The sequence below is a fragment of the Citrobacter sp. L55 genome (assembly GCF_002850715.1).
In the GTDB taxonomy this organism is placed as follows: domain Bacteria; phylum Pseudomonadota; class Gammaproteobacteria; order Enterobacterales; family Enterobacteriaceae; genus Citrobacter; species Citrobacter braakii.
Genome location: NZ_KZ559405.1, coordinates 57,672 through 173,014 on the forward strand (window position 1 = coordinate 57,672; position 115,343 = coordinate 173,014).

Consider the following 115,343-nt stretch of genomic DNA (forward strand, 5'->3'; position numbering starts at 1 on the left):
ATGCGGTCGCGGCGGGGAAAGCGCCGTTAACCATGAAAAAAGTGCTCACCGGAATGATTAAAGCCCATGAAATTCAGGGCTGCATCGCGCTGGAAAACTCTTTTAACCGCGTCGGTCTCGATCACGTCCTGCTGGTCAAAGTGGCCTCCACGGCGGTGGTCGCCGAGATGCTTGGCCTGAACCGGGATGAAATCCTCAACGCCGTGTCGCTGGCGTGGGTTGACGGGCAGTCGCTGCGTACCTATCGCCATGCGCCAAATACCGGCACGCGTAAATCCTGGGCAGCTGGCGATGCAACTTCGCGCGCGGTACGTCTGGCACTGATGGCGAAAACCGGTGAGATGGGGTATCCGTCTGCGCTGACGGCGAAAACTTGGGGCTTTTATGACGTCTCTTTCAAAGGCGAATCGTTCCGCTTCCAGCGCCCGTACGGCTCTTATGTGATGGAAAACGTGCTGTTTAAAATCTCCTTCCCGGCCGAGTTCCACTCGCAGACTGCGGTAGAGGCGGCGATGACGTTGTACGAGCAGCTACAGGCTGCAGGGAAAACGGCGGCGGATATCGAAAAAGTGACCATTCGTACGCACGAAGCCTGTATCCGCATCATCGATAAAAAAGGCCCGCTGAATAACCCGGCGGATCGCGATCACTGCATCCAGTATATGGTCGCCATTCCGCTGCTGTTCGGGCGCTTAACCGCGGCAGATTATGAAGACGGCGTGGCGCAGGACAAACGCATTGATACCCTGCGCGAGAAGATCAACTGCTTTGAAGATCCGGCCTTTACAGCCGATTACCACGATCCTGAAAAACGCGCCATCGCGAATGCCATCACCCTGGAATTCACCGACGGCTCACGTTTTGAAGAAGTGGTGGTGGAGTACCCAATCGGCCACGCGCGCCGTCGTAACGACGGGATGCCGAAGCTGGTCGAGAAGTTCAAAATCAACCTGGCGCGTCAGTTCCCGACCCGTCAGCAGCAGCGCATTCTGGATGTCTCCCTGGACAGAACTCGCCTGGAGCAGATGCCGGTCAATGAGTATATGGATTTGTTTGTTATCTGAAACCCGACTCATCAGGCGTAAGTTCAACAGGAGAGCATTATGTCTTATAGCGAGTTTTATCAACGTTCTATTACGCAGCCGGAGTCGTTCTGGGCCGAGCAGGCCCAGCGTATTGACTGGCTGCAGCCGTATACGCAGATACTGGACCACAGCAATCCGCCGTTTGCCCGCTGGTTTTGCGGCGGGACGACCAATCTGTGCCATAACGCCATCGACCGCTGGCTGGAGAAACAGCCCGAGGCGCTGGCGCTGATTGCTGTGTCATCAGAAACCGAAGAAGAACGCACGTTTACCTTTCGTCAGCTGTATGACGAAGTGAATGTTGTGGCAGCGATGCTGTTGTCGCTCGGCGTACAGCGCGGGGATCGGGTACTGGTTTATATGCCGATGATCGCCGAAGCGCACATTACGCTGCTGGCCTGCGCACGCATTGGGGCGATCCATTCAGTGGTGTTCGGTGGTTTTGCTTCGCACAGCGTGGCGGCGCGCATCGATGACGCCCGACCGGTGGTTATCGTTTCGGCGGATGCCGGGGCGCGCGGCGGCAAGATCCTGCCCTATAAAAAGCTACTCGATGATGCGATCGATCAGGCTCAGCATCAGCCGCGTCATGTGGTGCTGGTCGACCGCGGTCTGGCGAAAATGGCGCGGGTGGATGGGCGTGACCTCGACTTTGCCGCGCTACGCCAACAGCATCTCGGCGCACGGGTGCCGGTTGTCTGGCTGGAATCGAATGAAACGTCCTGCATTCTCTACACCTCCGGGACAACCGGTAAACCGAAAGGCGTCCAGCGAGACGTTGGTGGTTACGCGGTCGCGCTGGCGACCTCGATGGACACCATTTTCGGCGGCAAAGCGGGCGGCGTGTTCTTCTGCGCGTCGGATATCGGCTGGGTGGTTGGGCATTCCTATATCGTGTATGCCCCGCTGCTGGCGGGGATGGCGACGGTGGTTTACGAAGGGCTGCCAACGTATCCGGACTGCGGCGTATGGTGGAAAATTGTTGAGAAGTATCAGGTCAGCCGGATGTTCTCGGCCCCGACCGCCATCCGCGTGCTGAAAAAATTCCCAACCGCGCAAATCCGCAATCACGATCTCTCCTCGCTGGAGGTGCTGTATCTGGCGGGTGAGCCGCTGGACGAACCGACCGCCAGTTGGGTAACGGAAACGCTGGGCGTACCGGTTATCGACAACTATTGGCAGACTGAATCCGGCTGGCCGATTATGGCTATCGCCCGCGGGCTGGACGACCGACCGTCGCGGCTGGGCAGCCCTGGCGTGCCGATGTACGGCTATAACGTGCAGTTGCTCAATGAGGTGACCGGTGAACCTTGTGCGGCGAACGAGAAGGGGATGCTGGTGATTGAAGGGCCGCTGCCGCCGGGCTGTATTCAGACTATCTGGGGGGATGACGCGCGGTTTGTGAATACCTATTGGTCACTGTTTTCCCGCCAGGTGTACGCCACCTTTGACTGGGGCATTCGCGATGCCGATGGCTATTACTTCATTCTGGGCCGTACGGATGACGTGATCAACGTGGCCGGACACCGGCTGGGGACGCGCGAGATAGAGGAGAGTATTTCCAGCTATCCAAACGTCGCCGAAGTGGCGGTAGTTGGCGTGAAGGATGCGCTGAAAGGGCAGGTGGCGGTCGCGTTTGTTATTCCAAAACAGAGCGACAGTCTGGAAGACAGCGACATTGCCCATTCGGAAGAGAAGGCGATTATGGCGCTGGTGGATAGTCAAATTGGTAATTTTGGTCGTCCGGCGCACGTCTGGTTTGTGTCGCAACTGCCGAAAACACGCTCCGGCAAAATGCTCAGACGGACGATTCAGGCGATCTGCGAAGGCCGCGATCCTGGCGATCTGACGACCATTGACGATCCCGCATCGTTGCAGCAAATCCGTCAGGCGATCGAGGAGTAACGTCGTGTGATGCCCGGTGGCGCAATGCTTACCGGGCCTACGTTCTAATCAACTTTCTTATACGGCCCGTGATAGTAATCAAATGGCGCATAAACCGTATCGGCCACGAACGATAACGGCACATCAACAAATAACAGCGCTAAATCGAAATAGTTATAATCGTAAGCGCCCGGGTTTTTTAGTTTATCAATATCATGGCGCATACCCACGTAATACGTATCTGAATCCTCGCCTGCCGTGCGCGCATCAATGCTGCCACATCCTGTAAGTAATACGCTGATAAAGAGCGTTGTTACCGCAACCGTCTTTTTGCTCATGCTATGACCTGGCTTCTCGCCCCGTTTTACCATAACGATAAAAAAGCGGCGTGTTGTCTTCGGAACTTAAACCACCAGGTCAGGACTCATCGTGTGAGGATGGCACATCGAAGGCCGGATAAACCACGTGAGTGGTGTATCCGGCAAAGAGGCTTTTACAGCGTGACGCTTTCGCGACGACGCAGCAGAGAAAACGGCCCCGGTCCACTTAGGGTAAATATGGAAATCAACGTGAAGCTTAGCGCAATTATCCCCAGCACCAGATACGCCCCCTGGAAACCAATACTCTCATACATTTTTCCGGCCAGAACTGACATGAAAATCATTGCTAACTGTTTGAAGAAACAGAAGCACACCAGGTAAATTGTGGCCGAGAAGCGCACTTCAAACTGACTGGTGATGTATTTGAAGCAACCGACGATCAGGAACGGTATTTCAAACATATGCAGCGTTTTGAGAATGACGACCTCCAGCGCAGAGGTGGCGAAGGAGGAGCCGATGATCCGCACCGACATTATCGCACCGGCCAGCAGTAGGGCGTTCTTTCCGCCAATGCGGTTCACAATCAGCGGCGCAAAGAACATGATAGAGGCATTAAGTAATTCCCCCATGGTCGTGACGTAGCCAAACACACGGGTACCCTGTTCGCCGGTGGCAAAGAACGAGGTAAAGAAGTTGGCGAACTGCTGGTCAAACACTTCATACGTACAGGAAACGCCGACCACGTACAGGGAGAGGAACCAGAGTTTCGGTTGTTTAAATAACTCCAGCGCCAGCTTCAGACTGAATGCTGAGTTGTTGGCGCCTACCGCATCCGCAACTTTTGCAGAAGAGGGGACATCTGTTTTTGAAAAGAGCAGCAGCAATGCCAGAATGACCGCACAGCCGGAACCTAACCAGAAGACAAACTGGTTATTGATGGTGAACATAATCCCGGCAATTGAGGCGCACAGCGCCCAGCCCACGCAGCCAAACATGCGCGCGCGACCAAATTCAAAATTGCTTCGGCGGCTGGCTTTTTCAATATAGGCTTCAATCGCCGGGGCGCCGGCATTGTAGATAAAGCCAAGGTAAATCCCGCCGACAATCGAACCCAGTAAAATATTAGCCTGTAATAACGGGCCAAAGACGTAAATAAAGAATGGGGCAAACATTACCAGCATTCCGGTAATTACCCACAGCAGGTGTTTACGCAGGCCAAGCTTATCGGAAAGCAGTCCGAAAACAGGCTGGAATAATAATGAAAATAGTGAAATACAGGCGAAAATGATCCCGGTGTCACCTTTACTGATATGGTTTACATCGTGTAACCAGATAGGGAAGAAGGGGAAATAGGCACCCATAATGAAAAAGTAAAAGAAAAAGAAGAAGCCGAACATCCAAAAGTTAGTGTTTTTCAAATAATACATAATGGACTTCCTTACGATGAATGCGGGCAGGGGGGAACCTGCCCGATTATTATTATTTTTGACCCCAGACCAGCTGGTAGTGGTAGCGTCCGGCACTCAGCAGGAACTCTGGTGAAACGGAAGGACTCCAGGAGTCGTCACCGCCCACGCCCATATGGAAGCCATCAATATTGACCCAGGTACCTGCCTCCGGTTGCAGCAGATGGCGGTGGCTGGTTTCCATCAGTTGCTTCTGGCTAAAGCGGCTGATGTTGAACAGGAAGTTCCCTCGCCATTGATGTTCGCCGTAGCGTAGCTCACGCGTGTTGCAGCGCAGACCGTTTTCGCCAGGGAAAACATACGGGGTGTACATCTCATCAAGCGACAAATCCCAACGATCAAAACAGGCGGCGCTCAGGCGATCCGGGTAGTTCTCATGTGGGCCGAGACCTAACCAGTTCACCCGCTCAGCGATCTGCGCCAGTTGGCAGCTCAGGCCGATGCGGGCCGGATGTGGCGTGCCGCTGGCGACGTCGACATCCACCGTTATCTGCATCTCACCATTGCCGTCAATGCGATAGCTTTTTCGGCTGACGAACAGCGTTTCGCCCTGATACTGCCACGCATGTTCGGTGGCGATCAGTACCGCATGGCTTAGCGTGTCGGCAGCACAGTGCAGTAACGTTGCTTCGACCAGATAATGACCGGCGGCTTTCCAGCGTTCGACCCAGGCGTTAGGGTCGATGCGGGTTGACTCGCTCACGCCGATGTCGTTGTCCAGCGGCGCGCGGGTGAACTGGTCAGTAAGCGGGGTTAACAGCTGAGCTGCGTCGCCAATCCAGTACTGTGTCAGCAGGCCAGACTGACGGTCGAATTGCCAGCGCTTGTCGTTGATCTCAACAGTAAAGGTGTTTTCGCTCACGTTCAGCTGTGGTGCGGTACGGGCAGTTGGCCGTGGCGCCAGGCTGAGTTTCTCTTCCAGCTTCCATTGCTGCCAGGCGCTAATGTGCCCGGCGTCTGACCATGCGGTGGCCTGAGGTTGCTCTACGCGTACCGTTAGCCATAACTGGCCGGCGGTTTCCGGCATCGGGACATCTGGCAGGGTAATCACCTGGCGACTCTGTGGGGCGATATCCAACACGATTTCTCCGGCGGCCAGCGGGTTGCCATCCTGGGCAATCGACCAGTGCAGAACCTCGTTATCGCTGTGGCGGAACAGATATTCGCTGGTTACTTCAATCTGGCGTTTGGGTCCCGGCAGCAGCGTAAACTGGAAAAACTGCTGCACATGTTTGGCCTCGTATAATGCCGGATGCGGGGTGCGATCGGCGAACACCAGGCCGTTCATGCAAAACTGACGATCGTTAGGCGTGTCGCCAAAATCACCACCGTAGGCAGACCATGCCTTGCCGTTCTCATCATATTTAATCAGCGACTGATCTACCCAGTCCCAGACAAACCCGCCCTGTAGGCGCGGAAATTGACGGAACGCTTGCCAGTATTTGGCGAAACCGCCAAAACTGTTGCCCATGGCGTGGGCGTATTCGCAGAGGATCAGCGGACGCTGCTCGCCGGGCATCGACAGCCACTTTTTAATCGACCATTTGGGTACCGCGGGGAAGGGCTGATCCTGATCGACGCGGGCGTACATCGGGCAAATAATGTCGGTCGCCGTGGTATTTGCGCCGCCGCCTTCATACTGTACCGGGCGGGACGGATCTTCTGATTTTATCCAGCGGTAGAGCGCGTCATGGTTGGCGCCATGCCCGGATTCATTGCCCAGTGACCAGATGATGATGCTCGGGTGGTTGCGATCGCGTTGCACCATGCGCGTGACGCGCTGGCTCATGGCTGGCAGCCACGCGGGATCGTCGGTGAGGCGATTCATCGGCACCATGCCATGGGTTTCAATGTTGGCTTCGTCGACCACATACAGGCCGTAGCGATCGCACAGGGTGTACCACAATGGATGGTTCGGGTAATGGGAGCAGCGCACGGCGTTAAAGTTATTCTGCTTCATCAGCAGAATATCCTGCACCATCGTCGCCTCGTCCATCACCTGACCGTTGACCGGATGGTGCTCATGACGGTTGGTGCCGCGAATCAACAGCGGCTTACCGTTGAGTAACAGCAGGCCGTTTTCAATACGAACCTGACGAAAGCCGACATCACAGGCTTCCGCTTCAATCAGCACTCCGTCAGCGGTACGTAACTGGACCACAGCGCGGTACAGATTAGGCGTTTCGGCACTCCACAGCGCCGGGTTTTCGACGTTCAGACGCAGGGTAACCCGATCATGATAAGCGCCGCGTTCATCAATAATTTCGCTGCCGAGCGGGGAAGTCGTTTCGTGAGTGAGCGTTTCACCGTCCCACAATTGCAGAGTGACGCGTAAATCTTCGCACTCGTTGCCCGCCACACTGATTTCTGTTTCCAGCGTGGCGCGGCTGAAATCGTCGTTAAAACGGGTGTTAATGCGCAGGTCGCGGATTTGCGTAGCGGGCTTATGCAGCAAAGATACATCGCGAAAGATCCCGCTCATGCGCCACATGTCCTGGTCTTCCAGATAACTGCCGTCGCTCCAGCGCAGCACCATCACAGCCAGGCGGTTTTCGCCGTGCAGCAGATAATCGCTAAGATCGAATTCAGACGGCAGGCGGCTGTCCTGACCGTAGCCAACCCAGCGACCATTGCACCACAAATGAAACGCGGAATTCACCCCGTCAAAAATAATGCGCGTCTGACCTTCATCTAACCACGCGTCTTCGATATTAAATGTGAGCGAGTAACATCCTGTCGGATTCTGCGCTGGAACGTACGGGGGGTTAACCGGGATCGGGTAGGTGACGTTGGTATAAATTGGCGCGTCGTAACCGTCCATCTGCCAGTTAGAGGGGACGTTGATAGTATCAGCCTGTGGCAGATCGCTCGTCAGCCAGCTTTCCGGCACGGCCTCAGGCGCGGAAAACCAGGCGAACTGCCACTTGCCATTTAGCGAGCGTAACTGAGTTGATCGCTGATTGATGCGCGCATCATCCGCTGAGCGCCAGCTACAAAACGGCGGGTGCGCCTCCAGGCGGTTGAGCTGCGTGACGCCGGGATTTTCCCAGTCACGGCGGGCCAGTACAGCGGAGAGTGAATCTGTGTTCAGGTCATAACGGTATCCTGTTTGAATTTGTTATTCGCTCACAATTTCAATCAAAATACGAATAAGCGATCCCAACTGTAAAGGATGGGGCGCTCAATGAGTGAACTGACTCACACAATTGTTATGCGTTCACAATTTAGGTGTGAGCTGCGAAACTTGCCGCGCTAGCTGGATCAGTGAGTCGGCCAGCACCTGGGGTGAGGGGGTTTGCGTATCGGGAGGCAGAACCGTATTGCGCTTAACCAGGGTTACGGGCAGCAGTTGGTTGCCCACGCTTGAGGTCCCGCGGGGAAGTTGCAGCAGTCTGTCGACGCTGGTTTCACCCAGTAACGGAAAATCCTGCCTGATGGTGGTCAGTGGTGGGATGTAGCAGGCGCTGTCTTCGGTGTCATCGTAGCCGATCACCGAGATATCAACCGCCACCCGCAGACCGAACTCACTGATTGCCCGCATCGCGCCCAGCGCCATTTGATCGTTAGCGACCAGCATGGCGGTGGGGAGATTACCATTATTAAGCATATGCAGCGTTTGCTGAAAACCTGACATCGCGCTCCAGTCGCCTTCCAGCTCCGCGGTGGGTTGCAGCTGGTAGTGTGCCAGATATTTATGCCACCCCGCATGGCGAAGCCTTGCCGAAACCGAAGTGTGTGGCCCGCTCAGCAGGGCGATACGCTGATGCCCATGCTGCACCAGATGTTCAACGCCGAGACGTGCGCCGTCGTCATGGGAGAAAATCACGCTGTTAATTGGCGTCTGATCTGAGACATCGAGAAACAGCACCGGCACCGTACCGCAGGCGGCAGCCACGGCAATGGCGTCTTCTTCATCCAGCGGGTAGTTGATGATAAGCCCGGTTACGCGTTGAGAAAGCAGGTTGTGGACTGCGGCTTTACATGCCTCAACGCCGCTACGTTCGACCATGGCGATCACCACGCTGGCCCCGGACTGGTCGGCGCGGGATTTTATGGCGGCAACGATTTGCGAGGGGGCGTGCAGGGCAAGGTTCGCCGTCACGACGCCAATCAGCGGCGTCTGTTTGCCCGCCAGCTGCTGTGCGACACGGTTGGGGATGTAATTGAGCTCCGCCATCGCGGCCTCAACTTTCTGTCGGGTTTTTGCGGAAACGTGGCTGGCCTGATTCACGACGCGCGAGACGGTCTGGTAAGAGACTCCTGCATGGTCTGCCACATCGTATAGCGTTACCGGTTTCACGTTTATCACCCCTGTCATGACGTTATCTGCGCGCTATGATGCCACAGCGGGACGGTTTTGGGGTATTTGCGCATTGGTTCTGCGAGGCGCATTCCAGGGTTGCGGATCGTGTGCTGGAGGATTTATCGTCGTGATGCTTAACAGCATAAAAAAGTGAGGACATCGTGAGCGACTCTGCGGCAAACAACATTCTGTCCATCTACCAACGTCATGCGGAGGCCTTTGCCAGCCAGCGTTCACGCGCACTGTTCGAGAAAAGCTGGCTGGATAAGTTCATCACCGTGATGGGCGGACAGGGCAGCATTGTGGATATTGGCTGCGGCAACGGTCAGCCGATTGCTGGTTATTTTATTCAGCAAGGCTTTCAGCTTACGGGAATTGATGGTTCTGCGGCGATGCTGGCGCGGGCCCGGCACACTTTTCCCGCACAGCGCTGGCTGGAGCAGGATATGCGCGAGCTGGGACTTAACGAGACTTTCGATGGTCTGATCGCCTGGGACAGCTTTTTCCATTTAACTCAGCAGGATCAGCAAAAGATGTTCCCGATTTTTGACCGACTCAGCCGTCCCGGCAGCGCGCTGATGTTTACCAGCGGGACGGAAAACGGTATCGCGATGGGGCAATTTGAGGGCGAACCGCTGTTTCACGCCAGCCTCGCGCCGGATGAATACCGCGCATTGCTGTCAGCGCACGGTTTTGTGGTGGTAGAGATGGTGATGGAAGATCCGCACTGCGCCGGGCATACCATCTGGCTGGCGCAAAAACGTGGCTAAATTCTAAACGTTAAGCGTTCCCTTCTCCTGATATTATTCTGCAGTGGCTGTTTTAACATTCCGGAACTTCAGTTCAAGGATTTTATTTATTGTTTGATCCAGTTCTGAACCTTTTATTGGAGAGCATATTTCAGCATACTCTTTTACGTATTTTTGGCATGTGTTGACGACTTCTGGTTGTGGGAGGAAATATGCGGCGACTGAGACAGGGGAAAAAATTGCTGAATAGAAAGTAATGTAGAGTCCCTTCGACAAATATTCAACATCCTTGATACGCTCGGTTCCACAAGCAGAGGGGATTCTTTTTATAACAGTGTCGTACCTGTCACGAAAGTGCTCGTTAATGGTAGGGCAGGTTTCAGGGGATGAGCTGTTAAATACCGCTAGATCTATTTGCTCAGAGTAATCCTTCCCATCTGTTTTGGTGAGAACTATTAAAACAAAAGGCATAATTGTTAAAATAAGGGAGGTGGTTGCTAAAAAATACTGATATGGGCTGTATTCGTCGGAACGAAATTTACACAGGGTATAAATCGACAAGAATAAACCCAGGGTTGCAATAAAACCATTGAGCATTGCCAGAATAAGGAAGAAAAGAACGATCGCGGAAGGTTTAATTATGCTGGTATTCATTTCTAATTATTCCATGTTTTTTAATGCTATTACTTTACGACAATTAAGTTAAGCGATAATAGTACAATTTCCAGGTATTGCGGATTCCGCTTATTTAGTGCCGGGGAGGTGTGTCTGTTAGCACGATGCGAGTGGCGTCATCGTAGCGTATTGTCCAGAGCGTTAATGTGGGTAAATGGGCGATTTGCGATGGGATTAGGTCAACAGAGTAAGAATAATTTAACTTAAGAGCATAAGAAATCCTAAAATGCAATTGGAATGAAGTGAAATAGCACTTAATGTCTTTACTTTTGTTTACATTTTGTGCTTTTTTACAAGGATCGGCTGTGCTTTACAGTCAAGTTCGCTTTCGTACTTTTATGGGGGGTGGGGTGAAGTTCAGGGATGAAAGAAAGTTGGCAATATTAATTGGGATGTTAATTTTGCCGTTCACAACTGTTTCTGCGGCGCCACTCTCTCCTGCGGATCGGAATACCATTCAGCAGCAACAGCAGCAGCGACTTAATGAAAACCAGCGCCAGCGTGAAGAGCTGGAGCGTAGCGTTACGCTACCCGAAATCGTAACGCCGAAAACGCCAGCCCAGACTGAAGGGCCGTGTTTTATGATTTCGCGTATTGATATTGACGGCGCAACGAAGTTGTCCGCCGCTGCCTCGGCAAAGCTTACCGCGCCATGGGTGAATCAATGCCTGAATATTCCCCGCCTTACGGAACTGACAAATGCAATTTCCGACTGGTATATCAGTCGAGGCTACATCACCAGTCGTGCCTTTTTAACCGAACAGGATCTCTCATCCGGGGTGCTGCACATTGCGGTGCTTGAGGGTAAATTGCAGCAAATACGTCTGGAAGGCGTCCCATCGCGCACTCTGCTGATGACCTTTCCCGGAATGGAAGGAAAAATTCTCAATCTGCGTGACATTGAACAGGGGATGGAGCAGTTGAACCGGGTTCGCCAGACGCCGGTGGAAATTGAAATTTTGCCGGGCAGTCAGCAGGGGTTCTCAATAGTTAACCTCACCGCCACGCCTGAATTTCCACTCAATGGCTCAGTTAGTTTTGATAACAGTGGACAAAAGAGCACCGGAACCGGACAGCTCAGTGGTGCGCTATTTTTCAATAACATGCTCGGCCTGGCGGATAAATGGTTTATTAGCGGCGGACGCAGTAGCGATTTTTCCAGCAGCAAAGATGCGCAGAACTTTGCGGCCGGCGTGAGTATTCCTTACGGCTACGGACTGCTTGATTACAACTACAGCTGGAGTAACTACCTCAGCACGATTGATAACAATGGTTATCTCTGGCGTTCCACCGGAGATAGCGAAACCCATCGTCTGAACGGATCCTGGGTTTTGTTTCGCAATGGTGATGTCAAAACCGCTGCATCGCTGGGTTTGACGCATCGAATTAACCGTAACAAATTGAATGATATCCTGCTGGAAACCAGTAGTCGCAAGCTTTCCAGCGTTTCGCTGGGCATCAACCATACGCAAAAAATTGCTTCCGGCGTTGCGACGTTTAACCCTTCATTCACCCAGGGCGTGCCATGGTTTGGCGCAGAGGATGACAACGATAAACAGGGTGATGTGCCAAGGGCGGAGTTTCGCAAATGGAGCGTCAGCGGTAGTTTCCAGCGCCCGTTGGCAGAGAAACTGTGGTGGCTAAGCAGCGTGTATTTTCAATGGTCTCCAGACCGACTCTATGGAAGTGAACGCCTGACGCTGGGCGGAGAAACCTCCGTTCGCGGTTTTAAAGAACAGTACATTTCTGGAGATAACGGCGGCTACTGGCGCAATGAAGTGAATTATTCGCTATTTACGCTGCCGGTGCTGGGACAGATTGGCGCGATAGCGGCATTCGACGGCGGCTGGCTGAAACAGGATAACGTTGATAGCTATGCCTCCGGCACGTTGTGGGGGGCTGCACTGGGATTAACCAGTTCAGGGCGCTGGTTTTCCAGTCAGTTTACCGTAGGAACGCCAGTTAACTATCCGGACTGGCTGGCGCCGGATCATCTCAATGTGTATTACCGCGTTGCGGTGGCATTTTAAGGAATAAGGGTGATGAAAAAGGATCAGGTTCGTTTTTCCCAGCGTTTGCTAAGTGGCATGTTGAGTTTCCTGTTGGCTACCCAACCACTGCTCCCAGCGATGGCTGCCGCCATCACGCCTGAAGGCAATACGCAGATGGATAAAGCCGCCAATGGTGTTCCGGTGGTGAATATTGCCACGCCGAACCAGTCCGGGATTTCACACAATAAATATAACGACTACAACGTGGGAAAAGAGGGGCTGATCCTCAACAACGCGACCGGGCAATTTACCCAGACCCAGCTCGGCGGCATCATCCAGAATAACCCGAACCTGCAACCGGGAAAGGAAGCTTCAGGGATCATCAACGAAGTTACCGGCGCTAACCGTTCGCAGCTTCAGGGCTATACCGAAGTCGCGGGGAAAGCTGCCAACGTCATGGTTGCCAACCCCTATGGCATTACCTGTAATGGTTGTGGATTTATCAACACGCCTAACGCCACGCTGACCACCGGTAAACCCGTGTTGGATGCCAACGGCAACCTACAGTCGCTGGATGTAAGCAAGGGCAGCATTACCATAGAAGGTAAGGGGCTGGATGGTAGTCAGAGCGATGCGGTGTCGATTATTGCCCGTGCCACGGAAATTAATGCTGCGCTGCACGCCAAGGATCTGACGGTTATCGCCGGCGCGAATCGCGTGGCGGCGAATGGCCAGGTGAGCCCGCTGAATGGCGAAGGGGAAGCACCGAAAATTGCGGTAGACACCGGTGCGTTAGGCGGCATGTATGCTAATCGAATTCATCTGGTCTCCAGCGAGAAAGGGCTGGGGGTCAACCTCGGGAATCTGAATGCCCGTCAGGGTGATATCACCCTCAATGCTAACGGGAAATTAACGATCGGCAACAGTCTGGCAAATGGTGGTCTATCCGCCAGTGGCGAAGGCGTCACGTTGACCGGCAGTCATAAGACCGGAAGCGGGATGGTCATCAACAGCACCGGGGCGTTAGCGTTACAGAATGCAAATCTCTCCAGCGGCGCAGGCGTGCAACTGGGCAGCGATGGCAAGGTGACGATCGAGGGGGGCGGGGTTGCTGCAGCTGGCGAGTTGCAGGTGGCTGCTAAACAGGATGTAGCCATTGCGGCAACCACTTTGGTTAGCCAGAAAAACACCTCACTGCGCAGTGACGGTTCGCTGAAAATCACCGACGGCAGCCTGACCAGTAAAGAAAAAATGCATGTTACGGGTACTAATGGGCTGGCGCTGACCCGTTCCACGCTGGGGAGTGATACTGATGTCAGCCTTAACAGTCAAGGCGAACTGTCGGCGCAGGGGGGATTGCTCTCAGCAGGTAACGGATTAACGCTGAAGGCACAGCGCATAGCTCTGAATAACGCCAGTCGTGCCGATGCGAAGGGCGCATTAAGCCTGACCGGTAGCGACATGAACAACCAGGGACAGGTCAATGCGGGAGGCGCGTTGTCCCTTTCTGGTGGGCACCTCGTTAATGGTGGTCAACTGGCTGCAAATGGCAGTCTTGATGTTTCTGTCAGCAGCCTTAACAACGCAGGTCTGATGCAGGGTAACAGCGTATCGGTCAACGGCGGGGCGCTGGATAATATGGGTACGCTGGCGAGCGGCGGCCAGCTTTCAGTACAAACGGTAGCGTTGAACCAGCAGGGGATCCTGAGCGCGAAAAACGATGCGGATATCCGGGCTGATGCCACGCTGAGTAATGGTGGGAAGTTGCTCTCTGATGGCACATTAACGGTGCAGGCCGCGACAGTTGAACAACATGGCGTCCTCTCTGGCAACCAGGGAGTAACGGTCAATGCTGAAAACCTCACCGCCGCGAAAGATTCGCTGATCGCCGGGCAACAGGACATACAGTTAAACGTTACGCAAAATCTTAACCTGAATGGTCAGGTTAATGCCGCTGGTGCGCTTAATGTCGGCGCAAAGCAGTTGACTACTGGCAAAGACGGTCATTTGCAGAGCGGTCTGGACCTTGCGATTACGGGCAACAACGTGACGCTGAACGGCGTACAGGCGGCAAAAGGTTCGTTGGATGTGACGGCTGACAGGCTCAGTCATGGCGGGAAATCCACTGGGGAACGCGTCGGTTTCAGCGCGCAGCAGTCAGTTGATAACCATGGAGAGCTGCTGGCCGATACTCTGGCGCTCAGTGGGACAACGCTGACCCATAGCGGTAGCGCCAGCGCCGAACGCATCTCGATTATTGCATCTGATGGACTCGCCAGCAGCGGCTCTCTGATCGCCGACACGTTAACTCTCCAGAGTCAGCATGTCGTGAACAGCGGTCTGATGCAGGGCAACACCGCGCTGAACCTGCATACCGACAGACTGGAAAACCTCAGCGGCGGCTCACTCTACAGCAAAGCATCTCTAGCGCTGGATATACCGTATCTGGCTAACCATGGGTTGATTACAACCGACGGTTCATTGCACCTCAACGGTCGCCAGTTGGTTAACGGCGGAGAAATTAACGGCGTTAATCTGCAAAGTGAATATGCGACGATAAAAAACGAAGCCGCGGGACGCCTGCTGGCTGACACGTCATTATCTGTTCACGGACAGCAGACAGATAACCTCGGACTCATGGCCGCCGATACGCTCGCACTGAACAGTCAGGACGTGAATAACGACGGTAATGTGTTGTCGGTGGGTGAATTAAGTCTTAAGAATCAGACTCTCCACAACACTGGCTTGCTGCAGGGCGGTACGCTGAATCTGGAAGCAAATACGTGGCAAAATAGCGGTAATGCGTTGGGAGAAACGGGGGTAACGGCAACAGTACACGACGCGTTCACTAACCAGGGAAAAGTACTCAGTCAACAAGGTATGACCGTGCATGCCGCCAGCGTGAATAACAGCGGAATGCTGGCAGCGAAGGTGCTGGCATTACACGGCGATCTCAGCAACAGTGGGATCCTGCAGGGGAATCAGGCGCTCGCCTGGGATGGGAATCGCTTTACAAACCTTGCTGGTGGGCAGGTGACCAGCGGTGAAGATCTACAGCTCAGCGGAAAGCGTTTTGAAAATGATGGCCAACTAGAGGGCCGTACCGCGGCGATTAGACTGGATAACCTGCGCAATAGCGGCAGCGTTCAGGCACTGGACAGTCTGAAGATTAAGGCTAACGGGCGACTGGATAATCAGGGATCGCTGCGCAGTCTCAACCTGTTTGAGTTGGCTGCGGCACAGTTGTTTAACGACGAAATGATTGCTGCAAAATCCCTGAGCATTTCCGCACCGGAGCTGGTGAATAACGGCATTGTGCAGGGTAATTCGGCGCTACAACTCACCACCCGCAATATGTTCAATGGTCAGCAGGGACAACTGGTTAGCGGCGCGGGTTTGGATTTAGGCCTAGACACGCTGGAAAACCACGGTCTGCTGCTGACAAATACCGACTTCACACTGCGCGGCAGCAAATTAATTAACGCAGGTGATATTCAGGCCGATTCCCTGAACCTGACGCTGGCGAACTCGGTTGAAAACCAGGGGAGTATGGTGGCGAAACAGGGGGCGTCGATGAATACTGCATCCCTGGATAACCGCGGTACGCTGGCGGCGAAAAGTGTCACTCTGGATGGAAAATCAATCCGTAACAGCGGTCTGGTACAGAGCAACGACAATACCTCGGTTTCTGCGAATACCTTCATCACGGATACCGCAGGTAAATGGCTGGCCGGTAATGCGCTGCTGGTGCATTCCGGTGCGATGGAAAACGCCGGCGTACTGCAAGGCGATACCCTGACATTCACTGCCGACTCGCTGAATAACAGCGGCGTGTTTAACGGTTTGCATGGCCTGGAAGGCAAGCTGTCCGGGCGACTTACCAACCCCGGACACATTCAAAGTGGCGGCGCACTGACGCTTACGGCTGATGATATCAACAGCGCCGGGCGTATTACCGGTGACAGGCTGACACTTGCAGCCTCGACGTTAAACAATACAGGCCTGTGGCAGGGGACGAATGGGCTTACGCTGGCTGGCGATGTGCTCACGACGGGCATTACGTCCCGTACGCTGAGCGGCGGCGCGTTGAGCGTCAATGCCGGCACTATCACGACGCAGGGAACGCTGCAGGGGCAGCAACTTACGCTGACCGCAGATGACTGGCTGCACAAAGGATCGCTGATAAGCCTGGGTAATCTGACGGCTGATGTAAACAACGGCCTTACTACATCAGGCGAAGTGATGAGTCATGGCGGAATGTCACTGACCGCGCAGCAGCTTGATAACAGCGGCAAGCTGCTCAGCGAAAGCGACGTAACGCTAGACGGCGTGCAGCTTAATAACAGTGGCACGGTACAGGGAAATACCCTGACCCTGCAGCAAAACCGGATCCACAATCAGGGTACGCTGACCGGTCTGCAAAGCCTGACGCTAGAGGCTCGTCAGCGTCTGATGGCGCGCATGGCGATGGCTTCACCGCAACAGAAATTGATTAACGCAGCAGGTGGTTCACTGCTGACGCAGGGGACGCTGAAACTCTCTTCTGGCGAGGTGACGAATAACGGCGTGTGGCAAGGGCAGTCTGTTCTGCTCAATGCGCAAACGCTGACAAACAACGGGGCAATACAAAGCGCCGACGCTCTGCAGCTTACGCTCGCAAATAACCTGACGTCTGCGGCGGGCAGCAAAATTACTGCCCTTGGTAACGCGACGCTACAGGCGCTTTCTCTGGCTAACGCCGGGCAATGGACGGCGAAAAATCTTACGCTGAAGGGGACAACCCTTGATAACAGTGCGGCGATTAGCGGCGTAAATGCGTTTACGCTTGCCATGAACGGCGCGGTCAGGCAGCAGAAAGCGGGCAGTATGCTGAGCGGGGGCGCGTTGGATCTGACTGCGGCGTCAGTCACCAATGAGGGCAAAATTCAGGGGGCGACGCTGGGCATGACGACCGGCGCATTGACCAACAGCGGACGACTGCAAGGGGATAATGGCGCAACGCTGTCGCTGAGCGGTGATTTGATAAACCAGGCTTCCGGGGAGATTGTCAGCCGCCAGGGGCTGACGCTTTCTACGCCAGTGCTGTCCAACTACGGTTTAATGCAGGGCGGTGGAGAGACCCATCTTAACGCCACAACTCGCGCACTCAATGACGGCAAACTGCTTTCTGGCGCGGGAATGAAGCTGACCACGCCGCAGTATTCCGGCGCAGGCTGGTTACAGGCGGCAAACCTCATTCTGAATGCAGCAACGGCCACCAATAGCGGGAACTGGCTGGCTGACAGCGCCACGCTTGCAGGGACCAGTTTTACCAACCTGGGAACCGCGCAGGCCGGTCAACTGGCGGTGAAATACACGCAACTAACAAATAACGGTACGCTGTTGGGCACCTCGCAACTGAGTGTTAATGCCAGCCAGATTAATCAGAATGCGGCAGGGAAACTGTTCAGCGGCGGCGATCTGTCCGTTGAAAGTCACGGGCTGGGTACGTTGGGGCAGGTGGTTGCGCTGGGTAATCTGACGCTGAAACTGGTGAATGACTTTACTGTGCAAAGCGCTTTTGCCGCGGGTAAAACGCTGACCATTACCAGTGATGGCGCTATCGACAACCGTAGCGTGCTTCAGGGGCAATCGCTCAACCTGACGGCGGGCGGACAGCTCAGCAATAATGGACAAATCACCACTGGCAACGGCGCCAGTTATCTCAGCGGCGACAGCGTAGCGCTCAATACCGCCGGAACGTTACAGGGCGGCGGCGATATTACGCTGACCAGTCGCGGTAATGTTTCAGTCTCTGGTTTCACCGGAACGCGTGGCTCTCTGACGCTCAATGCACCGGGTGCCATCGTCAATACGGCGCTGTTGTACGCGGCAAATAATCTGGCGCTATATGCTAACACCATTACCAACCAGCGCGGCGATATCCTCGCGGGAAACAATCTGTGGATGCAGCGAGATGCGGCGGGAAATGCCAACAGTGAAGTGGTCAACACCTCCGGTAATATCGAAACCCAGAACGGTGATATCACCATCAAAACCGGGCATCTGCTGAATCAGCGGGATGGGCTGGTGGTAAGTAACGGCAAAATTGAAGATCTAACACAACAGTATGCCTGGCTGAATGAGAGTTTTGCAGATATTCCTCTTTCTGAGCTAAAACTGGGAACTGACTATGGTTACATTGTTAACCGATCCTGCAGCGGTGGAGGGAGTCCGGGGCACGGCGCGAGTCCTGATTGTTACGACATAGCTGTTCCTAAGGCGATGAAAAACAGTCCGACGAAGGAGATTGCAGTCTCACGCGCAACCCTTTCTGTCTCTGCCAGCGGTGGGGCCGGGCGCATCAGTTCATCTCGTGGAATGGTCCTTCAGGCGGGACATCTGGAAAATAATGCCAGTACGTTGCTGGCTGGCGGGGACATGCACCTTTCGGGTACAACCCTGCAAAATCAGTCTTGGACAGACGGTACAGTTACCCGATATCGGACGTATGCTGCTGACCAGCAAGGTAATAAATGGGAAACGCCTGCTGCGTCAGTAAAAGCTGATAGCTATAGAAAGACTCCAATTCATTACATCGCACAAGGGAAGGACCGAGAAGAAGCTTCGGGTGCAACGATTTATCGCTCAGTAATCCAGTCGGGCGGAAAAATTCAGGCAGTTTTTTCACAAGATATTAGCAATACCAGTACCACTCCTAATACGGGGGGAGTGATAAATACCATCGTTACCCCTACCCTCAACACCCTCAGCAACCAAACCATCAGTAATGGGGTGCAAAAGCAGGCGCTGGCAAGCAATGACACGGTAAGTGTCAGCTCTCCACAGTGGAACGATCGACTGCATGACGTATTGCAGAAGATTAACGGCGGCGGCGCGCTGGAAAGCAGCGGCGTATCAGACGCTACGCTCAACCCTGTTTCTACCACGCAGAAAGGTAACGCCAGTCTCGGTCAACTCAATGGCCTGATTAACCCAGGCGAGAAGGGCGTGAATGCCGCCGGTATAAATCAGGGCAAAACGGTGGATACCAGCGCTTATCCGTTGCCTTCCGGAAAGAACGGGTATTTCGTCGTCTCCGACGATCCGAAAAGCCCGTATCTGATCAACGTTAACCCGGAACTGAATGGTCTTGGTCAGCTCGATCCCAGCCTGTTTGGTGATTTGAATGCAATGCTGGGTATCAAACCTGGCGAAGCGCCGCGTGAAACCAATATTGCGTATACCGATCAAAACCAGTTCCTGGGATCGGCCTATATGCTCGATCGTCTCAAACTCAACCCTGAATATGACTACCGTTTCCTCGGTGATGCGGCGTTCGATACCCGCTATGTTAGTAACGCCATGCTGAATAAGACGGGAAGTCGATACATCAACGGCATTGGTTCTGACCTTGACCAGATGCGTTATCTGATGGATAGCGCTGCAAGCACTCAGCAGTCGCTGGGACTGAAATTTGGGGTGGCACTGACGGCAGATCAGATAGCGTCCCTTGAGCACAGCATGCTGTGGTGGGAAGCCGCCACCATCAACGGTGAGACGGTAATGATACCGAAGCTGTATCTCTCGCCGAAAGATATCACCGTGAACAACGGTAGCGTCATTGCCGGGAATAATGTTCAGCTTACCAGCGGGAATATCACCAACTCCGGCAGTACGCTGTTGGCGAGAAACGACCTCACTCTCGACAGCCAAAACAGTATTAACAACCTTAACAATGGTCTGATGCAGGCCGGGGGCAACCTCGACCTGAGCGCGATTGGTGATATCAATAACGTCAGCTCCGCCATCAGCGGAAAAACGGTGGCGCTGGAAAGCCTGGGCGGCAACATCAATAATCTGACGCTGGCAGAACAGATTGATGTGAGTGCCAGGGACAAATACCGCAATGTGAGCTTTAAAGATACTCTGCTGGGGTCTACGGCATCGATAACCGCGCAGGACGGATTGTCGCTCTCGGCAGGCAAAGATATCACTGTTACTGGCGCGAATCTCTCTGCAGGCGGCTCATTGCTGATGGATGCGTGGGGGGATATTGCGGTAAATGCCAACCAGATTAACGATGCCCGGAGTCACTCCGGACGCTGGATAACTGAGACTGGTCGGTCGTCAGTGGACTGGCAGGGTAACGCCATCAGCGCGGGCGGTAACCTCGGTATCAATGCCGGGAATAACCTCAATATCACCGCCAGCGATGTTAAAGCGGGAGGGAATGCTCAGCTAACAGCGGGTAACGATCTCAATCTGAATGCGGCTACCACTCAGCAAAGTAGCCGTAACGGGGGCAGTGAATCGCACAGCACCGGGCTTTCCCGTACTACCGTTTCAGCGGGTGACAATCTGGTGTTGAAAGCGGGTCAGGATATTAATTCCCATGCGGCTGGGCTGGCTGCGGAGAATGATGTCGGTCTGCTGGCCGGGCGAGATGTCAACCTGCTGGCTGAAGCAACGACCGACGGCGACAGCTATCGTGCGAAGAAGAAAACCGTGGTCAATGACGCCGTACGCCAGCAGGGAACGGAAATTGCCAGCGGCGGCGACGCCGTCATTATTGCCGGGCGTGATGTAAACGCACAGGCAGCAGATGTTACGGCACAGGCCGATATCGGCGTAACGGCAGGCCGGGATGTGAATCTCACGACCGCCACAGAGAGCGATTATCACTACCAGGAAACCACGAAAACCAAAAAAGGATTCCTTAGTAAAAAGACTACCCATACGATTGAAGAAGACAGCGCTACGCGGGAAAAAGGCGCGCTGCTGAGTGGGAACAATGTAACTGTCACCGCCGGGAATAACATTTTGGTACAGGGCTCAGCCGTTGCCGGTGACGGCAATGTGGCGCTGGGGGCTGGCAACAATGTGGATATTGTTGCCGCCACCAATACCGATACCTCATGGCGCTTTAAAGAGACTAAAAAGAGCGGCCTGATGGGGTCAGGCGGGATCGGCTTCACCATCGGTAGCAGCAAAACCACGCACGATCTGCGCGAAAAAGGCACCACCCAAAGCGAGAGCTTCAGTACTGTCGGCTCAACGGCGGGCAACGTCAGTATCACCGCAGGCCAGCAGGCACATATCGGCGGCGCGGATATCATCGCCCAGAAAGATATTGCTGTTCGCGGCGACAGCGTACTTATTGAACCGGGTCATGACAAACGCACACGTGATGAGAAGTTTGAGCAGAAAACCAGCGGACTGACGGTGGCGCTGTCGGGGGCTGCGGGCAGTGCGGTGAACAGCGCGGTTTCAGCAGCACAGGGAGCAAAACAAAGCAGCGATTCCCGACTAGCGGCACTGCAGGGTACGCAGGCAGTTCTCTCCGGAGTACAGGCCGGGCAGGCTGTGGCTCTGGATCAGGCGAAAGGGACCGCTAAAGACAATACCAATACGATAGGTGTCAGTGCTTCTCTGGGCTCACAGTCCTCAAAATCGACCTCCCACAGTGAGCAGGATTCAACGACGGGAAGTACTCTGAACGCAGGCAACAGCGTCAATATCACGTCCACAGGAAGCGATATTACTATTGCAGGCAGTGAAGTGAAGGCCGGTAAGGATGTGGTGCTGGATGCCACACGTGACGTGAATCTTATCGCTTCGCAGGATACGCAACTGACGACCGGTAAAAACAGCAGCAGCGGTGGCAGTATTGGCGTGGGTATCGGTGTGGGTTCCGGTGGCGCGGGGATCAGCGTCTCGGCGAACGCCAACAGCAGTAAAGGGCGTGAGAAAGGCAACGGCACCTGGCAGAATGAAACCACGGTGGATGCGGGTAATCAGGTCACGATAAACAGCGGGCGGGACACTACGCTTGCTGGTGCGCAGGTCAACGGCAATCAAGTGACGGCAGATGTAGGCCGCGATCTGACGATTACCAGTACGCAGGACAGCGACCACTACGATAGCAAACAGAACAGCGTGAGCGGAGGAGTGGGATATACCTTCGGCGCGGGGACGGCTTCTGCGAGTATCAATGCCAGCCGCGACAGGATGAAGAGCGACTATGACTCGGTGCAGGAGCAGAGCGGGATATTCGCGGCAGACGGTGGCTTTGATATCACCGTGGGCAAGCACACCCAACTGGATGGCGCGGTCATTGCTTCTACCGGTTCAGCGGATAAAAACAGTCTGGATACGGGCACGCTGGGCTTTGGCGATATCCACAATCAGGCAGATTACAAAGTGGAGCACCAGGGGGGAGGGATCAGTACGGGAGGCAGTATTGGTCAACAGTTCGCGGGTAATCTGGCGAACGCCCTGATTGCCGGAGGTGGCAGCAGCGGGCATGCGGAAGGAACAACGCAGGCGGCGGTGAGTGAGGGGACGTTAACTGTTCGCGACACGGAAAACCAGAGGCAGGATGTCGCCGGTCTGAGCCGGGATGTGGAGCATGCAAACGGCAGCATCAGTCCTATTTTTGACAAGGAAAAAGAGCAGAGACGTCTGCAAGAAGTGCAACTGATAGCCCAGATAGGTAACCAGGCGGCGGATATCGCGCGGACGCAAGGTGAGATAAATGGCCTGAACGCGGGTAAAAAAGCACTGGCAAAGGAAGGCATTCCTGAGCCGGATGTGAACGCCAGTGATGAAGAAAAAGCAAGATACCAGACGCAACTACGGAACTCAGCGGCATATAAAACCGAGCAGACGAAATACGGTACGGGCAGTGACGTGCAGCGGGGTATTCAGGCTGCAGTAGGCGCTCTGCAAGGGCTGGCTGGCGGTAATATTGGCGCGGCGCTGGCGGGGGCCTCGGCACCGGAGCTTGCCAATATCATAGGCCATAAGGCGGGCCTCAGCGAGGATGATATCGCGGCTAAAGCCATCGCGCATGCGATACTGGGTGGTGCTGCGGCGGCTATGCAGGGGAACAATGTAGCAGCCGGAGCGGCTGGCGCAGCGGTAGGAGAGCTTGCTGCTAATGCGATACTGAAAACGATGTATCCGGGCAAGCGCGTCAGTGAGCTGGATGAAAGTGACAGGCAGTTAGTCAGTAATCTTGCGACTATTGCATCCGGGCTGGCAGGTAATCTGGCCGGGGGGGATTCGAAAAGCACGACAACAGGGGCGCAGTCTGGTAAAAATTCAGTTGAGAATAATTTACTCGGTGGTAGTGAAGATGCTCAGGCTGCATGGATACGTCAGCATGGGCTCGATATGGCGAGCTGTTCTGATAATCCTGATGGAGCCGCATGCCATAAGGCTAAAAATGAACGGGATGCGGTAGGACTTGCTCTGGCAACAGGTACAGTGGCTCTGCTTCCTGGTGGTGCTCAGGCTATGTGGGGACTGGGAGCAAGTGCGAATGCCGGTATCAGTTATCTGGCTGATGGTACTATAGACCCTGCAAACGCAGCCATTGCTGGTTGGGTGAATGTATTCAGTATGGGGAATGGCCTGGCAGGTACAGTCGGCTGGAATGCCGCAGGTGGTGCGCTGGGTAACTGGATTGACAACAAAGACCCGCTGTCGGGGGCGCTAATCAATGGGGCCGGTTCGGGTATTGGCTATGGCATCGGTAAAGGGGTCTCATGGGGCGTTAATTCTGGTGTTAACTGGTGGAAAGGTGGTTGGGATCCTAAGTTTAATCCTGCTCTGAGACAGTTTACTGAAGTGAAAGGAGAGCTTGGGCTTTCAAAAGAAATGACACCTAGCTATTTTCCAGGTATAGCTGGCGATATCGGTGGTAGCGTGGGATCTGAACTTAGCGGGAAGTATATAGAGCAGAAATCCTCTCAGGAGGATCGCAAAAAATGAGAAAGCAAAATAAGTTTCTGCACCTGCCTCTTTTTATCGCATTAAGTATTGTGTCCATTTTTTTGACATCAATTACTTTATACGTAGCAGGGGAGTTGTTGTTCTTCTTTTTCAAAGGGATACCAATTAATTTCACTATGGAAAATATATTGCTACTCTGTAAGATTAGTCTCAGTGTCGGAAGCTTTGTCGGTGGTGGGATGTGGATAGCTCGGTTATTGAAATTAAAAGGATTCTAAGTTGTTGTTGAGAATAACTTCTTCAGCGTATCGGATAAGACAGAGCTTGAAATAGCTAAACAGAAGCTCAACAGCAAAGATCAGGCTGTACGTGAAAAAGCGCAGCAAACCATTAATGATCTGCGCGAAAAAGACATCACCAGCGATCAGAAGGTCATCAGTGCCTGCGGCAATGGCAATGCAGCCAGTTCAGCCTGCGCCGCTGCCAGGCTGGATGTGATTAAAGCAAGAGGAGAGTACGAAAATACCGGGAACTATAATTCAAAGGCCAGCCAGCAGTACGCAGATGCTTATGGTCAGATAGTTAACCTGCTCGATATCACCGGTGTTGATGCGCAAAATCAGCAGCAGGTGAAGGATGCGATGGTGAACTATGCCGTAGTGCAGTTTGGGGTCGATAAGGCGACGGCAGAGGCATACGTTGAAACTTATGATGGAATGAAGGTTGTAGCGGCTTCGATGGCACCAGTCATAGGTGCTGCGGCGGCCAGTAAGATAGAAGTTCTGGCTGGTAAACAACGCTTGTCTAATAGTTTCGAGGTTAGCTCACACCCAGATGCAAATGGGAAAAATCACATCACGGCTGTAAAAGGTGATGCTAAAATACCTGTCGATAAGATTGAACTATATATGCGTGGTAAAGCTTCTGGTGACCTTGAGTCTTTGCAAATAGAATATAATTCTTTAAAAGATGCAAAAATTAGCAGCCAAAAAGAATTTGCAAAAGATCCAAATAATGCTAAAAGGATGGAAGTGTTAGAAAAACAAATCCATAATATTGAGCGTTCTCAAGATATGGCTCGTGTATTAGAGCAAGCAGGTATAGTGAATACTGCCAGTAATAACAGCATGATAATGGATAAGTTATTGGACTCAGCTCAGGGGGCTACGTCTGCAAATAGAAAAACATCTGTTGTTGTATCAGGGCCTAACGGTAACGTAAGGGTTTATGCTACATGGACAATATTACCTGATGGCACGAAAAGACTTTCAACTGTTAATACGGGAGCATTCAAATGATAAATGTGAATAGTACCACAAAGGATATTGAAGGTTTAGAAAGTTACCTGGCTAATGGCTATGTAGAGGCTAACTCTTTTAACGACCCAGAGGATGATGCGTTAGAGTGTCTCAGTAATTTATTAGTTAAAGATTCGGGGTGCTGTCTGTCATTTTGTAAAAAAATACTTAATTCAAATAACATTGATGGTGTTTTCATTAAAGGTTCGGCGCTGAATTTCTTATTATTGTCAGAACAGTGGTCTTACGCATTTGAGTATTTGACAGGCAATGCGGATAATATAACTCTTGCAGAGCTTGAAAAGGCGCTTTTCTATTTTTACTGTGCAAAAAATGAGGCAGATCCTTATCCTGTACCAGAGGGTTTATTCAAAAAACTAATGAAAAGATATGAAGAACTGAAAAATGACCCTGATGCAAAATTTTATCATCTTCATGAAACGTACAATGATTTTTCAAAAGCTTACCCTCTGAATAATTAGAAGCTATCGCCCGTGTAATATTGTCTATGACTGCATGGAAGGATGATGGTCATAGTGTGTTGGGAGCTATTCTTTAACAGATTTGGGGGAAATGGTGTAACTGGCTGAAAGGGCGCGTCAGGGCAAAAAAGTTAGTGGGCTGGAAGTATAGCAGAGAAAACTATTTTTAAGTAACTGAAAATAAAGGGGAAGCTGTTATTGTTACGAGGGTGCGCACCGGAAAGAGTTGTTGTTGAGAATAATCTGCTCGGCGGTACTGAAAGCGGCCAGGAGAAGTTTGTTCAGGAGCATGGCAAGAATATCGCATCTTGCAGCACTGACCCAAGATCAGCGTCCTGCCAGAAAGGGCTGGCGATGAATGATGCCCTGATGGTGGCCCTTCCGGCGGGTCTTGGTGGTGGTTTACTGGCTGCGGCCACACCTGAAATCGCAGCGGCTGCTAAAGTAGCGATACAAGCGTGTGCAGGTAATGTAGTGCTGTGCCTGAATAATGCTGGTATCCAGATGTCAGAAGCGATAGTGCCAGGTGGTGTTGGAGCTGGCGGTGCTGTAGGTATCGGAAAAACTGCGGCAGAGGCGACTGCGGCTAAAGCTGAGACAGTGGCGGCTAATGCAGTGAGGAGTCTTCCGTCTGGTTTGGGGCCAAAAATTAATACAGGCAAATTTGGTCAACTTGATTTAGATGCAATTTCACAAACCGGTGCTAAAACAGATTCGGCCGTTAAAGCGGGAAATTTCACTGTTGCTGGTAGAGCATTGCAAAAACATGGCAGTCGTGAAGGGAGCGCTTTTCCTGTTGCCAAGGGCACACCGGCTCAGATGAATGAACAAGGGTAAAAAATATTGGATGGCATTGTTAAAACTCCAGGCGCGACGGTCAAAGAAGGTAACCGCTTTGGTGGTTTTGATGTTATAGCGCCTGACGGACGGGGAGCTCGCTTTGACCCTCAGGGTAATTTCCGTGGATTTTTGGAGCCTTAAGAATGACTCAGAAACATCAATTAAAAATTATTGTGGCTAGTGATGTTGATTATGAAAAATTAATAGCTGAAATCTACTGTGATGAAGAGTTTATCGCGCTTTTACAGCAAGAAGACGGTGAGAATAACATCAAAGTTGAGTTTTCACCGAATATTAGGGTGGTAGATTTTGATTGGCTTCAACAAGCATTGTTGGAAGCCAGAAGAGCCTTACTGAATAAGTAATTGCACAGCCCTGGTCGCTTCGGGAGCGTGTTTCTACAACCTAAAACCTCGCTCTTCACCCCGCTACTGTGCGGCGTTGGGAGGATTACGTAATGGGCTGAAAAAAGCGCGTCGGGGCAAAAAGTAACGGCCAGCGAAACGCCTCATCAAAAAACGGATGTAACTGACTGATAGGACAGGGAAAAATCGTGTTCGCCGTCAGACTGTACACCGGAGCGAGTTGTTGTTGAGAATAATTTACTGAGCAGTACCTCCTCGGAAAAACGTGATGCTTTGGCAGAGAAAGTCTTAAAAGGCGATAAATCCCTGCAAACCGCGAAAGAGTTTTTACAACTTGAGAATGCCGATAAACGTAGCGATGCACTGGTTGCTAAGTTCAATAAAGAACCAGCGGAGTTGAGCACGGCAGAGCGAACCGAGTTGGTAAGTTATTTGAAAATATATGCATCTGACATGCAGGCTAAATATGGTGAGGCAGTAACTAAAGAGCTGATCGCAGGAATGCTGACTGGGCAGGATTATATGAAGTCAGCGCCACAGACAGAGGCGCAGCAGAAAGCACAAACCATCATGAATACATGGGGTTATCATAAATTCAACGCCAGTATTGGAGACCCGGTATTGTTATTTGGCAGCAGTGTCCTTGGCACCACAATAAAAGAAAGTATGACGCTTAATGCGTCAATCGGTGTGGGCGTGAATACGGGCGTACAACTTAGCGGGAATGATCCTTTCAGCTATGTTGATGCAATTCTCGCCGGTGTGACAGCTGCCGCGACTACAGGTAAAAGTTGGCAGGCATCAGCAGCGATCAATATGGGAGGTGCTGCGATTGGCAGTGCGATTAAAGGGGAAGATCCGACTAACTCTGTGATAAGTACTGGCTTTGGTAGTGCGGCTGGTAGTTTAGGGGGAAAAGTTGTTGATTCATTGTCTCCGGTAACTGATCAAGTGACAAAGGATGTTATTGGTGCAGTTACAGGTTCTACTGCTTCCGAACTTACAGGAAAAGCTGTAAAAGATGAATTAGACAAGCGGGAGAAGAAGCAATGAATCTCTTCAGCAAGGTTGGTACCCTTTGGCTTCTTTTCTTGGTTGTGTACTGTACTGCCTTAATCTCTGTTGTTCTTTTCATATGCCAACTAGGAGTGTCAACAATTTTCTACTTCAAGGATGGGGCATTCCTTTTTTCATGGGAAGAGGCATTATATATCGCATTGAAAAAAGGGAGCATCGCAGGAGTAGTATTAGGTGCTGGAGTATGGTTGAAAAATAAATTGCATGAGCGTCATAGGAAATAATAGTTGTTGAGAATAACTCGCTCAGTGGTGACCGGGCCCGCGAAGCGGCGAAACAGGCCGCTGAATCCCTGAAAAATCAGGTCAGGGAAAAACTGGGTGACGGTACAACCTCTTCCATCGCGAACGGTGTTATCAATGTCCTCGCTGATACCGGTGATGCAGCACTAGGTTCAGCGGATTATGCTGCTGATGCGGCCATGGCGCTGGCAGCCTGTGCTGCGGGTGATAGTTACTGCATCAATGCCATGAGTGATCTGGACGGGGAGAATCAGGCGCTGACAGACAGCGTTACTGCGCTGATGAAGAGTGAAACCTGGTCGGCGATAGCGGATACAGTTAAAGACGCTTCAACAGGGAACCAGGTTGCGCTTGAAGCGACAGGTGGTTTGCTGGCTGGCATTATATTGCCAGGTAAGATAGTACCTGGCTCAGTAACTCGAATTGAAACAATATTAAAGTCTGAGAAAAACTGGGAAAATGCTCGAAATAAGGCGCTAAATATTGTAGGTAATTTAGGTGCTGACTCTACACCTGTAATTGGGTGGTTAGAAGCAAGCGTAGGGAATGGAAAAATAATTGGACGCCAATCGAAGGGATGGACTCGCGGTCTGGCCGCCATCCTGGAGGGGGGAGTGGCGGCGAGGATAAATGCTCGATGGCGCTTCGCTTAGCAGGCCAGCAGGGGAATCATTATTTTTTGCTGTTTAATCACCGGAATATCCCCTAAATCATTTAATGCTCCGGGAAAAGACTTAACTACTTTCCTTCGTTACTACACTATTTAACCTGTGGCTGTTATACCGAGCTGAATAAAAACGTCATTTAAATAAGAGTAGACTTATTAAATACGAAGCGAGTCCAGAAAATAGTGTTGATATATGCAACGTATTACAGCCAATAAAACAGATCGCGAACCATGAAATAAGAATGCTATCATTCACACCAGACGCGGCAGGCAACTGCTGGCACACGCATTTACCCCGGAGCACCCGATGAACAACGACATTCCGCTAAAATTTTATGATATCGCCGACGAATACGCGACTGAAGCTGCAAAGCCGGTGAGCGATACAGAACGCGACGCACTGGCACACTACTTCCAGCTGTTGATCACTCGTTTGATGAACAATGAAGAGATCAGCGAAGAAGCGCAGCAGGAGATGGCAACCGAGGCCGGAGTCGACGCACAACGTATTGATGATATCGCGGAGTTCCTCAATCGTTGGGGTAACGAGTAGCCAAAGACATGGCCTGTGTTTTACACTGCGCGCAAATTGAGTAGGTATACTCTACAAGTAATAGGTTTAATCAGGCGGAAACAGCAATGAACGGAACAATCACAACGTGGTTTAAAGATAAAGGCTTTGGATTTATCAAGGATGAAAACGGCGACAACCGCTATTTTCATGTGATTAAGGTTGCTAATCCTGAGCTGATCAAGAAAGACGCGGCGGTGACCTTTGAGCCTACCACCAACAACAAAGGCTTATCTGCCTACGCGGTAAAAGTCATACCCGACAGCAAATACATCTATATCGCCGGCGAGCGTCTGAAGCTCACGGCGATCAAGTCTTACCTGGTCTACAGCGAAGAAGTCCCTGCTGAGACTCGTATCGACAAAGAAAATGCGGTGCTGTCCGTTGGTGTGCTGATGAACAGCATCCGACCGAAATCAGACGTGAAGCCTGGCGAAATGCGCACGCTGAAAAAGCTGGCCATCACCACCTTCCAGGGCACGACGCTGATCTTCTCGGAAGATGAAATCGATATCGACGAGACGGTGAAACTGCTTAAGGTCTGAAGCCCTTCAGAGTGAATGAAAACCGAAATCCTGCTCTTTTTTGAAGCGGGGTTTCGGTTTAGTACTGTGTGAATGGGGTGAATTGAGAATAGCTTTCTTTGACAACTCGAATCCCACTTGCAGCAGTATAAGAATTCTTTTGATTATATTGAATTGTTTTGTAAGTATTCCAGATGATACAGTTATCCCGACAGTGACAAAGCCGAAGTCTGATGCTTACCTCATTATGAGGACATAAATATCTGTCGGAGTTGGTCACTTCGTAATGAGTTTATATGAATTTTTCGGGCGAAAGATGAAAATATATAAAATAGCGATCATTGTAGCAGGTTTGTTTATTTTGCAGGGTTGTGATAGTCAGGAAACGAAAGTTAAAAAGTTACTAAAGTGTGGTTTGGCAGTTAATGAGGTAGGTAATTCCCTGGCACAAGAAAATTACAAAAAAAATGGTGTCACTGCTATATTTGGACGCTCACCACCACATATTAGCTCTTATGACATGATGAGAATAGGTCAGGATGCCAGAGATGAGTTATGGATGAATGGCCGAAACCGTAGAGGAGAGGCCCAAAAAATAATTGAAGAGTATGAAGAGAGCTACTGTGTTGACATACACCAGGTTCCGGATGATGAAAATATTAAAAAATTAAAATTGATGTTGCGCATATGAAAAGCAGAAGGAGCGACTGTTGACGCTTCTCTTTATTGATATGACTCTGGCTTCGTAATTAGGGATAGGAACTCTTGTTCGCTGACCATAGTTCTATTATTGAGAATATCCTGGCCTCTTTACAAGAGACCAGGGTCAGCATCTGGCTACTTAAGCTTGCCTCTCAATCCTTCATAGACATCGAGTGCTTTCTGTACATTTGCCTCGTTTATCGATATCTCAGAGAAGTCGATAAACCAGGTACCGGAGCTGTGTTTATTAATGACAAAAAGTTTGTTGCCCTGAACAAAACGATACTCAACGTCGTATTCCTTGTTAAACGTTGAGCCAGCATCTGGGATGGTGAACGTTGTTGTTACACTCGAATTTTGTGGATCCCATTTTAAGAAGTTTGAATAAAGTGCGATCCAGTTATCAAGATTGCTTTTCGTGACATAGCCGAACTGATTAACGACATTCCCGCCGTTATAGATAACTATCATCGCATAATCGCCATCGTCGTCGAGGCGTAAAGTCCCATGAAAAGCATCATTATATTTAGGGGCTTTCGGCAACTGGATATCGATGCCCGTTTTGTACTGCGTCCAGGGGTAGTAAAAGGCTGGTTTGCCTGGTGTGGAGCATCCTGTTAAAAACATAATTAATAGTAATCCAAGTACTTTCTTCATTATCTATCCTGTTTCTTAATTATGATGAGACCGTCGGATTTACCACGTCATCCATCAGTATGTAACGTGCTTCCTGGCGCGTGTATTGATCGATTAACGGCACAAGTCGCCGGAAATGCTCACTGGCACAATGTTCATCGAGAGCCGCGTGGTTTGGCCATTCTTCGATAAAAATAAAATGCCCCGGATCTTTTTCATCAATATAGAGGTCATAAGCAATGCATTGCGGCTCTTTCTTCGTCGCCGATATTAGCTCACGGTACCAAGGGAGAACGGTTTCAATATACTCAGGTTTGATGAAATCTTCGGCAATGACCTTTAACATGCAGCCTCCTGGCAGAAAACGAATGCACACTATGTGATGAAGATATATTTAGGGCAAGACGCCACAGTGTTATATCGGTCGGTGAGTGAGTTATCTCAGCTATTAATCCGATGATCCGCTTAACTGTGATCCATCTCACCTCCCGGCAACCAAAATCTCCTGCGACTCAACGCCGTCCTCTATCTGTTTCGCCACCTTTTGTAAGGCCGGAAGATGTTTTTCCGCGGCCTGTTCGATGGTCATGGCGCTGGCCATATACACCAGATTCAGGCAGCCGATCACCCGCTGTTCACTGCGAATGGGGACGGCGATAGAGGCGATTTTCTCCTCCTGATCCCAACCGCGAAAGTTCTGGCCAAAACCGTCTTTTCGCGCACGGCTCAAAATGGCGTCGAGCTTCAGCGGTTCGCGCGCCAACTGGAACTCATCTCCCGGTCGTGAAGCCAGCATTTCAATCAGTTCCTGACGTTCATTCTCCGGGCTAAATGCCAGCCAGGTCAGGCCGGATGCGGTTTTCAGCAGCGGCAAACGACGCCCGACCATCGCCCGATGAAACGACAGGCGGCTGAAGCGATGGGTGGTTTCACGCACCACCATCGCGTCCACATCCAGCGTGGAAACGTCGGTCGGCCAGATGACCTCGCGCAGCAAATCCCCCAACAGCGGGGCGGCGAGCGCAGAAATCCACTGCTCGTCACGAAATCCCTCACTGAGCTGACGGACCTTAATGGTTAAGCGAAAGCTGTCATCGGACAGACTGCGCCGGACGTAACCCTCATCCTGCAGGGTTTCCAGTAGTCGCCTGACCGTGGTGCGGTGCAGGCCGCTCAGCTCTGCCAGCAGGCCAACGCTGGCCCCGCCGTCGAGACGATTTAACATATTTAATAACATTAGTCCGCGCGTTAACCCGCGCACGGTTTTGTATTCGGTACTGTCGTCACTTTTCATATTTATTGACAAATCTACAGTTAAAACAACGTTGTGCACTTAGTGCACACCCAAGCATGTTTTGATTGTAGCGCAAAAACTCACTTCTATACTGACCGCACAATAAAAAATTATTCACATTCTTTTAACAAAAAACAATTGCGCCTCACCAGGGTCTGCAATTGCATTTTGTCCGAGTAGTGAGGTTCTGAAATGACAACAATAAATCCAGATATCCAACCCGCTGTGCAGCACACCGTGCAGGTAGCGATTGCCGGAGCCGGTCCGGTAGGGCTGATGATGGCGAACTATCTTGGCCAGATGGGCATTGAGGTGCTGGTGGTGGAGAAGCTCGATACCCTTATCGACTATCCTCGCGCCATCGGCATTGACGATGAAGCGCTGCGCACCATGCAGTCCGTCGGTCTGGTCGAAAATGTTTTGCCGCACACCACGCCGTGGCATGCGATGCGCTTTCTCACCCCGAAAGGGCGCTGTTTTGCTGATATCCAGCCGATGACCGACGAATTTGGCTGGTCGCGCCGCAACGCGTTTATTCAGCCGCAGGTAGACGCGGTGATGCTGGAAGGGCTGTCGCGTTTTCCCAACGTGCGCTGCCTGTTCTCCCGCGAACTGGAAGCCTTCAGCCAGCAAAATGGTGAAGTGAAATTGAACCTGAAAGCGCCGGATGGCCAGCGTGAAACGGTGAAAGCTCAGTGGCTGGTGGCCTGCGACGGTGGGGCCAGCAACGTCAGACGTTCGCTGAATGTGCCATTTGAAGGCAAAACCGCGCCGAATCAGTGGATTGTGGTGGATATCGCTAACGATCCGCTCAGCACGCCGCATGTGTATCTGTGCTGCGATCCGGTGCGCCCGTATGTCTCCGCCGCGCTGCCGCACGCGGTGCGCCGCTTTGAATTTATGGTGATGCCGGGGGAAACCGAAGCGCAGCTCAGCGAACCGCAGAATATGCGCCAGCTTTTGAGCAAAGTGCTGCCGAACCCGGACAACGTCGAGCTGATCCGCCAGCGCGTATATACCCATAACGCACGTCTGGCCGAACGTTTTCGCATTGACCACGTGCTGCTGGCGGGCGATGCGGCGCACATTATGCCGGTCTGGCAGGGGCAGGGGTACAACAGCGGCATGCGCGATGCCTTCAATCTGGCGTGGAAACTGGCGCTGGTGATTGAGGGCAAAGCCGGTGATACGCTGTTGGATACCTACCAGCAGGAACGCCGCGACCACGCCAAAGCGATGATCGATCTCTCGGTGACCGCAGGCAACGTACTTGCGCCGCCGAAACGCTGGCACGGCGCGGTGCGCGATGGGGTTTCCTGGCTGCTGAACTACATTCCGCCGGTCAAACGCTACTTCCTTGAAATGCGCTTTAAGCCGATGCCGCAGTACCACGTTGGGGCGCTGGTGCGTGAAGGCGACGTGAAAACCTCTCCCGTTGGCAAGATGTTTATCCAACCGAAGGTAACGCTGGAATCAGGTGAAGTGACGCTGCTCGACAACGTCATCGGACCGAATTTCGCGGTGATCGGTTGGGGCTGTAACCCGCTGTGGGGCATGAGCGAGGCGCAGATCCATCAGTGGCAGGCGCTGGGGACGCAGTTTATCCAGGTGGTGCCGGATACACAGATACAAACCGATCAGGATAACCACGACGGCGTTACCCGCATTGGCGATACGCAAAACCGCCTGCGCACGTGGTTTGCCCAGCACAACGCCGCGCTGGTGGTGATACGCCCGGACCGCTTTGTCGCCGCCATCGCCATTCCGCAAACCCTGGGCAGTACCCTGAATAAACTGGCGTCGGTGATGACGCTCACCCGCGTTAATGCCCACATTCCCGCTGAAAAGGTGGCCTGATATGCACGCTTATCTTCACTGTCTTTCCCACTCGCCGCTGGTGGGTTACGTCGACCCGGCGCAGGCCGTGCTCGACGAGGTTAACGGTGTGATCGCCAGCGCCCGGGCACGTATTGCGGCGTTCGACCCTGAACTGGTGGTGCTGTTTGCCCCCGATCACTACAACGGATTTTTCTACGACGTGATGCCGCCGTTCTGTTTAGGCGTAGGCGCTACGGCGATCGGCGACTTCGGCAGCGCGGCGGGGGAACTGCCGGTGCCGACAGATCTCGCTGAAGCCTGCGCCCACGCGGTAATGAAAAGCGGCATCGATCTCGCCGTGTCCTACAACATGCAGGTCGATCACGGCTTCGCGCAGCCGCTGGAGTTTTTGCTCGGCGGTCTGGATAACGTGCCGGTGCTGCCAGTGTTTATTAACGGCGTCGCCACGCCGCTGCCGGGCTTTCAGCGTACCCGCATGCTCGGTGAAGCGATTGGCCGATTCGCCAGCTCGCTGAATCAGCGTGTGCTGTTTTTAGGCTCCGGCGGCCTGTCGCATCAGCCGCCGGTCCCGGAGCTGGCGAAGGCCGATGCCCATATGCGCGACCGCCTGCTCGGCAGCGGCAAACAACTGCCTGAAAACGAGCGCGAGCTGCGCCAGCAGCGGGTGATCAGCGCCGCCGAGAAGTTTGTGGCCGATCAACACACGCTGCATCCGCTTAATCCTGTCTGGGATAACCGCTTTATGACGCTGCTTGAACAGGGGCGTTTGCAGGAGCTGGACGCGGTCAGTAACGAAGAACTGTCCGCGATGGCGGGCAAATCAACGCACGAAGTTAAAACCTGGGTTGCTGCCTTCGCCGCTATTTCTGCCTTTGGCAACTGGCGCAGCGAAGGCCGTTATTACCGCCCGATCCCAGAGTGGATCGCTGGATTCGGCTCCCTGAGCGCCACCACACAGAATTGAAACAGAACTGAATATGCAGGAGAACATCATGACTTACCAACCGCAAACCGAAGCCGCAACCAGTCGTTTTCTGCAGGTGCAGGAAGCAGGCGAAACGCTGCGCGTGCATTTCAATGACTGTGGGCAGGGCGAAGAGACCGTCGTGCTGTTGCATGGATCTGGTCCGGGTGCGACGGGCTGGGCGAACTTCAGCCGCAATATCGATCCTCTGGTGGAGGCTGGATACCGGGTGATCCTGCTGGATTGTCCTGGCTGGGGCAAAAGCGATGGCATCGTTAACCGCGGTTCGCGATCCGATCTTAATGCTCGCATCCTGAAAAGCGTGGTCGATCAGTTGGATATTCAGAAAATCCATCTGCTGGGCAACTCGATGGGGGGCCACAGTGCCGTGGCGTTCACCCTGAGCTGGCCGGAGCGTGTGGGCAAGCTGGTGCTGATGGGCGGCGGGACGGGGGGCATGAGCCTGTTTACCCCGATGCCGACCGAAGGCATCAAGCGCCTGAATCAGCTGTACCGCGAACCGACCATCGAGAACCTGAAGCTGATGATGGAGATCTTTGTCTTCGACACCAGCGATCTGACCGAGGCGCTGTTTGAGGCGCGTCTGAATAACATGCTGTCGCGTCGCGATCACCTGGAAAACTTTGTCCACAGCCTTGAAGCCAACCCGAAACAGTTTCCGGATTTCAGCCCGCGCCTGGGCGAAATCAAAGCCCAGACCCTGATTGTCTGGGGACGCAACGACCGCTTTGTGCCGATGGACGCCGGCCTGCGCCTGCTCTCCGGGATTGCCGGGTCTGAGCTGCACATCTACCGCGACTGCGGGCACTGGGCACAGTGGGAACATGCGGATGCTTTTAACCAGCTGGTGCTGAACTTCCTCGCACGCCCTTAAGGAACGGACATGACGAATCTTAATCTTGAGCAGTTAGCCGCCGATTTACGTCAGGCTGAGGAAAAAGGGGACGCTATCGCCCCGTTGCGTGAACTGATCGGCGTGGATAACGCCGAAGCGGCCTACGCCATTCAGCGTATCAATGTGCAGTATGACGTGGCGCGAGGGCGTCGCGTCGTCGGGCGCAAAGTGGGACTGACGCACCCGAAAGTGCAACAGCAGCTGGGCGTCGATCAGCCTGACTTCGGCACGCTGTTCGCCGACATGTGCTACGGCGACAACGACACCATTGCGTTTGCCCGCGTGCTACAACCGCGTATTGAAGCGGAGATTGCGCTGGTGCTGAACCGCGATCTGCCCAATGCCGATACCACCTTTGACGAGCTGTACAACGCCATCGAGTGGGTGCTACCCGCGCTGGAAGTGGTCGGCAGCCGTATTCGCGACTGGTCGATCAAGTTTGTTGATACCGTGGCGGATAACGCCTCCTGTGGCGTGTATGTGGTCGGCGGTCCGGCACAACGTCCGGCAGGATTAGATCTGAAAAACTGCGCGATGAAAATGACGCGCAATAACGAAGAGGTTTCCAGCGGGCGCGGTAGCGAATGTCTGGGACATCCGATCAACGCCGCCGTGTGGCTGGCGCGCAAAATGGCCAGCCTCGGCGAGCCGCTGCGTGCCGGGGACATTATTCTCACCGGGGCGTTAGGCCCGATGGTGGCGGTGAATGCGGGCGATCGTTTCGAAGCCCATATCGACGGTATTGGTTCAGTTGCCGCCACCTTTTCAGCGGCGGTTACAAAAGGAAGTCAGTCATGAGTAAGCGTAAAGTCGCCATTATCGGCTCTGGCAACATCGGCACCGATTTGATGATTAAAATTCTGCGTCACGGCGTACGTCTGGAGATGGCGGTGATGGTGGGGATTGATCCGCAATCCGACGGTCTGGCACGCGCCCGGCGTATGGGCGTTGCCACCACCCATGAAGGGGTGACGGGGCTTCTTGCGATGCCAGAATTCGCTGACATTGACATCGTGTTTGATGCCACCAGCGCGGGCGCGCACGTGAAAAATGACGCCGCGCTGCGCGCCGTAAAACCGGGGATCCGTCTGATCGACCTGACGCCCGCAGCGATCGGCCCGTACTGCGTCCCGGTGGTGAATCTGGAGGCCAACGTTAACCAGCAGAACGTCAATATGGTGACCTGCGGCGGGCAGGCGACCATCCCGATGGTGGCGGCGGTTTCTCGCGTGGCAAAAGTCCATTACGCCGAAATTATCGCCTCGATCGCCAGTAAATCTGCGGGACCGGGCACCCGCGCCAATATCGACGAGTTTACCGAAACCACCTCGAAGGCGATTGAAGTGGTGGGGGGCGCGGCTAAAGGCAAAGCCATTATCGTACTTAACCCGGCTGAGCCGCCGCTGATGATGCGCGACACGGTGTATGTGTTGAGCGAAGCGGCCTCCCAGCTTGAAGTTGAAGCGTCGATTAATGACATGGCGGCGGCGGTGCAGGCGTATGTGCCGGGCTATCGCCTGAAACAGCGCGTCCAGTTTGAAGTCATCCCGCAGGATAAACCGGTGAATCTGCCGGGTATTGGTCAGTTTTCCGGGCTGAAAACCGCGGTGTATCTGGAAGTGGAAGGTGCGGCGCACTATTTACCCGCCTATGCGGGCAACCTCGACATTATGACCTCCAGCGCGCTGGCGACCGCTGAGCAGATGGCGCAGTCACTCACCCGTCAGGCAGGAGAAGCAGCATGAACGGTAAAAAACTCTATATCTCTGACGTGACCCTGCGCGACGGTATGCATGCGATTCGTCACCAGTATTCGCTGGAAAACGTACGCCAGATTGCCAAAGCGCTGGACGACGCGCGGGTTGATTCCATTGAGGTGGCCCACGGCGACGGTTTACAAGGTTCCAGCTTTAACTACGGCTTTGGCGCGCACAGCGATCTCGAGTGGATTGAAGCGGCAGCAGACGTGGTCAAACACGCAAAGATCGCCACGCTGTTGCTGCCGGGCATCGGCACTCTTCATGACCTGAAAAACGCGTATCAGGCCGGCGCTCGAGTGGTGCGCGTGGCGACCCACTGCACCGAAGCGGACGTGTCGGCCCAGCATATTCAGTACGCGCGTGAGCTCGGCATGGATACCGTCGGCTTTCTGATGATGAGCCATATGACCACGCCGGAGAATCTGGCGCAGCAGGCGAAGCTGATGGAAAACTACGGCGCGACGTGTATCTACGTGGTCGATTCCGGCGGGGCGATGAATATGAGCGATATTCGCGCCCGCTTCCGCGCCCTGAAAGCGGTGCTGAAGCCAGAGACAGAAACCGGAATGCATGCGCATCACAACCTGAGTCTCGGCGTGGCGAACTCGATTGCTGCGGTGGAAGAGGGCTGCGACCGTATCGACGCCAGCCTGGCGGGTATGGGCGCTGGCGCGGGCAACGCGCCGCTGGAAGTGTTTATCGCCGCTGCGGATAAGCTCGGCTGGCAGCACGGCACCGATCTGTATGCGCTGATGGACGCCGCCGACGATCTGGTGCGTCCACTGCAGGACCGTCCGGTGCGGGTGGATCGCGAAACGCTGGCACTGGGCTATGCCGGGGTGTACTCCAGCTTCTTGCGTCACTGCGAAGTGGCGGCGGCGCGTTATGGCCTGAGCGCGGTCGATATTCTGGTTGAACTGGGCAAACGCCGAATGGTGGGCGGCCAGGAAGATATGATCGTCGACGTGGCGCTGGATCTGCGCAATAGCAAATAAAAATGATTACGCGGCTGGCAACGTATCAGCCGCGACTCACCTGCATCGTGACCTCAGAGGTACATCTTATGACTACCCGTACCCCCACATCTTACCGCCTGACGTTAACCGTCGGGCTTTGCTTTTTAGTCGCCCTGATGGAAGGGCTGGATCTACAGGCCGCCGGGATCGCTGCCGTCGGTATCGCCCAGGCGTTTGCGCTGGATAAAATGCAGATGGGCTGGATCTTCAGTGCGGGCATTCTCGGGCTGCTGCCCGGCGCGCTGGTGGGCGGCATGCTGGCCGATCGCTATGGCCGCAAGCGCATTCTTATTGCCTCCGTGGCGCTGTTCGGCCTGTTCTCGCTGGCGACGGCGATTTCCTGGGATTTCTCGTCGCTGGTGTTTGCCCGTCTGATGACCGGCGTCGGGTTGGGCGCGGCGTTGCCGAATCTGATCGCGCTGACCTCCGAAGCGGCGGGCCCGCGTTTTCGCGGTACGGCGGTGAGCCTGATGTACTGTGGTGTGCCGATTGGCGCGGCGTTAGCGGCGGCGCTCGGGTTTAGCGGTCTGGCCGCCGCCTGGCAAACGGTGTTCTGGGTTGGCGGAGTGATCCCGCTGCTGCTGGTGCCGTTGTTGATGCGCTGGCTGCCGGAATCACAGGTTTATGCCCAGCAAACGCAGGTGGCCGCCGCGCCGTTGCGCGCCCTGTTCGCACCCGCTACCGCCACCGCCACGCTGCTGCTGTGGCTGTGCTATTTCTTCACCCTGCTGGTGGTGTATATGCTGATTAACTGGCTGCCGATGCTGCTGGTGGAGCAGGGCTTTCAGCCCTCGCAGGCGGCTGGCGTGATGTTTGCTCTGCAAATCGGTGCGGCCAGCGGCACGTTAATTCTCGGGGCGTTAATGGACAAACTGCGCCCGGTGGTCATGTCGCTTCTGATCTACACCGGGATGTTGGCTTCATTGCTGGCGCTGGGGACGGTGTCGTCATTGAGCGGTATGCTGATGGCCGGATTTGTGGCGGGGATGTTTGCCACTGGAGGACAAAGCGTGCTGTATGCGCTGGCTCCGCTGTTTTACAGTACGCAGATCCGCGCGACAGGCGTGGGTACCGCCGTCGCTGTTGGGCGTCTGGGGGCGATGAGCGGCCCGCTGCTGGCAGGAAAAATGTTAGCGCTCGGCACAGGAACGGTAGGCGTGATGGCGGCTTCTGCGCCGGGCATTTTACTGGCAGGGCTGGCGGTATTTTTCCTGATGAGCCGAAATCGCAGATGCCGATCCCGACCAGTGGCTCATAAACAATCGTTCGGTTGTATGAGTGGGGAGATACGGTTCCCACTTCCGGGTGAACGCCAGCCGGCGATGACGTTGCCAGAGTTTATGTAAAGCCTGGCAACGGAGGCGTTATGAGCTGGCGGCCCTTTTTATATTTGATAATTAACCCCCACCCGATATTAAGCGCCCGGCGCGGTCATCTGCGTCTGGTGCAGGGTTGATTTTGCATTGTGTTAACAAACGCGGTATAACACACCTTCTTTGGATGTTTAGATGTCCATACGTTTGGAAGGTTATATGCAAACAACACAACAAAATGCGCCACTGAAGCGCACGATGAAAACGCGTCACCTGATTATGCTCTCCTTAGGCGGCGTGATTGGCACAGGGTTATTCTTCAATACCGGCTACATCATCTCCACTACCGGGGCCGCGGGAACGCTGCTGGCCTATCTGATTGGCGCGCTGGTGGTCTGGCTGGTTATGCAGTGTCTGGGCGAGCTGTCGGTCGCGATGCCGGAGACCGGGGCGTTTCACGTCTATGCCGCGCGCTATCTCGGCCCGGCGACGGGGTATACCGTGGCCTGGCTCTACTGGCTGACCTGGACCGTGGCGCTTGGTTCGAGTTTTACCGCTGCCGGATTCTGTATGCAGTACTGGTTTCCGTTGGTGCCAGTATGGGTCTGGTGCGTGGTGTTCTGTGTGATTATTTTTGGCCTGAATGTTATCTCCACGCGCTTTTTTGCCGAAGGGGAGTTCTGGTTCTCGTTGGTGAAAGTGGTCACTATCATCGCCTTTATTATCCTCGGCGGGGCGGCGATTTTTGGCTTTATCCCGATGCAGGATGGCTCGCCCGCGCCGGGGCTGAGTAATATCACAGCGGAAGGTTGGTTCCCGCATGGTGGCTTACCGATCCTGATGACTATGGTGGCGGTGAACTTTGCTTTTTCGGGAACTGAGCTTATCGGTATTGCCGCCGGTGAAACGGAAAATCCGCGCAAGGTGATCCCGGTGGCGATTCGTACCACCATCGCGCGACTGATTATTTTCTTTATCGGCACCGTGTTTGTGCTGGCGGCGCTGATCCCGATGCAGCAGGCGGGCGTGGAGAAAAGCCCGTTTGTGCTGGTGTTTGAGAAGGTAGGTATTCCGTACGCCGCCGATATTTTTAACTTCGTGATCCTGACAGCCATTCTTTCTGCGGCGAACTCCGGGCTGTATGCCTCCGGGCGCATGCTCTGGTCGTTGTCGAATGAACGTACGCTGCCAGCCTGTTTTGCGCGAGTAACGAAAAACGGCGTGCCGCTGACGGCGCTGTCGGTCAGTATGCTCGGCGGCGTACTGGCGTTGTTTTCCAGCGTGGTGGCCCCGGACACGGTATTTGTCGCGCTGTCGGCAATCTCCGGGTTTGCGGTGGTGGCGGTGTGGCTGAGCATCTGCGCTTCGCACTTTGTTTTTCGCCGCCGTCATTTGCAACAGGGTAAGGCATTGAGTGCATTACATTATCGTGCGCCGTTGTATCCGCTGGTGCCGGTATTAGGATTTGTGTTGTGCCTGGTGGCCTGTGTAGGGCTGGCATTCGATCCAGCGCAGAGAATTGCGTTGTGGTGCGGGTTACCGTTTGTTGCGTTGTGCTATGGTGCATATTTCCTTACTCAACCCCGTAACGCAAAACAGGAGCCAGAACATGTCGCAGAATAATCCGTTACGCGCTCTCCTTGAGAAACAGGATGTCCTGTTACTGGATGGCGCGATGGCGACGGAGCTGGAAGCGCGAGGGTGTAACTTAGCCGACAGCCTGTGGTCAGCCAAAGTGCTGGTAGAAAACCCGGAGCTTATCCGCGAAGTGCATCTTGATTATTACCGGGCGGGGGCGCAATGCGCGATCACCGCCAGCTATCAGGCGACACCGGCGGGCTTTGCCGCGCGTGGTTTGGATGAAGCGCAGTCGAAAGCGCTGATTGGCAAAAGCGTGGAGCTGGCGCGTAAAGCGCGTGAAGCGTATCTGGCAGAGAACCCGCAAGCGGGCACGCTGTTGGTGGCGGGATCTGTCGGACCTTACGGCGCGTATCTGGCGGACGGCTCTGAATACCGTGGCGATTACCAGCGCAGCGCCGAGGCATTCCAGGCGTTTCATCGCCCGCGCGTGGAAGCATTGCTGGATGCCGGGGCCGATCTGCTGGCCTGCGAAACTCTGCCGAATTTTGTCGAGATTGGCGCACTGGCTGAGCTGTTGACCGCGTACCCGCGTGCACGTGCCTGGTTCTCATTTACTCTGCGTGACAGCGAGCATCTGAGCGACGGTACGCCGCTGCGTGACGTGGTCGCGTTGCTGGCGGATTATCCGCAGGTGGTGGCGTTAGGTATTAACTGCATTGCGCTGGAAAACACCACCGCTGCGTTGCAGCATTTACACGGCTTAACGGCGCTGCCGCTGGTGGTGTATCCGAATTCGGGCGAGCAGTACGATGCCGCGAGCAAAACCTGGCATCATCACGGTGAGTCTTGTGCGCAACTGGCGGATTATCTGCCACAGTGGCAGGCCGCTGGCGCACGATTGATTGGCGGGTGCTGTCGCACCACGCCCGCGGATATTGCCGCGTTAAAAGTTCAAGTTCAGGCCCGATAAGACGTAAGCCGCCATCGGGCATTTTTGCCGGATGGCGATACGGTATGAACCGGAAACATGGGTAACACTTTATGCCGCATCCGCCAGCACAAACATGCCGTACGGATGGATTTCGAGATAATACTGCTCGCCGACGTCCGGCTGCAGACGCGTAGCGTTGACCTGCAATAAAATCTCCTGTCCGTGCCACTCCACCGTGACCTCATATTGGGGTCCCATATACGCGACATGGCTGATCACGCAGCGTTGGCTCTCTTCGCCGCGGTCGCTGAGCGTGATCGCTTCCGGGCGCACGCCTACCATGCCCTCGCCTTGATCGCTAAAGTGCAGTGGGCGCGGCAGATGATAGCCGTAGATATCAACGTATCTGTCGCTGAAGGTGGCCGGGAACAGGTTAGAATCGCCCATAAAGCTCGCCATAAAGCGGGAGGCGGGCTGGCGATAGAGATCCTGCGGCGAGCCGATCTGCATGATGTGTCCCTTGTTCATCACCAGTACGGTATCGGAAACCGCAAAGGCTTCGCTTTGATCGTGGGTGACGTACAGCGAGGTGATATCAAACTGCTTTTGCAGCTCGCGGATCTTGTCGCGCATGCTGCGACGCAGGTTGGCGTCCAGGTTACTTAACGGCTCATCAAACAGCAGCACTTTCGGTTTGAGGATCAACGCACGGGCCAGCGCCACGCGCTGCTGCTGACCGCCGGAGATCTGATCGACAAAGCGGTCTTCAAATCCTTCCAGATCCACCATCGCCAGCGCCTCTTTGACGCGGGTTTTCACCTCCGCGCGCGACACGCCGAGCATCTTCAGGCCATAACCGACGTTCTCCCCTAACGACATGTGCGGGAACAGGGCATATGACTGAAACACCATACAGATATCGCGCTGCTGAATAGAACGATGGGTAACGTCTTCGCCATCAATGAAAATTTGTCCTTCGCTCGGTTTTTCCAGCCCGGCAACCAGACGCAAGATGGTGGTTTTACCGCAGCCGGACGGGCCGAGCAGCGTTACCATTTGCCCCTGCGGAATGGTGAGATTGATATTGTCGATAACCGTGTTGCTGCCAAATCGTTTAGTGACGTTGCGCAGTTCAACGAAATTTTTCTGAGTCATAGTGCGCTCCATTACGCCTGGTTTTTGGCTTTTGAACGGGAGGTACGTGATTCACCGATCAGCCAGTCAAAGATGAAAATAATCGCCAGCATCACCACGATTAAAATGGAACCGTAGGCAATCGCCACGCCGTATTCGCCGTCTTCTACGCGGTTCAGGATGTAGGCCGTGGCCACGCGGGTATCCGGCGTGACGAGGAACACAATGGCGCTGACGGTGGTAATGGCGCGCACAAAGCTGTAGATCAGCGCTGAGAGGATCGCCGGGCGCAGCAGCGGCAACAGGATATGCGTAATGGTGCGCAGGGAACCGGCACGCAGACTGAGCGAGGCTTCATCCAGCGATTTATCGATTTGGCCTAAGCCCGCAATGCCCGCCCGGATACCGACCGGGACATTACGCATTACCATTGAGATAATCACGATGGCGGCGGTGCCGGTGAGGTATACCGGGGCGCTGTTAAAGGCCAGAATGTACGACACGCCCGCTACGGTGCCCGGAACGGCAAAGCACAGCATAGTGGTGAACTCGATGGTCTTTTTGCCTTTAAACTGCTGACGCACCACAACCCATGCGATCAGCAGGCCGAAGATAGCGGTGATCGGCGCGGCAATCCCGGCGTAGAGCAGGGTGTCGAGCAGTGAAGGCCACGCGCCGTCGCTCATTCCCTGACCGAACAGTTTGGTAAAGTTCGCCAGCGTCAGGGTGTAGTCCACGCCCCAGTTTACGGTGAAACTGCCGTAGAAAATGCTGCCATAGAGCAGGGCGTTAAAGGCAATCCACACCGCCAGCAGCGCGACCACGCTCCATACCAGCGTTACCGGCAGCGGCTGCACGTCGCCCCGATAGGATTTACCGGAAACGGTGACGTACGAGCGTTTACCAATCCACATGTACTGCACGCAGAACACCAGCAGCGAGAACAGCAACAGGAAGGCACCCAGCGTACTGGCGGCCTGGTAGTCGAGCTGGGAGCCGGTGATATAGAAGTAGATTTGCGTTGCCAGCACGTCGAAGTTACCGCCAAGCACCAGCGGGTTACTGAAGTCGGCCAGCGACTGCACCACCACAATTAAAAAGGCGTTTGCCAGTGCCGGTTTTAGCAGCGGGACAAACACGCCGTTAAAGGTTTGCCAGCGGCTGGCGCGCAGGGTGTATGACGCCTCCTCCAGCGACGGATGAATGGTTTTGATCGCCCCGTCGAGGATCATAAACGCCATCGGAGTGAAGGCCAGCACCTGCGCCAGCCAGATGCCGGTAAAACCGTACAGCCAGTTGGTGTTGGTCAAACCAAACCAGTCGACCATAAATTCGGTGATGTAACCGGAGCGTCCCATCATCAGCGTTACACCTAAACCCACAACAAACGGCGGGGTGACGATCGGCAGAATCGAGAAAATACGTCCAATAATGGCGCTGCGTTTCGCAATACGGGTGGTGTAGATAGCCAGCACCAGGCCAAAGAAGGTACAGCCGACGCCGACGGCAATCGACAGCATAATCGAGTTGAGGATCACCTGAATGATATGCGCCTGCGACAGCACATTCATAAACGCCAGCGGAGCAAATTCCCCGGCGTCGTTGGTGAACATCGGAATGAAAATAGCGATACTTGGCCAGACGATAAAAATACCGATCAGCGCGACAATCGCGGTGAGCGAGCCGATGACGAAACGGTCGCCGCCCAGCCATTCCAGACGGGTGAGCGCCAGGGTCATGATCGCGCCAAGTGCCACAAACAGCACGATGGTGGCATAGCCTAAGCCGCGTCCCTCAATAGTCGCGCTGGCGACGATAAACGCCATACAGAAAAACGCCCAGCCCGCGTCAAAATAATGGCGGCTGCGCTGTTCGCGTCTGGCTTCATGGAACGGGCGCACCAGCAGCAGGCTTGGCAGCAGATACCAGAGCCAACTGATATTGAACTGTGACCAGCCGTAGGCGGCGAGAATTTCTTCGCGCGTCGACTCCAGCAGACCGTAGTCCAGGCTCCAGCTCGGCAGCAGGGCAAACGCCAGCCAGCCGAGTAAAATCCAAAGAAATATCGCATCCCGTTTTTTCACGGGATGGAGTGCAAGTGTGTGTGACATAGCGGTTCCGGTATTTCAGGCCGGATATGGCGTTAAGGCCTTATCCGGCAAATGAACGCAAATCTGGGGTTATTTACCCATCTTCACTTCGCTGACCCACTTATTGATCAGGGCTTTACGCACGTCGGTCGAGCCGTACTTATCCATGTCGTAATTGATAAGCTTCAGGTCGTCGAGCTTCAGCGAGTTAGGGGACGTCTCGGCGGTGGTGTTGGTCAGGATCTGATAGGATTTACCTTTTTTCCACGCCAGCTCCTGCGCGTCTTTCGACAGTACCCAGTCAACGAACAGTTTGGCGTTATCGAGGTTGCGCGCGCCTTTCAGGATGCTGACACCGCCGATTTCATAACCGGTACCTTCGCACGGTGAGACAAGTTCCAGCGGTGCGCCCTGTTCTTTTTCCAGCGAGTAGTCGTGCAAGAAACCGATGCCGATAGCCGTTTCGCCACGGGCGGCGTTACGCGCCGGGGCAATGCCGGATTTGGTGTACTGGGAGACGTTGGCGTTGAGCTGTTTCAGGTAGTCAAAGGCCTGATCTTCCCCCCACAGTTGGGCAAAGGTCGCCAGTGCGGTATAGGCGGTACCGGAGCTTTGCGGATCAGCAATCTGGATTTCGCCTTTGTATTCCGGTTTGGTCAGATCCTTCCAGCATTTTGGCACCGGTAGGTTTTTCTCTTTCAGGCGCTGGGTATTGACGCCAAAGCCCAGAATACCGACATAAACCGCCGAGGAGAGGTTGCCTTTCACTTTTGCCGGATCGCGAAACTTCTCCATGATTTGTTCGAGGTTTGGTGATTTATACGGCTGCAGCAGCCCCATTTCACCGGCCTGAGACTGTGGATCCAGCGTACCGCCGTACCAGACATCCGCTTGCGGGTTTTTCTTCTCGGCATCCACTTTCGCCAGCGTACTGCCTGAGCCGTTGCGAATGAATGAAGTCTTCACATCATATTTTTCACCGAAGGCTTTGGTTTCGGTTTCGCACATTTCGTTGGTGGCGCTGCAATACACCACCAGACGACCCTGCGCCTGAGCTGCACTGCTGAAGGCTGCCAGCGTCAGAGCGGAGGCAATTAGGGTAGAGGTAAGCGTCAGTTTCATTGTTTTATCCTTTGACTGAGAGAAGGGGGAATGCCCGCAATGAGCAATGGCATCAGCAATAAACCCATAAAGACAGCGGCAACCGAGAGCAAACTGAACATTCCCGACCAGCCGTAGTGTTCTATGACCAGCGACAGCGGCCAACCCGCCAGCGCGGCCCCCAGATAGGCGAACAGCCCGAGAAAACCAGTAATTGAACCTGCCGCCGCTTTATGTCCGCATTCCACGGCCGCGAGGCCAATTAGCATCTGTGGGCCAAACACAAAAAAGCCCACGGTAAAGAAACACACTGCCAGTAGCGCGTAGTGGTGCACCGGCGCCAGCCACAGCGCGGCGACGGAGACCATCAGCCCCAGTGTGAACAGCAAAATCATTGGGGCACGCTGACCGCTGAACAGCAAATCCGATCCCCATCCGGCAAACAGCGCCCCCAGCAAGCCGCCGACTTCAAACAGCATTACCGTGGCATTGGCGCTGAGCAGGTTCACACCGTGGCTTTCCGTCAGCCAGATGTTGCCCCAGTCGTTCAGCGCAATGCGGATCAGATAGACCAACACATATGACACGCCGAGTAGCCAGATCATCGGGTTCTTCAGCATGGTGGTGCGTAACATTTGCCACAGCCCCATCGGCGGACTTTGCTGCTCCTGACGCAACTCCAGCGGGTCTTGCCGCCATTCCCCAACCGGGGGTAAGCCTTCTTCCCGGGGTGTGCCTTTCAGTTGCAGGGTGAGCCAGATGCCTAACGCCATGCTGATTATCCCCGGAGCCAGCATGGCTGCCTGCCAACCCCACCAGTGGGCGGCAAAGGCGCTAATCAGCGGGATGATGGCCCCTCCGATGTTGATCGACATATTCCAGCAGCCCCACCAGAATCCGCGTTCGTTACGCGAGTACCAGTGAGTCAGTAGTCGGGCGCAGGGCGGCCAGCCCCAGCCCTGAAAAAATCCGTTCAGCGTCCAGACCACCAGGAGCAGCGTCAGCGATTCACCAAAGGCGAACAGCACGTTTAAAACGCCGGTCGCAAACAGGCCAATGCCCATAAACGCGCGCTGTCCGTGGCTGTCGTGCCATAGCCCAGCGGTGAATTTTGACAGGCCATAGGTCAGATAAAACAGCGATCCCAGCAGGCCGATATCGCCTTTATCCAGACCCAGATCCGTTTGCAGCGCCGGGAGGACGTAGTTAACGCTTTTGCGCGTCAGATAAAACGCGGCGTACCCAATCACCATACACATCAGCAGCCGGGGGCGTAGCGCCCGGTATTGTTGGTCTGTTTCGCGTGATGCACGTGCATGCATGGCAGCCTCCGTTTGTGCTGACTATAGGAAAGTGAAAGCAAAATGGGATGAGATAAAGTCCGCAGTGACTAAGACTTTTTCCTGGTTAACGGCTGATTTGTTGCAAATTTGTGGGCAGGTTAACAATTACCCGCGTGCCGTTGTTCGATTCGAGCGTCAGTTCGCCGCCAAGGGCGCTGACCCGCTCACGCATCCCCTGGATACCGAACCCGGGGATTTTCTCCGCGAGAATACCTACGCCGTTGTCAGCGACGTGCAGAAACACGCGGTGTTCCTGCTGGCGCAGCGTAATCGACACTTCGCTGGCGTCGGCATGTTTACAGACGTTATTGAGCAACTCCTGCAGCAGGCGATACAGTGTGAAACGCACCGTTTCATTTTCTGGCGTATTTTCAAGCTGATAGTCAAACCAACAGCGAATGCCGCGTTCGGCAAAGGCAAATTCATTCACCAGATGATGCAGTGCATCTTTAAAGGCCAGTTCATCGAGCGCGGGCGGTCGTAGCTGGCGCAGCAGTTGGCGGGTGGAGTGGTGAATGCGCCGGGCAAGGTCGTTGATCTGATTTGCCGCTTCAAGCGTTTGCTCGCGACCCGGCGCGCGCTTGACCAGTTGCGACTGAATTTGAATGGCGGTGATGTTCTGACCAATTTCGTCGTGTAGCTCCCGCGCCAGGCTTTTGCGCGTATTTTCCTCGGTGCGGATCAGTTGTTCGGTCAGCGCGCGTCGCGCTGCCAGTTCGGCTTCCAGACGCTGGCGATAATGGTGCAGATTTTGCGCCAGATGCTGCTGGCGGCTGATAGCGATCCCGAGCCCTATGCCCAGCAGCGCCTGGGTGGCGAGGAAAATCTCCAGCTCCAGTAAATTGCTGAACCCGACGCCGATTTGCCGGGCGATGGTGATCATCATGCTGCCGAGCAGTCCGGACAACACGCCGCCCTGCCAGCCAAATTTCCACGCCATCACCACGTTTGGTAAGAACACCACGATTAGCAGCAGGCGCTCGATCTCTGGTGACAGCACCATCTGGGTACCTATGCCAATAATGAAAAACAGACTGCACCAGATGATAAGCGAGGTACGCAGGGGGGGATTGGTGGTATCCAGTCCGAGCAAATGATAGCGGTGCTGCTGGCGCAGAAATTCATAGATCAGATAGACAAACGGCGTCAGCAGCACGCCGCCGGTAAACGACGCCAGGCCAATTAACGTTGCCGGGCTTTGGATAAACGGTGAAAGCAGGAGGGTATTGAGCAATGACGTGATCGTCACCGCGGCCAGCAGCAGCGTTAAGCGCTGCCAGTAAAGGGGGAAGCGGTGCCAGTATGACTGGCCGATACTCGCCGGGATCAAACTAATCAACGGCGCAGCCAGCAGGATATAGCCATTCACTAATTGCTCGCTGTGCAGCCAGAACAGCATCAGCACCGGCGGCAGTACCAGCGCGGGCCAGTAACGGCGAGAAAGCAGGATTAGCAGAGCGAGATAGACGCCGTGCGGCAGGAATATCGCTGCCTGCTGGCCGTTGTGGGTCAGGTAAAACCCCAGCGTCCACAGCATCAGCCAGACCGATCCCCAGGCCAGCAGAATAAACAGAGAAATAACCCAATGACGAAGGCTGCGTGACATTAATGCCCCGTCAGCAACTGGTGGTCGAGTGCAAAATGCACCAGATCGATGGTGCTGTGGCATTGCAGTTTGCCCAGCACGTTTGCACGATGAACGTGCACTGTTTTATGGCTGAGGTCGAGCTTGAAGGCGATCTCTTTTACGCTGTCGCCTTTGACCAGCAGATCAAACACTTCGCGCTCGCGCGGGGTCAGTATCTCCAGTACCTGCGCGGGCTGTTCGCCGCCGCGTAGCGCCCGTAGCGCGTCGGCGCACAGGTAATGCCCGCCCATACCAACCGAACGTACCGCCTGCACCAGTTCCTCTGGCCCGCAGCGTTTGGTCAGATAACCGCTGGCACCGGCATCCAGTGCGCTTTGCACAAACGTGGGTGAGTCATAGATGCTGAGAATAATGGCGCGAAAACCGGGCTTTTGCGCCCGCAGTCGTTTTAACAGGCTCAGGCCATTTTCATCCGGCATGGCGATATCCATCACCGCAACGTTGACGTCATCATGCAGTAATGCAGGCCACGCCTGTGCCGCGCTGCTGTACTGGCCAGCAACGTTGAGATCGTCTTCGAGACTGAGTAATTGCGCAAAGCCGGAACGCACCACCACATGGTCATCCACCAGCACAACATGAATCATGATCTTGCTCTCTTGCCTGACAATGGCATCTATGATGCCTGCCAGCGCCGCGCTGGCAATCCCCGTGGCGCGGATATGTAACGAATGTAACAAAATCGCAATAATTTGCCGGCCTGCAATCAAATGCATTTCCGGGCTAAGCATTGCCGCTTTTTTTCTAAAAACAGATCGCTATTAGCCAGAATTTTTAATTCCTTTATCAAATTGTGCCGCAACGAAATACTGCCCCCATAACAAGACAGGGGAGCAGACAATCATGGCTATTTCATCGCGTAACGCACTACTTGCCGCACTGGCATTCATCGCATTTCAGGCACAGGCGGTGAACGTCACCGTTGCTTATCAGACCTCCGCTGAACCCGCCAAAGTGGCGCAGGCGGATAACACCTTTGCTAAAGAGAGCGGGGCTACCGTTGACTGGCGCAAATTCGACAGCGGTGCGAGCATCGTCCGTGCGCTGGCATCCGGTGATGTGCAGATCGGTAATCTTGGCTCCAGCCCGCTGGCGGTCGCTGCCAGCCAGCAGGTGCCTATTGAGGTTTTCCTGCTGGCGTCAAAACTCGGCAATTCTGAAGCGCTGGTGGTGAAGAAAAACATCAGTAAACCGCAAGATTTGATTGGTAAGCGCATTGCCGTGCCGTTTATTTCCACTACCCATTACAGCCTGCTGGCGGCGTTGAAACACTGGGGTATCAAAGCAGGGCAGGTGGAGATTGTGAACCTGCAGCCACCCGCGATTATTGCCGCCTGGCAGCGCGGAGATATTGATGGTGCTTATGTCTGGGCGCCTGCGGTAAACGCGCTGGAAAAAGATGGCAAGGTATTAACCGACTCATCGCAGGTTGGCGAGTGGGGCGCACCGACGCTGGACGTGTGGGTGGTGCGCAAAGATTTTGCCGAGAAGCATCCTGAGGTGGTGAAAGCCTTTGCCAAAAGCGCCATCGACGCCCAGCAGCCTTATATCGCTAATCCCGATGAATGGCTGAAACAGCCGGAGAATATCAGCAAACTGTCGCGTTTGAGTGGCGTACCGGAGGCGGATGTGCCGGGCCTGGTGAAAGGTAACACCTATTTGACGGCACAACAGCAAACCGCTGAGCTAACCGGCCCGGTGAATAAAGCGATTATCGACACCGCGCAGTTCCTCAAAGAGCAGGGCAAAGTCCCCGCCGTCGCGACGGATTACAGCCAGTATGTGACCGATCGCTTCGTGCAATAAATAAGGAGGCGCTGATGCTGCAAATCTCTCATCTTGCCGCCAGCTACGGTGGAAAACCGGTGCTGGAAGATATCAACCTGACGCTCGATAGTGGCGAACTGCTGGTGGTACTCGGACCTTCTGGTTGCGGAAAAACCACGCTGTTAAATCTGATTGCCGGGTTTGTGCCGTATCAGCATGGCAGCATTATGCTGGCGGGCAACAAAGTTGAAGGTCCAGGCGCAGAGCGCGGGGTTGTGTTCCAGAACGAAGGCCTGCTGCCCTGGCGCAACGTGCAGGACAACGTGGCCTTCGGGCTGCAACTGGTGGGGATGGAGAAGCCCCAACGTCAACGAATCGCGCGGGAGATGTTGCAGAAAGTTGGGCTGGAGGATGCGGGAAAACGTTTTATCTGGCAGCTCTCTGGTGGTCAGCGTCAGCGCGTCGGTATTGCGCGGGCGTTGGCTGCCAACCCGCAGCTGTTGTTGCTGGATGAACCCTTTGGCGCGCTCGACGCCTTTACCCGCGAGCAGATGCAAACCCTGCTGCTGAAGTTGTGGCATGAGACTGGCAAACAGGTGCTGTTGATTACCCACGATATTGAAGAAGCCGTTTTTATGGCAACGGAGCTGGTATTGCTGTCGCCAGGCCCTAGCCGGGTACTGGAGCGTCTGCCGCTGAATTTCGCTCGTCGCTTTGTGGCCGGAGAGCCGAGCCGCAGCATTAAGTCCGACCCGCAGTTTATCGCCATGCGCGAGTATGTGTTAGGTCGTGTCTTTGAACAACGGGAGGCATTCTCATGAGCGTGGTGATTAATGATAAACCCCGCCGCCAGCGCGCGCTGAACTGGCGCTGGCCGTTCTCGCGGCAGATTACCTTAAGCTTCGGTACGCTGGTCGTCATTCTGGCGGTGTGGTGGACGGTGGCGGCGCTGCAGTTAATCAGTCCGCTGTTTTTACCCCCGCCGGGCCAGGTTTTGCAAAAACTTATGGTTATTGCCGGGCCGCAGGGGTTTATGGATGCCACGCTGTGGCAGCATCTGGCGGCGAGCCTGACGCGTATTGTTATCGCGCTGCTGGCGGCGGTACTGCTCGGCGTTCCGGTTGGAATCGCTATGGGGTTGAGTCCGACGATGCGCGGCATTCTCGATCCGATCATTGAACTGTATCGTCCGGTTCCGCCATTGGCCTATTTGCCGCTGATGGTGATCTGGTTTGGCATTGGTGAGACCTCCAAGATCCTGCTGATCTATCTGGCGATATTCGCCCCTGTAGCGATGTCGGCGCTGGCGGGGGTTAAAAGCGCGCAGCAGGTGAGAGTGCGTGCCGCACAGTCGCTGGGAGCCAGCCGTACGCAGGTGCTGTGGTTTGTTATTTTGCCGGGGGCATTGCCGGAGATACTCACAGGGTTGCGTATCGGGCTTGGCGTGGGCTGGTCGACGTTGGTGGCAGCAGAGCTGATTGCCGCCACGCGAGGTTTAGGATTTATGGTGCAGTCAGCCGGTGAGTTTCTGGCAACGGATGTGGTGCTGGCGGGGATCGCGGTGATTGCCGTTATCGCGTTTATTTTAGAACTGGGTCTGCGCGCGCTTCAGCGCCGCCTGACGCCCTGGCATGGAGAAGTACAATGAGTGAACGTCTGAGCATTACCCCGCTGGGGCCGAACATTGGCGCACAAATCACCGGTGCGGATTTGACGCGCCCGCTGAGCGATAATCAGTTTGAACAGCTTTATCACGCCGTACTGCGCCATCAGGTGGTGTTTCTGCGTGAGCAGGTGATTACGCCGCAACAACAGCGGGCGCTGGCGCTGCGTTTTGGCGATCTGCATATTCACCCTGTCTATCCGCATGCCGAAGGGGTTGAAGAGATTATCGTGCTGGATACTCATAACGATAATCCGCCGGATAACGACAACTGGCACACCGATGTGACCTTTATCGACACGCCGCCAGCGGGCGCGATTCTGGCGGCAAAAGAGCTGCCATCGACAGGGGGAGACACCCTGTGGACCAGCGGGATTGCCGCTTATGACGCATTATCTGAGCCGTTTCGCCAGTTGCTGAGCGGCCTGCGGGCAGAGCATGATTTTCGTAAATCCTTCCAGGAATATAAATACCGCCAGACGCCAGAGGAGCATCAGCGCTGGCTGGAGGCGGTGGCAAAGCATCCGCCCCTGCTGCATCCGGTGGTGCGCACGCATCCAGTGAGCGGGAAGCAGGCGCTGTTCGTGAATGAAGGATTTACCACGCGAATTGTCGATGTGACGGAAAAAGAGAGCGAGGCGTTACTGCGCTTTTTGTTCGCGCATATCACTAAACCGGAGTTCCAGGTGCGCTGGCGTTGGCAGCCCAACGATGTGGCGATTTGGGATAATCGCGTGACGCAGCATTATGCGAATGCGGATTATCTGCCCCTGCGGCGCATTATGCACCGGGCGACAATTTTGGGAGACAAGCCGTTTTTTCGGGCGGGGTGATTATCGGAGACGCTTCATTTACCGGGCCTACGACCTGTAGGTCCGGTAAAGCGAAGCCGTCATTAGGCAACAAAGTGATTAGCGCAGGATTTTTTTCTCAGCCAGATCCAGTGCGAAGTAGCTGAAGATCAGATCCGCGCCAGCGCGTTTGATCGAGCCTAAGCTTTCCAGCACCACTTTCTCTTCATCTATTGCACCCGCAAGGGCTGCAAACTTGATCATCGCGTATTCACCGCTGACCTGATAAGCGCCAATCGGCAGCTCGGTGCGCTCGCGGATATCGCGCAGAATATCGAGGTATGCGCCAGCCGGTTTGACCATCAAGCAGTCTGCGCCCTGGGCTTCATCCAGCAGCGATTCGCGGATCGCTTCCCGACGGTTCATCGGGTTCATCTGATAGGTTTTACGATCGCCCTTCAGCGCGGTACCTGCGGCTTCACGGAATGGGCCATAGAAAGAAGAGGCAAATTTGGTGGAGTAGGACATGATCGCGGTATCGGTAAAGCCCGCGGCATCCAGCGCCTGGCGAATCGCCTGCACCTGGCCGTCCATTGCGGCGGAAGGGGCGATGAAATCTGCGCCCGCAGCGGCGGCAACGACCGCTTGTTTGCCGAGATTGGCAAGGGTTAAATCGTTATCAACGCCGTGCTCGCATAATACGCCGCAGTGACCGTGCGAGGTGTATTCACAGAAGCAGGTGTCGGACATGACGATCATCTCCGGTACGGTCTGCTTACAGATACGCGACATGCGCGCCACCAGACCGTCTTCTTTCCAGGCATCGCTGCCGGTGTCATCGGTGTGATGAGAAATGCCGAAGGTCATAACCGAGCGGATGCCTGCATTAGCAATGCGTTCAATTTCGCGCGCCAGATGCTTCTCTGGAATGCGCATCACGCCGGGCATGGCCTCGATAGCTTTGTAATCGTCGAGTTCTTCTTCAACAAAGATCGGCAACACCAGGTCATTTAAGCTGAGTGTTGTCTCTTCAAACATAGCGCGCAGCGCAGGTGATTTGCGCAGGCGGCGAGGGCGTTGGATTAGGTCTGTCATGGTATGCCTGATGTTTGTGGAATCGAAGGCCGTAGTATACCCGAACCTGAGGGTGGGTGGTTTACGAAAGTTGGCGTTATATCTGGATTTTCCATCGTGGAAGGCTGAATCATTAGAGCAATTTATTCACATTTATGGCAAGTTATTTATATTCATTGTTTTGCTTGTTTCTATTTTTATTATTTTAAATATCGATATGTTTATTTGTGTAGGGCTGGTGATAATTCCTCTTTATTTATTGTTTATTTGTTTGGGTGTGTGGTGAGTTATTTGTTAATTATATGATTCAGAGATGTGTTGTACGGTATTTCATTGAAAGAATGAGTTTTTTTGTTTTTTGTGTCAGAGGTGAGGATATTCGTAGTGTTGTCCGGTTTCGGACGACTAGCAAAGAATAATTGAACCTTTACTTTGTGAAACCGCATAATCGTCTCCGCGAAACATAAAATGTTTTCTTTGCATTGATAATTGATGGATCAACTATATTACGTCCCTGAGGAGGGATGACAAATGCACACTTGGAAAAAGAAACTAGTAGTCTCACAATTAGCATTAGCCTGTACTTTGGCAATCACTTCTCAGGCGAATGCTTCTACTGATATTTCTGGAACTACGTACACAACGTTCACCCATTATAATGACGCATCACATGTTGATGACGTTTACTTCGATGGCTATGTCGGTTGGAACAATTACGGCACTGATAGCATTTATAACGGTGATATTTATCCGGTAATCAATAACGCTACTGTCAACGGCGTTATTTCTACTTATTATCTGGATGATGGACTGTCAACTAACGGCAATTATAACAGCCTGACGATTAAAAACAGTACCATTCACGGAATGGTGACATCCGAATGTATGACCACGGATTGTACTAACCGTACGGGTACCGACTATTACTACGACCGTCTGGCGATGAATGTCATCAACTCCACTATCGATGACAACTACGAACATTATACCTACAACGATACCTATAATGACGTGGCTGATACGCACGTTGTCGACGTTTATAACCTGGGTACGGCTATCACTCTGGATCAAGAAGTTGATCTGTCTATCTCCAACAACTCTCACGTCGCGGGTATTACCCTGACTCAAGGTTATGAGTGGGATGATATTGACGATAATACCGTCATCACCGGCGTAAACAGCGGCGAAGTGTTTAACAACACTATCGCTGTTACCGACTCTACCCTGACCTCTGGTTCCTGGTCTGATGAAGGAAGATCCGGCTGGTTTGGTAACACCAGCAATGCGAGCGACTACAACAGTAACGGTTGGAACGCGAATGATATCGCATTGGCGGTTATTGCTAATCCCAATGCAGATAACGCGATGCAGACCACCGCCACGTTTGATAACGCTACGCTGATGGGCGATGTGCTGTTCTCCAGCAACTTTGATGAGAACTTCTTCCCGAACGGTGCTGATACTTACCGCGATACTGATGCCGATCTGGATACCAACGGCTGGGATGGTACTGACCGTCTGGATCTGACCCTGAACCACGGCAGCAAGTGGGTTGGTGCGGCAATGTCCGTCCATCAGGTTGACGTTGATGGTGATGGTGTTTACGAAAGCTATGCTGAGGGCACTGAAGCCACTCCTACGCTGATTGATATCGCTGCCAACAGCCTGTGGCCTTCTTCAACCTACGGTATCGATAGCGACACATCCTCCTATGACGAAAATGGTCATGTGGTTGGCAATACCGTTTATCAGAGTGGTCTGTTCAACGTGACGCTGAACGGCGCTTCCCAGTGGGATACCACCAAAACTTCTCTGATTGACACTTTGAGCATCAACAGCGGTTCCGTTGTCAACGTGGGTGATTCTGCGCTGGTTTCTGACTCCATCACTCTGACCGGTGCTTCCGCACTGAACATCAATGAAGATGGTCGTGTTGCGACTAATACGCTGTCTATTGACAACAGTACCGTAACGATTGCTGATGATGTCTCTGCTGGCTGGAATGTGCTTAATGCCGCGCTGTATGCCAATACCATTAACGTCACCAACAACGGCGTTCTGGATGTGGGCAACAGCACCGGGAACGCGCTGCAGGTTGATACCCTGAATCTGACCAGCTACACCGACGCTTACAACCATGTTAATGCGGGTGTTTTCGACATCAACAGCGCTAACTATGTGTTGAATGCTGACCTGACCAACGATCGTACCAACGATACGCGCCAGGCTAACTACGGTTATGGCGTGATCGCGATGAACTCTGATGGTCATCTGACTATCAACGGTAACGGCGATTCTGACACCTCAGGCGATCAGTCTGAAGTTGATAACTACGGTGATCACGTAGCAGCGGCAACCGGTAACTATAAAGTTCGCATCGATAACGCCACTGGCGCAGGTTCTGTTACCGATTACAAGGGTAACGAGCTGATCTACGTTAACGACAAGAACAGCACCGCAACCTTCTCTGCAGCCAATAAAGCAGACCTGGGTGCTTACACCTATCAGGCTCAGCAGCAGGGTAACACCGTTGTTCTGCAGCAGATGGAGCTGACCGACTACGCGAACATGGCGCTGAGTATTCCGTCTGCCAACACCAATATCTGGAACCTGGAGCAAGACACCGTTGGTACTCGTCTGACTAACGCGCGTCATGGTCTGGTAGATAACGGTGGTGCATGGGTGAGCTACTTCGGCGGCAGCTTCGATGCGGATAACGGCAACATTAACTATGATCAGGATGTTAACGGCATCATGGTCGGTGTTGATTCCAAAATCGATGGTAACAACGCTAAGTGGATTGTCGGTGCTGCGGCAGGCTTCGCGAAAGGTGACATGAGTGATCGTACCGGTCAGGTAGATCAGGATAGCCAGACTGCCTATATCTACTCTTCTGCTCGTTTTGCGAACAACATCTTTGTTGACAGTAACTTAAACTACTCCCACTTCAACAACGATCTGTCTGCCAGCATGAGCAACGGTCAGTATGTTGATGGCAGCACCTCTTCTGATGCCTGGGGCTTTGGCTTGAAACTGGGTTATGACCTGAAGCTGGGTGAAGCAGGTTACGTAACCCCTTACGGTAGCGTATCCGGTCTGTTCCAGTCTGGTGATGACTATAAGCTGAGCAACGACATGAAAGTTGACGGTCAGTCTTATGACAGCATGCGTTATGAACTTGGTGTAGATGCGGGTTATACCTTCGCCTACAGCGATGACCAGGCGCTGACCCCGTACTTCAAACTGGCCTACGTTTACGACGACTCTAACAACGATTCTGATGTAAACGGTGATTCTATCGACAACGGCGTAGAAGGTTCTGCGGTACGCGTTGGGCTGGGTACTCAGTTCAGCTTCACCAAGAACTTCAGCGCGTACACCGATGCTAATTACCTCGGTGGCGGTGATGTCGATCAAGACTGGTCTGCAAACGTTGGTGTTAAATATACCTGGTAACAACTTTCTTGCAGAGAAATAAAAGGTAATTTTATTTAGAAATAATGCCCGTCACGGATTTGACGGGCATTTCTTGCAAGGAATACGCACATGCTATCTTCAAATAAACCTCTTCTTGAGTTTGGTAAGCTTGATAAATGTTTAGCGAAATATGGTAAACACTTTGAGTGTGATAACGACAAAGAAATAATTTTTTCCAGCGATATTAATAGTGACGATACTTTTGTTATTTTAAGTGGTGTTGTTTCCCTACGTAGAGGAGAAAGCGTGCTGGTCGGGATTGCACAGGCGCCTTTTATTATGGGCCTTTCTGATGGCGTGATGAAAACAGATGTACAATACAGATTAATAACCGAAAGTAATTGTACGGGATACCACCTGCCTGCTTCGCAAACGATAAATATAATTGAACAATGCCAGCTTTGGCGTGAAGCCTTTTGCTGGTTAGCATGGCAAAATTCAATGTTTGAGTTGCGCGATCTGCAGCTGATCGGCAATAACTCCTACGATCAGATCCGCGCGACGCTGATATCCATGATGAAATGGGACGACGTACTGCGTTCGCGTATCGGCGTCATGAACTATATTCACCAACGCACACGAATTTCACGCTCAGTTGTCGCTGAGGTTCTCGCGGCATTGCGTAAAGGTGGTTACATTGAAATGAATAAAGGCAAACTGGTGAGCATTAACCGTTTGCCTTTTGAGTATTAAGTCAGGATGCAGGAATAACCTGCGGTTTATTCCCGCTCAGCTCTGCAACCAGATCGTTGATACCGTCGCTCATATTGGTAAATCGGGTTAGCGGAGAACGGGTCACCACGATAAATGCCCCGACGTTTTGCTGTGGGATCATCGCCATATAGGTAATGAAGCCGCCGCCGCCACCGGTTTTTTGAATAATTCCTGGTCGCCCATTCTTCGGCGCCATATAGACCCAGCCCAAACCCAGCGCATCGGCTCTACCTGGAACATCCATCCCTATCACTTTGGTTAACTGCGTACGCTGATAAATCAGCGTCTGCATACGGTCGGCCTGCTGGCTACGATGGTAAAAATCAGATGAGAGATACTGCTGCATCCAGCGCATCATATCACCGGGCGTTGAATAAACACCGCCGCTGCCCATTGCCGCCAGGGTATTGTTGCAAGGACTGGCGCCTTTTTCCGCGACCATCAGGCGTCTGCATTGATCGGGGGATGGGGTAAAGGTGGTGTCTTTCATCCCCAGCGGACGGGTAATTTTTTCTTCAAACAGCTGCGGATAAGGCTTTCCGGATGCGGTTCCCAGCGCATCGGCCAGCAGGTCAAACGCCAGGTTGGAATAAGAAGCCTGCGAACCCGGTGCGGCTTTAAGCGTGGCGGTTGAGAGATAGCTCCAGCGCTGTTCACGGGTTGGCCAGACAAACACCGGGCGCTTCGCCGCGCCGCCTGGCTGTTCGCGCGGTAGCGCGCTGGTATGCGTCGCCAGATTCACCAGCGTAATCGGCGTGCCCTGATAAGTCGGCACGCGCGCGCCAGGCGGCGCATATTTGCTCAATGGATCGTTGAGTTTAACCGTACCCTGATCGAGTAATTTCACCAGCATTTCGCTGGTCATTAATTTAGTAATAGAGGCAATTCGAATAACGGAATCCAACTGCGGATGGACGTTATTGCCAGGGCGTGTTTCGCCGAAGCTGCGAAATACGCGCTGGTTACCATCAATCACCACGAGCGCCATCCCCGTAGCACCGCTGCCGTAAAATATATGGTCGGCATAACGATCGACGATATCAGAGGCGAAGACCGGATCGGTTATAGGCTGTGCCGCCTGGACAGATGTCAATGACGCCGCACACAGCGCGGCAGAAAAAAGCAGACTACGTTTCAACGGTGGTGTCCATGAGTTAGAGAAAGTGAAAAAGGATGTCGTGCGTATGCGTATTTATACTACTCATCGGCGTATTGCAAAGCGCTTATCAGCCAATGATAGTGTGAAAAACGTAACGATGAGTAAACGCGAGCGTTTCCCGGATTACGGATGTTCGCTTTTGTGATCTCACGCTGTGATAATCTGCACTTGCTGGAACGTTGTCGAGTGTGAAAATCACAGAAACAATTCTTCATACCCGGGTGCGAACTAAGTGCCGCGGTTTTGGTCACACTTGTCGGTTTCAGCTTGTGTTTTTGGGCGTAAGCCGTCTGGCCACCGCACTCCACGGTGGCAAATACACAGCAGTCGTCATAACGATAAGAAGTTAGCAGGAGAGCACTATGTTTAAGTCTTTTTTCCCAAAGCCGGGGCCGTTCTTTATTTCGGCATTTATTTGGGCACTGGTCGCCGTTGTATTCTGGCAAGGAGGTGGGGGAGCCTGGGTTGCACATATTACCGGCGCGTCGGGAGACGTACCGATTAGCGCGGCCCGATTCTGGTCACTGGATTACCTGATTTTTTATGCGTATTACATTCTTTGTGTTGGGGTGTTCGCGCTGTTCTGGTTTATCTACAGCCCGCACCGCTGGCAGTACTGGTCCATACTGGGCACGTCGCTGATTATTTTCGTGACCTGGTTTCTGGTTGAAGTTGGCGTCGCCGTCAACGCCTGGTATGCGCCATTCTATGATCTGATTCAATCCGCGTTGAGTGCGCCGCATAAGGTGAAGATTGAGCAGTTCTATCATGAAGTAGGCATCTTTCTTGGCATTGCGCTGATTGCCGTGGTCATTGGGGTGATGAACAACTTCTTCGTCAGCCACTATGTATTCCGCTGGCGTACCGCAATGAACGAACACTATATGGCGCACTGGCAGCATCTGCGTCATATCGAAGGCGCAGCGCAGCGTGTGCAGGAAGATACCATGCGTTTTGCCTCCACGCTTGAAGATATGGGGGTCAGCTTTATCAATGCGATTATGACGCTGATTGCCTTCTTACCTGTACTGGTCACACTCTCAGCCCATGTGCCGGACCTGCCAATTGTTGGACATGTTCCTTATGGCCTGGTGATTGCCGCGATTGTCTGGTCGTTGATGGGAACCGGCTTGCTGGCGGTAGTCGGCATCAAACTTCCGGGGCTGGAGTTTAAAAACCAGCGCGTGGAAGCGGCCTACCGTAAAGAACTGGTTTACGGCGAAGATGACGCTAATCGTGCGACCCCGCCGACGGTGCGTGAACTGTTCCATGCGGTGCGCCAGAACTACTTCCGCCTCTATTTTCACTATATGTACTTCAATATCGCCCGTATTCTATACCTGCAGGTTGATAACGTTTTCGGCTTGTTCCTGCTGTTTCCGTCGATTGTTGCCGGTACGATTACGCTCGGCCTGATGACGCAAATCACCAACGTGTTTGGCCAGGTGCGCGGCTCGTTCCAGTATTTGATTAACTCCTGGACAACGTTAGTCGAACTGATGTCTATTTATAAGCGTCTGCGCAGCTTTGAACGTGAGCTTGATGGCCAGGATATTCAGGAAGTTACCCATACGCTTAGTTAATAAAAAAGGAGATGTTATGTCGACGGTTTCCCGTCTTTACCCCTTGTCCGGTCTGGCCGCTCTGGTGCTGGTGGGATGTAGTAGCCAACCCGCGCAGCCGCTAAAAAAAGGGGAGAAAGCCGTCGATGTGGCGAGCGTGGTGCGCCAGAAAATGCCCGCCAGCGTGAAAGACCGGGACGCATGGGCGCAGGATTTAGCGAAGACGTTTGAAAGCCAGAAGCTGGCGCCGACGGTTGAAAATATCTGTTCGGTGCTGGCGGTCGCGCAACAGGAGTCAAACTATCAGGCGGATCCGGCCGTTCCAAACTTAAGTAAAATCGCCTGGAAAGAGATCGACCGGCGCGCCGAGCGTATGCATATCCCGCAGTTTGTGGTGCATACCGCACTGAAGATTAACTCGCCAACGGGGAAAAGCTACAGCGAGCGTCTGGATACGGTGAAAACGGAAAAACAGCTTAGCGCCATTTTTGATGATTTTATCAATATGGTACCGATGGGGCAGACGCTGTTTGGTTCGCTTAATCCGGTACATACCGGTGGGCCAATGCAGGTCAGTATCGCGTTTGCCGAGCAGCACGCCGACGGGTATCCGTGGAAAATGGCGGGAACAGTACGTCAGGAAGTGTTCAGCCGCCGCGGTGGGCTGTGGTTCGGCACGTATCATCTGCTTAACTACCCGGCGAATTACAGCGCGCCAATCTTCCGTTTCGCCGATTTCAATGCGGGATGGTATGCCAGCCGCAATGCGGCTTTCCAGAATGCGGTCAGTAAAGCCAGCGGAGTGAAGCTGGCGACGGATGGTGATTTGATTCTCTACGGCAGCAGCGAGCCGGGCAAAACCGAGCTGGCGGTACGTAAACTGGCCGGTAAGCTGGGGATGAGCGAGAGTGAGATCCACCGCCAACTGCAAAAAGGTGACAGTCTGGCTTTTGAAGATACCGCGCTGTACGAGAAGGTCTATAAGCTGGCGGAAGCGAAGAGCGGGAAAGCGCTACCCCGTGAAATGCTGCCAGGCATTCAGCTGGAAAGCCCGAAGATTACACGTAATCTGACTACCGCGTGGTTTGCGAAACGCGTGGACGATCGTCGAGCGAAATGTATGGGTCAGTCATCATTATGATGACGGCGGCGCCAGCGCACGAATGCCGCGATGGCGCCAAGAATCAGACTTCCGGCAAGGAAAGGGACCAGCCCAAAAAGGGTACCGACGCCTAAGCCAATTTCAACTCGTGGGCGTCCTGTCTCTTGCATTTGCAACTGCATCAGCTGTTCATAGATGCCGGGAGCGTGGGCCAACAGATTTAAAACCTGCGCGCCTGCCCAAAAGCAAAACAGCACAAATACGGCATACGCAATGTTGCCGGGCAGGGAGGAGGTATCCCGATGCTTGCCCTTAAACAGGGATTTTGAGAGCGTAAAATCAGCCATAAAGACCTCCGGAAATAACCTGCTTTTTTGACGTGATGCCTGGAACTGACAGTGAGTCTGACAGGTGATCGGCAATGTCAATATCAGAATGATGGTAATTTCAGGTAGAGATTATTCCTGGATCTCGGTTTTTTGCTGCTTATCACAATTACGTAACCTTAAGTGAAATCAAGTTACATTTCAGAAATTCCGCACAGGCCACAGACGTCTATGAGGAAATGTGCGAGGATGCGCTTTCACGTTGTATTTCCACCGGAGCCGTTATGAACCTGCCTGTTAAAATTCGCCGAGACTGGCACTACTATGCCTTCGCTATTGGGCTTATCTTTATTCTGAACGGTGTGGTCGGCTTACTGGGTTTTGAAGCGCAGGGATGGCAGACCTATGCGGTGGGGTTGGTGACGTGGGTGATTAGCTTTTGGCTGGCTGGATTAATTATCCGTCGCCGCGTGGAAGATGAAGAAGAAGCAAAGGATGCCCAATAGCTATCGATCAGGCATCCAGGCGGGTTTACATACTGGTTTTCAACGCGCTATCCGCCGCATGACGTTCCAGCGCCAGTTCGATCAGGCGAGTGATCAAATCGGTATAGCCTAAGCCGCTCGCCTGCCACAGTTTTGGATACATGCTGATGTTGGTAAAGCCCGGCAGCGTGTTGATCTCATTGATCACAACATCGTTCTCTGCGGTTAAGAAAACGTCCACGCGCGCCATACCGGCGCAGCCCAGCGTCTGATAAGCCTGAATAGCAATGTCGCGGATCTTATCGTTAACTTCCGGTGCGATCGCTGCCGGAACAACCACTTTGGCACCGTTATCGTCAATGTATTTGGTGTCGTAAGCGTAAAAATCACTGTTCAGCACGATCTCGCCACAGGTACTGGCCTGCGGTTGATCGTTGCCCAGCACCGCGCATTCGATCTCGCGGCCCTTGATCCCTTGTTCCACCACGACTTTATGGTCGAATTCAAATGCCAGCGCGACGGCCTGATTGTATTGCGCTTCGCTGGTCACTTTACTGACGCCAACGGACGAGCCCTGGTTGGCTGGTTTCACAAACAGTGGCAGGCCAAGGCGGGATTCCACCTCGGCAAAGCTGATGCGGTTGCGATTGGCACGGGTGAGCGTAATAAATGGCGCGATGTTTAATCCGGCATCGCGCAGTAGACGTTTGGTCACGTCTTTATCCATACATGCCGCAGAACCCAGGACATCAGAACCGACGAACGGCAGATTCGCCACGCGCAGCATACCCTGCAGAGAGCCATCTTCACCCAACGTGCCGTGTACGATCGGGAAAATAACATCGACCGTTGGCAGTGGCTGACCGTTTTGCGCATCGATCAACTGGTGCTCTTGTTTACCCGGGACCTGAGCCAGGCTGGTCGCGGAAGGACGCAGCGCAATATGCGCTGGATCATCTGAATTGAGCAGATAGTTACTGGCATCGCTAATGTGCCATTGCCCTTGCTTATCAATACCTAACAGCACAACGTCAAAGCGAGTCTTGTCGATGGCATCGACAATATTTTTTGCCGATTGCAATGACACTTCATGTTCCGCTGATTTACCACCAAATACGATTCCTACCCGCAACTTTGCCATCTTAAAAAACCCATTCCATGAATGCAAAGCACATACCTTACCACGACAAAACGCAGGTTTCCTCGGCTTCTGGCAGATTGTTTTGGTGGGCAACAGAGGAACAGATAAGCGCAAACGCGCAGAACGGACGCGGAGCATAAACCCCTGCTGATATTGTGGGGTTGATGTGAGGTGTATCACAAATATGATGAGCGGGAAGATAAAATCCTAAACTGTGATATATCGCACCTGTGGACCCTTATTTGGCTAAGTAATTTGTTAAGCTGCTCGCAGTTTTCAGCTACTTATCGTTATGAGTCCCTATGGAATCCTGGAGAGTCAACCTCATTTCCGTATGGTTCGGTTGCTTTTTCACCGGCCTGGCAATCAGCCAAATCCTACCTTTTTTACCGCTCTATATCTCCCAACTGGGGGTAAGCTCCCATGAAGCACTCTCAATGTGGTCCGGCTTAACGTTTAGCGTCACCTTCCTGATTTCAGCCATTGTCTCTCCGATGTGGGGGAGTTTAGCCGACCGTAAAGGACGCAAGCTAATGCTGCTGCGGGCCTCTTTGGGTATGGCGATTGCGATTTTACTGCAGGCCTTTGCCACTAACGTCTGGCAGCTTTTTCTGCTGCGTGGGGTCATGGGGTTAACGTCTGGCTATATTCCCAATGCGATGGCGCTGGTAGCCTCACAGGTTCCGCGTGAACGCAGCGGGTGGGCGCTGAGTACGCTCTCGACGGCGCAAATTAGCGGCGTTATTGGCGGACCGCTGATGGGGGGCTTTATTGCCGACCACGTTGGCTTACGGGCGGTATTCTGTATTACCGCGGCTTTGCTGGTAGTGAGTTTTCTGGTCACGCTGTTCTTAATTAAAGAAGGTGTGCGCCCGACAATCAAAAAAAGCGAACGCCTGAGCGGGAAGGCCGTCTTTGCCTCGCTGCCTTATCCGGCGCTGGTGATCAGCCTGTTTTTTACTACGATGGTGATCCAGTTATGTAACGGCTCAATTGGGCCGATTCTGGCGCTGTTTATTAAATCAATGGTCCCAGACAGTTCTAATATTGCCTTTCTCAGCGGGCTGATTGCTTCGGTTCCGGGCATCTCGGCGCTGATTTCTGCGCCCCGGCTAGGTAAATTAGGCGATCGTATTGGGACCGAGCGGATTTTAATGGCGACGTTAATCTTCGCCGTCGTGTTGTTTTTCGCCATGTCATGGGTCACTACGCCGTTGCAGTTGGGGGTCTTACGTTTTCTGCTCGGCTTTGCCGACGGCGCGATGTTGCCCGCGGTGCAGACGTTGCTGGTGAAATACTCCAGCGACCAGATAACCGGGCGCATTTTTGGTTATAACCAGTCATTTATGTACCTCGGCAACGTAGCCGGGCCATTAATGGGAGCAACGGTTTCGGCAATGGCGGGCTTTCGCTGGGTGTTTATTGCCACGGCGAGCATTGTGCTTATCAACATCTGGCAACTGGCTATCGCGTTGCGACGTCGGCGCTGCGCACGCTGAGTACCTGATTAACAACGCTGCTCGTCAGCGTTGTTAATCCATCATTATGCATTTATATATCCAGGTGATTATTAATCCCCTTACCCTTTTATATGGAATAATTCTGCGCTAAGACTCCTTCTCCCTTATTTTGTGTTGTGATTGTTTTCGCAAAACGTTTTATTTCTTATGAAAATACAACTTTCATCCACTAGGCAGTTGTGAGTCTTAATGATAACGTGGCCTATATTTGGTTAAGGGAATACGTAAATGAAAAATCTCGTTACTGAGTTGTTACTTAAGCTCGCCCAAAAAGAAGAAGAGTCGCAAGAACTGACGGCGCAGGTTGAAACGCTGGAGCAGGTAATCATCGAAATGCTGCGCAATATGACGTGTAACGATCGGCAGATATTTATTCGCCAAATTGAGGGGGCTTTGGCTGGAGAAGGCCGTATGCCTGCGTTTCTGACCAACGTTCATAACGCTGGCGAGAGTGTGCCAAAAGCGTTTTGAGTAATCCGTGGTGCGTCATCCACAAATTATCATAAAAGTGTCACATCAAATACTTATAGTCGCTTTGTTTTAATTTTACCGTATTTATACATGGAGAAAATAAAGTGAAACAAAGCGCACTCGCTATTGCCCTGTTACCTTTGCTGTTTACCCCGGTTATTAATGCAGAAACCTCTGCCATAGCGGTTATGGATAATCGTGCCGCTCAGGGTGATATCACCACGCCGGGCGGCGCCCGCCGATTGTCTGCCGATCAAACGGCGGCTCTGCGCGAATCTCTGAGCGATAAACCTGCCAAAAATATTATTTTATTGATTGGCGATGGGATGGGTGACTCAGAAATAACGGCCGCGCGAAATTATGCCGAAGGCGCAGGCGGCTTTTTTAAAGGAATTGATGCTTTACCGTTGACCGGACAATACACGCACTATGCGTTGGATAAGAAAACGGGTAAACCCGATTATGTGACGGATTCTGCGGCATCCGCGACGGCGTGGACCACCGGTGTGAAAACCTATAATGGCGCGCTGGGCGTTGATATTCATGAAAAAGATCACGCCACAATTCTTGAAATGGCAAAAGCGGCGGGGCTGGCGACGGGCAACGTTTCTACCGCTGAATTGCAGGATGCTACTCCGGCGGCGCTGGTTGCCCATGTGACTTCGCGTAAGTGCTATGGCCCAGGCGTGACACGTGAAAAATGCCCAACCAATGCGCTGGAAAAAGGCGGTAAAGGGTCAATCACCGAACAATTACTGAATGCCCGGGCTGACGTTACGCTGGGCGGCGGGGCCAAAACGTTTGCGGAAACCGCTGCGGCGGGCGAGTGGCAGGGTAAAACGTTGCGTGAACAAGCCCTGGCCCGTGGTTATCAGATGGTGAGTGATACCGCGACGCTGGCGGCGATTACCGAAGCTAATCAGGATAAACCGCTGCTGGGCCTGTTCTCTGACGGCAATATGCCCGTGCGCTGGGAAGGTCCGAAAGCGTCTTATCATGGCAATCTGGATAAGCCGGTTGTGACCTGTACGCCAAATCCAAAGCGTGACGACAGCGTGCCAACGCTGGCGCAGATGACGGATAAAGCGATTGAGCTGTTAAGCAAAAATGAGAAAGGCTTCTTCCTGCAAGTGGAAGGGGCGTCAATCGATAAACAGGACCATGCCGCCAACCCGTGCGGACAGATTGGTGAAACGGTCGATCTGGACGAGGCGGTACAGCGCGCGCTTGCCTTTGCGAAGAAAGATGGCAACACCCTGGTGGTGGTAACCGCTGACCACGCACATGCCAGCCAGATTGTCGCGCCGGATACCAAAGCACCAGGCCTGACCCAGGCGCTGAACACCAAAGATGGCGCGGTCATGGTCATCAGCTACGGCAACTCTGAAGAGGAATCTCAGGAGCACACCGGCAGCCAGCTGCGAATTGCAGCCTATGGCCCGCACGCGGCGAATGTGGTCGGCCTGACCGATCAAACCGACCTGTTTTACACCATGAAAGCGGCGTTAGGACTGAAATAACCCGACGCCCGGCGGCAATACTTTTGCCGCCGGGTGGTATTTTTATCGTTAGCAGCCAAACTTACCTGTGTGTTGTCGTTCAGAAAAGAAGGATGCTATGAAAATTACATTATTAATGACGCTGCTTTTTGGTCTGATTTTTTTAACTACCGTCGGTGCTGCCGAGAAGACTTTAACCCCGCAACAACAGCGTATGACCACCTGCAATCAGCAGGCAACGGCGCAGACCTTAAAAGGGGATGCGCGTAAGACATATATGAGTGATTGCCTGAAAAACAGTAAATCTGCGCCGGAGGAAAAGAGCCTGACGCCGCAGCAGCAAAAAATGCGTGAATGTAACGTTAAGGCGACGGAGCAGTCTCTGAAAGGTGATGATCGTAATAAATTTATGAGCGCTTGCCTGAAGAAATCTGCGTAGCACTTACGGGTGAGCAGGTAAAATCGCTCACCCGAAATATCATACTTCCGCCACCAGACCCCTTCCTATAATTTGGGAAATTTGTTTCAGAATATTCCCAAATACAATGAATGATGAAAACTTTTATCAAAAGAAGGTCGTCCCGAATGAAGCATTTTTATCGCTTCATCAAAATGACCACCAACGTTCCGGTCTGCGATTCGCCCGACGAATCAGGCTGCCGCGAGCGGTGGGTTTGGGGGGAATGTTTTTCCCTATCGCGTCGGTATTAGTTGCTCAGCCCATTACCGGTGGCTGGTGGCTATTACTGGTGGGATGGGCGTTTGTCTGGCCGCATTTGGCCTGGCAGTTGGCCAGCAAAGCCGACGATCCTCTGCATAGCGAATTTACCAACTTAAAAGCCGATGCCATTCTTGCCGGTATGTGGATAGGGATTATGGGCGTAAACCTGTTGCCATCCACGGCGCTGCTGATGATTATCTGCATCAACCTGATGGGCGCAGGCGGGATGCGAATATTCATCGCAGGCGCCGTTTTGATGATGGTTTCATGCCTGGTGACGTTACAGTTAACCGATATCTCCGTCGCTTTTAGCAGTACTCAACTTAGCGTGCTATTGACGCTGCCGGTGCTGGTGATTTATCCGCTGCTGTTTGCCTGGGTCAGCTACCAGACGGTCATCAAGCTGGCGGAACATAAACGCCGTTTACAGGTGATGAGTACGCGAGATGGCATGACTGGGGTGTACAACCGCCGCCATTGGGAACTGTTACTGCGTAATGAATTTGATAATTGCCGCCGTTACCAGCGTGACGCCACGTTACTGATTATCGATATCGACCATTTTAAGAGCATTAATGATACCTGGGGTCATGACGTTGGGGATCAAGCGATTGTCGCGCTGACCCGCCAGTTGCAGATGACCTTACGCGGTAGCGACGTGATCGGGCGCTTTGGCGGTGATGAGTTTGCGGTGATTATGTGCGGCACGCCGGCAACCAGCGCGATTGCGGCGATGTCTCGCGTTCACGAACGACTTGGCCAACTGCGTTTATCCTGCGCGCCGCAGGTTGCTCTGCGGATCAGCGTGGGCGTTGCGCCGCTGACCGCAGAAACCGAGCATTATCGAGAATGGTTAAAGTCGGCGGATATGGCGCTCTACAAAGCAAAGAATTCCGGACGTAACCGCACTGAGGCGGCGGCCTGACGTCCGGCGGTGTTAACTCAGGAGCGGCTGAGTTTTTCCGACTGCTCCATGCACTTAATCATCGCTTCAATCACTGATGAACGGAAACCACGTTCTTCCAGGACGCGTACCGCTTCAATGGTGGTTCCGCCAGGCGAGCACACCATATCCTTCAGTTCTCCGGGATGTTTACCCGTATCCAGCACCATCTTTGCCGACCCCATTACTGCCTGCGCCGCGAATTTATAAGCTTGCGCGCGAGGCATGCCACCCTGCACGGCGGCGTCCGCCATTGCTTCAATAAACATAAAGACATAGGCCGGTGCTGAACCACTGACGCCAACGACCGGATGAATCATTGCCTCCGCAATGACTTCCGCTTCGCCAAAGCAGCGGAAGATATTCAGCACGTCGGCGGTGTCTTCTGGCGTGACTAAGGCGTTCGGCGTGACGGAGGTCATTCCGGCATTCACCAGTGACGGCGTGTTTGGCATCGCGCGAATGATTTTACGGTCATGGCCCAGCGCGCGGGCGAGCTGATCGAGGGTGACGCCAGCGGCAATCGAGACGACCAGGGAGTCTTTGTTCAGGCTGGAGGTAATTTCGCTCAGCACTTTAATCATGATGCCTGGTTTTACGGCCCCAAAAACGATGTCAGCGATTTGCGCGACCTCTTGCGCAGACTGCGCCGCATTAATACCGTACTGGTCGTGCAATGCAGCGACTTTATCGGGGGAAGGGGTGTAGACCCAGATTTGTCCGGGGAGAACCTGGCCGCTGGCGATCATGCCGCCAAGTATCGCTTTGCCCATATTACCGCAGCCGATAAAACCGATTTTCTTGTCCATTTTGTCACTCCCTATGCGTGATATTCATTGTTTTACCTGGGAAAGCTAAGCTTAGCGCGGATTGAATATGTGCAGAAGGATAAACAGCACTTTGCCTGCAAGTAAAAGCACGCGACAATGTGCAACTGCACATCAGTGGGGAGAAATTATGACAATATGGGTGGATGCCGATGCGTGTCCGAATGTGATTAAAGATATTTTGTACCGCGCTTCTGAGCGCATGCAGATGCCGCTTATTTTGGTAGCAAACCAGAGTTTGCGCGTCCCGTCTTCGCGGTTTATCCGCACATTACGTGTTCCCGCCGGGTTTGACGTGGCGGATAACGAGATTGTGCGCCAGTGTAGTGCCGGTGATTTAGTGATAACAGCGGATATCCCGCTGGCGGCAGAAGTCATTGAAAAAGGTGCGGCGGCGCTTAATCCGCGCGGTGAACGTTATACCGAAGCCACGATCCGTGAGCGTCTGATGATGCGTGATTTTATGGATACGCTACGCGCCAGCGGTATTCAGACCGGCGGGCCGGACAGCCTTTCACCACGAGACAGGCAGCATTTTGCTGCTGAGCTTGATAAGTGGTGGCTGGAAGTACAGCGCAGAAAATAAAACGTGTAATTTATTATTTACACTTTATTCATGGTGAATTCTTGTTATAGTAGGGGTTAATAGGTATCGCTACCCTGTATGTAATTTTTTCTTTACGTTTTGGCGATGTACTAGTTTGGTGATATGATTATATCTTTAACCGCATCAGATCCCGCTCGCTCGCGGCTCCCTGGGGAATTTCTGTAATGACGCAACCTCTTTATCTTGTCGGCCCCCGGGGGTGTGGTAAGACAACTACCGGTATGGCGCTGGCGAAGGCTATCGATTTCCAGTTTGTCGATACCGATCGCTGGTTGCAATCGCACGTGCAGATGACCGTGGCGGAGATCGTCGAAAGGGAAGGATGGGAAGGGTTTCGTGCCCAGGAGACGAGCGCTCTGCAGGCCGTCACAGCCCCGGCGACGGTTGTTGCGACCGGCGGCGGCATCATTCTTACCGAATTTAATCGTCATTACATGCGCAGCCACGGCGTGGTTATCTATTTAAGCGCACCGGTATCAGTACTGGTTGATCGTCTGGAGGCCACGCCTGAAGAGGGATTGCGCCCAACCTTAACCGGTAAGCCGTTGACTGAAGAGGTGCAGGAAGTGCTCGCCCAGCGCGATGTTCTGTACCGTGAAGCTGCGCACTACATCGTTGATGCCACCCATAAACCTGCGCAGGTGGTGGAAGACATTCTTGAGATACTGGCGCAGGCAGCGCCACGGTTACAGGGCGGTGTCTATACTTAATGTTCATCCAGTGAAAAGGAAGAACTATGCCGACAAAACCACCTTACCCGCGTCAAGCGACCATTGTTACGGTTGAAAAGGGGACGCCAGGCCAGACGGTAACCTGGTATCAACTTCGAGCCGATCACCCTAAACCGAATACGCTGATCAGTGAGCATCCTTCTGCGCAGGAAGCCATGGATGCCAAAAAACGCTACGAAGACCCCGATAAAACCTGATATTAAGCACCGTCCTGGCACGAGTCTGAAAAGTGTCAGGACGGGCGTTCATCACATTTTCTTAATTTCGCCGTATACCGTTAAAATTGAAAATTAAGCAATAACAATCCAGTACCGGAATGATTTGGAATCTTTACACAATACACCGCCGATCAGCTGCTACGCTTTTGAGCATTTGTAGCGCAGGTCAGCGCCCGGCACTTGCCCGGGATTTCACAGCAAAGTAAGAAGATGGTGGAGCAACAAATGAGTGCGTCGTTGGCTATCCTCACGATTGGCGTGGTGCCGATGTGTGAGGTGTTACCGCTCCTGACGGAATATATCGATGAACAGCACATTACTCACCACAGTCTGCTTGGACAGATGCGGCGAGAAGATGTGATGGCTGAGTACGGCGTTTCGCCCGGTGACGAGCCTTTATTAACGCTGCTCAGCGACCACCAACTTGCGCATGTCTCACGCCAGAAGGTAGAGCGCTCGTTGCAAAGTATCGTGGAGGTGCTGGATAACCAGGGCTTTGACGTGATCCTGCTGATGAGTACCGCCTCAATCGCTCGCCTGACCGCCCGCAATAGCATTCTATTGGAGCCGTTACGTATTATCCCCCCGCTGGTGGCCTCGATTGTCGATGGGCATCAGGTCGGGGTTATTGTCCCCGTCACCGAATTGCTCAAAGCCCAGACGCAAAAATGGCAGGTGTTACAAACTCCACCAGTGTATGCCGTGGCGAATCCGATCGAAGGTACCGAACAACAATTGATTGATGCCGGGAAAGAACTGCTGGAGCAAGGCGCGGATGTGATCATGCTGGATTGTCTGGGGTTCAATCAACGCCATCGAGATTTACTGCAAAAATCGCTGGATGTCCCGGTTCTTCTGTCTAATGTGTTGATTGCCCGACTGGCTTCGGAGCTGTTGGCGTAATTTTGCGTGACAGGTGGAACGTCAGCCCCCTATATTGGTTCTCAACTTAATCACGAGATAGGGCCAGTTGTATGCTTCAAAGTAATGAATACTTTTCCGGCAAAGTAAAATCGATCGGTTTTACCAGCAGCAGTACTGGCCGCGCCAGTGTTGGCGTGATGGCTGAAGGCGAATATACCTTTAGTACTGCGGCGCCTGAAGAGATGACTGTCGTTAGCGGCGCACTGAACGTGCTGCTGCCGGGGGAAACTGAGTGGAAGGTGTATGCCGCAGGGGACGTGTTCAACGTACCGGGCAACAGTGAGTTTCATCTGCAGGTGGCAGAGCCAACATCCTATCTTTGCCGCTATCTGTAAGCATAGAAATGACGAATGGCGACATTATGCCGCCATTCGGTAAGTACGGCTTAACGTTGCGCTTCGCCGCCTAATCCTTCCACCAGACTTTTAATCAGCGCCGCCAGTTCACCCGTCATCAGGATGAAATCGGCATCAAAACGCTGAGCATAATCTTCGCGGTCAATATCTTCGTTCTGATCGCGCAGCTCGTCGCTAAACTTCAAACGCTTAATAGAGCCGTCGTCACACATCACGAACTGAATGCGCTGCTGCCAGTCTAGGGCCAGTTTGGTGACCAGTTTGCCCGCTTCGATATGCACGGCGATTTCGTCGCAGACCAGATCCTGCTTTTTCGCGCGGATCACGCCGCCGTCTTCAAGGATCGCTTTTAGTTCAGCTTCATCCAGTAACTGGAATCCCTGTGCCGTTGTACCGGAACGAACCCATTCGGTCAGCGTCAGCTCAATGGGGTTTTCCATCGTCAGCGGAACGACCGGCAGCGAACCGAGACTCTTACGCAGCAGCGCCAGCGTATCTTCGGCTTTCTTCGCACTCGCGCAATCAACCATGATCAGATCGTTGACGGTATCGATCCACATCATCGTCTGGCTGAAACGGCTAAAGGCGCGCGGCAGCAATGAGTGCAGAACTTCATCTTTCAGCGAGTCTTTTTCGGTCTTCTTGAGTTTGCGACCTTGCTCAGCTTCCAGTTTGAAAATTTTGGCTTCCAGCGCCTGTTTAATAACCGGCGACGGCAGAATTTTTTCTTCTTTGCGGGCGCAGATAATAATTTGGCCATTGGCGGTATGCGTTAATGCATCGCTATGCGATCCCATCGGCGGAACCCAGCCCATTTTTGCCATATCCTGGCTACCGCAAGGGGTGAACGTCATTGATGCCAGCTGTTTTTCCATCTCTTCGGCACGCAAAGAAACATCGCGGCTAAGACGGTAAACCATTAAATTTTTGAACCACAGCATGATAATTTCCACGGCCTTGTCGTTAAATCCAGCGGGCATGATAGCGAATTGTCGCTATGCTTGCATTGTTAATCGGGAAGAGGAGCAAACAGTGCGTATAGGTATCGATTTAGGCGGTACGAAAACGGAAGTTATCGCGCTTGGCGATGCAGGCGAACAGCTTTTTCGCCATCGCCTGCCCACGCCGCGTGATGATTATCGGCAAACGATAGAAACCATCGCCGCGCTGGTGGAGATGGCGGAAAAGGCCACCGGGCAGTCGGGAACCGTTGGGATGGGCATTCCCGGTTCAATTTCGCCCTACACCGGAGTGGTGAAGAATGCCAACTCGACCTGGCTTAACGGGCAACCTTTTGACAAAGACCTGAGTACGCGTCTGAATCGCGAAGTGCGGCTGGCAAATGATGCCAACTGCCTGGCGGTTTCTGAAGCCGTTGATGGTGCAGCGGCGGGGGCGCAAACCGTGTTTGCGGTGATTATCGGTACAGGATGTGGCGCTGGAGTGGCGCTGAACGGCCGGGCGCACACGGGCGGCAACGGTACTGCGGGCGAGTGGGGGCATAATCCGCTGCCGTGGATGGACGAAGACGAACTGCGTTATCGGCAGGAAGTGCCCTGCTATTGCGGCAAGCAAGGCTGTATTGAAACCTTCATTTCCGGAACCGGTTTTGCCACCGACTACCAGCGCCTGAGCAGTAAGTCGCTCAAGGGCAGTGAAATTATCAGTCTTGTTAATGCCCGGGATGCCCAGGCGGAACAGGCGTTGAGTCGGTACGAGCTGCGTCTGGCGAAATCACTGGCACATGTGGTGAATATTCTCGATCCGGACGTAATCGTGCTGGGCGGCGGAATGAGTAATGTCGACCGACTGTATCAAAACGTGCCAACGTTGATTAAACAGTTTGTCTTTGGCGGCGAGTGCGAAACGCCTCTACGCAAGGCGCTGCACGGTGACTCCAGCGGTGTGCGCGGCGCGGCCTGGTTGTGGCCGCAGGAGTAATATTCGCGTTGCCGGGTAGCGCGGAGGCTATCCGGCAGCGGGAGTCATCCGGGATACGCTGCGCTTCAGGCGACCGTAGAGCAGCAGCGACGACATTGCAGAAAACGACAGCAGCGCCGCCGGCAACGTCACGTAGTTGTAGGCAAAGCCCAGCGTCAGCATCATACCACCGCACCAGGCGCCAATCGCGCTGCCGAGATTAAAGGCAATTTGCCCCCCAGCCGCACCCAGCAGCTCACCCCCTTTAGCATTTTGCAGCAGCAAAATTTGCAGCGGCGCCGACAGGGCAAACAGGCCCGCGCAGCAAATAAAGGCGAAGATCAGCGACGCGGCTTTGATCCCGCCAAAGGCAAAGAGCAGCAGCAGAGCCAGCACAATTACAAAGTCGGTTATTACCGCAATACGCAGCGGCGTATAGCGGCCAGAAAGGCGACCGCTCAGCAGATTTCCCAACACCATCCCCAATCCCACCAGCATCATGATGAAGGTCATCAGCGCTTCGGAAAAGCCGGAGATGAACATCATGTACGGTTTGACGTAGCTGAACCAGGCGAAAACCCCGGCGTTACCAAACATGGTGGCGGAAAAGATGAGCCACGGGGCGGGGGTTTTCAAAAAGTGAAATTGTTCGCGCAGTTTCCCTTTTGCTTCATCGCTGATGTTGGGTACCCAAAAAGTTATCGAGACCATCACGGCGATATTAAAGACGGCTATCAGCAGAAACGTGTAGCGCCAGCTAAATTCCTGGCTCAGCCAGGTGCCGATGGGAATGCCAATCAGATTAGCAACGGTCATACCCGAAACCATGCCCGCGACGGCGGCGGTGACTTTTCCCGGACGGGCCAGCTTCGACAGGATAATCGCGCCAACGCCAAAAAACGCGCCGTGTGGAAAGCCGGAAACCAGCCTGCCCACCGCCAACATTAAATATGAGGACGAGAGGGTGAAGATGGCGTTGCCGATCACGCACAGCGTGACCAGAAACAGCAGAATGTGCTTGAGCGAAAAACGATTGGAAAAGAGCGCAATAATAGGCGCGCCCAGCACCACGCCAAAGGCGTAAAACGAAATCATATGGCCAGCGGCAGGGATGGAAATTCCCACGTCCCGCGCCAGCTCGGTGAGTACACCCATGATGCCAAACTCGGCCATGCCCAGCCCAAATGTCCCCAGAGCTAAAGAGAAAATGACTTTTTTCATACCACCTGCCAACAAGAAAGACGCACGATATGCGCCATAGCGGCGAACGTTCGCCGCCAATAGAGATAGCTTGCGGATAAGCGAAGTGGAATGCCATTTCATATCCGTCTTTGTGTATTCACGATCGTGCTATGTGCCGTGCCGGATAGCGCTGGCGCATATCCGGCCTCCAGGTGCTGAGCTGCTATCAGGCATCAACTGCAAACATTTTATCGAGTTTGCTGTAGCCCAGTCCGTTGATTTTTTTGACCTTTATCTGCACCGGAATGCGTTCTTTCATCGCTTCAACGTGGCTGATGACACCAATGGTTTTGCCAGTGGCGTTGAGCGCATCGAGCGCATCCAGGGCGGTATCCAGCGTTTCGCTGTCCAACGTGCCGAAACCTTCGTCGAGGAACAGGGAGTCAATTCGCGTTTTGTGGCTGACCAGATCGGACAACGCCAGCGCCAGCGCCAGACTCACGAGGAAGCTCTCGCCGCCGGAAAGCGTACGCGTGTCACGCACGGCATCGGCCTGCCAGGTATCAACCACTTCCAGCTCCAGCGCTTCGCTGGCCTTGCGCTGCAACAGATAGCGACCGTGCAGACGGGTCAACTGGTTGTTGGCAAGCCAGACCAGATTATCCAGCGTCAGCCCCTGGGCAAACTTGCGGAATTTATCTCCCTCTTTCGAGCCGATCAGCGCGTTCAGATAGCCCCAGTCTTCGACCTGCTGTGCGACTTTCGTAATCTCGAGCATCAGCGCCTGCTGCTGCTGGCGGTTTTCACCATCCTGCTTGAGCTGCTGGCGAATTTCGCCCTGACGAGTGGTGTTCTCTCGTAGCTGCTGGGTGAGTTGCGCCAGCGCGTCGTGAAGATGTTGCACGGTGAGCGTGAGATCCACCCCGGTTGGTAGCTGTTGTTGTTGAGTCGCCAGCGCCTGCTGCGCCTGATTAAGCAGCGTTTGCGCCTGCTGTCGCTGGCCTTCCAGTGATTGCTTCAATTGTTCAAGGCGGTTAAAGGTCTCTTCATCCAGCAGGGCGGCAACAAAGGCGTCGCGATCGGCAAAGATGCTGGCCTGCAATGCGGTATCAAACTGCGCCTGAATTTCTGCAGCGCGCTGAACGTCCTGCGCCTCCTGCTGCTGTAAGGTTTGCCACTGCCCCTGTAAAGAGAGGCAATCGTCGTGCACCTGCCGCCAGTTTTCCAGCGACAGATTCTCAATGTTTTCACCAAGCGCATCGGTTTCAGGCAGCGTTTCCAGCACCGGCGCAAGCTGGGCGATTCGGGCCTGTAATTCAGTCAGTTCGTTCTGGCGCTGCTGCCACATTTGCGCTTCGTTCGCCCGTTCGCTCAGCCATGAGGCGACTTCAGCCTCGGTCGGAAGGGACAGACCATGACGGGCCAGCTCGGCGGTTAACGTTGCCTGACGCTGGTCAATATGCTGCTGGAGCTGAGTAATCTGCTCTGTGTGTGCGGTGATTTGCGCTTGCAGGGTATGACGCAGACTCAGTTGGTGAAGCTGCTGCTCGTGCTCTTCCTGGGCGGCAAGCCACGGGGCGATGTCATCCTGCGGTTGCAGCGTCACGTTGAGGCTGGCGGTGACGGTCCGCCACTCTTGAGTAAGTGCTTGCTCTTCCTGAGAAAGCGTTTGTACTTCGCGTTCATCGCGCTGAAGTTGCTGGGTTATCGCCTCAAGTTGACCGCGTAGCGTTGACCCCTCATCGGCTAGCGTTTTGACCTCTTTTTCCAGCGCTCCACGCCGTGTCTGATTCACACTCAGTTCGAGCGTTTGATAGCGCTCAATCGCCGGGTGCGTGGTGGAGCCGCAAAGTGGGCAAGGCATGCCGGATTGCAATAGTGCCCGCTGGCTTTCCAGATCTTTGATCCGGGCTTCCTGCTCGCAAATGATTCTCACATCGGCAAGCTGCTGATTTTTATCTTTATAGCGCTGACGCTTTTCTGTAAGCACCGCATTGCGCTGGGCCAGCTCCTGCTGACGCTGCACAAGCGTGGCGCGTAGCTGCGCCAGTTGCTTTTGCTTCGGGGCGATTTGCCCATGCAGATTACTCAGCCGCTGGCGTAACGGACGAAGCTGCACATGTTGCGCCAGCGCTTCCGTTACCTGTTGTGCCGAAAGGGTCAGCGTGGGAAGCGCCAGCGCATCAAGCTTGCGCGTGTCGTTCTCCCGCAACTGCTGCCACTGGCGCAGTTGGGCGCTGGCGTCGGACTGTTGGGCCAGCAGCGCTTTCCATCCTGCCAGTTCGCTACTCCACAAACGGAAGCGGTCATGTTCCTTCAACCAGTCGGTTAACGTTTGCTGTCCGGCGAGCATAGCGGCTGACTGCGTTTGTGCCTGCTGACGAATACGTCCGCGCAGCGCTAAGCTGCTTTGTAAGCGAGCATTCACTTCCTGAATCTTCTGTCGCGTACGGTCAATCGTAGCCGTTTGTTCCTGGATTCGCTCCCAGTGTGGGCGTAACGCTCTGGCTGGGAGTGCCAGACTCAGCGCCGCCAGTTGCGGCTGCGCCTCTTCCTGCGCCTGAAGTGCAGCCTGTAATGCCTGCTGGTGGCGGTTTATCTCCGCCTGTAGCTCATTTTGCCGCATGAGCCAGTTGAGGTGCTGCTGCTGGGCTTGTTGGCAGGTAAGATATTGTTTTTCTTCGTCAGTAAGTACCTGCAAACTTTCTGTCAGGGATTGCAGCTGTTCTGGCGCTAACAGCGCAACACCGCTGGCCTGGGCCTGCAGTTTTTCCAGTTCCGTACGCGCTGATTTGTGCTTTTCAAATACCATGGCGGAGATTTGGCCGTAGATCTCAGTGCCGGTCAGTTCTTCCAGCAGCTCGGCGCGTTCTTTCGGTTTGGCATTGAGAAATGCGGCAAACTGCCCCTGAGACAGCAGCATCGAACGGGTAAAACGTCCGTAATCCAGCCCGGTAAGCTCGGCGGTCATCTCCAGCTTATCTTTGACCTTATCGGCGAGGATTTTACCGTCGGAGCAGCGGGCCAGCTCTACGCGAGGGACCTGCAGATTGCCCTCCGGCTGATTGCGTGCCCGGTTCTGGCTCCAGAATGCGCGGTAGGCTTCGCCCCGCACCTCAAACTCGACCTCGGCCAGACACTCCACGGTGTCGCGGGTCATCAGGTCGTTTTGCGACTGTGACACGGTATTCAGGCGCGGCGTTTCGTGGTACAGCGCAAGGCAAATTGCGTCCAGCAGGGTCGTTTTCCCCGCGCCCGTTGGCCCGGTGATAGCGAACAACCCGTTGCTGGCAAACGGTTCTGCCGTAAAATCGACTTTCCATTCTCCCTTCAGGGAGTTGAGGTTTTTCAGGCGCAGGCTGAGAATTTTCATGCTTCAGCCTCCCCGGCAAGCGTTTGTAAGGTTGCGCTAAACAGCTGGTTAAGCCGCTCACGCTGCGGTTGTTCGAGTTCTTCCAGCGCCAGGCGGCGGTCAAAAACCTCTGCCACGCTCAGCTCGCTTAACGTTTCACGTCGTTCATTGGCCATAATGCGTTCGCGCTGTTCCCGACTGCGGCGCACCAGTAGCACTTCTACCGGTAAATCTTCGGTTAAGGCCTGGATCTTACGTTGCATATCATGCAGGTAGTCGTCGGTGGTGATTTCAATATCCAGCCACACCGGTGGCTCTTGCTGCACGCCGCGCCACTGCTCAAGCTGGGTAGTAATGGCGGCTAAATCGCCTTTCAGTACCGCAAGCTGCTGCGTAACCGGCACGGTGAGATTTTCAACGGCGCTGAGTTTCCCCGCGTCAAAGCTCACCAGATGTACACATTTGCTTTTGCCGCACTCGTCAAAACTGAGGGCAATCGGCGAGCCGCAGTAGCGAATATGTTCCGTGCCGCCGATAACCTGCGCCCGGTGAATATGTCCCAGCGCGATGTAGTCTGCCGGTGGGAAGTTTTGCGCCGGGAAGGCGTCCAGCGTACCGATATAAATGTCACGTACGGCGTCGCTTTTACTGGCTCCGACGGTGGTCAAATGCCCGGTCGCAATGATGGGAAGATTGAGGTCGCCGCGCAGCGTGCAGGCATCCTGATACTGCTGCTGATAATAGTCGGTGATTGCGCCCAGTAAATGCTGCTGTTTTTCTTGTCCTGTCAGCCCGGCCTGGCTGGTGATGATGTCGCGCGGACGTAAAAAAGGCACCGGACACAGGATCGCCCCCGGTGTACCGTCGCGTAGCGGCAGTATCTGCGGCCCATGGCCAGCGCTGGCAATCACCGTTGTGTTGAGAAACGCCAGAATATCGCGGGATTCATTGAGCGTGGCGACGGAGTCGTGGTTGCCTGCCAGCACCACCAGATGACAGCCGGTTTGCTGCAGATTGACGACAAAACGGTTATACAGCTCACGGGCATAGCTAGGCGGTGAGCCGGTATCGAAAATGTCGCCTGCCACAATAATGGCATCCACCTGCTGGGATTGTGCCGTTTCCAGCAGCCAGTCGAGAAAGGCCTGATGCTCGGCGGCGCGGCTCTTGCTGTAGAAATTTTGGCCCAGATGCCAGTCAGACGTGTGAAGGATGCGCATAAGAGTTCCATGACGGTAAAACAATGGCGGGGATTATAACCCTTCACGAGTGGGAATATCTTGTCTCCGGGCTGTCATAATTCGCCGGGCTGCGTTAAACCTGGACTATCTTTTCATAAATCTGTCATAAAACTGACGCATAATGGCACTGTATTGATGGCAAACGATTTAATTACAAACAGGGCAAATCATGGCGAGACGTATTCTGGTCGTAGAAGATGAAGCTCCAATTCGTGAAATGGTCTGCTTCGTGCTCGAGCAAAACGGATTTCAACCCGTTGAAGCCGAAGACTATGACAGTGCTGTGAACCAACTCAATGAACCCTGGCCGGATCTCGTCCTGCTTGACTGGATGCTTCCCGGCGGCTCGGGTCTACAGTTTATTAAACATCTCAAGCGCGAAGCGATGACGCGGGATATCCCGGTGATGATGCTGACGGCGAGGGGGGAAGAGGAAGATCGCGTCCGGGGGCTGGAAACCGGCGCGGATGACTATATTACCAAGCCTTTTTCTCCCAAGGAGCTGGTGGCGCGTATTAAAGCAGTTCTGCGTCGTATTTCACCGATGGCGGTGGAAGAGGTTATTGAAATGCAGGGGCTAAGCCTTGATCCCACCTCGCATCGCGTGATGACCGGCGAGGATCCGCTGGATATGGGGCCGACCGAATTCAAACTATTGCACTTCTTTATGACTCATCCCGAGCGTGTCTACAGTCGCGAGCAACTCCTTAATCATGTCTGGGGAACCAATGTGTACGTGGAAGACCGGACAGTGGATGTGCACATCCGCCGCTTACGTAAGGCGCTGGAGCACAGCGGACACGATCGTATGGTGCAGACGGTTCGCGGGACGGGATATCGTTTTTCAACCCGCTTCTGACTGACAAGAATCAAGGCCTGAAGGAATAGGCCGTATAGGGAGTAAGACGTTTGCTAGAACGATTGTCATGGAAAAGGTTGGTACTGGAGCTGATCCTGTGCTGCATACCGGCATTTATCCTTAGCGCTTTTTTCGGTTACCTGCCCTGGTTTTTACTGGCGTCGGTAACGGGCCTGCTTATCTGGCATTTCTGGAATTTATTACGTTTGTCCTGGTGGCTATGGGTCGACAGAAGCATGACGCCGCCGCCGGGGCGAGGCAGTTGGGAGCCGTTGTTGTACGGGCTGCATCAAATGCAACTGCGCAACAAAAAGCGCCGTCGTGAACTGGGTAATCTGATTAAACGTTTTCGCAGCGGGGCGGAATCGCTACCCGACGCGGTGGTGCTGACCACTGAAGAAGGCGGTATCTTCTGGTGTAACGGACTGGCTCAGCAGGTTCTGGGACTGCGCTGGCCGGACGATAGCGGGCAAAATATTCTTAACCTGTTGCGCTACCCGGAATTTACACAATATCTGAAAACGCGCGATTTTAGCCGACCGATCAATCTGGTACTCAATACCGGACGGCATCTGGAAATTCGCGTGATGCCCTATACCGATAAGCAACTGCTGATGGTGGCGCGCGACGTTACCCAGATGCATCAACTGGAAGGTTCACGACGTAACTTTTTCGCCAACGCCAGCCATGAACTGCGTACGCCTCTGACGGTGTTACAAGGGTACCTGGAAATGATGCAGGAGCATCCGCTGGAAGGGACAACGCGTGAAAAAGCGCTGCATACCATGCGCGAACAAACGTATCGCATGGAAGGGCTGGTGAAACAGCTGCTGACGCTGTCAAAAATTGAGGCTGCGCCGACGCTACTGCTCAATGAGAAGGTCGATGTGCCCATGATGCTGCGCGTGCTCGAACACGAAGCGCAAACGCTGAGCCAGCAAAAACATACGTTTACCTTTGATGTTGATAACAGCCTGAACGTGCGGGGTAATGAGGAGCAGTTGCGTAGCGCTATCTCGAATCTCGTCTACAACGCGGTGAACCATACGCCAGCGGGAACGCACATTACCGTACGCTGGCAGCATGTGGCGTCGGGGGCGGAGTTTTGCGTGGAAGACAACGGTCCAGGCATTGCCGCCGAGCATATTCCACGATTAACCGAACGTTTTTATCGTGTGGATAAGGCGCGATCGCGGCAAACGGGCGGCAGCGGACTTGGTCTGGCCATCGTTAAGCATGCGCTGCATCATCACGACAGTCGCTTGAGTATCGAAAGCGAACCAGGCGTTGGGACGCGATTTAGTTTCGTGATCCCGGAACGTTTAATTGCCAAAATTAACGGTTAAGGCGCATTCGTAAGATAATCTTTCCAAAAGCCAGCGCAAGCTGGCTTTTTCTATGCGGTCAATATAACCATCCTGAATTTTACGACGTTTGGTTGTTTTTTGTTCGAACTATTACCCATACCTTTTTCCATGAAATGGTGTTTTGTGCTAACCCCATTTTTCATATCGCTATATTGTTCTGGTTTTGGGATCCCACCTTGCTTTAAAACGTTATAAGCGTTTAAATTGCGCTCCAGGTGCTGTCATACCGACTGCATTTACGCGGTAAATCGAAAAACTATTCTTCGCCGCGCCAGTCTGGGAGTGTTTCCCGCTGGAATTGAGCAAAAATGCCGCTGTATTGTCCCCCAGGGAAAGGCAAAAATTTATTATTTTCAACACCACATCCACAGGCAGTAAGACTTTATGACCCATCAGTTAAAATCGCGCGATATTATCGCTTTGGGATTTATGACATTTGCACTGTTCGTTGGTGCAGGTAACATCATCTTCCCCCCAATGGTTGGTTTGCAGGCAGGTGAGCACGTCTGGACTGCGGCTTTTGGCTTTTTGATTACCGCCGTTGGCCTGCCGGTACTAACCGTTGTCGCGCTGGCGAAAGTCGGTGGTGGTGTGGACCGACTGAGCACGCCTATCGGTAAAGTCGCTGGTTTGCTGCTGGCGACCGTGTGCTATCTGGCTGTTGGACCGTTATTTGCTACGCCGCGTACCGCAACGGTCTCTTTCGAAGTCGGGATTGCTCCGCTGACCGGTGACTCCGCGCTGCCACTGCTTATCTACAGCGTGGTCTATTTCGCGATTGTGATTCTGGTTTCGCTGTATCCGGGCAAACTGCTGGATACGGTTGGTAATTTCCTGGCCCCGCTGAAAATCCTGGCGCTGGTGGTCCTGTCTGTCGCCGCAATCGTCTGGCCAGCAGGCCCGATCAGCAATGCGATGGAAGCCTATCAAACTGCGGCGTTTTCTAATGGCTTCGTGAACGGGTATCTGACCATGGATACGCTGGGCGCGATGGTATTTGGTATTGTTATCGTCAACGCCGCTCGCTCGCGTGGCGTTACTGAAGCGCGTCTGCTGACCCGTTATACCGTTTGGGCGGGTTTGATGGCGGGTGTGGGCTTAACGTTGCTGTATCTCGCGTTGTTCCGTCTGGGTTCAGATAGCGCAATTCTGGTCGATCAGTCTGCTAACGGCGCGGCAATTCTGCATGCGTATGTTCAGCACACCTTTGGTGGCGCAGGGAGCTTCCTGCTGGCGGCGTTGATTTTCATCGCCTGTCTGGTCACCGCGGTTGGCCTGACCTGCGCGTGCGCAGAGTTCTTTGCCCAGTACGTTCCACTGTCTTATCGTACGCTGGTATTTATCCTCGGCGGCTTCTCGATGGTGGTCTCTAACCTGGGGCTGAGCCATCTGATTCAGATCTCTATTCCGGTGCTGACGGCTATCTATCCGCCATGTATCGCACTGGTTGTATTAAGTTTTACCCGCTCATGGTGGCATAATTCTTCCCGCGTCATTGCACCTGCGATGTTTATCAGCCTGATTTTTGGTATCCTTGATGGCATTAAAGCTTCTGCAATTGGCGACGTGTTACCGGCCTGGACCCAGCGTTTACCGCTGGCGGAGCAGGGGCTGGCGTGGTTGATGCCAACAGTCGTGATGGTGGTCCTGGCAGTTATCTGGGATCGTGCAGCGGGTCGACAAGTGACCTCCAGCGCACACTAATATCACTGACAATAAGTTTTAACCACGGGGCTATTAACATGGCCCCGTGGTTTTTTATTGTGTTAACAGGTTAGGAATCGATGGAAAGTAATAACAAGCTAAAGCGTGGGCTGAGCACCCGGCACATTCGCTTTATGGCATTAGGTTCAGCAATTGGTACCGGGCTGTTCTACGGCTCGGCCGATGCCATTAAAATGGCGGGGCCAAGCGTGTTGCTGGCCTATATTATCGGCGGCGTAGCGGCGTATATCATTATGCGCGCGCTGGGCGAAATGTCCGTTCATAACCCTGCTGCCAGCTCCTTCTCGCGCTATGCGCAGGAAAACCTTGGACCGCTGGCAGGCTACATAACCGGCTGGACCTACTGTTTTGAAATCCTGATTGTCGCCATTGCCGATGTGACTGCCTTTGGTATTTACATGGGCGTCTGGTTCCCGGCCGTACCGCACTGGATTTGGGTACTCAGCGTGGTATTGATTATCTGCGCCATCAATCTGATGAGCGTGAAGGTGTTTGGCGAGCTGGAATTTTGGTTCTCGTTCTTTAAAGTCGCCACCATTATCATCATGATTGTCGCCGGTTTTGGCATCATCATTTGGGGGATTGGTAACGGCGGACAGCCTACCGGTATCCATAATCTGTGGAGCAACGGCGGTTTCTTCAGCAACGGCTGGCTCGGCATGGTGATGTCGCTACAAATGGTGATGTTCGCCTACGGCGGGATTGAGATTATCGGGATTACCGCTGGCGAAGCCAAAGACCCGGAAAAATCTATTCCGCGCGCCATCAATTCCGTACCGATGCGTATCCTCGTGTTTTACGTGGGGACGCTGTTCGTCATCATGTCTATTTACCCGTGGAACCAGGTCGGCACTGACGGTAGCCCGTTCGTTCTGACGTTCCAGCATATGGGGATTACCTTTGCCGCCGGGATCCTCAACTTCGTAGTCCTGACCGCGTCGCTGTCGGCCATCAACTCTGACGTCTTTGGCGTGGGGCGTATGCTGCACGGTATGGCGGAGCAGGGCAGCGCGCCGAAAATGTTCGCCAAGACGTCGCGTCGTGGCGTGCCATGGGTGACGGTGATGGTGATGACCATCGCGCTGCTGTTTGCGGTGTATCTTAACTACATCATGCCGGAAAACGTCTTCCTGGTGATCGCCTCTCTGGCGACCTTCGCAACGGTATGGGTGTGGATTATGATCCTGCTGTCACAAATTGCCTTCCGTCGTCGTCTGCCGCCGGAAGAGGTTAAGGCGCTGAAATTTAAAGTGCCGGGTGGGGTTGTGACGACCGTCATTGGCCTGATTTTCCTGGTCTTTATCATTGCGCTTATCGGCTATCATCCGGATACCCGCATTTCGCTATACGTCGGCTTTGCGTGGATTATCCTGCTGCTTGCCGGCTGGGTTTTCAAGCGCCGTCGCGAGCGCCAACTGGCTGAAGCGCAGTAATATTTTTGCCGGGTAGCTTAATGTTACCCGGCAATTTTCTCCTCCCCCGCACTCCTCCCCCAATAAACGTTAAGATGATGAGTGATCCTGCACTTCGCTATGGCAAGGTGACGTCATTATCATCAAAGGGGATACGTGATGTTGAACGCCTGGCACCTTCCGGTTGCCCCATTTGTTAAGCAAAACAAAGATCAACTGACGATTACATTATGGCTGGCGGGGGAAAATCCACCCCAGCGGGTGACGCTACGTGCAGAAAACGATAACGAAGAGATTTCGCTGGGTATGCACAAGCAACGCAGCCAGCCGCAGCCGGGCGTGACCGCGTGGAGAGCGGCGATCGATCTCTCCAGCGGACAGCCTCGTCGACGCTATAGCTTTAAATTACTTTGGCTCGATCGTCAGTTGTGGTTTACCCCGCAGGGATTCAGCCGTTTTCCGCCTGCGCGTCTGGAGCAGTTTGCTGTTGATGTGCCGGATAACGGTCCGCAGTGGGCCGCCGATCAGATTTTTTACCAAATTTTCCCGGACCGTTTTGCCCGCAGCCAGTCGCGTGAAGCGACTCAGGATAACGTCTATTACCACCACGCTGCCGGATACGATATTGTGCGGCGCGAGTGGGATGAACCGCTTACGGCCCAGGCCGGTGGCTCCACGTTTTATGGCGGCGATTTGGACGGCATCAGCGAAAAGCTGCCGTATCTGAAGACGTTAGGCGTCACGGCGCTGTACCTGAATCCGGTATTTACCGCGCCGAGCGTGCATAAATACGATACCGAAGATTACCGTCATGTTGATCCGCAGTTTGGCGGCGACAGGGCGCTGCTGCGCCTGCGTCACACCACCCAACAGCAGGGGATGCGCCTGATTCTCGACGGTGTTTTTAACCATAGTGGCGATTCACACGCCTGGTTTGACCGACATAATCGGGGAACGGATGGCGCGTGCCATAATCCGCAATCCCCCTGGCGCGACTGGTATCATTTCTCAGCCGACGGCGTCGCGCTCGACTGGCTGGGGTATTCCAGCCTGCCCAAGCTGGACTTTTCCTCTGAAAGCCTGGTGAATGAAATTTATCGCGGCGAAGACAGCATCGTTCGCCACTGGCTGAAAGCGCCGTGGAGTATGGATGGCTGGCGTCTTGACGTGGTGCATATGCTGGGAGAGGCCGGTGGTGCGCACAACAACCTGCAGCACGTGGCCGGAATTACGCAGGCGGCGAAAGAGACCCAGTCAGAGGCGTATGTGGTGGGCGAGCATTTTGGCGACGCGCGCCAATGGTTGCAGGCCGACGCGGAAGATGCCGCCATGAACTATCGCGGTTTTACCTTCCCGATATGGGGATTTCTCGCCAATACCGATATCTCATACGATCCGCAATTCATTGACGCCCAGACCTGTATGGCGTGGATGGATAACTATCGCGCGGGTTTGTCACATCAGCAGCAGTTGCGGATGTTCAACCAGCTCGACAGCCACGATACCGCCCGTTTTAAATCTCTGCTCGGTAAAGACGTCGCACGTTTACCGTTGGCGGTGGTGTGGCTGTTTACCTGGCCTGGCGTGCCCTGTATTTACTACGGTGACGAAGTGGGACTGGATGGGAACAACGATCCGTTTTGTCGCAAACCATTCCCGTGGCAGCCTGAAAAACAGGACGCTAACCTGCTGGCGTTGTATCAGCGGCTGGCAACATTACGCCACCAGAGCCAGGCGCTGCGCCATGGTGGTTGTCAGGTGATTTACGCCGAGGATAACGTGGTGGTGTTTGTACGCGTGCTAAACCGCCAGCGTGTATTGGTGGCGATTAACCGTGGCTACGCCTGTGAAGTGGTCCTGCCAGCCTCGCCATTACTGAGCGTCAGTCAATGGCAGCACCAGGAGGGCAAAGGCGTGCTTGCCGAGGATATCCTGACGCTGCCGGCGATTTCCGCCTCGGTGTGGATGGGTCATTGATATAAGCGCGTAACATCCGGGCTTGCCAGCAGCGTTTCCCGCCACCAGCGCTGCGCCAGTCCATCGCGGTTATTGCGCCAGGCCATATAGGCCACGTCTTTTTGGCGAAATGAGATGACCGTTTTTTCCACCAGCTCGCCCGTGGCAAGCCACGGGTTAGCAATATGGCGGGGGAGAAATCCGCAGCCCAAGCCGGCCCGCAGTAGCATCACCTTACTGTGGAAATCATCAACGCGAATCTGCGCCTGCTCCTCCATCAGATTGGTTTGTAACGGATGACAAAAGCGGGCGCTGTCGCTAATGACAATCGCCCGGTGCAGGCACAGCTGTTCGTTAGTCAGGCCATCCGGTGCTGCGGCCAGCGGATGCTCAGGCGCAACGACAAACACATTGTCCAGCGTGCCAAGCATTTTGTAGGACCAGGCCGCTGACGTAGGCGGTTCATTAATCGCCCCCAAAATAATATCTGCTCCATTATGCGTCAGCTCCTCCCAGGAGCCCGCGAGCGTATGGTGGGTGAAGTTAAGGCGGGTTTGCTTATTCAGCGCGTGAAATTCATCGATAATGGGCAACAGCGAGGCGAAAGGGAAGGAGTCGTCCAGCGCAATCGCCAGCTCTTTTTCCCAGCCTGAACTCAGCTGCACCGCCTGCTTTTCGAGATCTTTTGCCGCACTCAGCAGCAAACGTCCCTTTTCCAGCATCATCTGACCGGTGTCGGTAAATTTTGCCCGGTGACCGGAACGGTCAAGCAACTCGATATTCAAATCACTTTCCAGCTTTTGAATCATATAGCTGAGTGCTGCAGGGGTTTTAAACAGCGATTCCGCCGCCGCGGCAAATGAACCCTGTTTATCAAGTGCGTCGAGAATTAGCAAAACATCCAGATTGATGCGCATAAGCAGAAAATATCCTGAAAATTAAACCCCTCTGTTGTACCGAATGGAGAAAAACAATGCCAGTGAATAAATTAGATGAGTCATGCGCATTTTTTTGATGTTGTTTAGGATATATCGCAACACAAAATTAATAGTTTCACTGGATGGTAAGTTTTCTTTAATAACTCGTTAGAAATTTCCCGCTATACTCAACAAGCTTTCTGATTCAGGATCCTGCTGCTGACGGCAGATACAGACCGTTGCCTTTTAACTTATTGATTAAGAAGGTGTGCTATGTCTATTCGGGAACTGATTGACCCTCAAAACTCAACGCTTATTTTTATTGATCATCAGCCGCAAATGTCATTTGGTGTGGCGAATATTGACCGCCAGACTTTGAAAAATAATACCGTGGCATTAGCTAAGACCGGGAAAATATTTAATGTTCCGGTGATTTATACTTCTGTGGAAACGAAAAGTTTTAGCGGTTATATCTGGCCGGAATTGTTAGCGGTTCATCCTGATGTTAAACCAATTGAACGCACCTCGATGAACTCCTGGGAAGATGCGGCGTTTGTGAAAGCCGTGGCAGCGACCGGGCGTAAAAAATTGATTATCTCCGCGCTGTGGACCGAAGTATGCCTGACTTTCCCGGCGCTGATGGCGCTGGAAGCGGGTTACGAAGTTTATGTGGTAACTGACACTTCCGGCGGCACATCCGTGGATGCCCATGAGCGTTCTATCGACCGCATGGTACAGGCGGGTGCCGTACCAGTGACCTGGCAACAGGTTCTTCTCGAGTACCAGCGCGACTGGTCCCGCAAAGAAACCTACGACGCCGTCATGGATCTGGTACGTGAGCACAGCGGCGCCTACGGAATGGGCGTGGATTACGCCTACACCATGGTGCATGGCGCGCCGGAACGTAAAGCCTAAATACACCTCATCCTTCATGTTGCCTCTTTGTAGGTTTCGTTTGCGTACCCCGGTCACTCACTTTGTCAGCTTCCGGGGATACACAATCTTGCCGCTTCGATGCGCCATGAATGATTTTGTGTATTGCTTACGTGGCCTAAGCGGGCCTGTTTCCTCTCCACAAGGAACCCTTTATGGCGCAGAACAAACATGTGACGTTGGTGATTTCCCACACCCTGCTGCCTGAACAAGCGCAGCGGTATGAGCAGTGGCTGGGGAAAATCATGCCGGTGGCGGCCGAGTTTCCCGGTCATCTTGGGGCGAATGTGATTCGTCCTGCAGATGGCAACAATTTGTGGAACATCATTATCCGCTTCGACACGCTTGAGCATCTGTATAACTGGACCCAGTCCGATACGCGCCGCGTGCTGGTCGAAGAGATTGCCCCGCTGCTGGCGGAAGGGGATAAAACTGAAATCCGCACCGAAGCAGCGTTCTGGTTTACACCGCCCGCGCCCCATGTACGTCAGCCCAGGCGCTGGAAACAGTTTCTGATAACCCTGCTGGTGATTTTTCCCAGCACCAATCTGGTGCCGTGGTTGACCGGCATTGTGCTGCCTGCCATGAAGGGCTCGTTACTCCTGCATCTGATCAATGATGCCTGTGTGGTTGCGCTGGTGGTCTGGTTCTGGATGCCCATCGTAACCCGTCTGTTTGCCGGATGGCTGAAAAAAGCCTGACCGGTTTCTCAGGAGATTGTTATGTCTCAAACTGCCACACTGATTCTGACTCACGGAAAAATTCATACTCTCGAAAGACAAAACCCGCAGGTCGAGGCGGTGGCGATCGCCAATGGTAAGATCCTGGCGACCGGTAGCCACGATCGCATCATGAGTTTTGCCACCGACGGGACGCAGGTTGTCGATCTGCAGGGACATACGGTGATCCCGGGCCTGAACGATTCGCACCTGCACCTCATTCGCGGCGGTCTGAATTACAACCTGGAATTGCGTTGGGAAGGCGTTCCGTCGCTGGCGGACGCGCTACGCATGCTCAAAGAGCAGGCTGACAGAACGCCATCGCCGCAATGGGTGCGCGTGGTGGGCGGCTGGAGCGAATTCCAGTTTGCCGAACGTCGCATGCCAACCCTCGAAGAACTGAATGAAGCTGCCCCGGATACCCCAGTTTTTGTTCTGCACCTCTACGACAGAGCTTTGCTGAACCGTGCCGCATTGAAAGCAGTCGGCTACACCAAAGCGACGCCGGACCCGGCGGGTGGTGAGATTGTGCGTGATAGCAACGGTAACCCAACCGGGATGCTGATCGCCAAACCCAACGCCATGATCCTTTATTCGACGCTGGCAAAAGGACCAAAACTGCCGCTGGAAATGCAGGTCAACTCGACCCGGCAGTTTATGCGCGAGCTGAATCGTCTAGGGCTGACCAGCGCCATCGATGCAGGCGGTGGTTTTCAGAACTACCCGGAAGATTACGAGATAATTGAGCAGCTACACGCCAACAAACAGATGACGGTGCGCATCGCCTACAACTTGTTTACCCAGCGTCCGCAGCAGGAACTGGAAGACTTTGAACGCTGGACCGATATGCTCAAACCAGGGCAGGGGACCGACTTCTACCGTGCCAATGGGGCAGGGGAAATGCTGGTCTTCTCGGCCGCGGATTTTGAAGACTTCCTCCAGCCACGCCCGGATCTGCCGGAAGGTATGGAAGATGAGCTGGAGCGCGTGGTGCGCCACCTCGTGGAGCACCGCTGGCCGTTCCGCCTGCACGCCACCTACGATGAATCCATCAGCCGAATGCTCGACGTATTCGAGAAGGTGAATCGCGATATCCCGTTCAATGGCCTGCACTGGTTCTTCGATCACGCTGAAACGATTACCGAACGGAATATCGAGCGCGTAAAAGCGCTGGGGGGCGGGATCGCTGTTCAGCACCGTATGGCGTTCCAGGGCGAATATTTTGTCGATCGCTACGGCAAAGATGCGGTCAAACATACCCCGCCTGTGGCGAAAATGCTGGCGGCTGACGTTCCGGTAGGGCTGGGGACTGATGCCACCCGCGTGGCCAGCTACAACCCGTGGACAGCGCTCTACTGGCTGGTTTCGGGCCGTACTGTGGGAGGGATGGCGATGTACGATGATAACAATCGCCTGCCGCGCGATGTGGCGCTGGAACTGTGGACGGCCGGTAGCGCCTGGTTCTCCAGCGAACAGGGTAAGAAAGGGCGCATCGAGAAAGACCAACTGGCCGACCTGGTGGTGCTGTCTAAAGATTACTTCAGTGTGCCGGAAGAGGAGATCAAAGGCATAGAGTCGGTGATGACCATTGTCGATGGCAAAGTGGTGTATGCGGCCGGGCATTTCACTCCGCTGGCGCCGCCAGCCATCCCAGTTGTACCTGACTGGTCGCCGGTTGTAAAAGTGCCGGGGCACTATCGCTCAGCGCCGCCTGCTGCGGCGAAAATTGGCGCAATGGTGCAGATGCACCAGTGCTGCGGCAGCTGCGGCGTACACGGTCATCAGCATGATATAGCGCGTAAATCGGCAATTCCGGTGTCAGATGACCGGGCTTTCTGGGGCGCGCTTGGCTGCTCCTGCTTCGCGTTTTAATCCCTCATCACAGCCCCTGGCCAAACCCAGGGGCTGATTGTCTATTCTGAAAAGCGGTTCATCGTGTTAACCGATATGGCGCAACTGCAACAATTTGTGTCATTCTGGTCTGTCTTTATACAGTGAAGGTGGAAACATGGATGAGCTGCTAACCCTTGGCTGCATTGTATTATTCTTCGCGCTGGTAGTGGTTCCTGGCCTCGCGATCGTGGCATTCAGACGCAGTGCGGCTGTACGTTCTGAGCTGATGGTCTTGCGCCGTCGGGTAGAGGAGCTGGAACTGCGCGGTGTGGCGCAGACCAGCGCCGTTGAGCCAACGGCAGCAAAAGATATTGTTCCTGCCGATGCGCCAACGGCTGCGATGAGCAGCGTATCGCCGGAGCCTGTAACTGAGCCGCCGCCTGAGCCCGTTAACCCGTGGGCTTCACAGCCGAAGCCGGATAATGCGGCGGTATCTACGCCCGACGTCGAGCGGCCTTCTGCTTTTGGCGGGGTAATGTCATCGCTGGTGCGCTGGTTTATGCAGGGTAACCCGTTGGCAAAGCTCGGTATTTTGCTCCTGTTTTTGGGGCTTTCTTTCCTGCTGCGTTATACGGTCGAACATTCTCTGTTTCCGCTGGAGCTGCGTCTGGTGGCGGCCGCGCTGTTCGCTATTGTGCTGTTGGCGTTGGGCTGGCGGCTGCGGCATAAGCAACCGATCTATGCGCTGATATTACAGGGGGGAGCTACCGGAGCACTCTATCTCACCGTGTTTGGCGCGTTCCGGCTGTGGCAAATGCTGCCAATGACGCTGGCATTTGCGCTGCTGGTGGTGATTTGTGCGGCGAGTGTGGGGCTGGCTATTCTGCAAAAGGCGCTCAGCCTGGCTATGCTGGCAAGTCTTGGCGGTTATCTCGCGCCGCTGTTGCTTTCCACCGGCGGCGGCAGTCATGTCGCGCTCTTCTCTTTCTATCTTCTGCTCTCGGTCGGCATTCTCGCCATCAGCATCTGGCAGCACTGGCGGGAGCTTAATCTGCTCGGCCTGTTGTTCACCTTCGGCGTTGGCGGGGTGTGGGGCCTGGAGGGCTATCGACCAGAGTATTACCTGAGTTGCCAACTGTTCCTGATCGCCAACACGATTATTTTTGGCGTGCTGAGCGTGGCGTTGTCGCTCCGGGCGCAGGAAAAAGGCAAACAGATTATTGACGGCGTACTGCTGTTTGCCCCACCGCTGATCGGTTTTGGAATGCAGTATGCCATTACCCGGCATATGGCTTATGGTCCGGCGCTTAGTGCGCTGGGCTACGGTGGTTTCTATCTGGTGTTAGCAAAGTTTGCGTTGCGCCGTTCCTCTTCTCTGGGGAGACCTCTGGTATTGTCCGCCCTGGCGCTCGGTGGTGCGTTTACCACTCTTGCTATCCCGTTGGCGCTTTCAGCCCGTTGGACGGCGATGGCCTGGTCGCTGGAGGGGCTTGGGATCCTCTGGCTGGGCGTGCAACAACAGCAACGACGCATGAGTTATAGCGGTACGGCGCTGCTCGTGCTGGCCGTGGGTTGCGCGCTATGGGCGCTGGCGAACGGAACAACCGCGCTCTCAGTCATGCTGATTTTTGCCGTGCTCAGCCTCAGTTGGCTGGTTGCTGCATGGCTATGGCGCAATATTTGGATGCCGGGCAGTTGGGCGCTACTCGCTGGTGGTTTGGTTTTCTGGATTGTTGCGCTCGTTGCGGCATCGCAACTCGTTCTGAAACAGGATCGGTGGGTACTGTCTGGCGTGCTGGCATTAATGGCGGTATCGAGCTGGGGCTGGCGAAGTATCGCGGGTCGCCTGGCGTGGCGGGAGCTGGATGCCAGTAAATGGCTGCTGTGGCCGATGATGCTGGTGATGCTGATGTATCAGATCGCTGTACAGCAGATTTTTGCGGCGGGCTGGCCGAATCTGGCCTGGTGCGCGGCGCTAATTGTTGCGGTAGCGCTGCTCTGGCGTGACGCACCAATATTACCGCCAATGCTTTCCAGACTGGCGCATTTATCGTTCTTCTGGATGATTTTACTGGCGCTCGCGGTTGAGCTGTTCTGGTTCGCGCAGGGGCTGCCGTGGGGAAGGGCTGCGTGGGGTAGCGGCCTGATGATGGCGGCTGGCGGGCTGCTAATTTTCCTGATTTATCAGTCTGTTCATCGACAAATCTGGCCGTTTCGCATCTGGCCGGCCCTCTATTCTGTTCAGGCGATGGTTCCCGTTGTGCTGGTGCTGGTAGGTCTGCTCGTGCTGACGAATTTACAAGATGGCGTGGTTTATCGTCAGACTTATCTGCCGTTGCTCAACCCGCTGGAAGAGGGCGCAGCTTTTGCCCTGCTGGGCCTGGTGGTGTTTTATCGCGCGTCTGAACGCTATTTCCCGGCGCAGCTTTCGGTATGTCGCCCATGGCCGGTTGTGGCGCTGATGGCGCTCAGCTTTTGGTGGCTCAATGGTGTGCTGCTGCGCGCATTGTCCTGGTATGGCGAGGTTGCGTGGCGTGTAGACACACTATGGGATTCACGGCTGATTCAAACCTGTTTTGCTCTGTTCTGGATGCTGGCGGCATTGGTGGTGATGCTGCGGGCGACCCGGCGTCGCTCGCGTCGGGAATGGCTGTGTGGCGCGGTATTGCTGGGGATAGTCATTGTGAAACTGATGCTGGTGGACAGCGCAGGAGGCGGCGGCCTGGCGCGCGCGGTTGCGTTTATCGGCGTGGCCATTCTGGTGTTGATTATCGGGTATTTTTCACCATTACCGCCCAAAGCTGGAGAAGAAAAATGAAATGGATGAAAGCGGTGTTATGCAGCGTACTGCTGGGCGTGACAGGCGCGGCGGTAAGCAGCGATGAAGTGAAAGAGTCTCCGGCGGACTACGTAACGGGGGTGACGCTGGAAACTACGGGCACATCGCCGTGGTATCGCCTTTCGCTACCTCCGGCGGTGTATCCGGGTACCGCCTGGGCGGATTTGCGCGATGTCCGGGTCTTTAACCATCTGGGGGAGACGGTGCCGTTTACTCTGGTGGCGCAGAAAACCCAGCCCGTTACGCCAGAGGCAGTGGCGCTGCGTTTTTTCCCGCTTGATATGTCACCGGTTGCGCCGCGTGAGGAGGGGCAACGAGGCGGAGACGCTATTGTTTTACGCTCGAAGAGCGGCATTGAAATTCATTTGCAAAGTGATGATGTCAAAGCGCTCGGCCAGAGCTATTTACTGACGCTCCCGGAAGAGACGAAAGATGCCTTTTCACTGGCGCAGTTACGCCTGAACTGGGACTCGCAGGCGGGCAACTGGCAGGGGAAAGCCTCGGTTTATGCAAGCAGTGATTTGCGCTACTGGCGACCCGTGCAGGAAGATGCGCCGTTAATGGATCTGACGCGTGATAACGATCGCCTGAAAATGGACACCATCAGCGCCAGCCTCACGCTCTCTGTGGAGGCGACTCGCTACCTGCTTGTGATCCTCGACTCGCAAAGTCCGGCGCTGACGTTAAACAGCGTGAGCGCGATAGCGGCCAGCAGCGAGCCGGAATCCGAGCGTATCGTGATTGAAGCCCAGGGGATTAAGGTTTCGGATGACGAAGCCGTCTGGCGATGGGCGCAGCCCCAACCGCTGACCTCGCTTCGCATCGATCTGGAAAGTGAAGGTGTTTTACCGGTGGAACTGGCCTGGCGCAGCGCTGAAAAAGAGCCCTGGCAGCCGCTGACAAAAACCATGCTTTACAATCTGGACTGGAGGAGTTCGGAAGATATTCGTCTTTCCGGTCAGTTGGTTGAGGCCGTCCGGATGACGACCATTAACGCCCGGTTGCCAGAGAGGCTGCCTGAGTTGAGCGGCATGCGCGACAGTTATCAACTGGTGTTTAATACGCAGGGCAAAGGGCCTTATATGCTGGCGTGGGGAAACCGGGCGGCGAAAAAGGCAGATGTTGGTCTCGATATGCTGATCCCGGCGTCGCTGCGTAAATCGCAGGAGATAGATTATCTACCGTGGGCGACTCTTCAGGAGAGCGTGGCGCTTGGTGGTGAAGCGCGATTGACGGCAACGTCAGTAGCTGAGCAACAAAGCCAGTGGAAAACGCTGTTGGTGTGGGGGGCGTTGATTCTTGGGGTCGCCGTACTGGCGCTTATGGCGTGGCGAATCTGGCGTGAAGTGAAAAAGGGTAATCCGACATAAACCAATAAAAGAGGCCCGCATTTGCGGGCCTCTTACGATTCATGCCAATTACAGGCTGGAAACGTTCTCGGTCAGGTATTTTGCTACGCCGTCCGGAGACGCGTTCATACCTTCTTTACCTTTTTCCCACTGTGCCGGGCAAACGTCGCCGTGCTCTTCGTGGAACTGCAGCGCGTCAACCATGCGCAGCATTTCGTCGATGTTACGACCCAGCGGCAGATCGTTAACCACCTGGTGGCGAACAACGCCGTTAGCGTCGATCAGGAAAGAACCGCGCAGAGCAACGCCCGCTTCCGGGTGCTCGATGCCGTAGGCTTTCTGGATTTCGCGTTTGATGTCAGCAACCATTGCGTATTTCACTGCACCGATGCCGCCTTTGTCGACAGGGGTGTTACGCCATGCGTTGTGGACAAATTCAGAGTCGAAGGAAACACCAACAACTTCCACGCCGCGCTTCTGGAATTCTTCGTAACGTTTGTCGAAAGCGATCAGTTCAGACGGGCAAACGAAGGTGAAGTCCATCGGCCAGAAGAACAGAACGGTAGTTTTACCGTTGGTATGCTGTTTGAAGTTGAAGTTTTCAACGATCTCACCGCTACCCAGTACCGCAGCTGCTGTGAAATCCGGAGCCTGACGAGTTACCAGTACCATATAATTCTCCTGCAATGTTAAGGGGTTTTTGGAACGCAACGCGGGCCAGTATAGAGAGTGTTCGGGAATAAGACAAAGAGGCGCTGGCAATCAATGAGACAGGTTTTGTCTATCAATCTTTTGCCGGATGGCGGCTACTGCTTATCCGGCGGCTAATATGGGCTGTAGTCAAAGGGTTTTACGCTGCGCCTGTTCCATCATTTGCGGATAAAACTGCCAGAATCGTTCCTCTAACGCATCGTAATGCGTATCCAGGTCATACCATGAGTCACGCAGGGCATCGAGTCGTGGGCGGCGGCTGGCCATGCCATTCAGGACGTTCTGGATAAAATCCATGTCCCGATAGCGCTCAAGCCATTTCTCTGACCATATATAGTTGTTTAAATTGATAAAGCGCGGTGGCGATTCAGGCAAAATAGTGGTCACCTGGGTGCGAGCATAGCGGACAAAGTCCGCCAGCGGGAAGTCGGGGGATATTTCCGACCAGTGGCGCGACAGAAAATGATCCCACATTACGTCCAGCGTAATCGGCGCGACACGGCGCGTTTCGCTGCGAAACCACTCTTTGGCTTCACGCACCTGCGGCAGGTTATCGGTCATCACGTCGATACGACGGTGCATGAAGATGCCTTCCACCACGTCAGGCGAATAGTGCGTTTCCGGATTGCCCCGGACAAAGTCGGCCAACAAATTGCCGGAAAGCGAGCTGTCGGCGAGGTGAGCCAGATGCAAATGTGCAAGAAAATTCATATCCACTTCATCCTTCAAACTGCCTCTTTGTTGGCTGCCTTCACTCACCCCAGTCACTTACTTGAGTAAGCTCCCGGGGACTCATTCAGTTGCCGCCTCGATGCATCTTGAATGATTTTGTGTATAGATTATGTCTTTTAACTTGAGGGGTAAAGGTTGCAGGGAGGACGCCCCGGCACTAGACTACCCGCCTCTTATTTTAGTCTGAGTCAGTGTCATGCGCGTTACCGATTTCACCTTTGAACTACCCGAATCCCTGATTGCCCACTATCCGCAAGCTGAGCGCAGTAGTTGCCGCTTGCTGTCTTTGGACGGGCCGACGGGCGCGCTGACGCACGGTACTTTCACCGATTTGCTCGATAAGCTCAACCCTGGCGATTTGCTGGTCTTTAACAACACCCGCGTTATTCCGGCGCGTCTGTTTGGCCGTAAAGCCAGCGGCGGCAAGATCGAAGTGCTGGTCGAGCGTATGTTGGATGACAAACGTATTCTGGCGCATATTCGCGCCTCGAAAGCGCCAAAGCCGGGGGCCGAGCTGCTGCTGGGCGACGACGAAAGTATTAAAGCAACGATGGTGGCACGCCATGACGCGCTGTTTGAAGTCGAGTTTAACGACGAGCGCAGCGTGCTGGATATCCTTAACGCCATCGGCCATATGCCGCTGCCACCGTATATTGACCGTCCGGATGAAGACGCCGATCGCGAGCTGTATCAGACCGTGTATAGCGAAAAACCCGGTGCGGTCGCCGCGCCGACTGCGGGTCTGCACTTTGACGATCCGCTGCTGGCTAAGCTGCGCGATAAAGGCATTGAAATGGCGTTCGTCACGCTGCACGTGGGCGCGGGGACTTTCCAGCCGGTGCGCGTAGACACCATCGAAGATCACATCATGCACTCCGAATATGCGGAAGTGCCGCAGGATGTCGTTGATGCTGTGCTGGCGGCGAAAGCGCGCGGCAACCGCGTGATTGCGGTCGGCACCACCTCCGTACGTTCACTGGAAAGCGCGGCACAGGTGGCCAAAAACGACCTTATCGAGCCGTTTTTCGGCGATACGCAAATATTCATTTATCCTGGCTATAAATATCAGGTGATTGATGCCCTGGTAACCAACTTCCACCTGCCGGAATCAACGCTGATCATGCTGGTTTCCGCGTTTGCTGGTTATAAAAACACCATGCACGCCTATCATGAAGCGGTAAAAGCGGAATATCGCTTTTTTAGTTACGGTGATGCGATGTTTATCACGTACAATCCGCAGGCTATTTCTGAGCGTGTCGGGGAATAAATCCGCGATATGAGTATTTAAAACGTCGGACTGTTTTTCTGACGCAGGAGTTAAGATGAAATTTGAACTGGATACCACAGACGGTCGCGCTCGCCGCGGCCGCCTGGTTTTTGATCGTGGCGTAGTAGAAACACCTGCTTTTATGCCGGTCGGTACTTACGGCACCGTGAAAGGCATGACGCCGGAAGAAGTTGAAGCAACTGGCGCGCAGATTATCCTCGGTAACACCTTCCACCTGTGGCTGCGCCCGGGGCAGGAAATCATGAAACTGCATGGCGATCTGCACGATTTTATGCAGTGGAAAGGGCCAATCCTCACCGATTCCGGCGGTTTCCAGGTTTTCAGCTTGGGTGATATCCGTAAGATTACCGAGCAGGGCGTGCATTTCCGTAACCCGATCAACGGCGATCCGATTTTCCTCGATCCCGAGAAGTCGATGGAGATTCAATACGATCTCGGTTCCGATATCGTCATGATCTTCGACGAATGTACACCGTATCCGGCCGACTGGGACTATGCTAAACGCTCGATGGAGATGTCTCTGCGTTGGGCGAAGCGCAGTCGGGATCGTTTTGATAGCCTCGGCAACAAAAATGCGCTTTTTGGCATCATTCAGGGCAGTGTTTACGAAGATTTACGTGATATCTCCGTTAAAGGTCTGGTAGACATCGGCTTTGATGGCTACGCTGTCGGCGGTTTGGCTGTCGGTGAGCCGAAGGAAGATATGCACCGCATCCTGGAGCATGTATGCCCGCAGATTCCGGCAGATAAACCTCGTTACCTGATGGGCGTCGGCAAACCAGAAGATCTGGTTGAAGGCGTACGTCGCGGTATCGATATGTTTGACTGCGTGATGCCAACGCGAAATGCCCGTAATGGTCATTTGTTTGTGACTGACGGCGTGGTAAAAATTCGTAACGCGAAACATAAAAGCGACACCAGTCCGCTCGATGCTGAGTGTGATTGCTACACCTGTCGCAATTATTCGCGCGCTTACTTGCATCATCTCGACCGTTGCAACGAAATATTGGGCGCGCGACTCAACACGATTCATAACCTTCGCTACTACCAGCGTTTGATGGCGGGTTTACGCAAGGCTATTGAAGAGGGTAAATTAGAGAGCTTCGTGACCGATTTTTACCAACGTCAGGGTAGACCAGTTCCACCTGTGAACGTTGATTAATTTTAATAATGAGGGAATTTGAATGAGCTTTTTTATTTCTGATGCGGTAGCGGCAACAGGTGCTCCGGCGCAGGGCAGCCCGATGTCTCTGATTCTGATGCTGGTGGTGTTTGGTCTGATTTTCTACTTCATGATCCTGCGCCCGCAGCAAAAGCGCACCAAAGAACACAAAAATCTGATGAACTCCATTGCGAAAGGCGATGAAGTGCTGACTAACGGTGGTCTGGTGGGTCGCGTGACCAAAGTAGCAGAATCTGGCTACATCGCTATCGCGCTGAACGACACCACTGAAGTGGTTATTAAACGTGATTTCGTAGCTGCCGTTCTGCCGAAAGGCACCATGAAGGCGCTGTAATTTATTGTTTTCCCAAAGGGAACTGCCGTGTTAAACCGTTATCCTTTGTGGAAGTATGTCATGCTGATCGTCGTTATTGTCGTCGGTCTGCTCTATGCGCTTCCCAACCTGTATGGTGAGGATCCGGCTGTTCAAATCACTGGCGTGCGCGGTGCCGCCGCCAGTGAGCAAACGCTGATCCAGGTCCAGAAAACGTTACAAGAAGATAAAATCACACCTAAGTCTGTGGCTCTGGAAGAGGGTGCTATTCTTGCGCGCTTCGACTCCACTGATACCCAACTGCGCGCTCGTGAAGTGTTAATGGGCGTATTGGGCGATCAATACGTCGTGGCGCTTAACCTTGCACCGGCAACTCCACGCTGGCTGGCAGCCATTCACGCAGAACCGATGAAACTCGGTCTTGACCTGCGTGGCGGCGTTCACTTCCTGATGGAAGTGGATATGGACACCGCGCTGAGTAAGTTGCAGGAACAAAATATCGATAGCCTGCGCAGCGATCTGCGTGAAAAAGGCATTCCTTATACTACCGTTCGCAAAGAAGATAACTACGGTCTGAGCATCACCTTCCGTGATAGCAGCGCCCGTGATGAAGCTATCTCTTACCTGAGCAAGCGTCACCAGGATCTGGTTATTTCCAGCCAGGGCAGCAATGCTCTGCGTGCGGTGATGACCGATGCGCGCCTGAGCGAAGCCCGTGAATACGCGGTACAGCAGAACATCAACATTCTGCGTAATCGTGTTAACCAACTGGGTGTTGCTGAGCCGGTGGTCCAACGTCAGGGTGCTGACCGCATTGTGGTCGAACTGCCAGGCATTCAGGATACCGCGCGTGCAAAAGAAATTCTGGGCGCTACCGCGACGCTGGAATTCCGTCTGGTGAACACCAACGTTGACCAGTCTGCTGCGGCATCCGGGCGTGTACCGGGTGATTCGGAAGTGAAACAGTCTCGTGAAGGTCAGCCGGTTGTGCTGTACAAACGCGTGATCCTGACCGGTGATCATATCACCGACTCCACTTCCAGCCAGGACGAATACAATCAGCCGCAGGTTAACATCTCGCTGGATAGCGCGGGTGGTAACATCATGTCCAACTTCACCAAGGACAACATCGGTAAGCCGATGGCGACCCTGTTCGTGGAGTACAAAGACAGCGGTAAAAAAGATGCCAACGGTCGCGCAGTGCTGGTGAAACAGGAAGAGGTGATTAACATCGCCAACATCCAGTCTCGCCTGGGCAACAGCTTCCGTATCACCGGTATTAACAACCCGAACGAAGCGCGTCAGCTTTCTCTGCTGTTACGTGCCGGTGCGTTGATTGCGCCGATTCAGATTGTTGAAGAACGTACCATCGGTCCTACCCTGGGTATGCAGAACATTAAACAGGGTCTGGAAGCGTGTCTGGCCGGTCTGGTGGTGTCTATCCTGTTCATGATCTTCTTCTATAAGAAGTTCGGTCTGATCGCGACCAGTGCGCTGATTGCTAACCTGGTACTGATTGTCGGTATTATGTCGCTGCTGCCGGGCGCTACGCTGAGTATGCCGGGGATTGCGGGGATCGTCTTAACCCTTGCCGTCGCGGTCGATGCGAACGTACTGATTAACGAACGTATCAAAGAAGAGTTGAGTAACGGGCGTTCGGTGCAGCAGGCCATCAATGAAGGTTATGCGGGTGCATTTAGCTCCATCTTTGATGCGAACATTACGACGCTGATTAAGGTCATTATCCTGTACGCAGTTGGCACCGGGGCAATTAAAGGGTTCGCGATTACTACCGGTATTGGTGTGGCGACGTCGATGTTTACCGCGATTGTCGGTACACGTGCCATCGTAAACCTGTTGTATGGCGGCAAGCGCGTCAAAAAGCTGTCAATCTGAGGAGTGCGAAGTGGCACAGGAATATACTGTTGAACAATTGAACCACGGCCGTAAAGTCTGGGACTTTATGCGCTGGGACTACTGGGCTTTCGGCATTTCAGGTTTCCTGCTGATTGCGGCCATCGTGGTGATGGGCGTACGCGGGTTTAACTGGGGTCTCGATTTCACCGGTGGTACGGTAATTGAAATCACGCTGGAAAAACCGGCCGATATGGACGTGATGCGCGATGCGCTGGAGAAAGCGGGCTTTGTTGATCCGCTTCTGCAGAACTTCGGCAGCAGCCACGACATTATGGTGCGTATGCCGCCAACTGAAGGCGCAGACGGCGGTCAGGTACTGGGCAGCAAAGTGTTGAGTGTGATTAACGAATCCACCAACCAAAACGCCGCGGTGAAGCGAATTGAATTCGTGGGTCCGAGCGTGGGTGCAGACCTGGCGCAAACCGGTGCAATGGCGCTGATGGCGGCGTTAATATCCATCCTGGTGTACGTCGGTTTCCGCTTTGAGTGGCGACTGGCGGCAGGGGTAGTTATCGCTCTGGCGCACGACGTGATTATCACACTTGGGATCCTGTCGTTGTTCCATATTGAAATTGATCTGACTATCGTCGCATCGTTGATGTCGGTAATCGGTTACTCGCTGAACGACAGTATCGTCGTATCTGACCGTATTCGTGAAAACTTCCGCAAAATTCGTCGCGGTACGCCTTACGAAATCTTTAACGTGTCATTGACTCAGACGCTGCACCGTACGTTGATTACGTCCGGTACGACGTTGATGGTTATTCTGATGCTGTTCCTGTTCGGTGGTCCGGTACTGGAAGGCTTCTCGCTGACGATGCTGATCGGTGTTTCCATCGGTACTGCATCTTCTATCTACGTAGCATCGGCGCTGGCGCTGAAGCTGGGTATGAAGCGTGAGCACATGCTGCAGCAGAAGGTTGAGAAAGAAGGGGCGGATCAACCGTCAATTCTGCCTTAAACTATTAAGAGTGAAGATACTGGAATCCCGATCGCAAGGTCGGGATTTTTTTTGCCTGCGATTTGGTAGCAGTCCATTATCTTTTCCGGTCGCCATACTACTGACAGTATGCTGTCAGTAGCCCTGTCTTATAGTCCTTCTGAGATTACCCACACAGGCAGGAGGAAGTATGAATAACGTAATTAGCTGGTTTGAAATCCCCGTGGCACAAATGGAGCGCGCCATTGCTTTTTATGAGCCAGTGATGCAGGTTTCTTTGCGTCGTGAGAATATGGACAGCGCGGAGCTGGCCGTATTTCCACATCAGGATCCCGCTCCCGGCGGGGCGCTGGCTAAATTTGACGGTATTACGCCTTCAGCGCAGGGCGCTATTATTTATCTGCATACGGATGATTTGGCTGCAACGCTTAAACGCGTCGCCACCGCTGGCGGTCAGTGCGTGTTTGGTCCGCTCGAACTGGGGCAGGATATTGGCACTATTGCGCTGTTTACTGACAGCGAAGGCAATCGTGTTGGTTTACATCAACCCGCGTAATATTTTCAGGACTGAGGATTAAAATGACCAGACGCGCCGACCGCTTGTTTCAGATTGTACAAATCCTGCGTGGCAGGCGAGTGACAACGGCGGCGCTGCTGGCAGAACGTCTTGAGGTTTCTGAACGAACGATTTATCGCGATATCCGCGATCTCTCTTTATCCGGCGTGCCCATTGAAGGAGAAGTGGGCAGTGGATACCGCTTAATGGCGGGGTTTGATCTGCCGCCGTTGATGTTAACGCATCGCGAATCAGAAGCGTTAATGGTAGCGATTCGTTGCTGAAAACATGGGGCGGGGATTCACTCTCACAGGCGCTGGAATCCGCGCAGGAAAAAGTGCTGGCGATATTGCCGCCAGAGTGTCGGCGCAGAGCCGAGCAAACGCGGGTTTTCGCGCCAGATTTTGGCAATCAGCCGCATTCACGCAGTGCTTTTGATCTCATACATCGCGCGGTTTCGGCGCAGCAGGTGCTGGCGCTGCATTATCGCGACGAGTCCGGGAATCTCTCCTGGCGCGACGTTCAGCCGCTGGGGTTATTTTTCTGGGGTGAACACTGGTTGCTGGTTGCCTGGTGCGAGAAACGTGACGATTATCGCTGCTTTCGCGTTGATCGGTGTCTGAAGATCACGCCGCTCGACAGGCATTTTCGTGAATCTGCAGATCGCTCGCTAAGTGATTTTTTACGTAAAGTACGCTGTGAAGACCAGCCATAAAAAAGCCAGCGGTTAAGCTGGCTTGTCTGCGATCAATTGGCAGGATTAGAAGTTGTAACCTACGACCAGGTAACCACCCCAACCGGTAGATTTCGCGCTGAAGTCGCCTTCGCCCCAGTTCAGAGTATCTCCACCTTTCCACTGGCCGCCGTTATGGAAATAACGCGCTACTACGGAGTAGTGCCAGTGATCGTAGTTCAGCGCCAGGACGTGGCTGGAAGCGATAGAGTTGCTGGTGCGGTTCGGATCATCACCCAAATCGGAGCCCCAGTCGAAGTTGGTGAAGCCGATGTAGGTCAGTTGGCCGCCCCAAACTTGGGTGATCGGCACAAAGTATTTCACTTTGAAACGGTAGCCATCCCACTCGTTTTCGTTGGATGCGCCATAGTTCTGCCACTGGTATTTAGCATACACGTTCAGGGACAGACCCATCGGCAGACCGGTATCGATATCGGTACCCAGACCCATATACCAGGTGCTCTGGCGGCTGGCTTTGTTATCACCCATATCGTAGATGTAGTTGTTGGCGAAATACCACTCTTTGAACGGACCAAAGCTCAGGTCAGCACCGGTCAGTTTATCGATGGAGAAACGCGGTTCGATTTCCATAAACAGCGGGGAACCGTCAGACCAGATGCCTTTATCGTTGCCGTTACCCCAGTCGAAGGTTTTCGGAATATCGATGTAGCCATAGAAGTCAAACCAGTCTTTTTTGGCAAACGCTTCGTATTCCAGATACACGTCATTGTTCAGTTTCGGAGAGAAACGGGTGTGGTAGCTTCCCACCACGTTGACGCTCTGGTGCCACCAGTCGGACAGATATTGCGGTTTGTCATTTTCTGCAGCGTTGGCAGTAAAAGACGAGGAGAGCGCCAGCACTGCACCGGCTGCAAGTAATGTTTTTTTCATATGTATGCCACTGTTTGAAATCCCTTTCGGGAGTGAAAAAGGCGCAAATTGCGTTTCTAAATATTTCGTGTTTCTTCGGAGCCTATTATAAAAATCATTGTTCACAAAAATATGTGTTGTTTCACAGTTCTATCATTTACGTAATCGATTGCGTTCACGTTTGCTCACTTTAGGCGGCGAATTGTACTGGCTCCCATGAATGTTGCCAAGTTTTACCAGAAATATCGGTTATGTCAGGTGAGTAACAAAACGGACCGGAGTGATGTTGCGGAACGCACAAAACGTCCCGCAAAAAAGTTTATTGATTAACAGGCTGGATGTCGTGGATACGAACAAATCCTAACTGGTCCGGAGAGAGGCCATTTATCTGCAGCGGAATGTCTACGTCGCTGGGAGCAAGGATACTTGCCGGGGCCGTTACCAATTGGTTCTGAACGTTCGTTTCCTGATAGTTATCCGTGGTGCCCTGAATTTGTCCATACTCGACGGCGGCGCTAAAGGCGGGTAAAGGCGTAGTGGATTCACCCTGAATACGTAATGTGAGCCGCGTGCCGTCGGCGTTCGGCGCAATATTGACAAATGACATCCGTAACATGCCAATCTGGCTGTCCAGTCGGGCTGGTGTATTGGAACCCGGCAGCAGATAGGCTCCGCTGGTTGATTTGGCATTCAACATATTTTGTTGTGTAATTTTTACCGTTTCCTGATTTAGCTGTGTCATCTCTTTATTCAACGTACTAACGCTTTGATGCATCTGGCGTACTTCGCTTTGCTGTGCGCATGCGCTAAGACTAAAGAGACTTCCCACCAGGAGAATTCTTAGGTAACGTCTTGTCATTGTGATTACTTCCTTCATTGTCGCGATAGCATAATGGTAGTGCGCACCGAGCACGAAGGCATCGATCCTTTGTCTCAAAAGCGCTGCGCCTTTGTTGTCACGCCAGTTCAGGGTAAAATAGATTTCTGTTAACCACTGAGGACAGGACGCCGTATGCATTGCCCATTCTGTTTCGCCGTAGACACTAAGGTAATTGACTCTCGTCTTGTAGGCGAGGGCTCCTCAGTACGCCGCCGTCGGCAGTGTCTGGTCTGTAACGAACGTTTCACCACTTTTGAAGTGGCTGAACTTGTCATGCCACGCGTTGTGAAAAGCAACGATGTGCGTGAACCCTTTAATGAAGATAAGCTGCGCAGCGGCATGCTCAGAGCGCTTGAGAAACGTCCGGTCAGCTCAGATGACGTCGAAATGGCGTTGAACCATATCAAATCACAACTGCGTGCGACTGGCGAGCGTGAGGTGCCGAGCAAGATGATCGGCAACCTGGTGATGGAGCAGTTGAAAAAACTCGATAAAGTCGCCTACATCCGCTTTGCCTCGGTTTACCGGAGTTTCGAAGATATCAAAGAATTTGGCGAAGAGATTGCTCGCCTACAGGACTAAGCCATGCAGGATGAATTGTACATGGCGCGCGCGCTGAAGCTTGCTGCGCGCGGACGTTTTACCACTCACCCCAATCCCAACGTGGGCTGCGTGATTGTCAAAGATGGGGAGATCGTCGGTGAAGGGTATCATCACCGCGCGGGTGAACCGCATGCCGAAGTCCACGCTCTGCGCATGGCTGGAGAAAAAGCGCAAGGGGCGACTGCCTATGTAACGCTTGAACCCTGCAGCCATCATGGTCGTACCCCCCCGTGCTGCGATGCGCTGATTGCCGCAGGCGTGTCACGTGTGGTTGCAGCGATGCAGGATCCCAATCCGCAGGTAGCAGGTCGTGGTCTCTACCGTTTGCAGCAGGCGGGCATTGACGTCAGTCACGGGCTGATGATGAGCGAGGTTGAGCAGCTTAATAAAGGCTTTCTCAAGCGTATGCGTACGGGATTCCCCTACGTGCAGCTTAAACTTGGTGCGTCGCTTGATGGGCGTACGGCGATGGCCAGTGGTGAAAGCCAGTGGATAACCTCGCCGCAGGCGCGTCGCGATGTGCAACGATTACGGGCGCAAAGCCACGCCATCTTAACCAGCAGCGCTACGGTGTTGGCTGACGACCCTCAGCTTACCGTGCGTTGGTCGGAACTTGGGGAGTCAACCCAGGCGAGTTACCCGCAGGAAAATCTGCGCCAGCCTATCCGCATTGTTGTTGATAGCCAGAATCAGGTCACGCCGGAACACCGTATTGTGCAACAGCCTGGAGAAACCTGGATTGCCCGGACAAAAGATGATCCTCGTAGTTGGCCGGAGACGGTGCGCAGCCTGAAGGTGCCGGAACATAACGGGCATCTGGATCTGGTGGTGCTGATGATGCAACTGGGCAAGCAGCAAATTAACAGCATTTGGGTTGAAGCAGGTCCAACGCTTGCGGGCGCGTTATTACAGGCCGGTCTGGTCGATGAGCTAATCGTGTATGTAGCGCCTAAACTGTTAGGCAGCGATGCACGAGGATTATGTGTGCTTCCAGGCCTTGAGAAACTGGCTGACGCCCCCCATTTCAAATTCAACGAAATACGCCATGTAGGTCCGGACCTTTGCCTGCATTTAGTGGGCGCATGATCTCCCGGTTCGAAAGGGAAGCAGCGCACAGATTATTATGATAAAATCCGCCCCCCTGCGGGGTCTAGTGAATCCGAAGGAAGAATATGAACATTATTGAAGCTAACGTTGCTACCCCGGACGCTCGCGTCGCCATCACCATTGCGCGTTTCAACAACTTTATCAATGACAGCCTGCTGGAAGGTGCGATCGACGCCCTGAAACGTATTGGTCAGGTTAAAGATGAAAACATTACCGTCGTTTGGGTTCCGGGCGCGTATGAGCTGCCGCTGGCAGCCTCGGTACTTGCAAAATCCGGTAAATACGACGCGGTGATTGCGTTAGGTACGGTGATTCGTGGTGGTACCGCGCACTTCGAATATGTGGCTGGCGGTGCAAGCAATGGCCTGGCGCATGTCGCTCAGGACAGTGGCATTCCGGTAGCCTTCGGTGTTCTGACCACCGAAAGTATTGAACAAGCCATCGAACGTGCTGGCACTAAAGCTGGCAACAAAGGCGCAGAAGCTGCACTGACTGCACTTGAAATGATTAATGTATTGAAAGCCATCAAGGCCTGATTTTTGTAAGGGGAAATCCGTGAAACCTGCTGCTCGTCGCCGCGCCCGTGAGTGTGCCGTCCAGGCGCTCTACTCCTGGCAGTTGTCCCAGAACGACATCGCTGATGTTGAATACCAGTTCCTGGCGGAACAGGACGTGAAAGATGTCGACGTTCTGTATTTCCGTGAACTGCTGTCCGGGGTGGCGACTAACAGCGCGTACCTGGATGGATTAATGAAGCCTTATCTGTCTCGTCTGTTGGAAGAGCTGGGTCAGGTAGAAAAAGCCGTGCTGCGTATTGCGCTGTTTGAACTGTCTAAACGTAGTGATGTGCCGTACAAAGTGGCCATCAACGAAGCGATTGAACTGGCGAAAACCTTCGGCGCTGAAGACAGCCATAAATTCGTGAACGGCGTACTGGATAAAGCAGCACCTGTGATTCGCCCCAACAAAAAGTAATCCCGAGGCCGGCTGGATGGTGGAACTTGTTTCCGCTGCCCCCGGCTTTTTCTTTTTTTTCTGCTGAGGCATAACGTATGGCATGCGGCGAATTTTCCCTGATTGCCCGTTATTTTGACCGCGTAAGAACGTCTCGTCTTGATGTCGAAACCGGTATTGGTGACGATTGCGCACTTCTGAACATCCCTGAAAAACAGACGCTGGCGATCAGCACCGATACGCTGGTGGCAGGCAACCACTTCCTCCCCGACATTGATCCCACCGATCTCGCCTGGAAAGCGCTGGCGGTGAATTTGAGCGATCTGGCGGCGATGGGAGCCGATCCTGCGTGGCTGACGCTGGCGCTCACACTGCCTGACGTCGATGAAGCCTGGCTTGAAGCCTTCAGCGATAGCCTGTTTGAACTCCTCAATTACTATGATATGCAGCTGATAGGTGGTGACACCACGCGTGGGCCATTGTCGATGACGCTGGGTATCCACGGCTACGTCCCTGTTGGACGGGCCTTAAAACGCTCCGGTGCGAAACCGGGGGACTGGATTTATGTGACCGGTACGCCGGGCGACAGCGCGGCCGGGCTGGCGATTTTGCAGGATCGCTTGCAGGTGGCAGATGCAAAAGACGCAGATTATCTGCTTAAACGTCATCTGCGTCCAACACCGCGTATTTTGCAGGGACAAGCCCTGCGCGATCTGGCCAGTGCGGCTATCGATATTTCCGACGGCCTGATTTCCGATCTGGGGCATATCGTCAATGCCTGCGGCTGTGGGGCGCGGGTTAACGTCGATGCGTTGCCATACTCTACGGCATTTGCCCAACACGTTGAGCCGGAACAAGCCCTGCGCTGGGCGCTTTCGGGGGGTGAAGATTATGAGTTATGCTTTACCGTACCGGAAATTAACCGTGGCGCACTGGACGTGGCGCTGGGGAATCTCGGCGCATCGTTTACCTGCATTGGGCAGATGAGCGCGGACGTGGAAGGCATTCACTTTACGCGCGACGGAAAACCCGTCACGTTCGACTGGAAAGGATATGACCATTTTGCCGCGCCTTAAAAAAGATGTCGCCAAAAGTCGCCTGAGTATGCGCAATCCGTGGCACCTGTTGGCCACCGGTTTTGGCAGCGGGCTGAGCCCAATTGTTCCAGGCACGATGGGATCGCTGGCGGCGATCCCTTTTTGGTATTTAATGACGTTTCTGCCGTGGCAGCTGTATTCACTTGTGGTCATGTTGTCTATCTGTATCGGCGTTTATCTGTGCCATCAAACGGCGAAAGATATGGGCGTGCACGATCACGGTAGCATTGTCTGGGACGAGTTTGTCGGGATGTGGATAACCCTGATGGCGCTGCCGACCCACGACTGGCAGTGGGTCGCCGCGGGATTTGTGATTTTCCGTATTCTGGATATGTGGAAGCCGTGGCCGATCCGTTGGTTCGATCGCAACGTGCATGGCGGTACGGGGATCATGATTGATGATATTGTGGCCGGAATACTCTCTGCCGGAATTTTGTATTTTATCGGCCATCACTGGCCGGTAGGTATCATTTAAATAGGTTTGCCGGATGGCAGCGTAAACGCCTTATCTGGCCTGGAAACACGATGGCGGTTTCGTCGGCCCGATAAGCGCAGCGCCATCGGGCAATGCCAGATTATTTAAATCCGACCACCGGATGCTGTTTGTACGGCGTTTCCAGCTCGGCAATCTGCTCTGGCTTCAGCGTCAAATCCACCGCATTAAGTAACTCATCCAACTGTTCCTCGCGTGAAGTGCCGATAATCGGCGCTGCCACCCCCGGTTTGCTCAGCAGCCAGGCCAGCGCAACCTGCGCACGCGTTACGCCTAATTCCTCACTGACACCGGTCAGCCGCGCGGCAATTTGCGCGTCGTTTTCATCGCTCTCAGAGTATAAATTTTTACCGACTTCATCAGAAACCAGACGTGCGGTCGTTTCTCCCCAGGGGCGCGTCAGGCGACCACGCGCCAGCGGACTCCAAGGGATCACCGCGACGCCTTCCTGATAGCAAAGCGGCAGCATTTCGCGTTCTTCCTCACGGTAGATCAGGTTGTAGTGATCCTGCATGCTAACGAACTGCGCCCAGCCGTGTTGTTTCTGTAAGGCCAGCGCCTGAGCAAACTGAGACGCGTGCATGGATGAGGCGCCAATATAGCGAGCTTTACCGGCTTTCACTACGTCGTTAAGGGCTTCCAGCGTTTCTTCGATAGGCGTATTGTAATCCCAGCGGTGAATTTGCAGGATGTCCACATAGTCCATACCCAGGCGTCTGAGGCTATCGTCGATTGAGCGCAAGATTTGTGCGCGGGATAATCCTTCCGCTAAATCATCAACCTGGTGAAAAACCTTGGTGGCGACCACAACATCTTCGCGGCGGGCGAAATCACGCAGCGCGCGGCCGACAATCTCTTCGCTGCTGCCAGCGGAGTAGCTGTTGGCGGTATCAAAAAAGTTAATGCCGCCTTCAAGAGCGTGTTTGATTATCGGGCGGCTGCTTTCTTCAGGTAGCGTCCAGGCGTGATTGCCGCGATTGGGCTCGCCAAACGTCATGCAACCTAGGCAAAGGCGGGAGACCCGTAGGTCGGTTTTTCCTAAGGTGTTGTATTTCATTAATCCACTCCTGCTTAGCTCGTGATGAGTTAAGCATAGCAGGAGCGGGGAGGGGATTATGCCAGCCAGGCCTTGATTTTGGCCTCAATTCCGGCGGCATTAAGTCCCAGTTCGGCGCGAGCCTCGTCCTGAGTCCCCTGCGGGATGAAGAAGTCAGGCAGGCCAATGTTCAGCACCGGAACAGGCTTGCGATGGGCCATCAGCACTTCGTTTACGCCGCTACCAGCGCCGCCCATAATGGCATTCTCTTCGAGGGTGACCAGCACCTCGTGTTGGGCTGCCATTTCGAGGATCAACGTTTCATCCAACGGTTTCACAAAGCGCATATCAACCAGCGTGGCGTTCAGTGACTCTGCGACCTGAGCGGCTTCCGGCATTAGGGTGCCGAAGTTGAGGATCGCTACTTTCGCACCGTGACGCTTCACGATGCCTTTGCCGATTGGCAGATGTTCCAGCGGCGCCAGCTCAACGCCCACCGCGTTACCGCGCGGATAACGTACGACCGTTGGACCGTCGTTGTAGTGATAGCCGGTGAACAGCATCTGGCGACATTCGTTCTCATCGCTTGGGGTCATAATGACCATTTCCGGGATACAGCGCAGGAAAGAGAGGTCGAACGCCCCTTGGTGGGTTTGTCCATCTGCGCCAACGATACCTGCCCGGTCGACGGCGAACAGGACCGGCAGTTTCTGGATGGCGACATCATGCAGTACCTGATCGTAAGCGCGTTGCAGGAAGGTGGAGTAAATAGCCACGACCGGCTTATAACCGCCAATCGCCAGACCGGCCGCAAACGTCACCGCGTGCTGCTCGGCAATCGCCACATCAAAGTAGCGGTCCGGGAACTTACGTGAGAACTCCACCATACCGGAGCCTTCGCGCATCGCCGGGGTGATCGCCATCAGCTTATTGTCTTTCGCCGCGGTCTCACACAGCCAGTCACCGAAGATTTTTGAATAGCTCGGCAGGCCGCCGCTGCTTTTCGGCAGACATCCGCTGGATGGATCGAATTTGGGTACCGCGTGGAACGTAATCGGATCTTTTTCCGCTGGCTCGTAGCCACGACCTTTTTTGGTCATGATGTGCAGGAACTGTGGACCTTTGAGATCGCGCATGTTCTTAAGCGTGGTGATAAGCCCCAGCACGTCGTGACCGTCCACCGGACCAATATAGTTAAAGCCCAGTTCTTCAAACAGCGTACCCGGCACAACCATGCCTTTGATGTGCTCTTCGGTACGTTTGAGCAGTTCTTTAATCGGTGGTACACCGGAGAACACTTTCTTCCCGCCTTCGCGCAGCGAGGAGTAGAGTTTGCCTGAGAGCAGTTGCGCCAGGTGATTGTTCAGCGCGCCGACGTTCTCTGAAATCGACATTTCGTTGTCGTTGAGGATAACCAGCATGTCGGGCTTAATATCACCCGCGTGGTTCATCGCTTCAAATGCCATGCCTGCGGTGATTGCACCGTCCCCAATCACACAAACGGTACGGCGTTCCTTGCCTTCTTTCTCGGCGGCAACCGCAATACCGATACCTGCGCTGATGGAGGTTGAGGAGTGCCCAACGCTCAGTACGTCATATTCGCTCTCACCGCGCCATGGGAATGGATGCAAACCGCCTTTCTGCCGAATGGTGCCGATTTTATCGCGGCGGCCGGTCAGAATTTTGTGCGGGTAAGCCTGATGTCCCACATCCCAGATTAACT

93 protein-coding genes and 4 pseudogenes (2 of these 97 cut by a window edge) are annotated in these 115,343 nt (G+C 53.7%); 67 read left to right on the forward strand and 30 right to left on the reverse strand.

Annotation, left to right across the window (positions count from 1 at the left end; genetic code table 11):
- Together B9P82_RS15420 and prpE are read left to right on the forward strand one after the other, a co-directional pair.
- On the forward strand, window positions 1-1,064 hold the 3' portion of the coding sequence (locus B9P82_RS15420) for a bifunctional 2-methylcitrate dehydratase/aconitate hydratase (RefSeq protein WP_101700583.1). 388 nt of this gene lie to the left of the window's left edge; only the last 1,064 of its 1,452 coding nucleotides appear in the window; its start codon lies beyond the left edge, outside the window; its stop codon occupies window positions 1,062-1,064.
- 39 nt (window positions 1,065-1,103) lie between these two features.
- Window positions 1,104-2,990, forward strand: coding sequence for a propionate--CoA ligase (gene prpE / locus B9P82_RS15425; RefSeq protein WP_101700584.1), 1,887 nt, complete (start codon window positions 1,104-1,106; stop codon window positions 2,988-2,990).
- A 44-nt stretch (window positions 2,991-3,034) separates the two neighbouring features.
- On the opposite strand, the gene B9P82_RS15430 is transcribed toward prpE, so the two are convergent.
- The 4 genes from B9P82_RS15430 to B9P82_RS15445 all read right to left on the reverse strand — a co-directional run bounded on the left by B9P82_RS15430 (window position 3,035) and on the right by B9P82_RS15445 (window position 9,055).
- Window positions 3,035-3,307, reverse strand: a complete 273-nt coding sequence (locus tag B9P82_RS15430; RefSeq protein ID WP_016151950.1) for a YceK/YidQ family lipoprotein — start codon at window positions 3,305-3,307, stop codon at window positions 3,035-3,037.
- Between the two features lie 155 nt (window positions 3,308-3,462).
- Complete coding sequence (locus B9P82_RS15435; RefSeq protein ID WP_101700585.1) at window positions 3,463-4,716, reverse strand: MFS transporter; 1,254 nt, start codon at window positions 4,714-4,716, stop codon at window positions 3,463-3,465.
- 52 nt (window positions 4,717-4,768) lie between these two features.
- Window positions 4,769-7,870, reverse strand: a complete 3,102-nt coding sequence (locus B9P82_RS15440; RefSeq protein WP_101700586.1) for a beta-galactosidase — start codon at window positions 7,868-7,870, stop codon at window positions 4,769-4,771.
- Between the two features lie 102 nt (window positions 7,871-7,972).
- Complete coding sequence (locus B9P82_RS15445; RefSeq protein ID WP_101700587.1) at window positions 7,973-9,055, reverse strand: LacI family DNA-binding transcriptional regulator; 1,083 nt, start codon at window positions 9,053-9,055, stop codon at window positions 7,973-7,975.
- A 164-nt stretch (window positions 9,056-9,219) separates the two neighbouring features.
- Between B9P82_RS15445 and B9P82_RS15450 the strand changes: the two genes are divergently transcribed.
- On the forward strand, window positions 9,220-9,828 hold the full coding sequence (locus B9P82_RS15450) for a class I SAM-dependent DNA methyltransferase (RefSeq protein WP_101700588.1): 609 nt from the start codon (window positions 9,220-9,222) through the stop codon (window positions 9,826-9,828).
- 33 nt (window positions 9,829-9,861) lie between these two features.
- On the opposite strand, the gene B9P82_RS15455 is transcribed toward B9P82_RS15450, so the two are convergent.
- Window positions 9,862-10,461, reverse strand: a complete 600-nt coding sequence (locus B9P82_RS15455) for a hypothetical protein (protein WP_101700589.1) — start codon at window positions 10,459-10,461, stop codon at window positions 9,862-9,864.
- Between the two features lie 413 nt (window positions 10,462-10,874).
- Here B9P82_RS15455 and B9P82_RS15460 point away from each other — a divergent pair, with 413 nt between their 5' ends.
- The 12 genes and pseudogenes from B9P82_RS15460 (at window position 10,875) to B9P82_RS15520 (ending at window position 30,948) form a co-directional block, all read left to right on the forward strand.
- On the forward strand, window positions 10,875-12,512 hold the full coding sequence (locus B9P82_RS15460) for a ShlB/FhaC/HecB family hemolysin secretion/activation protein (RefSeq protein WP_196406172.1): 1,638 nt from the start codon (window positions 10,875-10,877) through the stop codon (window positions 12,510-12,512).
- Window positions 12,513-12,524: 12 nt separating this feature from the next.
- A complete protein-coding gene (locus B9P82_RS15465; RefSeq protein ID WP_101700591.1) occupies window positions 12,525-24,230 on the forward strand; it encodes a hemagglutinin repeat-containing protein in 11,706 nt (3,901 codons plus the stop codon).
- 290 nt (window positions 24,231-24,520) lie between these two features.
- Window positions 24,521-24,655 (forward strand): annotated as a pseudogene (locus tag B9P82_RS29440) (DUF6862 domain-containing protein); the annotation flags it as partial.
- Window positions 24,656-24,685: 30 nt separating this feature from the next.
- Window positions 24,686-25,489 carry a hypothetical protein gene (locus tag B9P82_RS15475; RefSeq protein ID WP_246842134.1) on the forward strand — a complete coding sequence of 268 codons (804 nt, stop codon included), beginning with the start codon at window positions 24,686-24,688 and terminating at the stop codon, window positions 25,487-25,489.
- The gene (locus B9P82_RS15480) at window positions 25,486-25,971 is read left to right on the forward strand and encodes a hypothetical protein (RefSeq protein WP_101700592.1); all 486 of its coding nucleotides are present in this window, start codon (window positions 25,486-25,488) and stop codon (window positions 25,969-25,971) included. The genes B9P82_RS15475 and B9P82_RS15480 overlap by 4 nt, the downstream gene beginning before the upstream one ends.
- Before the next feature lie 354 nt (window positions 25,972-26,325).
- Entirely contained in the window at window positions 26,326-26,808 is a 483-nt protein-coding gene (locus B9P82_RS29015; protein WP_230852491.1) for a hypothetical protein, read from the forward strand.
- 146 nt (window positions 26,809-26,954) lie between these two features.
- On the forward strand, window positions 26,955-27,176 hold the full coding sequence (locus B9P82_RS15490) for a hypothetical protein (protein ID WP_101700593.1): 222 nt from the start codon (window positions 26,955-26,957) through the stop codon (window positions 27,174-27,176).
- A 273-nt stretch (window positions 27,177-27,449) separates the two neighbouring features.
- Window positions 27,450-28,229, forward strand: coding sequence for a hypothetical protein (locus tag B9P82_RS15495; protein WP_101700594.1), 780 nt, complete (start codon window positions 27,450-27,452; stop codon window positions 28,227-28,229).
- A gap of 253 nt (window positions 28,230-28,482) precedes the next feature.
- Window positions 28,483-29,076 (forward strand): annotated as a pseudogene (locus B9P82_RS15505) (hypothetical protein); the annotation flags it as partial.
- Window positions 29,077-29,469: 393 nt separating this feature from the next.
- The gene (locus B9P82_RS15510; RefSeq protein WP_101700595.1) at window positions 29,470-29,715 is read left to right on the forward strand and encodes a YmjA family protein; all 246 of its coding nucleotides are present in this window, start codon (window positions 29,470-29,472) and stop codon (window positions 29,713-29,715) included.
- A gap of 86 nt (window positions 29,716-29,801) precedes the next feature.
- Entirely contained in the window at window positions 29,802-30,278 is a 477-nt protein-coding gene (locus tag B9P82_RS15515) for a cold-shock protein (protein WP_016151966.1), read from the forward strand.
- 295 nt (window positions 30,279-30,573) lie between these two features.
- Complete coding sequence (locus B9P82_RS15520; RefSeq protein ID WP_202633421.1) at window positions 30,574-30,948, forward strand: hypothetical protein; 375 nt, start codon at window positions 30,574-30,576, stop codon at window positions 30,946-30,948.
- A 146-nt stretch (window positions 30,949-31,094) separates the two neighbouring features.
- On the opposite strand, the gene B9P82_RS15525 is transcribed toward B9P82_RS15520, so the two are convergent.
- From B9P82_RS15525 to B9P82_RS15535, 3 genes are all read right to left on the reverse strand, one after another.
- Window positions 31,095-31,616, reverse strand: coding sequence for a hypothetical protein (locus B9P82_RS15525; RefSeq protein WP_016151968.1), 522 nt, complete (start codon window positions 31,614-31,616; stop codon window positions 31,095-31,097).
- Between the two features lie 19 nt (window positions 31,617-31,635).
- The gene (locus B9P82_RS15530; protein WP_101700596.1) at window positions 31,636-31,941 is read right to left on the reverse strand and encodes a putative quinol monooxygenase; all 306 of its coding nucleotides are present in this window, start codon (window positions 31,939-31,941) and stop codon (window positions 31,636-31,638) included.
- Between the two features lie 135 nt (window positions 31,942-32,076).
- Window positions 32,077-32,889, reverse strand: coding sequence for a DNA-binding transcriptional regulator (locus B9P82_RS15535; RefSeq protein WP_080860313.1), 813 nt, complete (start codon window positions 32,887-32,889; stop codon window positions 32,077-32,079).
- A gap of 192 nt (window positions 32,890-33,081) precedes the next feature.
- Between B9P82_RS15535 and B9P82_RS15540 the strand changes: the two genes are divergently transcribed.
- The 9 genes and pseudogenes from B9P82_RS15540 to mmuM all read left to right on the forward strand — a co-directional run bounded on the left by B9P82_RS15540 (window position 33,082) and on the right by mmuM (window position 43,248).
- Window positions 33,082-34,746, forward strand: coding sequence for a bifunctional 3-(3-hydroxy-phenyl)propionate/3-hydroxycinnamic acid hydroxylase (locus B9P82_RS15540; protein ID WP_101700597.1), 1,665 nt, complete (start codon window positions 33,082-33,084; stop codon window positions 34,744-34,746).
- 1 nt (window position 34,747) lies between these two features.
- Complete coding sequence (gene mhpB / locus B9P82_RS15545; RefSeq protein WP_046275617.1) at window positions 34,748-35,692, forward strand: 2,3-dihydroxyphenylpropionate/2,3-dihydroxicinnamic acid 1,2-dioxygenase; 945 nt, start codon at window positions 34,748-34,750, stop codon at window positions 35,690-35,692.
- 28 nt (window positions 35,693-35,720) lie between these two features.
- Window positions 35,721-36,587, forward strand: a complete 867-nt coding sequence (gene mhpC / locus B9P82_RS15550) for a 2-hydroxy-6-oxonona-2,4-dienedioate hydrolase (RefSeq protein WP_016151973.1) — start codon at window positions 35,721-35,723, stop codon at window positions 36,585-36,587.
- A gap of 9 nt (window positions 36,588-36,596) precedes the next feature.
- The gene (gene mhpD, locus B9P82_RS15555; RefSeq protein WP_016151974.1) at window positions 36,597-37,406 is read left to right on the forward strand and encodes a 2-keto-4-pentenoate hydratase; all 810 of its coding nucleotides are present in this window, start codon (window positions 36,597-36,599) and stop codon (window positions 37,404-37,406) included.
- Window positions 37,403-38,353 (forward strand): acetaldehyde dehydrogenase, encoded by a 951-nt coding sequence (mhpF, locus tag B9P82_RS15560; protein WP_046275615.1) that lies wholly within the window; start codon window positions 37,403-37,405, stop codon window positions 38,351-38,353. Before mhpD ends, mhpF begins: the two co-directional genes overlap by 4 nt.
- A complete protein-coding gene (gene mhpE, locus B9P82_RS15565; protein ID WP_016151976.1) occupies window positions 38,350-39,363 on the forward strand; it encodes a 4-hydroxy-2-oxovalerate aldolase in 1,014 nt (337 codons plus the stop codon). Before mhpF ends, mhpE begins: the two co-directional genes overlap by 4 nt.
- Window positions 39,364-39,431: 68 nt before the next feature.
- Window positions 39,432-40,637 (forward strand): annotated as a pseudogene (gene mhpT, locus B9P82_RS15570) (3-(3-hydroxy-phenyl)propionate transporter MhpT); the annotation flags it as partial.
- A gap of 279 nt (window positions 40,638-40,916) precedes the next feature.
- On the forward strand, window positions 40,917-42,320 hold the full coding sequence (mmuP, locus tag B9P82_RS15575) for an S-methylmethionine permease (protein ID WP_101700637.1): 1,404 nt from the start codon (window positions 40,917-40,919) through the stop codon (window positions 42,318-42,320).
- Window positions 42,307-43,248: a homocysteine S-methyltransferase gene (gene mmuM / locus B9P82_RS15580; RefSeq protein WP_094761417.1), complete on the forward strand. Its 942-nt coding sequence runs from the start codon at window positions 42,307-42,309 to the stop codon at window positions 43,246-43,248. Before mmuP ends, mmuM begins: the two co-directional genes overlap by 14 nt.
- A 69-nt stretch (window positions 43,249-43,317) precedes the next feature.
- Here the strand turns inward: mmuM and fbpC are convergent, their stop codons facing one another.
- From fbpC to B9P82_RS15610, 6 genes are all read right to left on the reverse strand, one after another.
- Window positions 43,318-44,364 carry a ferric ABC transporter ATP-binding protein gene (gene fbpC / locus B9P82_RS15585; RefSeq protein ID WP_019076130.1) on the reverse strand — a complete coding sequence of 349 codons (1,047 nt, stop codon included), beginning with the start codon at window positions 44,362-44,364 and terminating at the stop codon, window positions 43,318-43,320.
- Window positions 44,365-44,375: 11 nt separating this feature from the next.
- Window positions 44,376-46,454 (reverse strand): ABC transporter permease, encoded by a 2,079-nt coding sequence (locus tag B9P82_RS15590; RefSeq protein WP_101700599.1) that lies wholly within the window; start codon window positions 46,452-46,454, stop codon window positions 44,376-44,378.
- A 69-nt stretch (window positions 46,455-46,523) separates the two neighbouring features.
- Entirely contained in the window at window positions 46,524-47,555 is a 1,032-nt protein-coding gene (locus B9P82_RS15595) for an ABC transporter substrate-binding protein (RefSeq protein WP_016151983.1), read from the reverse strand.
- The gene (gene uhpC, locus B9P82_RS15600; RefSeq protein WP_101700600.1) at window positions 47,552-48,856 is read right to left on the reverse strand and encodes an MFS transporter family glucose-6-phosphate receptor UhpC; all 1,305 of its coding nucleotides are present in this window, start codon (window positions 48,854-48,856) and stop codon (window positions 47,552-47,554) included. The genes B9P82_RS15595 and uhpC overlap by 4 nt, the downstream gene beginning before the upstream one ends.
- An 85-nt stretch (window positions 48,857-48,941) precedes the next feature.
- Window positions 48,942-50,483, reverse strand: a complete 1,542-nt coding sequence (locus B9P82_RS15605; protein WP_101700601.1) for an MASE1 domain-containing sensor histidine kinase — start codon at window positions 50,481-50,483, stop codon at window positions 48,942-48,944.
- Window positions 50,483-51,112, reverse strand: a complete 630-nt coding sequence (locus B9P82_RS15610) for a response regulator transcription factor (protein WP_032931278.1) — start codon at window positions 51,110-51,112, stop codon at window positions 50,483-50,485. The genes B9P82_RS15605 and B9P82_RS15610 overlap by 1 nt, the downstream gene beginning before the upstream one ends.
- Window positions 51,113-51,368: 256 nt before the next feature.
- Here B9P82_RS15610 and tauA point away from each other — a divergent pair, with 256 nt between their 5' ends.
- From tauA to tauD, 4 genes are read left to right on the forward strand one after another with little or no spacing between them, the layout of a single operon-like run.
- Complete coding sequence (gene tauA, locus B9P82_RS15615; RefSeq protein WP_049042255.1) at window positions 51,369-52,331, forward strand: taurine ABC transporter substrate-binding protein; 963 nt, start codon at window positions 51,369-51,371, stop codon at window positions 52,329-52,331.
- 14 nt (window positions 52,332-52,345) lie between these two features.
- Window positions 52,346-53,113: a taurine ABC transporter ATP-binding subunit gene (gene tauB, locus B9P82_RS15620; RefSeq protein ID WP_101700602.1), complete on the forward strand. Its 768-nt coding sequence runs from the start codon at window positions 52,346-52,348 to the stop codon at window positions 53,111-53,113.
- A complete protein-coding gene (tauC, locus tag B9P82_RS15625) occupies window positions 53,110-53,940 on the forward strand; it encodes a taurine ABC transporter permease TauC (protein WP_016155826.1) in 831 nt (276 codons plus the stop codon). The genes tauB and tauC overlap by 4 nt, the downstream gene beginning before the upstream one ends.
- Window positions 53,937-54,788 carry a taurine dioxygenase gene (gene tauD / locus B9P82_RS15630; protein WP_049042258.1) on the forward strand — a complete coding sequence of 284 codons (852 nt, stop codon included), beginning with the start codon at window positions 53,937-53,939 and terminating at the stop codon, window positions 54,786-54,788. The genes tauC and tauD overlap by 4 nt, the downstream gene beginning before the upstream one ends.
- A gap of 78 nt (window positions 54,789-54,866) precedes the next feature.
- Here the strand turns inward: tauD and hemB are convergent, their stop codons facing one another.
- Window positions 54,867-55,841 (reverse strand): porphobilinogen synthase, encoded by a 975-nt coding sequence (gene hemB / locus B9P82_RS15635; protein ID WP_016151991.1) that lies wholly within the window; start codon window positions 55,839-55,841, stop codon window positions 54,867-54,869.
- A 510-nt stretch (window positions 55,842-56,351) separates the two neighbouring features.
- On the opposite strand from hemB, the gene ehaB reads away from it, so the two are divergent.
- Both ehaB and iprA read left to right on the forward strand, forming a co-directional pair.
- Entirely contained in the window at window positions 56,352-59,276 is a 2,925-nt protein-coding gene (gene ehaB / locus B9P82_RS15645) for an autotransporter adhesin EhaB (protein WP_101700603.1), read from the forward strand.
- 90 nt (window positions 59,277-59,366) lie between these two features.
- The gene (gene iprA, locus B9P82_RS15650) at window positions 59,367-59,990 is read left to right on the forward strand and encodes a hydrogen peroxide resistance inhibitor IprA (RefSeq protein WP_016151994.1); all 624 of its coding nucleotides are present in this window, start codon (window positions 59,367-59,369) and stop codon (window positions 59,988-59,990) included.
- A gap of 1 nt (window position 59,991) precedes the next feature.
- On the opposite strand, the gene ampH is transcribed toward iprA, so the two are convergent.
- Window positions 59,992-61,149: a D-alanyl-D-alanine-carboxypeptidase/endopeptidase AmpH gene (gene ampH, locus B9P82_RS15655; RefSeq protein ID WP_016151995.1), complete on the reverse strand. Its 1,158-nt coding sequence runs from the start codon at window positions 61,147-61,149 to the stop codon at window positions 59,992-59,994.
- A gap of 383 nt (window positions 61,150-61,532) precedes the next feature.
- Between ampH and sbmA the strand changes: the two genes are divergently transcribed.
- Complete coding sequence (gene sbmA, locus B9P82_RS15660; protein ID WP_016155831.1) at window positions 61,533-62,753, forward strand: peptide antibiotic transporter SbmA; 1,221 nt, start codon at window positions 61,533-61,535, stop codon at window positions 62,751-62,753.
- A 16-nt stretch (window positions 62,754-62,769) separates the two neighbouring features.
- Window positions 62,770-63,873 carry a DUF1615 domain-containing protein gene (locus B9P82_RS15665; protein WP_101700604.1) on the forward strand — a complete coding sequence of 368 codons (1,104 nt, stop codon included), beginning with the start codon at window positions 62,770-62,772 and terminating at the stop codon, window positions 63,871-63,873.
- On the opposite strand, the gene B9P82_RS15670 is transcribed toward B9P82_RS15665, so the two are convergent.
- Window positions 63,858-64,181 carry a DUF2755 family protein gene (locus B9P82_RS15670; RefSeq protein ID WP_016151998.1) on the reverse strand — a complete coding sequence of 108 codons (324 nt, stop codon included), beginning with the start codon at window positions 64,179-64,181 and terminating at the stop codon, window positions 63,858-63,860. The two genes, B9P82_RS15665 and B9P82_RS15670, sit on opposite strands and share 16 nt — an antisense overlap.
- A gap of 263 nt (window positions 64,182-64,444) precedes the next feature.
- Between B9P82_RS15670 and B9P82_RS15675 the strand changes: the two genes are divergently transcribed.
- On the forward strand, window positions 64,445-64,666 hold the full coding sequence (locus tag B9P82_RS15675) for a DUF2754 domain-containing protein (protein ID WP_019076140.1): 222 nt from the start codon (window positions 64,445-64,447) through the stop codon (window positions 64,664-64,666).
- Window positions 64,667-64,691: 25 nt separating this feature from the next.
- Here B9P82_RS15675 and ddlA read toward each other — a convergent pair whose 3' ends face one another.
- Complete coding sequence (gene ddlA / locus B9P82_RS15680; RefSeq protein ID WP_101700605.1) at window positions 64,692-65,786, reverse strand: D-alanine--D-alanine ligase; 1,095 nt, start codon at window positions 65,784-65,786, stop codon at window positions 64,692-64,694.
- A gap of 302 nt (window positions 65,787-66,088) precedes the next feature.
- On the opposite strand from ddlA, the gene B9P82_RS15685 reads away from it, so the two are divergent.
- From B9P82_RS15685 to adrA, 5 genes are all read left to right on the forward strand, one after another.
- On the forward strand, window positions 66,089-67,285 hold the full coding sequence (locus B9P82_RS15685; RefSeq protein ID WP_101700606.1) for a multidrug efflux MFS transporter: 1,197 nt from the start codon (window positions 66,089-66,091) through the stop codon (window positions 67,283-67,285).
- Between the two features lie 249 nt (window positions 67,286-67,534).
- Complete coding sequence (locus B9P82_RS15690; protein WP_016152002.1) at window positions 67,535-67,777, forward strand: sigma-S stabilization anti-adapter protein IraP; 243 nt, start codon at window positions 67,535-67,537, stop codon at window positions 67,775-67,777.
- Between the two features lie 104 nt (window positions 67,778-67,881).
- Window positions 67,882-69,297 carry an alkaline phosphatase gene (gene phoA / locus B9P82_RS15695; protein ID WP_019076143.1) on the forward strand — a complete coding sequence of 472 codons (1,416 nt, stop codon included), beginning with the start codon at window positions 67,882-67,884 and terminating at the stop codon, window positions 69,295-69,297.
- Window positions 69,298-69,394: 97 nt separating this feature from the next.
- Window positions 69,395-69,715 (forward strand): phosphate starvation-inducible protein PsiF, encoded by a 321-nt coding sequence (psiF, locus tag B9P82_RS15700; RefSeq protein ID WP_003830956.1) that lies wholly within the window; start codon window positions 69,395-69,397, stop codon window positions 69,713-69,715.
- A 91-nt stretch (window positions 69,716-69,806) separates the two neighbouring features.
- Window positions 69,807-70,922: a diguanylate cyclase AdrA gene (gene adrA, locus B9P82_RS15705; protein ID WP_088583121.1), complete on the forward strand. Its 1,116-nt coding sequence runs from the start codon at window positions 69,807-69,809 to the stop codon at window positions 70,920-70,922.
- 17 nt (window positions 70,923-70,939) lie between these two features.
- Here adrA and proC read toward each other — a convergent pair whose 3' ends face one another.
- The gene (proC, locus tag B9P82_RS15710) at window positions 70,940-71,749 is read right to left on the reverse strand and encodes a pyrroline-5-carboxylate reductase (RefSeq protein ID WP_016152005.1); all 810 of its coding nucleotides are present in this window, start codon (window positions 71,747-71,749) and stop codon (window positions 70,940-70,942) included.
- Between the two features lie 148 nt (window positions 71,750-71,897).
- Here proC and B9P82_RS15715 point away from each other — a divergent pair, with 148 nt between their 5' ends.
- The 5 genes from B9P82_RS15715 to ppnP all read left to right on the forward strand — a co-directional run bounded on the left by B9P82_RS15715 (window position 71,898) and on the right by ppnP (window position 74,582).
- The gene (locus B9P82_RS15715) at window positions 71,898-72,353 is read left to right on the forward strand and encodes a YaiI/YqxD family protein (RefSeq protein WP_016155837.1); all 456 of its coding nucleotides are present in this window, start codon (window positions 71,898-71,900) and stop codon (window positions 72,351-72,353) included.
- A gap of 185 nt (window positions 72,354-72,538) precedes the next feature.
- On the forward strand, window positions 72,539-73,084 hold the full coding sequence (gene aroL, locus B9P82_RS15720; protein WP_016155838.1) for a shikimate kinase AroL: 546 nt from the start codon (window positions 72,539-72,541) through the stop codon (window positions 73,082-73,084).
- A gap of 26 nt (window positions 73,085-73,110) precedes the next feature.
- Window positions 73,111-73,302 (forward strand): protein YaiA, encoded by a 192-nt coding sequence (yaiA, locus tag B9P82_RS15725; RefSeq protein ID WP_016152008.1) that lies wholly within the window; start codon window positions 73,111-73,113, stop codon window positions 73,300-73,302.
- A gap of 246 nt (window positions 73,303-73,548) precedes the next feature.
- On the forward strand, window positions 73,549-74,226 hold the full coding sequence (locus B9P82_RS15730; RefSeq protein ID WP_016155840.1) for an AroM family protein: 678 nt from the start codon (window positions 73,549-73,551) through the stop codon (window positions 74,224-74,226).
- A 71-nt stretch (window positions 74,227-74,297) separates the two neighbouring features.
- On the forward strand, window positions 74,298-74,582 hold the full coding sequence (ppnP, locus tag B9P82_RS15735; protein ID WP_016152010.1) for a pyrimidine/purine nucleoside phosphorylase: 285 nt from the start codon (window positions 74,298-74,300) through the stop codon (window positions 74,580-74,582).
- A gap of 50 nt (window positions 74,583-74,632) precedes the next feature.
- Here ppnP and rdgC read toward each other — a convergent pair whose 3' ends face one another.
- Window positions 74,633-75,544 carry a recombination-associated protein RdgC gene (rdgC, locus tag B9P82_RS15740; protein ID WP_003021479.1) on the reverse strand — a complete coding sequence of 304 codons (912 nt, stop codon included), beginning with the start codon at window positions 75,542-75,544 and terminating at the stop codon, window positions 74,633-74,635.
- 91 nt (window positions 75,545-75,635) lie between these two features.
- Here rdgC and mak point away from each other — a divergent pair, with 91 nt between their 5' ends.
- A complete protein-coding gene (gene mak / locus B9P82_RS15745; RefSeq protein WP_101700607.1) occupies window positions 75,636-76,544 on the forward strand; it encodes a fructokinase in 909 nt (302 codons plus the stop codon).
- 27 nt (window positions 76,545-76,571) lie between these two features.
- Here the strand turns inward: mak and araJ are convergent, their stop codons facing one another.
- The 3 genes from araJ to sbcD all read right to left on the reverse strand — a co-directional run bounded on the left by araJ (window position 76,572) and on the right by sbcD (window position 82,277).
- On the reverse strand, window positions 76,572-77,744 hold the full coding sequence (araJ, locus tag B9P82_RS15750) for an MFS transporter AraJ (RefSeq protein ID WP_047416924.1): 1,173 nt from the start codon (window positions 77,742-77,744) through the stop codon (window positions 76,572-76,574).
- 187 nt (window positions 77,745-77,931) lie between these two features.
- Window positions 77,932-81,078 (reverse strand): exonuclease subunit SbcC, encoded by a 3,147-nt coding sequence (gene sbcC / locus B9P82_RS15755; protein WP_101700608.1) that lies wholly within the window; start codon window positions 81,076-81,078, stop codon window positions 77,932-77,934.
- Window positions 81,075-82,277 carry an exonuclease subunit SbcD gene (gene sbcD, locus B9P82_RS15760; protein ID WP_101700609.1) on the reverse strand — a complete coding sequence of 401 codons (1,203 nt, stop codon included), beginning with the start codon at window positions 82,275-82,277 and terminating at the stop codon, window positions 81,075-81,077. Before sbcD ends, sbcC begins: the two co-directional genes overlap by 4 nt.
- A 190-nt stretch (window positions 82,278-82,467) precedes the next feature.
- Between sbcD and phoB the strand changes: the two genes are divergently transcribed.
- The 5 genes from phoB (at window position 82,468) to malZ (ending at window position 89,638) form a co-directional block, all read left to right on the forward strand.
- A complete protein-coding gene (gene phoB, locus B9P82_RS15765) occupies window positions 82,468-83,157 on the forward strand; it encodes a phosphate response regulator transcription factor PhoB (RefSeq protein ID WP_003021496.1) in 690 nt (229 codons plus the stop codon).
- A 50-nt stretch (window positions 83,158-83,207) separates the two neighbouring features.
- Window positions 83,208-84,503 carry a phosphate regulon sensor histidine kinase PhoR gene (gene phoR, locus B9P82_RS15770; RefSeq protein WP_029139432.1) on the forward strand — a complete coding sequence of 432 codons (1,296 nt, stop codon included), beginning with the start codon at window positions 83,208-83,210 and terminating at the stop codon, window positions 84,501-84,503.
- 405 nt (window positions 84,504-84,908) lie between these two features.
- Window positions 84,909-86,228, forward strand: coding sequence for a branched-chain amino acid transporter carrier protein BrnQ (brnQ, locus tag B9P82_RS15780; protein WP_016152017.1), 1,320 nt, complete (start codon window positions 84,909-84,911; stop codon window positions 86,226-86,228).
- 80 nt (window positions 86,229-86,308) lie between these two features.
- Complete coding sequence (gene proY / locus B9P82_RS15785; protein WP_016152018.1) at window positions 86,309-87,682, forward strand: proline-specific permease ProY; 1,374 nt, start codon at window positions 86,309-86,311, stop codon at window positions 87,680-87,682.
- 138 nt (window positions 87,683-87,820) lie between these two features.
- A complete protein-coding gene (gene malZ, locus B9P82_RS15790) occupies window positions 87,821-89,638 on the forward strand; it encodes a maltodextrin glucosidase (protein ID WP_101700610.1) in 1,818 nt (605 codons plus the stop codon).
- Here malZ and B9P82_RS15795 read toward each other — a convergent pair.
- The gene (locus B9P82_RS15795) at window positions 89,632-90,534 is read right to left on the reverse strand and encodes a LysR family transcriptional regulator (protein WP_016152020.1); all 903 of its coding nucleotides are present in this window, start codon (window positions 90,532-90,534) and stop codon (window positions 89,632-89,634) included. The two genes, malZ and B9P82_RS15795, sit on opposite strands and share 7 nt — an antisense overlap.
- A gap of 273 nt (window positions 90,535-90,807) precedes the next feature.
- On the opposite strand from B9P82_RS15795, the gene B9P82_RS15800 reads away from it, so the two are divergent.
- The 5 genes from B9P82_RS15800 to B9P82_RS15820 all read left to right on the forward strand — a co-directional run bounded on the left by B9P82_RS15800 (window position 90,808) and on the right by B9P82_RS15820 (window position 98,228).
- Complete coding sequence (locus B9P82_RS15800; RefSeq protein WP_101700611.1) at window positions 90,808-91,449, forward strand: hydrolase; 642 nt, start codon at window positions 90,808-90,810, stop codon at window positions 91,447-91,449.
- A gap of 173 nt (window positions 91,450-91,622) precedes the next feature.
- The gene (locus B9P82_RS15805) at window positions 91,623-92,168 is read left to right on the forward strand and encodes an antibiotic biosynthesis monooxygenase (RefSeq protein ID WP_016152022.1); all 546 of its coding nucleotides are present in this window, start codon (window positions 91,623-91,625) and stop codon (window positions 92,166-92,168) included.
- 21 nt (window positions 92,169-92,189) lie between these two features.
- Entirely contained in the window at window positions 92,190-94,058 is a 1,869-nt protein-coding gene (locus tag B9P82_RS15810; protein ID WP_016155848.1) for an amidohydrolase, read from the forward strand.
- Window positions 94,059-94,194: 136 nt separating this feature from the next.
- A complete protein-coding gene (locus B9P82_RS15815; protein ID WP_101700612.1) occupies window positions 94,195-96,837 on the forward strand; it encodes a DUF2339 domain-containing protein in 2,643 nt (880 codons plus the stop codon).
- A complete protein-coding gene (locus tag B9P82_RS15820; RefSeq protein ID WP_101700613.1) occupies window positions 96,834-98,228 on the forward strand; it encodes a DUF3999 domain-containing protein in 1,395 nt (464 codons plus the stop codon). The genes B9P82_RS15815 and B9P82_RS15820 overlap by 4 nt, the downstream gene beginning before the upstream one ends.
- A gap of 48 nt (window positions 98,229-98,276) precedes the next feature.
- Here the strand turns inward: B9P82_RS15820 and B9P82_RS15825 are convergent, their stop codons facing one another.
- Entirely contained in the window at window positions 98,277-98,879 is a 603-nt protein-coding gene (locus B9P82_RS15825; protein ID WP_003021524.1) for a peroxiredoxin, read from the reverse strand.
- Between the two features lie 168 nt (window positions 98,880-99,047).
- Complete coding sequence (gene acpH / locus B9P82_RS15830; protein ID WP_016152027.1) at window positions 99,048-99,629, reverse strand: ACP phosphodiesterase; 582 nt, start codon at window positions 99,627-99,629, stop codon at window positions 99,048-99,050.
- Between the two features lie 217 nt (window positions 99,630-99,846).
- Between acpH and queA the strand changes: the two genes are divergently transcribed.
- The 7 genes and pseudogenes from queA to B9P82_RS15865 all read left to right on the forward strand — a co-directional run bounded on the left by queA (window position 99,847) and on the right by B9P82_RS15865 (window position 106,562).
- Window positions 99,847-100,917, forward strand: coding sequence for a tRNA preQ1(34) S-adenosylmethionine ribosyltransferase-isomerase QueA (queA, locus tag B9P82_RS15835; protein ID WP_101700614.1), 1,071 nt, complete (start codon window positions 99,847-99,849; stop codon window positions 100,915-100,917).
- A 55-nt stretch (window positions 100,918-100,972) separates the two neighbouring features.
- Window positions 100,973-102,100 (forward strand): tRNA guanosine(34) transglycosylase Tgt, encoded by a 1,128-nt coding sequence (gene tgt, locus B9P82_RS15840; protein WP_003021535.1) that lies wholly within the window; start codon window positions 100,973-100,975, stop codon window positions 102,098-102,100.
- Between the two features lie 22 nt (window positions 102,101-102,122).
- The gene (yajC, locus tag B9P82_RS15845) at window positions 102,123-102,455 is read left to right on the forward strand and encodes a preprotein translocase subunit YajC (protein ID WP_003021544.1); all 333 of its coding nucleotides are present in this window, start codon (window positions 102,123-102,125) and stop codon (window positions 102,453-102,455) included.
- Between the two features lie 27 nt (window positions 102,456-102,482).
- A complete protein-coding gene (secD, locus tag B9P82_RS15850; RefSeq protein ID WP_003021547.1) occupies window positions 102,483-104,330 on the forward strand; it encodes a protein translocase subunit SecD in 1,848 nt (615 codons plus the stop codon).
- A 10-nt stretch (window positions 104,331-104,340) separates the two neighbouring features.
- A complete protein-coding gene (gene secF / locus B9P82_RS15855; protein ID WP_003021550.1) occupies window positions 104,341-105,312 on the forward strand; it encodes a protein translocase subunit SecF in 972 nt (323 codons plus the stop codon).
- Window positions 105,313-105,481: 169 nt separating this feature from the next.
- The gene (locus B9P82_RS15860; RefSeq protein WP_016152028.1) at window positions 105,482-105,847 is read left to right on the forward strand and encodes a VOC family protein; all 366 of its coding nucleotides are present in this window, start codon (window positions 105,482-105,484) and stop codon (window positions 105,845-105,847) included.
- A 23-nt stretch (window positions 105,848-105,870) separates the two neighbouring features.
- Window positions 105,871-106,562: pseudogene (locus tag B9P82_RS15865) on the forward strand (helix-turn-helix transcriptional regulator).
- 45 nt (window positions 106,563-106,607) lie between these two features.
- Here the strand turns inward: B9P82_RS15865 and B9P82_RS15870 are convergent.
- Together B9P82_RS15870 and B9P82_RS15875 are read right to left on the reverse strand one after the other, a co-directional pair.
- A complete protein-coding gene (locus B9P82_RS15870; RefSeq protein WP_003021561.1) occupies window positions 106,608-107,471 on the reverse strand; it encodes a nucleoside-specific channel-forming protein Tsx in 864 nt (287 codons plus the stop codon).
- Between the two features lie 298 nt (window positions 107,472-107,769).
- A complete protein-coding gene (locus tag B9P82_RS15875; RefSeq protein WP_101700615.1) occupies window positions 107,770-108,309 on the reverse strand; it encodes a SadB/YajI family lipoprotein in 540 nt (179 codons plus the stop codon).
- Between the two features lie 153 nt (window positions 108,310-108,462).
- Between B9P82_RS15875 and nrdR the strand changes: the two genes are divergently transcribed.
- The 6 genes from nrdR (at window position 108,463) to pgpA (ending at window position 112,566) form a co-directional block, all read left to right on the forward strand.
- On the forward strand, window positions 108,463-108,912 hold the full coding sequence (gene nrdR / locus B9P82_RS15880) for a transcriptional regulator NrdR (protein ID WP_016152032.1): 450 nt from the start codon (window positions 108,463-108,465) through the stop codon (window positions 108,910-108,912).
- Between the two features lie 3 nt (window positions 108,913-108,915).
- Complete coding sequence (ribD, locus tag B9P82_RS15885) at window positions 108,916-110,019, forward strand: bifunctional diaminohydroxyphosphoribosylaminopyrimidine deaminase/5-amino-6-(5-phosphoribosylamino)uracil reductase RibD (RefSeq protein WP_016152033.1); 1,104 nt, start codon at window positions 108,916-108,918, stop codon at window positions 110,017-110,019.
- 86 nt (window positions 110,020-110,105) lie between these two features.
- Window positions 110,106-110,576: a 6,7-dimethyl-8-ribityllumazine synthase gene (gene ribE, locus B9P82_RS15890; RefSeq protein ID WP_016152034.1), complete on the forward strand. Its 471-nt coding sequence runs from the start codon at window positions 110,106-110,108 to the stop codon at window positions 110,574-110,576.
- Window positions 110,577-110,595: 19 nt separating this feature from the next.
- The gene (gene nusB / locus B9P82_RS15895; protein WP_000801129.1) at window positions 110,596-111,015 is read left to right on the forward strand and encodes a transcription antitermination factor NusB; all 420 of its coding nucleotides are present in this window, start codon (window positions 110,596-110,598) and stop codon (window positions 111,013-111,015) included.
- A 77-nt stretch (window positions 111,016-111,092) separates the two neighbouring features.
- Entirely contained in the window at window positions 111,093-112,070 is a 978-nt protein-coding gene (gene thiL / locus B9P82_RS15900; protein WP_075846808.1) for a thiamine-phosphate kinase, read from the forward strand.
- Window positions 112,048-112,566, forward strand: a complete 519-nt coding sequence (gene pgpA, locus B9P82_RS15905; RefSeq protein WP_016152036.1) for a phosphatidylglycerophosphatase A — start codon at window positions 112,048-112,050, stop codon at window positions 112,564-112,566. The genes thiL and pgpA overlap by 23 nt, the downstream gene beginning before the upstream one ends.
- A 100-nt stretch (window positions 112,567-112,666) precedes the next feature.
- Here pgpA and yajO read toward each other — a convergent pair whose 3' ends face one another.
- The gene (gene yajO / locus B9P82_RS15910; protein ID WP_047357693.1) at window positions 112,667-113,641 is read right to left on the reverse strand and encodes a 1-deoxyxylulose-5-phosphate synthase YajO; all 975 of its coding nucleotides are present in this window, start codon (window positions 113,639-113,641) and stop codon (window positions 112,667-112,669) included.
- A 56-nt stretch (window positions 113,642-113,697) separates the two neighbouring features.
- Window positions 113,698-115,343, reverse strand: the 3' portion of a protein-coding gene (gene dxs / locus B9P82_RS15915) for a 1-deoxy-D-xylulose-5-phosphate synthase (RefSeq protein WP_019076160.1). It continues 217 nt past the right edge of the window; the window shows 1,646 of its 1,863 coding nt (coding positions 218-1,863); its start codon lies off the right edge, out of view; the stop codon is at window positions 113,698-113,700.

What these genes read in the sequence shown, in the direction of transcription:
- phoB (WP_003021496.1), top strand. Translation starts at nt 82,468, where the DNA reads ATGGCGAGACGTATTCTGGTCGTAGAAGATGAAGCTCCAATTCGTGAA.
- B9P82_RS15815 (WP_101700612.1), top strand. Translation starts at nt 94,195, where the DNA reads ATGGATGAGCTGCTAACCCTTGGCTGCATTGTATTATTCTTCGCGCTG.
- rdgC (WP_003021479.1), bottom strand. Translation starts at nt 75,544, where the DNA reads ATGCTGTGGTTCAAAAATTTAATGGTTTACCGTCTTAGCCGCGATGTT.
- B9P82_RS15870 (WP_003021561.1), bottom strand. Translation starts at nt 107,471, where the DNA reads ATGAAAAAAACATTACTTGCAGCCGGTGCAGTGCTGGCGCTCTCCTCG.
- uhpC (WP_101700600.1), bottom strand. Translation starts at nt 48,856, where the DNA reads ATGCATGCACGTGCATCACGCGAAACAGACCAACAATACCGGGCGCTA.
- mhpC (WP_016151973.1), top strand. Translation starts at nt 35,721, where the DNA reads ATGACTTACCAACCGCAAACCGAAGCCGCAACCAGTCGTTTTCTGCAG.
- B9P82_RS15435 (WP_101700585.1), bottom strand. Translation starts at nt 4,716, where the DNA reads ATGTATTATTTGAAAAACACTAACTTTTGGATGTTCGGCTTCTTCTTT.
- mmuP (WP_101700637.1), top strand. Translation starts at nt 40,917, where the DNA reads ATGCAAACAACACAACAAAATGCGCCACTGAAGCGCACGATGAAAACG.
- B9P82_RS15715 (WP_016155837.1), top strand. Translation starts at nt 71,898, where the DNA reads ATGACAATATGGGTGGATGCCGATGCGTGTCCGAATGTGATTAAAGAT.
- B9P82_RS29015 (WP_230852491.1), top strand. Translation starts at nt 26,326, where the DNA reads ATGAATGATGCCCTGATGGTGGCCCTTCCGGCGGGTCTTGGTGGTGGT.
- B9P82_RS15605 (WP_101700601.1), bottom strand. Translation starts at nt 50,483, where the DNA reads ATGTCACGCAGCCTTCGTCATTGGGTTATTTCTCTGTTTATTCTGCTG.
- mhpD (WP_016151974.1), top strand. Translation starts at nt 36,597, where the DNA reads ATGACGAATCTTAATCTTGAGCAGTTAGCCGCCGATTTACGTCAGGCT.
- ehaB (WP_101700603.1), top strand. Translation starts at nt 56,352, where the DNA reads ATGCACACTTGGAAAAAGAAACTAGTAGTCTCACAATTAGCATTAGCC.
- B9P82_RS15430 (WP_016151950.1), bottom strand. Translation starts at nt 3,307, where the DNA reads ATGAGCAAAAAGACGGTTGCGGTAACAACGCTCTTTATCAGCGTATTA.
- B9P82_RS15520 (WP_202633421.1), top strand. Translation starts at nt 30,574, where the DNA reads ATGAAAATATATAAAATAGCGATCATTGTAGCAGGTTTGTTTATTTTG.
- B9P82_RS15530 (WP_101700596.1), bottom strand. Translation starts at nt 31,941, where the DNA reads ATGTTAAAGGTCATTGCCGAAGATTTCATCAAACCTGAGTATATTGAA.
- proC (WP_016152005.1), bottom strand. Translation starts at nt 71,749, where the DNA reads ATGGACAAGAAAATCGGTTTTATCGGCTGCGGTAATATGGGCAAAGCG.
- iprA (WP_016151994.1), top strand. Translation starts at nt 59,367, where the DNA reads ATGCTATCTTCAAATAAACCTCTTCTTGAGTTTGGTAAGCTTGATAAA.
- ppnP (WP_016152010.1), top strand. Translation starts at nt 74,298, where the DNA reads ATGCTTCAAAGTAATGAATACTTTTCCGGCAAAGTAAAATCGATCGGT.
- B9P82_RS15455 (WP_101700589.1), bottom strand. Translation starts at nt 10,461, where the DNA reads ATGAATACCAGCATAATTAAACCTTCCGCGATCGTTCTTTTCTTCCTT.
- yajC (WP_003021544.1), top strand. Translation starts at nt 102,123, where the DNA reads ATGAGCTTTTTTATTTCTGATGCGGTAGCGGCAACAGGTGCTCCGGCG.
- sbmA (WP_016155831.1), top strand. Translation starts at nt 61,533, where the DNA reads ATGTTTAAGTCTTTTTTCCCAAAGCCGGGGCCGTTCTTTATTTCGGCA.
- B9P82_RS15860 (WP_016152028.1), top strand. Translation starts at nt 105,482, where the DNA reads ATGAATAACGTAATTAGCTGGTTTGAAATCCCCGTGGCACAAATGGAG.
- sbcD (WP_101700609.1), bottom strand. Translation starts at nt 82,277, where the DNA reads ATGCGCATCCTTCACACGTCTGACTGGCATCTGGGCCAAAATTTCTAC.
- B9P82_RS15460 (WP_196406172.1), top strand. Translation starts at nt 10,875, where the DNA reads ATGTTAATTTTGCCGTTCACAACTGTTTCTGCGGCGCCACTCTCTCCT.
- B9P82_RS15490 (WP_101700593.1), top strand. Translation starts at nt 26,955, where the DNA reads ATGACTCAGAAACATCAATTAAAAATTATTGTGGCTAGTGATGTTGAT.
- mhpE (WP_016151976.1), top strand. Translation starts at nt 38,350, where the DNA reads ATGAACGGTAAAAAACTCTATATCTCTGACGTGACCCTGCGCGACGGT.
- queA (WP_101700614.1), top strand. Translation starts at nt 99,847, where the DNA reads ATGCGCGTTACCGATTTCACCTTTGAACTACCCGAATCCCTGATTGCC.
- prpE (WP_101700584.1), top strand. Translation starts at nt 1,104, where the DNA reads ATGTCTTATAGCGAGTTTTATCAACGTTCTATTACGCAGCCGGAGTCG.
- B9P82_RS15595 (WP_016151983.1), bottom strand. Translation starts at nt 47,555, where the DNA reads ATGAAACTGACGCTTACCTCTACCCTAATTGCCTCCGCTCTGACGCTG.
- fbpC (WP_019076130.1), bottom strand. Translation starts at nt 44,364, where the DNA reads ATGACTCAGAAAAATTTCGTTGAACTGCGCAACGTCACTAAACGATTT.
- B9P82_RS15810 (WP_016155848.1), top strand. Translation starts at nt 92,190, where the DNA reads ATGTCTCAAACTGCCACACTGATTCTGACTCACGGAAAAATTCATACT.
- proY (WP_016152018.1), top strand. Translation starts at nt 86,309, where the DNA reads ATGGAAAGTAATAACAAGCTAAAGCGTGGGCTGAGCACCCGGCACATT.
- B9P82_RS15610 (WP_032931278.1), bottom strand. Translation starts at nt 51,112, where the DNA reads ATGATTCATGTTGTGCTGGTGGATGACCATGTGGTGGTGCGTTCCGGC.
- B9P82_RS15800 (WP_101700611.1), top strand. Translation starts at nt 90,808, where the DNA reads ATGTCTATTCGGGAACTGATTGACCCTCAAAACTCAACGCTTATTTTT.
- yajO (WP_047357693.1), bottom strand. Translation starts at nt 113,641, where the DNA reads ATGAAATACAACACCTTAGGAAAAACCGACCTACGGGTCTCCCGCCTT.
- B9P82_RS15805 (WP_016152022.1), top strand. Translation starts at nt 91,623, where the DNA reads ATGGCGCAGAACAAACATGTGACGTTGGTGATTTCCCACACCCTGCTG.
- mmuM (WP_094761417.1), top strand. Translation starts at nt 42,307, where the DNA reads ATGTCGCAGAATAATCCGTTACGCGCTCTCCTTGAGAAACAGGATGTC.
- sbcC (WP_101700608.1), bottom strand. Translation starts at nt 81,078, where the DNA reads ATGAAAATTCTCAGCCTGCGCCTGAAAAACCTCAACTCCCTGAAGGGA.
- brnQ (WP_016152017.1), top strand. Translation starts at nt 84,909, where the DNA reads ATGACCCATCAGTTAAAATCGCGCGATATTATCGCTTTGGGATTTATG.
- tauB (WP_101700602.1), top strand. Translation starts at nt 52,346, where the DNA reads ATGCTGCAAATCTCTCATCTTGCCGCCAGCTACGGTGGAAAACCGGTG.
- B9P82_RS15465 (WP_101700591.1), top strand. Translation starts at nt 12,525, where the DNA reads ATGAAAAAGGATCAGGTTCGTTTTTCCCAGCGTTTGCTAAGTGGCATG.
- B9P82_RS15480 (WP_101700592.1), top strand. Translation starts at nt 25,486, where the DNA reads ATGATAAATGTGAATAGTACCACAAAGGATATTGAAGGTTTAGAAAGT.
- B9P82_RS15525 (WP_016151968.1), bottom strand. Translation starts at nt 31,616, where the DNA reads ATGAAGAAAGTACTTGGATTACTATTAATTATGTTTTTAACAGGATGC.
- tauD (WP_049042258.1), top strand. Translation starts at nt 53,937, where the DNA reads ATGAGTGAACGTCTGAGCATTACCCCGCTGGGGCCGAACATTGGCGCA.
- mhpF (WP_046275615.1), top strand. Translation starts at nt 37,403, where the DNA reads ATGAGTAAGCGTAAAGTCGCCATTATCGGCTCTGGCAACATCGGCACC.
- araJ (WP_047416924.1), bottom strand. Translation starts at nt 77,744, where the DNA reads ATGAAAAAAGTCATTTTCTCTTTAGCTCTGGGGACATTTGGGCTGGGC.
- aroL (WP_016155838.1), top strand. Translation starts at nt 72,539, where the DNA reads ATGACGCAACCTCTTTATCTTGTCGGCCCCCGGGGGTGTGGTAAGACA.
- B9P82_RS15675 (WP_019076140.1), top strand. Translation starts at nt 64,445, where the DNA reads ATGAACCTGCCTGTTAAAATTCGCCGAGACTGGCACTACTATGCCTTC.
- tauC (WP_016155826.1), top strand. Translation starts at nt 53,110, where the DNA reads ATGAGCGTGGTGATTAATGATAAACCCCGCCGCCAGCGCGCGCTGAAC.
- pgpA (WP_016152036.1), top strand. Translation starts at nt 112,048, where the DNA reads ATGACCATTTTGCCGCGCCTTAAAAAAGATGTCGCCAAAAGTCGCCTG.
- ddlA (WP_101700605.1), bottom strand. Translation starts at nt 65,786, where the DNA reads ATGGCAAAGTTGCGGGTAGGAATCGTATTTGGTGGTAAATCAGCGGAA.
- tgt (WP_003021535.1), top strand. Translation starts at nt 100,973, where the DNA reads ATGAAATTTGAACTGGATACCACAGACGGTCGCGCTCGCCGCGGCCGC.
- thiL (WP_075846808.1), top strand. Translation starts at nt 111,093, where the DNA reads ATGGCATGCGGCGAATTTTCCCTGATTGCCCGTTATTTTGACCGCGTA.
- B9P82_RS15685 (WP_101700606.1), top strand. Translation starts at nt 66,089, where the DNA reads ATGGAATCCTGGAGAGTCAACCTCATTTCCGTATGGTTCGGTTGCTTT.
- ribE (WP_016152034.1), top strand. Translation starts at nt 110,106, where the DNA reads ATGAACATTATTGAAGCTAACGTTGCTACCCCGGACGCTCGCGTCGCC.
- B9P82_RS15820 (WP_101700613.1), top strand. Translation starts at nt 96,834, where the DNA reads ATGAAATGGATGAAAGCGGTGTTATGCAGCGTACTGCTGGGCGTGACA.
- B9P82_RS15665 (WP_101700604.1), top strand. Translation starts at nt 62,770, where the DNA reads ATGTCGACGGTTTCCCGTCTTTACCCCTTGTCCGGTCTGGCCGCTCTG.
- B9P82_RS15540 (WP_101700597.1), top strand. Translation starts at nt 33,082, where the DNA reads ATGACAACAATAAATCCAGATATCCAACCCGCTGTGCAGCACACCGTG.
- B9P82_RS15670 (WP_016151998.1), bottom strand. Translation starts at nt 64,181, where the DNA reads ATGGCTGATTTTACGCTCTCAAAATCCCTGTTTAAGGGCAAGCATCGG.
- B9P82_RS15590 (WP_101700599.1), bottom strand. Translation starts at nt 46,454, where the DNA reads ATGTCACACACACTTGCACTCCATCCCGTGAAAAAACGGGATGCGATA.
- B9P82_RS15510 (WP_101700595.1), top strand. Translation starts at nt 29,470, where the DNA reads ATGAACAACGACATTCCGCTAAAATTTTATGATATCGCCGACGAATAC.
- tauA (WP_049042255.1), top strand. Translation starts at nt 51,369, where the DNA reads ATGGCTATTTCATCGCGTAACGCACTACTTGCCGCACTGGCATTCATC.
- mhpB (WP_046275617.1), top strand. Translation starts at nt 34,748, where the DNA reads ATGCACGCTTATCTTCACTGTCTTTCCCACTCGCCGCTGGTGGGTTAC.
- acpH (WP_016152027.1), bottom strand. Translation starts at nt 99,629, where the DNA reads ATGAATTTTCTTGCACATTTGCATCTGGCTCACCTCGCCGACAGCTCG.
- B9P82_RS15690 (WP_016152002.1), top strand. Translation starts at nt 67,535, where the DNA reads ATGAAAAATCTCGTTACTGAGTTGTTACTTAAGCTCGCCCAAAAAGAA.
- B9P82_RS15515 (WP_016151966.1), top strand. Translation starts at nt 29,802, where the DNA reads ATGAACGGAACAATCACAACGTGGTTTAAAGATAAAGGCTTTGGATTT.
- psiF (WP_003830956.1), top strand. Translation starts at nt 69,395, where the DNA reads ATGAAAATTACATTATTAATGACGCTGCTTTTTGGTCTGATTTTTTTA.
- malZ (WP_101700610.1), top strand. Translation starts at nt 87,821, where the DNA reads ATGTTGAACGCCTGGCACCTTCCGGTTGCCCCATTTGTTAAGCAAAAC.
- hemB (WP_016151991.1), bottom strand. Translation starts at nt 55,841, where the DNA reads ATGACAGACCTAATCCAACGCCCTCGCCGCCTGCGCAAATCACCTGCG.
- B9P82_RS15730 (WP_016155840.1), top strand. Translation starts at nt 73,549, where the DNA reads ATGAGTGCGTCGTTGGCTATCCTCACGATTGGCGTGGTGCCGATGTGT.
- yaiA (WP_016152008.1), top strand. Translation starts at nt 73,111, where the DNA reads ATGCCGACAAAACCACCTTACCCGCGTCAAGCGACCATTGTTACGGTT.
- B9P82_RS15535 (WP_080860313.1), bottom strand. Translation starts at nt 32,889, where the DNA reads ATGAAAAGTGACGACAGTACCGAATACAAAACCGTGCGCGGGTTAACG.
- B9P82_RS15875 (WP_101700615.1), bottom strand. Translation starts at nt 108,309, where the DNA reads ATGACAAGACGTTACCTAAGAATTCTCCTGGTGGGAAGTCTCTTTAGT.
- ribD (WP_016152033.1), top strand. Translation starts at nt 108,916, where the DNA reads ATGCAGGATGAATTGTACATGGCGCGCGCGCTGAAGCTTGCTGCGCGC.
- B9P82_RS15825 (WP_003021524.1), bottom strand. Translation starts at nt 98,879, where the DNA reads ATGGTACTGGTAACTCGTCAGGCTCCGGATTTCACAGCAGCTGCGGTA.
- nrdR (WP_016152032.1), top strand. Translation starts at nt 108,463, where the DNA reads ATGCATTGCCCATTCTGTTTCGCCGTAGACACTAAGGTAATTGACTCT.
- B9P82_RS15795 (WP_016152020.1), bottom strand. Translation starts at nt 90,534, where the DNA reads ATGCGCATCAATCTGGATGTTTTGCTAATTCTCGACGCACTTGATAAA.